The sequence below is a fragment of the Vreelandella halophila genome, assembly GCF_019903425.1.
Lineage (GTDB): Bacteria > Pseudomonadota > Gammaproteobacteria > Pseudomonadales > Oleiphilaceae > Halospina > Halospina halophila.
This window is the reverse complement of record NZ_JACHUZ010000013.1, coordinates 2,248,582-2,363,924: the sequence shown is the minus strand read 5'-3', so window position 1 is coordinate 2,363,924 and position 115,343 is coordinate 2,248,582. Positions and strand designations below refer to the sequence as shown.

The 115,343-nt window shown below is 62.3% G+C and carries 90 protein-coding genes, 5 tRNA genes and 1 pseudogene (2 of these 96 only partly in view); 47 read left to right on the top strand and 49 right to left on the bottom strand.

The features are described from left to right. Positions 1-895, bottom strand: partial view of a cation:proton antiporter family protein gene (locus H4I92_RS15275; protein ID WP_077531388.1) — the 5' portion only. Its footprint begins 671 nt before the window's first position; the window shows 895 of its 1,566 coding nt (coding positions 1-895); its start codon is at positions 893-895; its stop codon lies beyond the left edge, outside the window. A 101-nt stretch (positions 896-996) separates the two neighbouring features. Here H4I92_RS15275 and H4I92_RS15270 point away from each other — a divergent pair, with 101 nt between their 5' ends. Further along, complete coding sequence (locus H4I92_RS15270) at positions 997-2,610, top strand: cation:proton antiporter (RefSeq protein ID WP_077531387.1); 1,614 nt, start codon at positions 997-999, stop codon at positions 2,608-2,610. 13 nt (positions 2,611-2,623) lie between these two features. Here the strand turns inward: H4I92_RS15270 and H4I92_RS15265 are convergent, their stop codons facing one another. From H4I92_RS15265 to H4I92_RS15255, 3 genes are all read right to left on the bottom strand, one after another. Next, positions 2,624-3,058: an ion channel gene (locus tag H4I92_RS15265; RefSeq protein WP_077531386.1), complete on the bottom strand. Its 435-nt coding sequence runs from the start codon at positions 3,056-3,058 to the stop codon at positions 2,624-2,626. Positions 3,059-3,142: 84 nt separating this feature from the next. Continuing rightward, positions 3,143-4,084 carry an electron transfer flavoprotein subunit alpha/FixB family protein gene (locus H4I92_RS15260; protein ID WP_077531385.1) on the bottom strand — a complete coding sequence of 314 codons (942 nt, stop codon included), beginning with the start codon at positions 4,082-4,084 and terminating at the stop codon, positions 3,143-3,145. Further along, positions 4,085-4,834 (bottom strand): electron transfer flavoprotein subunit beta/FixA family protein, encoded by a 750-nt coding sequence (locus H4I92_RS15255; RefSeq protein WP_077531384.1) that lies wholly within the window; start codon positions 4,832-4,834, stop codon positions 4,085-4,087. It abuts the gene before it with no gap. Between the two features lie 224 nt (positions 4,835-5,058). Between H4I92_RS15255 and H4I92_RS15250 the strand changes: the two genes are divergently transcribed. Then, positions 5,059-6,714, top strand: a complete 1,656-nt coding sequence (locus H4I92_RS15250) for an electron transfer flavoprotein-ubiquinone oxidoreductase (RefSeq protein ID WP_077531383.1) — start codon at positions 5,059-5,061, stop codon at positions 6,712-6,714. A gap of 90 nt (positions 6,715-6,804) precedes the next feature. On the opposite strand, the gene H4I92_RS15245 is transcribed toward H4I92_RS15250, so the two are convergent. Beyond that, positions 6,805-7,260 carry an FKBP-type peptidyl-prolyl cis-trans isomerase gene (locus H4I92_RS15245; protein ID WP_077531382.1) on the bottom strand — a complete coding sequence of 152 codons (456 nt, stop codon included), beginning with the start codon at positions 7,258-7,260 and terminating at the stop codon, positions 6,805-6,807. Between the two features lie 178 nt (positions 7,261-7,438). Continuing rightward, positions 7,439-8,020 carry a DUF1285 domain-containing protein gene (locus tag H4I92_RS15240; RefSeq protein WP_077531381.1) on the bottom strand — a complete coding sequence of 194 codons (582 nt, stop codon included), beginning with the start codon at positions 8,018-8,020 and terminating at the stop codon, positions 7,439-7,441. A gap of 95 nt (positions 8,021-8,115) precedes the next feature. On the opposite strand from H4I92_RS15240, the gene H4I92_RS15235 reads away from it, so the two are divergent. Then, a complete protein-coding gene (locus H4I92_RS15235; RefSeq protein ID WP_077531380.1) occupies positions 8,116-9,285 on the top strand; it encodes an aminotransferase class V-fold PLP-dependent enzyme in 1,170 nt (389 codons plus the stop codon). Here H4I92_RS15235 and H4I92_RS15230 read toward each other — a convergent pair whose 3' ends face one another. The 3 genes from H4I92_RS15230 to H4I92_RS15220 are packed head-to-tail and all read right to left on the bottom strand — an operon-like array spanning position 9,286 to position 12,027. Beyond that, positions 9,286-10,326 carry an NAD(P)H-dependent glycerol-3-phosphate dehydrogenase gene (locus H4I92_RS15230; RefSeq protein ID WP_077531379.1) on the bottom strand — a complete coding sequence of 347 codons (1,041 nt, stop codon included), beginning with the start codon at positions 10,324-10,326 and terminating at the stop codon, positions 9,286-9,288. A gap of 32 nt (positions 10,327-10,358) precedes the next feature. After that, entirely contained in the window at positions 10,359-10,847 is a 489-nt protein-coding gene (locus H4I92_RS15225; RefSeq protein ID WP_077531800.1) for an STAS domain-containing protein, read from the bottom strand. After that, positions 10,840-12,027 carry a PP2C family protein-serine/threonine phosphatase gene (locus H4I92_RS15220; RefSeq protein ID WP_077531378.1) on the bottom strand — a complete coding sequence of 396 codons (1,188 nt, stop codon included), beginning with the start codon at positions 12,025-12,027 and terminating at the stop codon, positions 10,840-10,842. Before H4I92_RS15220 ends, H4I92_RS15225 begins: the two co-directional genes overlap by 8 nt. A gap of 114 nt (positions 12,028-12,141) precedes the next feature. Between H4I92_RS15220 and H4I92_RS15215 the strand changes: the two genes are divergently transcribed. The 11 genes from H4I92_RS15215 (at position 12,142) to H4I92_RS15165 (ending at position 22,153) form a co-directional block, all read left to right on the top strand. Next, complete coding sequence (locus tag H4I92_RS15215) at positions 12,142-13,608, top strand: HD domain-containing protein (RefSeq protein ID WP_077531377.1); 1,467 nt, start codon at positions 12,142-12,144, stop codon at positions 13,606-13,608. A 140-nt stretch (positions 13,609-13,748) separates the two neighbouring features. Continuing rightward, positions 13,749-14,714, top strand: coding sequence for an acyl-CoA desaturase (locus H4I92_RS15210; RefSeq protein WP_077531376.1), 966 nt, complete (start codon positions 13,749-13,751; stop codon positions 14,712-14,714). Then, on the top strand, positions 14,698-15,129 hold the full coding sequence (locus H4I92_RS15205) for a nuclear transport factor 2 family protein (RefSeq protein WP_179105731.1): 432 nt from the start codon (positions 14,698-14,700) through the stop codon (positions 15,127-15,129). Before H4I92_RS15210 ends, H4I92_RS15205 begins: the two co-directional genes overlap by 17 nt. Next, the gene (locus H4I92_RS15200) at positions 15,126-15,920 is read left to right on the top strand and encodes an SDR family NAD(P)-dependent oxidoreductase (RefSeq protein WP_077531374.1); all 795 of its coding nucleotides are present in this window, start codon (positions 15,126-15,128) and stop codon (positions 15,918-15,920) included. The genes H4I92_RS15205 and H4I92_RS15200 overlap by 4 nt, the downstream gene beginning before the upstream one ends. Positions 15,921-15,928: 8 nt before the next feature. After that, positions 15,929-17,194, top strand: a complete 1,266-nt coding sequence (locus H4I92_RS15195) for an NAD(P)/FAD-dependent oxidoreductase (RefSeq protein WP_077531373.1) — start codon at positions 15,929-15,931, stop codon at positions 17,192-17,194. Further along, complete coding sequence (locus H4I92_RS15190) at positions 17,191-18,072, top strand: DUF1365 domain-containing protein (RefSeq protein WP_077531372.1); 882 nt, start codon at positions 17,191-17,193, stop codon at positions 18,070-18,072. Before H4I92_RS15195 ends, H4I92_RS15190 begins: the two co-directional genes overlap by 4 nt. Continuing rightward, positions 18,060-19,340, top strand: a complete 1,281-nt coding sequence (locus tag H4I92_RS15185; protein WP_077531371.1) for an SAM-dependent methyltransferase — start codon at positions 18,060-18,062, stop codon at positions 19,338-19,340. The genes H4I92_RS15190 and H4I92_RS15185 overlap by 13 nt, the downstream gene beginning before the upstream one ends. 2 nt (positions 19,341-19,342) lie before the next feature. After that, complete coding sequence (locus tag H4I92_RS15180; RefSeq protein ID WP_077531370.1) at positions 19,343-19,879, top strand: DUF2878 domain-containing protein; 537 nt, start codon at positions 19,343-19,345, stop codon at positions 19,877-19,879. Further along, a complete protein-coding gene (locus tag H4I92_RS15175; protein WP_077531369.1) occupies positions 19,863-20,606 on the top strand; it encodes a hypothetical protein in 744 nt (247 codons plus the stop codon). The genes H4I92_RS15180 and H4I92_RS15175 overlap by 17 nt, the downstream gene beginning before the upstream one ends. A gap of 84 nt (positions 20,607-20,690) precedes the next feature. Continuing rightward, positions 20,691-21,503 (top strand): exodeoxyribonuclease III, encoded by an 813-nt coding sequence (gene xthA / locus H4I92_RS15170; protein ID WP_077531799.1) that lies wholly within the window; start codon positions 20,691-20,693, stop codon positions 21,501-21,503. A gap of 26 nt (positions 21,504-21,529) precedes the next feature. Next, a complete protein-coding gene (locus H4I92_RS15165; protein ID WP_077531368.1) occupies positions 21,530-22,153 on the top strand; it encodes a TetR/AcrR family transcriptional regulator in 624 nt (207 codons plus the stop codon). A 13-nt stretch (positions 22,154-22,166) separates the two neighbouring features. Here H4I92_RS15165 and H4I92_RS15160 read toward each other — a convergent pair whose 3' ends face one another. Beyond that, positions 22,167-22,595 (bottom strand): phasin family protein, encoded by a 429-nt coding sequence (locus H4I92_RS15160; protein WP_077531367.1) that lies wholly within the window; start codon positions 22,593-22,595, stop codon positions 22,167-22,169. 63 nt (positions 22,596-22,658) lie between these two features. Between H4I92_RS15160 and H4I92_RS15155 the strand changes: the two genes are divergently transcribed. From H4I92_RS15155 to H4I92_RS15135, 5 genes are all read left to right on the top strand, one after another. Further along, positions 22,659-23,477 carry a lysophospholipid acyltransferase family protein gene (locus H4I92_RS15155; RefSeq protein ID WP_077531366.1) on the top strand — a complete coding sequence of 273 codons (819 nt, stop codon included), beginning with the start codon at positions 22,659-22,661 and terminating at the stop codon, positions 23,475-23,477. Further along, positions 23,474-24,427 (top strand): SDR family oxidoreductase, encoded by a 954-nt coding sequence (locus H4I92_RS15150; protein WP_077531365.1) that lies wholly within the window; start codon positions 23,474-23,476, stop codon positions 24,425-24,427. The genes H4I92_RS15155 and H4I92_RS15150 overlap by 4 nt, the downstream gene beginning before the upstream one ends. Before the next feature lie 36 nt (positions 24,428-24,463). After that, on the top strand, positions 24,464-26,557 hold the full coding sequence (prsK, locus tag H4I92_RS15145) for an XrtA/PEP-CTERM system histidine kinase PrsK (RefSeq protein WP_077531364.1): 2,094 nt from the start codon (positions 24,464-24,466) through the stop codon (positions 26,555-26,557). Positions 26,558-26,643: 86 nt separating this feature from the next. Further along, the gene (gene prsR, locus H4I92_RS15140) at positions 26,644-28,032 is read left to right on the top strand and encodes a PEP-CTERM-box response regulator transcription factor (protein WP_077531363.1); all 1,389 of its coding nucleotides are present in this window, start codon (positions 26,644-26,646) and stop codon (positions 28,030-28,032) included. Next, complete coding sequence (locus H4I92_RS15135) at positions 28,029-30,704, top strand: tetratricopeptide repeat protein (RefSeq protein ID WP_077531362.1); 2,676 nt, start codon at positions 28,029-28,031, stop codon at positions 30,702-30,704. Before prsR ends, H4I92_RS15135 begins: the two co-directional genes overlap by 4 nt. Before the next feature lie 21 nt (positions 30,705-30,725). Here H4I92_RS15135 and H4I92_RS15130 read toward each other — a convergent pair. Both H4I92_RS15130 and H4I92_RS15125 read right to left on the bottom strand, forming a co-directional pair. After that, positions 30,726-30,810: transfer RNA gene (locus H4I92_RS15130), tRNA-Leu, on the bottom strand. Between the two features lie 123 nt (positions 30,811-30,933). Continuing rightward, positions 30,934-31,710: a class I SAM-dependent methyltransferase gene (locus H4I92_RS15125; protein ID WP_077531361.1), complete on the bottom strand. Its 777-nt coding sequence runs from the start codon at positions 31,708-31,710 to the stop codon at positions 30,934-30,936. Positions 31,711-32,032: 322 nt separating this feature from the next. Between H4I92_RS15125 and H4I92_RS15120 the strand changes: the two genes are divergently transcribed. After that, positions 32,033-33,451, top strand: a complete 1,419-nt coding sequence (locus H4I92_RS15120) for an aminotransferase-like domain-containing protein (RefSeq protein WP_077531360.1) — start codon at positions 32,033-32,035, stop codon at positions 33,449-33,451. A 1,044-nt stretch (positions 33,452-34,495) separates the two neighbouring features. On the opposite strand, the gene H4I92_RS15115 is transcribed toward H4I92_RS15120, so the two are convergent. The 5 genes from H4I92_RS15115 to H4I92_RS15095 form a co-directional block, all read right to left on the bottom strand. After that, positions 34,496-34,966: a hypothetical protein gene (locus H4I92_RS15115; protein WP_143512722.1), complete on the bottom strand. Its 471-nt coding sequence runs from the start codon at positions 34,964-34,966 to the stop codon at positions 34,496-34,498. Between the two features lie 445 nt (positions 34,967-35,411). Further along, positions 35,412-35,900: a hypothetical protein gene (locus H4I92_RS15110; RefSeq protein WP_223073631.1), complete on the bottom strand. Its 489-nt coding sequence runs from the start codon at positions 35,898-35,900 to the stop codon at positions 35,412-35,414. 162 nt (positions 35,901-36,062) lie between these two features. Next, positions 36,063-36,467, bottom strand: a complete 405-nt coding sequence (locus H4I92_RS15105; protein WP_077531357.1) for an FxLYD domain-containing protein — start codon at positions 36,465-36,467, stop codon at positions 36,063-36,065. A 442-nt stretch (positions 36,468-36,909) separates the two neighbouring features. After that, on the bottom strand, positions 36,910-37,608 hold the full coding sequence (locus H4I92_RS15100; RefSeq protein ID WP_245800942.1) for an RES family NAD+ phosphorylase: 699 nt from the start codon (positions 37,606-37,608) through the stop codon (positions 36,910-36,912). Beyond that, positions 37,598-37,984, bottom strand: a complete 387-nt coding sequence (locus tag H4I92_RS15095; protein WP_245800941.1) for an antitoxin Xre-like helix-turn-helix domain-containing protein — start codon at positions 37,982-37,984, stop codon at positions 37,598-37,600. The genes H4I92_RS15100 and H4I92_RS15095 overlap by 11 nt, the downstream gene beginning before the upstream one ends. Positions 37,985-38,196: 212 nt before the next feature. Here H4I92_RS15095 and H4I92_RS15090 point away from each other — a divergent pair, with 212 nt between their 5' ends. Continuing rightward, positions 38,197-38,730 carry a cold-shock protein gene (locus tag H4I92_RS15090; RefSeq protein ID WP_077531355.1) on the top strand — a complete coding sequence of 178 codons (534 nt, stop codon included), beginning with the start codon at positions 38,197-38,199 and terminating at the stop codon, positions 38,728-38,730. A gap of 252 nt (positions 38,731-38,982) precedes the next feature. On the opposite strand, the gene H4I92_RS15085 is transcribed toward H4I92_RS15090, so the two are convergent. Continuing rightward, positions 38,983-39,056: transfer RNA gene (locus tag H4I92_RS15085), tRNA-Cys, on the bottom strand. Between the two features lie 18 nt (positions 39,057-39,074). Next, positions 39,075-39,150 (bottom strand) — tRNA-Gly (locus H4I92_RS15080). A gap of 216 nt (positions 39,151-39,366) precedes the next feature. Between H4I92_RS15080 and H4I92_RS15075 the strand changes: the two genes are divergently transcribed. The 6 genes from H4I92_RS15075 to H4I92_RS15050 all read left to right on the top strand — a co-directional run bounded on the left by H4I92_RS15075 (position 39,367) and on the right by H4I92_RS15050 (position 44,042). Then, positions 39,367-39,978 carry a Tll0287-like domain-containing protein gene (locus H4I92_RS15075; protein WP_077531354.1) on the top strand — a complete coding sequence of 204 codons (612 nt, stop codon included), beginning with the start codon at positions 39,367-39,369 and terminating at the stop codon, positions 39,976-39,978. Positions 39,979-40,098: 120 nt separating this feature from the next. After that, positions 40,099-40,476, top strand: a complete 378-nt coding sequence (gene pyp / locus H4I92_RS15070; protein ID WP_077531353.1) for a photoactive yellow protein — start codon at positions 40,099-40,101, stop codon at positions 40,474-40,476. Next, the gene (locus tag H4I92_RS15065; protein ID WP_077531352.1) at positions 40,476-41,651 is read left to right on the top strand and encodes an AMP-binding enzyme; all 1,176 of its coding nucleotides are present in this window, start codon (positions 40,476-40,478) and stop codon (positions 41,649-41,651) included. Before pyp ends, H4I92_RS15065 begins: the two co-directional genes overlap by 1 nt. Continuing rightward, a complete protein-coding gene (locus tag H4I92_RS15060) occupies positions 41,641-43,215 on the top strand; it encodes an HAL/PAL/TAL family ammonia-lyase (RefSeq protein ID WP_223073630.1) in 1,575 nt (524 codons plus the stop codon). Before H4I92_RS15065 ends, H4I92_RS15060 begins: the two co-directional genes overlap by 11 nt. Positions 43,216-43,319: 104 nt before the next feature. Further along, entirely contained in the window at positions 43,320-43,793 is a 474-nt protein-coding gene (locus tag H4I92_RS15055) for a Dps family protein (RefSeq protein WP_077531351.1), read from the top strand. 51 nt (positions 43,794-43,844) lie between these two features. Further along, positions 43,845-44,042, top strand: coding sequence for a YgaP family membrane protein (locus H4I92_RS15050; RefSeq protein ID WP_077531350.1), 198 nt, complete (start codon positions 43,845-43,847; stop codon positions 44,040-44,042). A 21-nt stretch (positions 44,043-44,063) separates the two neighbouring features. Here the strand turns inward: H4I92_RS15050 and H4I92_RS15045 are convergent, their stop codons facing one another. The 5 genes and pseudogenes from H4I92_RS15045 to recC all read right to left on the bottom strand — a co-directional run bounded on the left by H4I92_RS15045 (position 44,064) and on the right by recC (position 55,169). Next, the gene (locus H4I92_RS15045) at positions 44,064-45,416 is read right to left on the bottom strand and encodes a TrpB-like pyridoxal phosphate-dependent enzyme (protein WP_077531349.1); all 1,353 of its coding nucleotides are present in this window, start codon (positions 45,414-45,416) and stop codon (positions 44,064-44,066) included. A gap of 81 nt (positions 45,417-45,497) precedes the next feature. Next, a pseudogene (lldD, locus tag H4I92_RS15040) lies at positions 45,498-46,636 on the bottom strand (FMN-dependent L-lactate dehydrogenase LldD). A gap of 21 nt (positions 46,637-46,657) precedes the next feature. Further along, a complete protein-coding gene (gene recD, locus H4I92_RS15035; protein WP_077531348.1) occupies positions 46,658-48,487 on the bottom strand; it encodes an exodeoxyribonuclease V subunit alpha in 1,830 nt (609 codons plus the stop codon). After that, positions 48,484-51,930 carry an exodeoxyribonuclease V subunit beta gene (gene recB, locus H4I92_RS15030; RefSeq protein ID WP_077531347.1) on the bottom strand — a complete coding sequence of 1,149 codons (3,447 nt, stop codon included), beginning with the start codon at positions 51,928-51,930 and terminating at the stop codon, positions 48,484-48,486. Before recB ends, recD begins: the two co-directional genes overlap by 4 nt. Next, a complete protein-coding gene (gene recC, locus H4I92_RS15025) occupies positions 51,930-55,169 on the bottom strand; it encodes an exodeoxyribonuclease V subunit gamma (protein ID WP_077531346.1) in 3,240 nt (1,079 codons plus the stop codon). Before recC ends, recB begins: the two co-directional genes overlap by 1 nt. Before the next feature lie 193 nt (positions 55,170-55,362). Between recC and H4I92_RS15020 the strand changes: the two genes are divergently transcribed. After that, positions 55,363-56,664: a sensor domain-containing diguanylate cyclase gene (locus H4I92_RS15020; RefSeq protein ID WP_077531345.1), complete on the top strand. Its 1,302-nt coding sequence runs from the start codon at positions 55,363-55,365 to the stop codon at positions 56,662-56,664. On the opposite strand, the gene pgsA is transcribed toward H4I92_RS15020, so the two are convergent. The 7 genes from pgsA to H4I92_RS14985 form a co-directional block, all read right to left on the bottom strand. Then, positions 56,625-57,170, bottom strand: a complete 546-nt coding sequence (gene pgsA / locus H4I92_RS15015) for a CDP-diacylglycerol--glycerol-3-phosphate 3-phosphatidyltransferase (protein ID WP_077531344.1) — start codon at positions 57,168-57,170, stop codon at positions 56,625-56,627. The two genes, H4I92_RS15020 and pgsA, sit on opposite strands and share 40 nt — an antisense overlap. 3 nt (positions 57,171-57,173) lie before the next feature. After that, a complete protein-coding gene (uvrC, locus tag H4I92_RS15010; protein WP_218668232.1) occupies positions 57,174-59,018 on the bottom strand; it encodes an excinuclease ABC subunit UvrC in 1,845 nt (614 codons plus the stop codon). Continuing rightward, entirely contained in the window at positions 59,008-59,658 is a 651-nt protein-coding gene (gene uvrY / locus H4I92_RS15005) for a UvrY/SirA/GacA family response regulator transcription factor (protein ID WP_077531342.1), read from the bottom strand. The genes uvrC and uvrY overlap by 11 nt, the downstream gene beginning before the upstream one ends. 23 nt (positions 59,659-59,681) lie before the next feature. Further along, the gene (locus H4I92_RS15000; protein WP_077531341.1) at positions 59,682-60,263 is read right to left on the bottom strand and encodes a hypothetical protein; all 582 of its coding nucleotides are present in this window, start codon (positions 60,261-60,263) and stop codon (positions 59,682-59,684) included. Positions 60,264-60,345: 82 nt separating this feature from the next. Next, entirely contained in the window at positions 60,346-63,489 is a 3,144-nt protein-coding gene (locus H4I92_RS14995) for an efflux RND transporter permease subunit (protein ID WP_077531340.1), read from the bottom strand. Continuing rightward, a complete protein-coding gene (locus H4I92_RS14990) occupies positions 63,489-64,577 on the bottom strand; it encodes an efflux RND transporter periplasmic adaptor subunit (protein ID WP_077531339.1) in 1,089 nt (362 codons plus the stop codon). The genes H4I92_RS14995 and H4I92_RS14990 overlap by 1 nt, the downstream gene beginning before the upstream one ends. Before the next feature lie 71 nt (positions 64,578-64,648). Then, positions 64,649-65,935 carry a lactate 2-monooxygenase gene (locus H4I92_RS14985; RefSeq protein ID WP_077531338.1) on the bottom strand — a complete coding sequence of 429 codons (1,287 nt, stop codon included), beginning with the start codon at positions 65,933-65,935 and terminating at the stop codon, positions 64,649-64,651. An 80-nt stretch (positions 65,936-66,015) separates the two neighbouring features. Here H4I92_RS14985 and H4I92_RS14980 point away from each other — a divergent pair, with 80 nt between their 5' ends. Next, on the top strand, positions 66,016-67,431 hold the full coding sequence (locus tag H4I92_RS14980; RefSeq protein WP_245800937.1) for an alanine/glycine:cation symporter family protein: 1,416 nt from the start codon (positions 66,016-66,018) through the stop codon (positions 67,429-67,431). On the opposite strand, the gene H4I92_RS14975 is transcribed toward H4I92_RS14980, so the two are convergent. Together H4I92_RS14975 and H4I92_RS14970 are read right to left on the bottom strand one after the other, a co-directional pair. After that, positions 67,432-68,181 carry a sulfite exporter TauE/SafE family protein gene (locus H4I92_RS14975; RefSeq protein WP_077531337.1) on the bottom strand — a complete coding sequence of 250 codons (750 nt, stop codon included), beginning with the start codon at positions 68,179-68,181 and terminating at the stop codon, positions 67,432-67,434. 9 nt (positions 68,182-68,190) lie between these two features. Continuing rightward, on the bottom strand, positions 68,191-69,321 hold the full coding sequence (locus H4I92_RS14970; RefSeq protein WP_077531336.1) for an aminotransferase class V-fold PLP-dependent enzyme: 1,131 nt from the start codon (positions 69,319-69,321) through the stop codon (positions 68,191-68,193). 191 nt (positions 69,322-69,512) lie between these two features. Here H4I92_RS14970 and H4I92_RS14965 point away from each other — a divergent pair. From H4I92_RS14965 to H4I92_RS14955, 3 genes are all read left to right on the top strand, one after another. Next, positions 69,513-69,602: transfer RNA gene (locus H4I92_RS14965), tRNA-Ser, on the top strand. Between the two features lie 261 nt (positions 69,603-69,863). Beyond that, the gene (locus tag H4I92_RS14960) at positions 69,864-71,054 is read left to right on the top strand and encodes an MFS transporter (RefSeq protein ID WP_077531795.1); all 1,191 of its coding nucleotides are present in this window, start codon (positions 69,864-69,866) and stop codon (positions 71,052-71,054) included. Positions 71,055-71,294: 240 nt separating this feature from the next. After that, positions 71,295-71,675: a group III truncated hemoglobin gene (locus tag H4I92_RS14955; protein ID WP_077531335.1), complete on the top strand. Its 381-nt coding sequence runs from the start codon at positions 71,295-71,297 to the stop codon at positions 71,673-71,675. Here H4I92_RS14955 and H4I92_RS14950 read toward each other — a convergent pair. Then, positions 71,663-72,505, bottom strand: a complete 843-nt coding sequence (locus H4I92_RS14950; RefSeq protein WP_077531334.1) for a histone deacetylase family protein — start codon at positions 72,503-72,505, stop codon at positions 71,663-71,665. The genes H4I92_RS14955 and H4I92_RS14950 overlap by 13 nt on opposite strands. A gap of 139 nt (positions 72,506-72,644) precedes the next feature. Here H4I92_RS14950 and H4I92_RS14945 point away from each other — a divergent pair, with 139 nt between their 5' ends. Both H4I92_RS14945 and H4I92_RS14940 read left to right on the top strand, forming a co-directional pair. Beyond that, on the top strand, positions 72,645-73,529 hold the full coding sequence (locus tag H4I92_RS14945) for a LysR family transcriptional regulator (RefSeq protein WP_218668231.1): 885 nt from the start codon (positions 72,645-72,647) through the stop codon (positions 73,527-73,529). 97 nt (positions 73,530-73,626) lie between these two features. Further along, complete coding sequence (locus tag H4I92_RS14940) at positions 73,627-73,962, top strand: DUF7352 domain-containing protein (protein ID WP_077531332.1); 336 nt, start codon at positions 73,627-73,629, stop codon at positions 73,960-73,962. A gap of 28 nt (positions 73,963-73,990) precedes the next feature. Here the strand turns inward: H4I92_RS14940 and H4I92_RS14935 are convergent, their stop codons facing one another. Then, entirely contained in the window at positions 73,991-74,617 is a 627-nt protein-coding gene (locus H4I92_RS14935; protein WP_077531331.1) for a YceI family protein, read from the bottom strand. After that, positions 74,586-75,332 carry a CDP-alcohol phosphatidyltransferase family protein gene (locus H4I92_RS14930; RefSeq protein ID WP_179105730.1) on the bottom strand — a complete coding sequence of 249 codons (747 nt, stop codon included), beginning with the start codon at positions 75,330-75,332 and terminating at the stop codon, positions 74,586-74,588. The genes H4I92_RS14935 and H4I92_RS14930 overlap by 32 nt, the downstream gene beginning before the upstream one ends. A 73-nt stretch (positions 75,333-75,405) precedes the next feature. Between H4I92_RS14930 and H4I92_RS14925 the strand changes: the two genes are divergently transcribed. Genes H4I92_RS14925 through H4I92_RS14910 form a run of 4 tightly spaced genes read left to right on the top strand, consistent with a single transcriptional unit; the run spans position 75,406 to position 79,600 of the window. Beyond that, positions 75,406-76,407, top strand: coding sequence for a zinc-dependent alcohol dehydrogenase (locus H4I92_RS14925; protein ID WP_077531329.1), 1,002 nt, complete (start codon positions 75,406-75,408; stop codon positions 76,405-76,407). A gap of 13 nt (positions 76,408-76,420) precedes the next feature. Beyond that, complete coding sequence (locus tag H4I92_RS14920) at positions 76,421-76,819, top strand: 6-pyruvoyl trahydropterin synthase family protein (protein ID WP_077531328.1); 399 nt, start codon at positions 76,421-76,423, stop codon at positions 76,817-76,819. Further along, entirely contained in the window at positions 76,806-78,710 is a 1,905-nt protein-coding gene (locus H4I92_RS14915) for a glycosyltransferase family 4 protein (RefSeq protein ID WP_179105729.1), read from the top strand. The genes H4I92_RS14920 and H4I92_RS14915 overlap by 14 nt, the downstream gene beginning before the upstream one ends. Next, the gene (locus tag H4I92_RS14910; protein ID WP_077531326.1) at positions 78,707-79,600 is read left to right on the top strand and encodes a lysylphosphatidylglycerol synthase transmembrane domain-containing protein; all 894 of its coding nucleotides are present in this window, start codon (positions 78,707-78,709) and stop codon (positions 79,598-79,600) included. Before H4I92_RS14915 ends, H4I92_RS14910 begins: the two co-directional genes overlap by 4 nt. On the opposite strand, the gene H4I92_RS14905 is transcribed toward H4I92_RS14910, so the two are convergent. Then, entirely contained in the window at positions 79,563-80,378 is an 816-nt protein-coding gene (locus H4I92_RS14905) for a RibD family protein (protein WP_077531325.1), read from the bottom strand. The genes H4I92_RS14910 and H4I92_RS14905 overlap by 38 nt on opposite strands. Before the next feature lie 137 nt (positions 80,379-80,515). On the opposite strand from H4I92_RS14905, the gene H4I92_RS14900 reads away from it, so the two are divergent. Together H4I92_RS14900 and H4I92_RS14895 are read left to right on the top strand one after the other, a co-directional pair. Next, entirely contained in the window at positions 80,516-80,878 is a 363-nt protein-coding gene (locus tag H4I92_RS14900) for a thiol-disulfide oxidoreductase DCC family protein (RefSeq protein WP_077531324.1), read from the top strand. Between the two features lie 20 nt (positions 80,879-80,898). Further along, the gene (locus H4I92_RS14895) at positions 80,899-81,987 is read left to right on the top strand and encodes an MBL fold metallo-hydrolase (protein ID WP_077531323.1); all 1,089 of its coding nucleotides are present in this window, start codon (positions 80,899-80,901) and stop codon (positions 81,985-81,987) included. 25 nt (positions 81,988-82,012) lie between these two features. Here the strand turns inward: H4I92_RS14895 and H4I92_RS14890 are convergent, their stop codons facing one another. The 5 genes from H4I92_RS14890 to H4I92_RS14870 form a co-directional block, all read right to left on the bottom strand. After that, positions 82,013-83,683 (bottom strand): ectoine synthase, encoded by a 1,671-nt coding sequence (locus tag H4I92_RS14890; protein ID WP_077531322.1) that lies wholly within the window; start codon positions 83,681-83,683, stop codon positions 82,013-82,015. 32 nt (positions 83,684-83,715) lie between these two features. Then, the gene (locus tag H4I92_RS14885) at positions 83,716-85,737 is read right to left on the bottom strand and encodes a CocE/NonD family hydrolase (protein WP_223073629.1); all 2,022 of its coding nucleotides are present in this window, start codon (positions 85,735-85,737) and stop codon (positions 83,716-83,718) included. Between the two features lie 115 nt (positions 85,738-85,852). Continuing rightward, complete coding sequence (locus H4I92_RS14880) at positions 85,853-87,166, bottom strand: M20 family metallopeptidase (RefSeq protein ID WP_077531321.1); 1,314 nt, start codon at positions 87,164-87,166, stop codon at positions 85,853-85,855. Positions 87,167-87,215: 49 nt separating this feature from the next. After that, complete coding sequence (locus H4I92_RS14875) at positions 87,216-89,237, bottom strand: CocE/NonD family hydrolase (protein WP_077531320.1); 2,022 nt, start codon at positions 89,235-89,237, stop codon at positions 87,216-87,218. A 74-nt stretch (positions 89,238-89,311) separates the two neighbouring features. Continuing rightward, the gene (locus H4I92_RS14870) at positions 89,312-90,628 is read right to left on the bottom strand and encodes an ATP-grasp domain-containing protein (RefSeq protein ID WP_077531793.1); all 1,317 of its coding nucleotides are present in this window, start codon (positions 90,626-90,628) and stop codon (positions 89,312-89,314) included. Between the two features lie 131 nt (positions 90,629-90,759). Between H4I92_RS14870 and H4I92_RS14865 the strand changes: the two genes are divergently transcribed. Continuing rightward, complete coding sequence (locus tag H4I92_RS14865; protein ID WP_077531319.1) at positions 90,760-91,794, top strand: D-alanine--D-alanine ligase family protein; 1,035 nt, start codon at positions 90,760-90,762, stop codon at positions 91,792-91,794. 31 nt (positions 91,795-91,825) lie between these two features. Here the strand turns inward: H4I92_RS14865 and H4I92_RS14860 are convergent, their stop codons facing one another. The 4 genes from H4I92_RS14860 to H4I92_RS14845 all read right to left on the bottom strand — a co-directional run bounded on the left by H4I92_RS14860 (position 91,826) and on the right by H4I92_RS14845 (position 104,355). Next, on the bottom strand, positions 91,826-93,859 hold the full coding sequence (locus H4I92_RS14860; RefSeq protein ID WP_077531318.1) for a CocE/NonD family hydrolase: 2,034 nt from the start codon (positions 93,857-93,859) through the stop codon (positions 91,826-91,828). A gap of 175 nt (positions 93,860-94,034) precedes the next feature. Next, entirely contained in the window at positions 94,035-99,590 is a 5,556-nt protein-coding gene (gene uvrA / locus H4I92_RS14855; RefSeq protein ID WP_077531317.1) for an excinuclease ABC subunit UvrA, read from the bottom strand. A gap of 77 nt (positions 99,591-99,667) precedes the next feature. Further along, the gene (locus H4I92_RS14850; RefSeq protein ID WP_077531316.1) at positions 99,668-103,078 is read right to left on the bottom strand and encodes an ATP-binding protein; all 3,411 of its coding nucleotides are present in this window, start codon (positions 103,076-103,078) and stop codon (positions 99,668-99,670) included. Continuing rightward, entirely contained in the window at positions 103,075-104,355 is a 1,281-nt protein-coding gene (locus H4I92_RS14845; protein WP_077531315.1) for a metallophosphoesterase, read from the bottom strand. The genes H4I92_RS14850 and H4I92_RS14845 overlap by 4 nt, the downstream gene beginning before the upstream one ends. A 203-nt stretch (positions 104,356-104,558) precedes the next feature. Between H4I92_RS14845 and H4I92_RS14840 the strand changes: the two genes are divergently transcribed. Continuing rightward, positions 104,559-105,335, top strand: a complete 777-nt coding sequence (locus H4I92_RS14840; protein ID WP_077531314.1) for a CLCA_X family protein — start codon at positions 104,559-104,561, stop codon at positions 105,333-105,335. Here the strand turns inward: H4I92_RS14840 and H4I92_RS14835 are convergent. Next, complete coding sequence (locus H4I92_RS14835; protein ID WP_077531313.1) at positions 105,321-107,255, bottom strand: putative bifunctional diguanylate cyclase/phosphodiesterase; 1,935 nt, start codon at positions 107,253-107,255, stop codon at positions 105,321-105,323. The two genes, H4I92_RS14840 and H4I92_RS14835, sit on opposite strands and share 15 nt — an antisense overlap. A gap of 96 nt (positions 107,256-107,351) precedes the next feature. Between H4I92_RS14835 and H4I92_RS14830 the strand changes: the two genes are divergently transcribed. After that, positions 107,352-107,879, top strand: a complete 528-nt coding sequence (locus H4I92_RS14830; protein WP_077531312.1) for a carboxymuconolactone decarboxylase family protein — start codon at positions 107,352-107,354, stop codon at positions 107,877-107,879. A gap of 42 nt (positions 107,880-107,921) precedes the next feature. Here H4I92_RS14830 and H4I92_RS14825 read toward each other — a convergent pair whose 3' ends face one another. Further along, positions 107,922-109,349: a peroxidase family protein gene (locus tag H4I92_RS14825; RefSeq protein ID WP_077531311.1), complete on the bottom strand. Its 1,428-nt coding sequence runs from the start codon at positions 109,347-109,349 to the stop codon at positions 107,922-107,924. Between the two features lie 307 nt (positions 109,350-109,656). Then, positions 109,657-109,733 (bottom strand) — tRNA-Pro (locus H4I92_RS14820). 160 nt (positions 109,734-109,893) lie between these two features. Between H4I92_RS14820 and H4I92_RS14815 the strand changes: the two genes are divergently transcribed. The 4 genes from H4I92_RS14815 to H4I92_RS14800 all read left to right on the top strand — a co-directional run. Continuing rightward, complete coding sequence (locus H4I92_RS14815; RefSeq protein ID WP_077531310.1) at positions 109,894-111,348, top strand: protein adenylyltransferase SelO; 1,455 nt, start codon at positions 109,894-109,896, stop codon at positions 111,346-111,348. 227 nt (positions 111,349-111,575) lie between these two features. Then, positions 111,576-112,604: a helix-turn-helix transcriptional regulator gene (locus tag H4I92_RS14810; protein WP_077531309.1), complete on the top strand. Its 1,029-nt coding sequence runs from the start codon at positions 111,576-111,578 to the stop codon at positions 112,602-112,604. A 284-nt stretch (positions 112,605-112,888) separates the two neighbouring features. Beyond that, positions 112,889-114,808 carry a choice-of-anchor D domain-containing protein gene (locus H4I92_RS14805; protein ID WP_179105728.1) on the top strand — a complete coding sequence of 640 codons (1,920 nt, stop codon included), beginning with the start codon at positions 112,889-112,891 and terminating at the stop codon, positions 114,806-114,808. Positions 114,809-114,873: 65 nt separating this feature from the next. After that, a protein-coding gene (locus H4I92_RS14800) for a DUF6160 family protein (protein ID WP_077531307.1) crosses the window boundary here: on the top strand, positions 114,874-115,343 show its 5' portion. The gene runs 469 nt beyond the window's last position; the window shows 470 of its 939 coding nt (coding positions 1-470); the start codon lies at positions 114,874-114,876; its stop codon lies beyond the right edge, outside the window.

Genomic DNA, 115,343 nt, shown 5'->3' with positions numbered 1-115,343 from the left:
CCCGAAGGCGGAACAGTATAAGAAACGCGAAGAACAGCAACCCCTTGAGCGGCATGATCACCGCCATGCCCAGCGCGAAGACCAGCGCCTGGGTATCCGGAAGGCCGGACATGCCGATCTGCAGGAAGAACCCAACGAGCAGGATCTCCTTGAGTCCCCAGAGCGAGTGGGAAAGCTCCTGGGCCCGTGGATGATTGGCCAGCAGAACCCCCATGGCAAGGGCGCCGACTTCCGGGCTGAGGCCCACCACCTCAAAGCCGTAACCCCCGACAGCAACCGCCAGGACCACGCCCATCAGCACAAGCAGTTCCTCGTGGCCGGCCACGTCCATAAGCCAGTGCATCGCCGGCCGCAGCAGCGGCAACAGCAGCACTACCGGCGCCCAGATCGAGGGCGTCTTCCCGCCGGCAACACTGAGCACCACCAGCGCGATCAGGTCCTGGAGAATGAGAATACCGATGGCTACGCGCCCGTGAAAGGACCTCAGCTCCCCCTTGGCCTCCAGGACCTTGGCGGCCAGAACGGTGCTGGAAAACGCCAGTGCCGTGGCCAGGAGAGCCGCATTCGCCAGTCCGATATCCAGGAAGAACAGCACGCCCGCCCCGAAGATGCTGACACTGAGCGCGAAATGAAGCAGGGCGCCACCGATCACGGCCGGCTCAACAAGGTTCCTGAGCTTGAGCTTCAACCCCACCGTGAAAAGCAGGAGAAGCACACCCAGGTGCGCCACATGATCCAGGAATGGCCCCGCCTGGGGTGGCAGGCCAAATGCCGGGCCCCAGACATTGAGGGCGAATCCGGCAGCGAGAAATCCAACAAGGGGCGGCAGACCGACCTGGCGGACCAGGAGCCCGAAAACGAACGCAAACGAAAGAGAGACAACTTCGATTAACATTGACTACGCTGTGCCCTGATTATCACGGACGCGGGGTCCGGGTACCGCATTGAAAAACGGGATTGTAGCATTGATGGCCGGACCATAGCGGAGACTGTTGCATGGAAATCTACCAGGAATTCACGTTACTGCTGTTGATCGCCGTGGCGGTGGGCTACGTTTCCATGCTGCTGCGCCAGCCCCTGCTTATTGCGTATCTGGCGGTCGGTATCATTGTGGGCCCAAGCGTACTGGGCATTGTCTCCGCTCACACCCAGATTGATCTCCTCGCCCACTGGGGGATCACCATTCTCCTGTTCGTCGTCGGTCTCAAACTGGATCTCAGGATCGTGCGTTCGCTGGGGCCTGTCGCATTGGCCACGGGCCTGGGGCAGCTTGCATTCACTATCCTGATCGGTTTCGGGCTCACCCTCCTGCTGGGATTTTCCCCGATTGATGCGCTCTATATTGCCATTGCCCTGACTTTTTCCAGCACCATCATCATCGTCAAGCTGCTTTCCGACAAAGGCGAGCTGGAATCCCTGCATGGCCGTATCGCCATGGGCTTCCTGATCGTCCAGGACATCGCGGTTGTGCTGGCCATGCTGGGCCTCAACCTCACCATCCCCACGGCGGATGACCGCCTCATCCCCCCACTTCAGGGCCTTGGCATCAGCCTGGTGTTCATGGCGGTCATCCTGCCGCTGCTGATGCGGTACGTCATTCCGGGGCTGATGCGCAGCCTGGCCCGCTCCGTGGAAATGCTGATGCTTTTCGCCATCGCATGGGGAACCATGCTTGCAGCCGGGGCGGATATCCTGGGGCTTTCAAAGGAAGTCGGGGCGTTCATTGCCGGTTTCTCTCTGGCCAATACGGCCGTCAAGGACGCGATCACAAGCCGGCTCACCAGCCTGCGGGACTTCCTGCTGCTGTTCTTTTTCATCTACATGGGCGAGCAGCTCAATCTGGGGCTTATTGGAGACAACCTGTTCCCTGCAATGGTCCTTTCCCTCTTCGTGCTGATCGGCAATCCCCTGATCGTCATGGCCATCATGGGGGGTATGGGATACCGCCGCCGAACCGGCTTCAAGGCCGGCCTGACCGTGGCCCAGATCAGCGAGTTCTCGATCATCTTCATAACCATGGGTCTGAGCCTCGGGCACATCGGCGACAACGTGCTCGGCGTGGTCACACTAGTCGGCATTGTGACCATCACGACCTCAACCTACATGATTCTGTACTCAGAACAGCTTTTTGATCGGGTCCGGGATTGGCTTGGCCCGTTTGAGCGCAGGGTGACCTACCGTGAGCTTGAAGCATACGCAGAGGGGCCGGCGGACCCAATCATCATCGTTGGTCTGGGACGCCTGGGGCGGCGTATCGCCATTCAGCTCATCGAACGTGGCGAACACGTCATTGGTGTGGATATTGATCCCGGGCGGGTCGAACGGGCCCAGGCCGAAGGGATCCATGCCGTCTTCGGGGACGCCGAGGATATTGAGTTCCTTTCCCATCTACCGGTCCACACCGCGAAGTGGGTTGTCAGTACCCTGCCCCGGCGGGACCTGAACGAAATTCTCATGCAGGGGCTGGCCCTGTTTGCAAGATCCGGACGCATTGCCATTGCCAGCTTCCGGGAAGACGATGAAATTCACTGGAAGCACAGGAATGTGGACCTGATTCTTCATCCATATTGTGAAGCCGCAGAGCAGGCAGTCGCGCAGATTACGCGCTGACAGCTCCCGCGGGTCAGCGCCAGGAACGCTGCATCTGAAGAAAGGTCACGGATGCGGACCAGGTAATAAGCATGAAGCCGATCAGCGCTTCCGTTCCGAAGATGAAGCGGATGGGGCCAACAGGGTAGACCTCGCCGTACCCCAGAGTGGTATAGGTCACGGCGGAAAAGTAGATGTAGTCCATGACCCCGGATACATGGCCGCCAGCTACAGACCCGGCCCCTTCAATCTGGGCCAGCGACCAGGAAATCACACCGAACAGCCAGATCTCGATGACATGGGCAACAAAAAGCCCCAGAACCATCAGGACCATGCCGGCGGATTGACGGACACTTGTGCCGTCAAAACGCCGCATGAGTGCCGTGGCGGCCATACAGTGCAGAATGACCGAGGCAATCAGCGCAACAAGTGTTGCAGCGACAACAATCCCGTGTGCCTGCGTCAGCATGAGTCCACTTTGGGCGGTTCATAAACAGAAAAGCCGCACCCCTGAGGGTACGGCTTCCATCCCAGCCTGATGCGGGCGCTCCCGTCAGACCACTTTCTTGAGCTCTTCCTCAAGCTGCGGTACTGCCTCGAACAGGTCCGCGACCAGGCCGTAGTCCGCCACCTGGAAGATGGGGGCGTCCTCGTCCTTGTTGATGGCCACGATGACCTTGGAGTCGCCCATGCCGGCCAGGTGCTGGATGGCACCGGAAATACCGACGGCGATGTAGAGGTTCGGGGCCACGATCTTGCCGGTCTGGCCGACCTGCATGTCGTTCGGCACGAAGCCGGCGTCGACGGCGGCACGGGACGCGCCGATGGCGGCGCCCAGAACGTCCGCGACAGACTCCAGCATTTTGAAGTTCTCGCCATTCTGCATGCCCCGGCCACCGGAGATGACTACGTCTGCGGCTGCCAGATCCGGACGATCGGATTCGGCCAGCTCTTCGCTGACGAACTCGGAAAGGCCTGCGTCGTGCGCTGAGTCCACGGATTCAACCGAAGCGGAACCGCCCTCAGCGGCAACCGGATCGAAGCTGGTGGTCCGGACGGTGATCACCTTGACGCTGTCGCTGGACTGCACCGTCGCAATGGCGTTACCGGCATAGATCGGACGAACGAAGGTGTCCTCGGACTGCACACCGATGATGTCGGAAACCTGCGCCACGTCCAGCATGGCGGCAACGCGCGGCATGGTGTCCTTGCCCACGGTGCCGGCGGAGGCCAGCAGGTGGCTGTAGCCCTTGCCCACTTCCGCGATCAGAAGGCTCAGGTTTTCGGCGAGGTCGTGCCCGTACGCGTCGTTGTCGGCTGTGAGGACCTTGTTCACACCGTCCGCCTTGGCGGCCTGCTCGGCAACACCGCCAATGTCCTTGCCGGCAACCAGAACGTCGATGTCGCCCCCGATCGCCTTGGCCGCTGCAATGACGCTCAGAGTGGAACCGGTCAGCTCACCCTTGTTGTGATCGGCAATAACCAGTGTACTCATTTAAATCACCTTCGCTTCGTTCTTCAGTTTGTCGACCAGCTCCTCAACGCTCTCGACCTTGATGCCGGGCTGACGCGGCTGCGGCTCTTCGACCTTCAGGGTCTTGAGACGGGGCGTCACGTCAATGCCCAGGTCGGCCGGGCTGACGGTTTCGAGCGGCTTCTTCTTGGCCTTCATGATGTTGGGGAGCGAAGCGTAGCGCGGTTCGTTCAGGCGCAGATCCGTGGTGACCACGGCCGGCAGTTTCAGGGAAACAGTCATCAGGCCGCCGTCGATCTCGCGCGTTACCTTGACCTTCTCACCTTCAACCTCAACCTCGGAGGCGAAGGTGCCCTGAGGCATGCCCGCCAGCTGGGCCAGCATTTGGCCGGTCTGGTTGTTGTCGGTGTCGATGGACTGCTTGCCCATGATCACCAGATTCGGTTCTTCCTTGTCCACGACGGCCTTGAGCATCTTGGCCGCATCCAGGGACTGGACGTCTTCGTCCGTCTCAACCTGAATGGCACGGTCCGCGCCCAGGGCCAGTGCGGTGCGCAGCTGCTCCTGGCTGACCTTCGGGCCAATGGTGACGGCGACAATTTCGGTGGCAACGCCTTTCTCTTTGAGACGGACCGCTTCCTCAACGGCGATCTCACAGAAGGGGTTCATTGCCATCTTGACGTTGGACAGGTCCACGCCGGTGTTGTCCGGCTTGACGCGAACCTTGACGTTGTAGTCAATCACTCGTTTTACAGCGACCAGAACCTTCATAGATTCCTCGTTTCCTGCCATGGGTTTAAAATGTTCATGCGGCGGGTATCCCCGGCAAAAGCGCCCTAATACTGACGACAAAACCACAGGGGGTCAATAGCTCCAGGGACGGTTTGCCATCGTTCAATGTCATTCAAACAAACGTTTGTTTGATTCCCATGATGATATATCCTGTGGCAACGTAAAGCCACAGATTGCCCATTGGAAATCCTGAGGAGACTATCGTGGAACGCGAATCGATGGAGTTTGACGTCCTGATCGTGGGGGCGGGCCCGGCGGGCCTTTCAGCGGCCTGCCGCATCCAGCAGCTGGCCAACGAGGCGGAGCAGGAACTGACCGTTTGCGTCGTGGAAAAGGGCTCGGAGGTCGGCGCCCACATCATCGCCGGCACGGTGTTCGAGCCCACGAGCCTCAATGAGCTGTTCCCGGACTGGAAGGAGCGCGGTGCGCCGCTGAACACCCCGGTCACCCGGGACGACATCTACTTCCTGCGCGGCGCCGACAGCGCCCGCAAGGCCCCCAACGCCTTCGTGCCGAAGAACATGCACAACCACGGCAACTACATCATCAGCCTGGCCAACCTGTGCCGCTGGCTGGGTGAGCAGGCCGAGCAGCTGGGCGTGGAGATCTATCCCGGCTTCCCGGCCGCCGAGGTGCTGTATGAGGACGGCGTGGTCAAGGGCATCCTCACCGGTGAGTTCGGTGTCGACAGCGAAGGCAACCAGAAAGACGGCTACATGCCGCCCATGGAGCTGCGGGCGAAGTACACCCTGTTCAGCGAGGGCTGCCGCGGCCACCTGGGCAAGGAGCTGCTGCAGCAGTTCAACCTGGACGAGGGCAAGGACCCGCAGCATTACGGCCTGGGCATCAAGGAGCTGTGGGACATTGCCCCCGAGAAACACGAGCCGGGACTGGTGGTGCACACCGCCGGCTGGCCGCTGTCCGAGAGCGGCTCCACCGGGGGTGGCTTCCTCTACCACCTGGAAAACGGCCAGGTCTATGTGGGGCTGATCACCGACCTGTCCTACTCGAACCCCTATGTCTCGCCGTTCGAGGAATTCCAGCGGATGAAGACCCATCCGACGATCAAGCAGCACCTGGAAGGCGGCAAGCGCGTGTCCTACGGCGCGCGGGCGATCACCAAGGGTGGCTACAACAGCCTGCCGAAGATGAGCTTCCCGGGCGGGCTGCTGCTGGGCTGCGACGCGGGCACGCTGAACTCGTCCAAGATCAAGGGCTCGCACACCGCCATGAAGTCCGGCATGCTTGGTGCCGAGACGGTGTTCGAGGCGATCCAGAAAGGCTCCGAGGGCGGGGATGACCTCACCCGCTTTACCGAAAAATTCGAGAACAGCTGGCTCTTCAAGGAGCTGTTCGCCGAGCGCAACTTCAGCCCGGCCATGCACAAGTTCGGCACCGTGATCGGTGGCGGCATCGCCTTCCTGGAGCAGAACATCCTGCACCGGCCACTGCCGATCACCTTCCACGACACCACGCCGGACTACGCCGCGCTCAAGCCGGCGGCCGAGTGTAAGAAGATCGACTACCCCAAGCCGGACAATAGCCTGACCTTCGACCGGCTGTCGTCGGCGTTCATGTCGAACACCAACCACGAAGAGGACCAGCCCTGCCACCTCAAGCTCAAGGACCCGGCGATCCCGATCCGGGACAACCTGCCCACCTACGACGAGCCGGCGCAGCGCTACTGCCCGGTGGGCGTGTACGAGGTGGTCGATGCCGAGGACGGCAGCGGTAAGAAGTTCCAGATCAACGCGCAGAACTGCATCCACTGCAAGACCTGCGACATCAAGGATCCGGCCCAGAACATCGAGTGGGTGGTTCCTGAAGGGGGCGGTGGCCCCAACTACCCCAACATGTAAGGGGCTGGAACGAAAAAAGGCGACCCGAGGGTCGCCTTTTTCATGTCCGGTGCACTGAAAACGCAGATGATTCAGTGCATGGCGGAAGATTCAGTGCACGTGGCCGTGCTCTTTCTCTTCGTCGGACGGCTCGCGCGTATCCACCACCTCAACATCGAAATGCAGACGCTGGCCTGCCAGCGGATGGTTCGCATCGATGGTCACAGTCTCGTCCTCAACAGATACAACGCGTACGATCTGCGGGCCTCCGGGCGTTTCCGCCTGGAACTGCATGCCGGGCTCTACTTTTTCAACGCCTTCAAACGCGGAACTCGGCACGGGCTGGACCAGATCTTCGCGGACTTCGCCGTAAGCGTTCTCCGGATCCAGGGATACCTGGGCTTCGTCACCCTGGGCCTTGTCGGTCAGTGCTTCTTCCAGGCCACTGATGATGTTCTGGGCCCCTTCCAGATAGCTGAGCGGCTCACGCTCGCGGGAAGAATCCAGAACCTCACCCTCGTCGTTCTTGAGGGTGTAGTGGATGCTGACGACACGGGATTCGGTCATGTTGACTCCTTGCGTATAGGACAGAAACGTCGTAATAACAATAGTGCGGTGGATCGAAAGTGTTGCTGAACAGCGGCCTGTACAGAGGGACTTACGACGATCCGGGACGCAAGGGTGCTGCTCAATACAGGCACCCATACTCCATGATAGAAAATAATGGCGGCTTTGAAAACCGTGATCAGCCGATACGGCCCAGGGAAAAGAAACTGCCCTGGCTGATCACCCCCACGTGGGTGGTGCCGTTGATTGTGCGCTCCTCGGCCAGATCCGTCAGATGGTAGAAAGTACTGCGTTCGATACGCGCCTGCAGTCCGCGGCGCACCATCACATAGGGCTGGGGCTCACCGCTTTTCTCATCCGTGCGGACGATCAGCGGGTGCGAGTCCCCTATCGGGAAACGGTCCTCCACATCCGTCTGCAGCCAGAGAACACGCGCATCGCCCTCGCCTTCCTGCTCCACGCTGTGCGCGACAAAGGGAGCATCCTCCACCTGGATCCGGTATTTCTCGTTCGGGGTCAGAAGATAGTAATAACCGTCTGATTCGCGGCGCATGATGGAGGCGAACAGCCTGCGCAGCGCCAGCCGTTCGATTTCACGCCCCTGGTAGAACCAGCGGCCGTTGCGGTTGATGAAAAGCTCAAGGTCGTCCGTGAACGGCGGATCCCACTGATCCACGGGCGGGCCCTGTCCGGTTGTATCGTACTGGGCGACGTGTTCGAATTGTCGAGCCAGTTCCGCCTGGGAATCGGGGTCCCCCATCCTGCAGCCCTCCGGCGCAATCGGTGTGTGGAACAGCTTCTGATACTAGCGGTGCGAGCCCGCCCCTTCAATGATGGACATGACGGAGACGGCGCATGACAGAGCGTTTTTCAGCCACACAGCTGCAGAGCGAATTCCCGCTTGAATCAGGGCTTGCCTACCTCAACCACGCTGCCGTGGCGCCATGGCCCCGGCGTGCCAGCGATGCCGTTGCCCGCTTCGCCCACGAGAACAGCCACCTGGGTGCCACCGACTACCCCCAGTGGCTCACCGTTGAGGACCAGCTCCGGCATAACCTGGCGCGGCTGATCAACGCGCCCTCCGCGCAGGACATCGCCCTGTGCAAGAATACCTCGGAGGCGCTTTCCATGGTCGCCGCCGGCCTGGACTGGCGTGAAGGCGATGAGATCATCATCACCAGCCAGGAGTTCCCCTCCAACCGGATTGTGTGGGAATCCCTTGCCGGGCGTGGCGTCAGCGTGCGGGTGGCGGACATTGATCGTGAGGATGTCACGCCGGAAGGGGCGATTGAAGACCTGATTACTGACAGAACCCGCCTGATGTCGGTCAGCTCTGTCCAGTATGGCACCGGACTGCGCCTCGACGCCGCCCACCTGGGCGCGCTCTGCGACAGCCACGGCATCCTTTTCTGCCTGGACGCCATTCAGAGTGCCGGCGCAGAGCCGCTGGACGTTCAGGCCGTCGGCGCCCATTTCGCCATGGCGGACGGTCACAAATGGATGCTGGGGCCCGAAGGCCTGGCGTTCTTCTATGTGGCTCCGGAATGGCGGGAGTCGCTGAAACTCTACGAATACGGCTGGCACATGGTGGCGGATCCGGGAAACTTCAGCCGGAAAGACTGGGCGCCGGCTCCCGATGCCCGACGCTTTGAATGCGGCAGCCCCAACCTTCTCGCCGCTCACGCCCTTGAGGCGAGCACGGAGCTGCTGCTTGAAGTGGGGCCTGATCAGGTCAGGGGCCTGATTGACCAGCGTGTAAGCCGCCTGGCGAGCGGCTTGGAAAGCATCAAGGGCGTCGCCCCCGTTACGCCCCGCGAACCACAGCACCGGCTGGGTATCTACACGGTGCAGATCCACGGGCTGGACAATCGCCATCTCTGTGACCGGCTGGCCCAGCAACGGGTTATCAGCGCCAGCCGGGGTGGCGGCATCCGGTTTTCGCCCCACTTCTATACGCCCTACGCCGCGCTGGAGCAGGCGCTTGATACGCTGGAGCGGCTTATCCAGCAGGTCCAGCAGGGCTGATCAGATGGCGGAGCCCTCACCCTGGCGGGGCAGAATAAATTCAACATCGCTGTTCTGTGTGGCATTCATCAGGGCCCCTACCACGTCCGTGATGGAAGCCCCTCGATACAAGATATGGTAGAGCCCCCGCACCAGCGGCATGTAGACGTCCAGTTCAATGGCCTTCTCGTGGACCAGTCCCAGGGTCCGGACGCCCTCGGCCACCTGACCGAGTTCCGTCACGGCCTCATCCAGAGTGCTGCCTTGCCCGACGGCGTAGCCGACCCGGTAGTTGCGGCTCAGGCTGGAGCTGCACGTCACAATCAGGTCCCCGACGCCGGCCAGCCCCAGGAACGTCATGGGGTTTGCGCCCATACTCACGGCAAAACGGCTCATTTCCGCCAGGCTGCGGGTGATCAGCATGGATTTGGTGTTCTCGCCCATACCCCTGGCATCGGCCAGGCCGGAAACCACGGCATAGATGTTCTTGAGCGCGCCGCCGAGCTCAACGCCGTACACATCCAGGTTGGCATAGATGCGGAAATAGGCATTCCCCAATGCCCGCTGCACGCGCTCCCGCAGCTCCCGGTCCTCGGAAGCGATCACGGAGGCCGTGATCTCATGCTGGACGAGCTCGCCGGCAAGGTTCGGCCCGCTCAGAACCCCCACCCGGGTGCCGGGCAGCTCCTCCTTCAGAACCTCACTCATCAGCCGGAAACCGTCACGCTCAATCCCCTTGGTGAGGCTGACTACCATCTGCTGCTCACGGAAATGCCCGGCAGCGCCACGGATCACGTCACGGAAGACCTTGCTGGGCAGCGCCACGAACACCAGATCAGCCTGTTCGATGGCCGCACCCATGTCGGTGGTGGGATCAACCAGCGAATCCAGCTCAAGCTCCGGGAAGTACTGGTGGTTGACGCGGGTCCTGCGGATCGCCTCCGCCTGTTCGGCGCTGCGCATCCAGAGTCGGACGGGATGCCCGTTTTCGGCCAGCACCTGGGCCATGGCAGTGCCGAAACTGCCACCACCCAACACAGTGGTCTGAATCGCGTTCTCCATGAAGCGGGCTTATTCGGTCTTTTCAGATGGGTTCAGGGGGCTTCGCATTCCAGGGCGCGCACCAGATTCTGGAACTGCTCCTGGTTATGATGGTTCATGCTCATCAGGGTCCGGTGCGCGTCCAGAACTTTGTCGCGTACTTCCTGTTCACTGGCGCGCATGAGCGGAATTTCCTCGAGTTCCTCGGGATCCCGCGCCGGTTCGCGCACAATCAGAAAGATGCGGTCGAAGCCCATGGAATGGATGATACGGGTGACATCGGGATTGGTGGTAATCAGCGTGGGAAGGAAGTGGCTGCGTTCCTCGGAGGCCATGGCGATCTTGGCCAGAAGCCCGAGTGTGGTGCTGTCAATCACTTCCGTCTCGGTGAGATCCACCACCACGGTCCGGAACTCGGGGTTCCCGAACATCTCGTCAATGATCTGATCCAGTGTCGAGCAAAGATTGAGACGTACCTCTCCGATGAACTTGAGTACGTAAATACCCCGCTCCTGAGCCTGCAGAATCTTGCAATCACTCATCAGCAGCACGCCCGTCGGTCACCGTCACTATGGCAATGTCATCGGGAAGTTCCTGCATTGCCGCGATCTGTAAGGACTCACTGAGTCTTTCGACAGTGTGACGCCCAGATTGCACGAGTTCAAGTAACCGTTTCTCCTTCTCGTCCAGGCTTGGGGCATCGATCACTTCAAGAATGCCATCTGAGAAAAGGATCAGCCGGAACCCGGGGTTGAGCCGCTCACTGTAATGGGCCCAGTCGGGCTCGTTGAACAACCCCACAGGAAGGCCGCTGCCCTCCAGGAAACGCGCACCACTCGCGTCCAGCAGGATTGGCATCGGGAAGTGGCCGCCCACGGAGTAGCGCAGCTCGCCGGCCTGGGTGTCGACCAGGCCCACAAAGAGGGTGACGTGCTTGCCTAGCCCGGTTTCGAGCAGCTCATGGTTGACCCTTTGCAGGAATCGCTCCGGGTCCAGGATGTCTTCACTGGAGCCGCGCCGCAGATTGCGCTGGAGCCGGTTGGTCAGGTTCTTGAGAAGGACTGTCACAAAGGCGCTGCTGGCGCCATGACCGGACACATCCGCGATATAGACCAGGCTCAGGTGCTCATCCAGCTTCATGTAGTCGAGAAAATCCCCGCTGAGATACAACGAGGGCTGGATGCAGTGTGTCATGTGCACCCCGGCCATTGACTGGTCCGGATCTGGAAGCATCTTCATCTGCACCTTGCGCCCGGCACTCTGGTCCGCGCGCAGCTCCGAGATCCCCTCGCGCAGGTTCAGGTTCTTGCGCTCCAGTTCCTCACGGTAGACCTCGTTGAGCCGGGCCACCCGTACCCGCTCAAAAAGCTTGGCTAGTGCGTCGTCCACGGCACTCTTGTCGTCCAGGGGTTTGAGCACCACTTCCGAAGCCCCTGCCCGCATGGCGGCAACCACCTCATCCGCTGTGCCGGCGCTGCTCAGCGCGATCAGGGGCACTTCGACCCCATCACCCATGGCCTCGCGCGCAAGATCGCTGATATGAGCTGGGGGCAGATCGGAGAAGATCAGGTCCGGCGGTGCCGTGATCAGGCTGGTAAGTCCTTCCGTTAGGGTCTCACAGGCGGTCACGTAATAACCACGGACCTGAAGATAGCGGCGCAGTTCGTCGCGGCTGCCGTCCTCCGGGTCAACGATGAGAATGTGTTCCGTGCGGGTGGCCATGGGCACCGCTCCCAGTGACAGCGAATATCCCGCCCGGCGCGGCGGTACGCGGGCGCGGCTGATGTGCTAGAGTCTGGCCTTGTTGCTTAACTTAGGCAAGCGGAAAACCCGATTATGCGAAGTGCCCTGGATGACCTGCTCGGTGCCTACGACAAGCTGATCATGGACCCGGTCCATGGTGGCATCCGCCTCCATCGTCATGAGGTGGAAGTGATCGATCACCGCCTTTTCCAGCGCCTGCGCAACATCTGCCAGAACGACATCCTGAGCCTGGTGTTCCCGGGCGCCACCCACTCGCGTTTCCTGCACAGTATTGGCGTGATGCATGTGGGCGACCGGATGTTCCGCGCCATGATGGACGCTTACCTGCGTGAACGCCAGCTCAGCCGGCATCCCGAGCTGACGTTCGAGCAGCTGGACGCCATCGATTACATGGCCAAGATCATCCGCCTGGCCTGCCTGCTCCACGACAGCGGTCACTCCAGCTTCTCGCACCAGTTCAACCAGGCCAACCGGATCCAGCAACTGATGCAGGCGCCCGGGCGCTTTGAACAGCTCTGGTCGGGCATCGACACAATCACTTTCTACCCCGAGTTGCCGGATGTGCTGGAGCACGAGCACTACTCGGTCCGCATTGCCTGGGAAGTGCTCTCGGATATGGACCTGCAGGCGCGCTTCGGGATCGAGATCCAGGACGTGCTCGGCGTCATGGAGACCACCGAACCGGCCCCCAGCGAACGCTTCCAGCACCACGCCCGTACCTTCTGGGCATTCATTGCCGGCCCGGATGCCCATGCCGGCGCCCTTGAGACCAGCGCGGTTCCCCGACTGGTGATGGACCTGCTGTCCTCGGTGGTCTCCGGCGAGATTGATGCCGACCGGGCCGACTACATGCTGCGTGATGGCTTCCATTCGTCGGTGACCATCGGCGGTTTCAACCTGGATCACCTGCTGAACAACCTGCGCTTCGGCTGGAGCCTGGAATCCCCCTGGCTGGGGCTGGCCGTCACCCAGAAAGGGCTGGGCGCGCTGGAGGACTTTGTCTATTCCCGCTACCAGATGTATCGCAAGGTCTATGCCCACAAGACGGCACTGGGCTTTGACTGGCTGCTGCGCGAAGCGATCAATGAGGTGATCGAGGACAGGGACGTGCTCGACTGGGTGGGTGACTGCCTGGGCGACATCCGCAACTTCGCGGAAGTCACGGACACCTTTTTCTGGGAGGCCTTCCGACGCAAGGCGCGCGCCAACCCGGCCAGCTGCTCACGCTGTGTGGTGGACCGGATCCGCCTGAAACACGTGGATACCCGGGAGGGCCTGGATCCGGAGGCCATTGATGCCCACCGGCATTATCTCTCCAGTGCCCTTGACGCCCCGGTCCAGGAGATTGTGACCTGCACCATGCATGCGCGCTTCTCCCATATCCGTGATCATTTCGACGGCATCCAGGTGCTTGCGCGCGACGCGGTGACCGGCAAGCGCCATCTGGAGCGCATCACGGACATGTCCACCTTTTTCCAGAAGTTCGCTGACAGCACCATCGTGCACTTCTACAGACTGCCCGAACCCCTCCGGGCGTGATTGATTCTCCCAATCCCCCCTATTGCCCCCACCCTGCACTGGCTGCGCTGATCCGCCCCTCCCCCATCGGCGTATTGGTCACTGTATGATGGTCGTATAAACGCAATAACGGTCACAGGCTTCCAACAGGTCGGAAAATCATGGCACAGGCACGCAATCTCCTTTACAGCTTCCTCAGGTGGTTCGACTCCGAAGCCGGCGCCGAACACATTGATGCCAGCAGCACCCGACTCAACTGGATTCGGATCATCCCCTTCATCGGCCTGCACTTGGCATGTCTGGGTGTGATCTGGGTCGGCGTGAGTCCTTTCGCAGTGTGGTTCGCCATCGGATTCTTCGTTCTGCGCATGTTCGCGATAACCGGCTTCTATCACCGTTACTTTGCTCACAAGACCTTCAGCACCAACCGATTCTGGCAGTTCATCTTCGCTGTGATCGGCTCCAGTGCCGTGCAGCGCGGGCCGCTGTGGTGGGCGGCCCATCACCGTCATCACCATCAGCATTCCGATACCGAGAAGGACCTTCACTCCCCTGAAAAGCAGGGTTTCTGGTGGTCCCACGTGGGCTGGTTCACCTGTGATGCGGCCTTCCTGACCGATTATCGACGGGTAGGTGACTGGGCCCGCTACCCCGAACTCAGGTTCCTGAACCGTTTTGACGCCATTGTTCCGCTGGTCTGCCTGGTCGGCATCTATGGGCTGGGCGAGGCGCTGGCCGCCTGGGCGCCCTCACTGGGCACCAACGGCCTGCAGCTCACGGTCTGGGGCTTCTTCATCTCAACTGTGGCGGTCTTCCACGGGACGGTGTCGATCAACTCCCTGGCCCATGTATGGGGCCGGAGGCGCTTTGAGACCTCCGATGACAGCCGCAACAATTTCTGGCTGGCCCTGCTGACCCTTGGCGAGGGCTGGCACAACAACCATCACCGCTGGCCAACCTCCGCACGCCAGGGGTTCCGCTGGTGGGAGATCGACATCACCTTCTACCTGCTCTGGCTGATGGAAAAAGCCGGCATCATCCATAACCTGAAGCCCATTCCCAAAGTGGTGTATGAAGAGACGCTGGAAAGGGATCGACAGAGGTATGGCCATGACGCTGAGCAGTAAACAGATAGCGCGTTTCCAGTCGCTGTTCAACGATACGCCGCCGGACATCAATACCCTGATGGAGGAGTGCTATCACGACCGCGTCCTGTTCCGGGATCCGCTGGTGGAGCGCCGGGGTACAGAACCACTGGCGAAGTATCTGCGCTCGGCCTATGTCAATGTGACCAGCTGCGAGTTTGATTTCGGGGAACCGGCATGGAATACCCACAGCGTCATGCTGCCCTGGAGTATGACCCTTGAACATCCGAAGCTGGCCCGTGGCCGCGCTTTCATCGTTGAGGGCGTGAGCCTTCTGCAGGGGCAGGATGATCTGATCGTCTTCCATCGTGACTATTATGACGCGGGCGAGCTTCTCTACGAGAACATCCCGGTCGTCGGCCGGATCATTCAGTGGATCAGGAGCAGAGCCGTATGAGTGCTGACGACAACACCACCAACCTGACGGTGTGGCTCACCGGCGCGACCTCCGGTATCGGGCTGGCGGTTCTGGCCGAGCTCGTCCACCAGGGGCACCGGGTGATCGCAACCGGACGCAACCGCGAGAGGCTCAATGAGATCGTGGCGGAATACGGTAACGCGGTCACCCCGCTGGCCGGTGACGTAACGAGCCCAGAGGACTGCCATTATTTCCGCGAACAGCTGCACGCTATGGCGCCCATTGACTGGGCCATCCTCAATGCGGGTACCTGTGAATACATGGATGTGTCGGATTTCGATGCGGAACTGGTCTCCCGGGTGGTCAACACCAATATTGTCGGCACGGCACGGGCCATTGAAGCCATCCTGCCTGTACTCCGGAACAACCAGACCCGGGAACACCGCCCCCTGCTGGCGGTTGTCGGTTCCTCCGCCTGGTGGTTCCCGTTCACCCGTGCGGAAGCCTACGGCGCCTCCAAGGCCGGCCTGGCCTACCTGACGGAATCCCTGCGCGCCGACCTGGCAGGAGAAGGGATCGACGTCTCGCTGATCTCACCGGGATTCGTGCGTACACCGCTGACCGACCAGAACGATTTCTCCATGCCCTTCCTTATGGAGGCGGAGGATGCGGCGCGCATTATGGTCCGGGATCTGACCCGTCACAGGCCGGACATCCATTTCCCCAAGCGTTTCACGCTGATGCTCAAGCTGCTGGCCTGCCTGCCGCGCTCATTGCGTGACCGCATGGCGGCGGCCATGGCCCGCAACGCCCAGGAATCGGACAGCTGACCACACCCATGACCGACCCGCAGCGAATTGCCGTCATCGGCAGTGGTATCTCTGGACTTGTCTGCGCCTGGCTGCTGAGCCGCCGGCACGAGGTTCACCTGTACGAGGCCGAGAGCCAGCTCGGCGGCCACACCAACACCGAGCACGTTGAAGCCGGTGGCCGCAGCTGGCCGGTGAACACCGGGTTCATCGTCTACAACGACTGGACCTACCCGGATTTTATCCGGATCATGGATCAACTGGGTGTTGCATCGGAAACCTCAAGCATGAGCTTCAGCGTGCACGGGGGCAGCAGGGGGCTCGAATACAACGGCACCAGCCTGGACGCCCTGTTCGCCCAGCGCCGCAACCTGGTGAATCCGCGGTTCCTGAGGATGGTTGCTGAGATCCTGCGCTTCAACCGCCTGACCCGGGACGATCTTGCCAACGACCGGATCGCGGAGACGGAGACGCTGGGCCATTATCTGCAGCGCCACGGGTTCTCGCGGTATTTCCGCCAGCATTACATCATTCCCATGGGGGCCGCGATCTGGTCCGCTTCCGAAAGCGACATGGACCGGTTTCCGGTGCGCTTCTTCCTCCGGTTCTTCAACAACCACGGCATGCTCTCCATCGCCGACAGGCCTGAATGGCGGGTCATCCAGGGCGGTTCCGAGTCCTATATCCCGGCAATGATCGCGCCCCTGGCGCAGCGCGTGTACACCAGTACGCCGGTCAACGCCGTCACCCGGGACGCCGAGGGGGTCACACTGACCTCGAAACGCGGCAATGAGCGCTTTGACCAGGTCATCATCGCCAGTCACGCCGATCAGGCACTGGGCATGCTCTCGGACCCCACAGAGGCGGAAAGCACAACCCTGGGCGCACTGCCCTACCAGCCCAATGACGTCGTCCTGCATACAGACTCCTCCGTGCTGCCGCGCAACCGCCGGGCCTGGGCCGCATGGAACTATCATCTGCCGGAATCGGCGGACGAGCCGGTTTCCGTCACCTACAACATGAACATCCTGCAGAATTTCCATGATGCCCCGGAAACCTTCTGCGTGACGCTGAACCGCACCCATGCCATTGATCCATCCCGGATCATCAAGCGGTTCAGCTATTCACACCCGCGATTCACCCTGGAGGGCGTGAGCGCCCAGAGCCACTATGAACGGATCGGTGGCCAGCATCGTACTCATTACTGTGGCGCCTATTGGTTCAACGGGTTCCACGAGGACGGCGTGCGCAGCGCCCTGCGCGTGTGTGAAGCACTGGGAGAAACACTGGAATGAGTGCTGGGGCCCTGAAGAGCGGCTTTCTCGAAGGCAGTATCCGCCATCGGCGCACGACGCCGGTGCGGCATGACTTTGAGTATCCCATGGGGATGTACGCTGTTCGCCTGGACGAATGGGACAGGCTGGATGGGCTGCACCGTGGCATCTCAACCACACGCCTGAATCGGGTCTGGTTCCGGCGCCGCGATTATTTCCAGCCCGGTAATGGCACACTGGATGAGGCCGTGCGCCGCCATGTTGAGGTTGCCACCGGCAGCCGCCCCAGCGGGCCAATCGAGCTGGTGACCCATCCCCGTTACTGGGGGTGGATCTTCAATCCGGTGAGCTTCTACTTCTGCTACGCCGAAGACGCGGACACCCACAGCAATCCGGTTCCCGAGGCCATACTGGCACAGATCACCAACACCCCCTGGCATCAGCATCACAGCTATGTGCTCTCGGGTGGTGGTGTCACCGAAACCGGCAACGGGTGGCGCAGCCGCCGGTACCGTTTTGCCAAGCAGTTCCATGTCTCGCCCTTCAACCCCATGGAACAGGATTACGAATGGCTTTTCGGGTTCCATCCTGAGGGGCTGCGTGTGCACATGACAGTGCGTGGCCATGAGGGTCGGGTCTTCGATGCCACACTGGCCACCAGCCGCCAGTCTCTGACCCCGGAGGTGGCCGCACGGGCGCTGCGGCGCTACCCGGCGGAGACCCTTAAGGCCAGTCTGGGCATCCATCTCAACGCCTTCCGGCTCTGGCGCAAGGGGGCAATTTTCCACGATCATCCCCAATGGGAGGGCGAGTCCGCCAACAACCTTGAACCAGCGCTGGGTGTGCCAGCCAATGCATCATCGGATCAGTTTGGAACGGTAACATCATGGAAAACCTGAAAATTTCAACTCCCCGCTCATCCCTGGCGCCCGTTGATTACTGGGCACGCGCCCTGGTCACAGCGACGCTGCGCAACCTGGAACAGGGTCAGCTGTGCGTCGTCGAAGGCGAGCGTGAAACCTGGTTTGGCCGCGACGACGGCGTACACCATCCGGTACAGCTGACCGTACACGACGCATCCGCCTGGCGGGACATGGTCTCCGGTGGCAGCATCGGCGCCGCCGAGGCCTACGTGGCAGGGGACTGGGATTCTCCCGACCTGGCGGGTCTGCTGCGGTTCTTCGCTCGCAACAACGACCGCATGAACGGGTTCGAGGACCGTGTCTCCTGGGTAACCCGGCCCGCGCGGCGCTCCCTGCACTGGCTCAACCGCAACACCCGCACCGGCGCGCGCAAGAACATCGAGGCGCACTACGATCTCGGCAACGACCTGTTCGAACGCTTTCTTGACCCGACCATGATGTACTCCGCCGCCATCTTCCCCTCGGCGGAGAGCACCCTGGAGGAAGCCTCGCGCTACAAGCTGGACCGGATCTGCCAGAAGCTGGACCTGCGGCCGGAGGACCAGGTGGTGGAAATCGGCACCGGCTGGGGTGGTTTCGCCTTGCATGCGGCGTACCACTACGGCTGCCATGTGACCACAACCACGATCTCCGCCCAGCAGTATGAGTTGGCCCGGGAACAGATCGCGGCACAGGGCCTGGAAGACCGCATCACCCTGCTCTACGAGGATTACCGGAACCTCGCCGGCACCTACGACAAACTCGTCTCCATTGAAATGATCGAGGCGGTGGGGCCGCAGTTTCTCGGCGAATACATGGAAAAGCTCAGCGCCCTGCTCAAGCCGGACGGTCTTGCCCTGATCCAGGCGATCACCCTGCCCGATCAGCGCTACGAGCGCGCCCTGAAGAACGTGGACTTCATCCAGCGCTACATATTCCCGGGCAGCTTCATCCCATCGCTGGGCGCCATACTGGGCGCAGTACGGGACCACTCGGACCTGGTCTTCAGCCATGCAGAGGACATTGGCCTGCATTACGCCCGTACCCTCGCCTGCTGGCGGGAACGCTTTGAAGCGAACCGTGACGCCATCCGCGGCCTCGGGTACTCTGACGCCTTCATCCGCCTGTGGCGGTATTATTTCGCCTATTGCGAAGCCGGATTCGCGGAGCGGCGCATCGGCAACATCCAGCTGCTGATGGGCAAGCCGGAAAACCGTCGCTCCTGCATCGTGGCCGCCGGCGACCTCACCGATGGGAGAACCTGATCATGCGCAGTCTTGCGAACTTCATCCTCTTCCAGCTTGGATGGTTCGTGGCCGTGCTCTACCCGGGCCAACTGGCCGCGCTTGCCGGCGTGACGATAGTAGCAGCGCATCTGATGTTCATCAGCGCCTTCCCACAGCGCGAATTCCGCTTCATCCTCATGGCCACCGTGCTTGGCAGCGTACTGGACGTACTGCACCAGAACCTCGGCATCCTCAGCTTCCCCGGCCACGAAGGCGCCTATGCCAGCGGCATGATCCCGGCCTGGCTGGTCATGCTCTGGGCGGTTTTTGCCACGGCCGTGAATCACTGCCTGTACTGGATGCGCCATTACCGGCTGGTGCTGTTCGGCCTACCGCCCTTCGCGGGCGCGCTCGCCTACGCGGCGGCTGAACGCGTTGGCACCATCGAGATCGGCTACGGCCTCTGGGGCATCGTTGCCATAGGCATCGGCTGGGGGCTGATCTATCCGGTCCTGGTGCGCATCAGCCAGTGGCTGGAATCCATTGAGGAGGCACCACTCCATGAACAACGCTGGTAACCGCCTGCTGGCCGGAGTCCTTCTGGCCGGCCTTGCAACCATGGCCACGGCGGAGCAGGAAGTCCGATTCAGCGGCAGCGCCGAATCGCTGGACTCCGGCGAAATCGTCTACACCGAACATCACCGCCAGACCGGCGAATGCCGTGACGGATTCTGGGCGCCCCGGGAACATGAGGTGACCTACCGCAGTCCGGAAGGAGAAACCATCGCTGAAAAGACCCTGGACTATGGCGATACCCCCTCGCGCCCGAGTTTCACTCTGGAGGACCAGCGCTTCGGTGAACGCATGCAGGTGAACAATCCGGACGACGGACCAGTGCGGATCCGTTACCGCGCCAGTAACGGAGACAAATCCAGCTACCGGATCAAGGCCCCAGATAACGGCGTGATCGACGCCGGCTTTGAGGTCATGGTGCGCCAGAACTGGGAAACCCTGGTGGAGGATGGCGACACTGTCCGCATTGAATTCCTGGTGCCCACTCGGGGCGAGTTCTACGCGTTCAAAGCCGAACCGGCGGAAATGGAACCACTGGAAGGCAAGCATGTGTTCCGCATCAGCGTGGCGGGTTGGGTCTCCAGCTGGTTCGTGGACCCCCTTCACCTGGCTTTTAACGATGAACGCCAGCTTACTGATTTCCATGGTCTTACCAATATCCTGAAGAATCCCGAGGACAACCACCGGGCTCATATCCGCTATGACCATGAGAGCGCGCCCGGCTGCCGCTGAGCCCCTGCACCTGTGGCCGAGCTGTGGTAGGGTACTGTGCCGTTGAACACCAACTTGGACCACATGGATAAAGATCCGGACCTCATGCGCTTCGTTACCTTTAACGTGAATGGCATCCGCGCACGGATGCATCAGCTCGAGCAGTTGGTAAGCCAGTACAACCCCGATGTGATCGGGCTTCAGGAAACCAAGGTTGCGGATGACCAGTTTCCCGCCGCGGAGGTGGAACAGCTGGGGTATCACGTGAACTGGTTCGGCCAGAAGGGTCACTACGGCGTCGCGCTGATGAGCCGGAACGAACCGGTGCGGGTTCAGCGCGGCTATCCCTGGGATGACGACGATGCCCAGCGCCGGCTGATCACAGCGGATATCCCTGTCGGCGATGAAACAGTGACCGTCATCAACGGCTACTTCCCCCAGGGGGAAAGCCGGGATCACCCCACCAAGTTCCCCGCCAAGGAGCGTTTCTACCAGGACCTCCAGCGCCTGCTGCGGGAGCAGTATTCACCCGAACATCCGCTGATGGTGATGGGGGATCTCAATATCTCATCAACGGACATGGATGTGGGCATCGGTGAGGACAACCGCAAGCGCTGGCTGCGCGAAGGCAAGTGCTCCTTCCTGCCGGAAGAGCGGGAATGGCTGCAGCAGGTCAAGAGCTGGGGGCTGAACGACGTCTACCGCCATCTCTACCCTGAGACTGATGACGACTTCAGCTGGTTCGACTACCGCAGCCGTGGGTTTGAGCGGGACCCCAAGCGTGGCCTGCGGATCGACCTGATCCTGGCGACGGATGCCCTGGCCCAGCGCGTGACAGACGGTGGTATTTCCTACAGTATCCGGAGTATGACCAAGCCCTCCGACCATTGTCCGGTATGGGCTGACTTCCGCCGGTAAACCGAGCACTGGGATGGTGCGGCCGCATGAAGCGCAAGACCCGTGATCGGATCCTCGACGCCAGCCTTGAGCTGTTCAACGCGGACGGGGAGTCCAACGTAACCACGCTGCAGATTGCCGACGAGATCGACATCAGCCCGGGCAACCTGTATTACCACTTCAGGAGCAAAAGCGAGATCGTCACTGAGCTCTACGACCGGTACGAACACGAGATCCAGGAGCTGCTGGCGGTACCGGAGGTCGAGATCTCGGTGGACGACCAGTGGCTGTTCCTGCACCTGCTATTCGAAACCATCGCCCGCTACCGCTTCCTCTACCAGGATCTGGTCAATGTCCTCTCCCGCTACCCGGTCCTGCAGCCGCGCTTCCAGCGCGTCGTGAAGCAGAAGTACCAGGCCACGCGTCGTATCTGCGCCAGTTTCCGGGAACAGGGCATTCTCTCGGCAAGCGACCGGGAAGTGGAGGCGCTTTGCCACCAGATCGTGCTGACCCTGACCTACTGGCTGAGCTTCGAGATGCTCTCACACCTGAACCAGAAGGATTCGGTGGATCTGGGGCGAGGGGTCTACCAGGTGATGGTTCTGGTCGCCCCCTACCTGCGCGCCGAGGAGCGCGAGGCACTAGAGGCGATGAGCGAGCACTACCTCTAGGCGGGAGGCGGGGTCAGTCGTTGCGCTGGTCAACCTTGCTGCGCAGTCGCTCAACTTCGCTCCGGAGCTCCTGAACCTGCTGTTCCAGTTCGCGCACCCGCCCGGGCATGGGGATACCCAGGCGCTCCAGAGCCCTGGAGACCCTTTCATCAAATACCGACTCCAGCCGGTTCCAGGTGCCCGAGGCGCGCTCGCGCACCCCGTCAACACTGTCCTCAACGGCTTTCACCTGCCGATTGACGACGCCCCGGGTGCGTTCCTCGATGTCCTCGCCCTCCTTGACCAGGCGTTCGAAGAACCGGCCTGCGTCCTCCTCCGCCTTGGTATAGGCTCCCAGCCCCGCCAGCCAGATCTGGCGGGCGGAATCCTTGATCCGGTTCGCCAGCTGTTGCTGTTCGTGGCTGGTTTCAGCGCTGGGATCTTCGTCTTGATTTTCCGCCATGGGCTTGGACTCCGGCGTGTGCTTTCTGTGAGAATCCCATTATACCTGAACCCGGGGCCCCGCATGAAACTGAGACAGTATCTGAAGAAACGGATTGTGCCCGAGGCGATCGACCGCCAGGTGGATCGCATGCGCAAGGTCACCGGCAGCCTTGGCCACGACCCCTGGGGGTTTCAGGAGGACGCCGCCAAGATCGGCATGACACTGGTCCGGCCTGTCCATGATCACTGGTTCCGTGTGGACAGCCGGGGTGAAGAGCGCGTGCCGGATGAAGGGCCGGTGCTGCTGGTAGCCAACCACAGTGGCCAGCTGCCCCTGGACGGCCTCATGATCGGCTATACCCTGGCCAACCGGGCCCGGAACCCGCGCCTGCCCCGTGCCATGATTGAACGCTTCTTCCCCACGGTTCCGTGGCTGGGCAACCTGCTCAACCAGGTGGGCGCCGTCCTGGGCGACCCCGCCAACTGCGCCCGCATGCTGGAGAACGGCGAGGCGGTGATCATCTTCCCGGAAGGCATCCGGGGCTCTGGCAAGCCCTATCGCGAGCGCTACCAGCTCAAGCGCTTCGGCAGCGGCTTCATGCGCCTGGCTATGGAACACAATGCCACCGTTGTGCCGGTCGGGGTTGTGGGCTGTGAGGAGACCATGCCGGCATTCGGCAACATCCGCCCGCTGGCACGCTGGCTTGGTGTCCCCTATGTGCCCGTAGCCGCACCTGTGGTTCTGCCGAGCCGGGTGCTGCTGCGCTTCGGTGAGCCCATGCATTTCCAACCGGATACGGAAATGACCGAAGAGACCATGGCGCGGCACGTGGACAGGGTCCGGAATACCATCAGCGATCTGATCGACCAAGGCCTGAGCGAGAGGGAGCGGGTGTTTTGAGCGAGTCAAACGACAGCAGGCCCACCCTGCTGGTCACCGGTGCCGGTGGCGCCCTGGCCCAGCAGGTGATACAGCGCCTGCGTACGGACTACCGGATCGTCGCCGTGGACTTCCGCGAGGAAGTCTGGCTCGGCCCCGACGTCGCCAGCTACCGGGTGGATTTCCAGAAGCGCGGCTTCGAGGACCTGTTCCGGCGCTACCGCTTCGACGGCGTGATCCATCTCGGGCGCATCATGTCCAGCCAGGGCACCCGGCTGAGCCGCTACAATGCCAACGTACTGGGCACCGACCGCCTGCTGTCGCTCAGCGACCGCTACGGCGTGAAGCGGGTGATCGTCCTGTCCACCTACCACGTCTACGGCGCCAATGCGTTCAACCCGGCCCTGATCGACGAATCCTACCCGCTCAAGAGCGCCGGCCTGAGCATGGACCTGGTGGATTCGGTGGAGCTCGAGAACCTGGCCACCATCTACCTCTGGCGCAACCCGGAGCTCAACATCACCATCCTGCGCCCCTGCAACATCGTGGGTCCGGGAGTGCGCAACACCATCAGCAGCCTGCTGGCCTCGCGCAATGCGCCGGTCATGGCCGGGTTCTCTCCAATGATGCAGTTCATCCACAGCGAGGATATGGCGCGCGCAATCGAGACGGCTTACCGCCAGCCGCACACGGGCATCTTCAATGTGGCGCCCCAGGACTGGGTGGACTACCGCGATGCCCTGGAGGCCTGTGGATGCCGCCCCATCCCGGTTCCCTCGATTCCTCCGGTCCTGCCCCGGACCCTGCTGCGCGCATTCAACATGAGACGTTTTCCACCCTACCTCATGGATTTTTTCAAGTATCCTGTCATTATTGACGGGCGCCAGTTCAGTAAGCGGTTCCAGTTCGAGCCGGAACGCCGGCTGGAGACGATTTTCCGTTACTATCGCGAGCTTCGGTACCAGTCCTGAACGCCCGCGACTCCGAATGAGCAAAGGGAGCAACAGTTGCTGGAGTTCGGTGTTGTCAGCCACCTTGCGGCGGCGGTTGTCTATGGAGTGCTCGCCGGCTTCACCGCCTGCCGCTACCTGCGTCGGGGCAGCGACCGCGCCCTGTTTCTCGCTGCCAGTCTTACCACGATCTGGGCCATGGTTATTGTGGCGCAGACGCTGTGGGGCTGGCCCGAATTCGCCCTGCGCTATATCACGGAACTGGCCCGCAACACTGTCTGGATCCTGGTTCTGTTCGCACTGATCCGCGATGCCCGGGATCACAGTCTGTTTTCCCGCCGGATGCTGCTGTTCGCCAGTGGTGCCCTTATCACGATCCTGTGTGTCCTGATGGTGTCCGCGCTCGCCGGATGGGCGCTGGACCTGAACCTGCTCTCAGCCCGCGCCACGCTGTTCGCCCAGCTGGCCATTTCACTGCTGGGGATCAGTGTGCTGGAGCAGATCTGGCGCAATGCGTCGGCCTACGGACGCTCCAGCATCCGTTACCTGTGCTTCGGCATCGCTGGCATTTTCATCTACGAATTCCTCCTGTACGCCGATGCGCTGCTCTTCAACCGCATGTCGAGTGGGCTCTGGGACGCCCGCGGTGCGGTCAACGCCCTGCTGACCCCGCTGTTCGCCGTCAACCTGATCAACGCCCGACGCCAGCCCGTCCAGCTGCAGCTCTCGCGCACCTTCGTCTATCACGCCGGCACCCTGGTCTTCGGCGGCGTCTATCTGGTGATTGTCGCTATCGGTGGCTACTACGTCCGACTGGCGGGCGGGGAATGGGGAGAAGGTCTGCAGGTGGTGTTCATCGCCGCCTTTGCCCTGCTGTTCGTGCTCCTTATGGCCTCCAGCTGGTTCAGGGCCCGGGTCATGATGTTCCTCAGCCAGAATTTCTTTAACTACAAATACGATTACCGCGACGAATGGCTGAAGATGACCGAGACCTTCAGCAACCTCAACGAGGACCCACCCCTGCCGGAACGGGCCATCCGCACCCTGGCGGGACTGGTCGAAAGCCGCACCGGAGCCCTCTGGCTGCGTGATGACGAAGGCCAGTTCTCGTTCCAGGCCGCAGTGGGGCTGGAGCCGCCCAAGCATAAGCAGATCGACGGGGATGCCGAACTGGTGCGGTTCTTCCGCGAGCGGGAATGGATCCTGGACATGGACGAATACTCTGTGGATCCCGTGCGCTACAACCTTCTCGAAGTCCCGGACGCCATCCTCGACTTCAATGATCAGTGGCTCATCATCCCACTCTACCTGGGGCGGGAACTCTACGGCATCGCCCTTGTTGGCTCTCCCTACACGAGGGTTGAACTCAACTGGGAGAACTTCGACCTGATCCGCGTCGTGGGCCGGCAGCTGAGCAACTTCCTGGCCCAGGCGGACGCGCAGAGCCGCCTCTCCAGGGCTCTGCAGTTCGAGGCCGTCAACAAGGCCTCCGCCTTCATGGTTCACGATCTCAAGACGCTGATCGCCCAGCTGTCCCTGCTGGTCAGTAACGCGCCCAAACACAGGGACAACCCCCAGTTCATCGATGACATGATCGCCACCACGGATCATGCCGTGAACAAGATGTCCCGTCTTGTCGAGCACATCCGGCAACCCGAGACCGAGGAACGGGAAACCAATCTGGATGTTGCAGCGCTCACCCAGAAGGTCGTGCATCAGCGCAGCGTTCAGGAGCCCCGGCCCGTCTATGAGGGACCACTTTCCGGAGTGATCGTCCGGGCCGATCCCCAGCAGCTTCAGAACGTGCTCTCGCACCTGGTCCAGAACGCCCAGGATGCGACGCCCCGGGAAGGCGAAGTCAGCCTCACCCTCAAGGCAGGCAGCGGGGCCGCGGTCCTGTTTGTCCAGGATACTGGCCAGGGCATGAGCGAGAGTTTCATCAGGGATTCACTCTTCCGCCCTTTCCAGAGCACCAAGGGACTGACCGGCATGGGCATCGGGGCCTACCAGGCCCAGGAATACGTCAGGCAGATCGGAGGCGCCATGGATGTCACCAGCGAACCCGGGCTCGGTTCCTGTTTCACCATCCGGCTGCCACTGATCTCGCTTGAGGCCCGTGAAGAGCCTGAAATGCAGAAGGAATCACGTTAATCATCATCCACTATTGGAATCAGACAACAGAAAGCATACCCTCAGCTAGGAAGCGTGGATCGCGCTGGCCTCAGTAAGGAAAAGCCATGCAGGGAAATGCCGTACCACGTAGTCTGCTCATCGTAGAAGATGACCCTGGCCTTCAGAGCCAGATGCGATGGTGCTTTGATGGAAGTACCGATGTCACCGTCGCGGAGGATCGTGAGGAGGCCATGGCCGCCCTGCGCCGGTGTGAACCCCAGGTTGTGACACTGGACCTGGGGCTACCTCCGGATCCGGGCGGGGCCAGCGAAGGCTTCCGCCTTCTCGAGGATATACTGGGCCTGGCACCCGCCACCAAGGTCATTGTCGTGACCGGTCGCGAGGACCGTGAGAACGCGGTTCGGGCCGTGGGGATGGGTGCCGCGGATTTCTACCAGAAGCCGCTGGACAGCGACATCCTCAATTTTGTCGTCAACCGCGCCTTCCGCCTCCACGAACTCGAGCGCGAGAACGAACGGCTGGCCGTTGGGCACAATGGCGCCCGCCTCAAGGGCATCATCGCCTCAAGCCCACAGATGATCGCCACATGCCGCACCATCGAAAAGATCGCCCCCGCGGATGTCACCACCCTGATCACCGGCGAAACCGGCACTGGCAAAGAGGTTCTGGCACGTGCACTGCACGACCTCAGCCCCCGTCTCAACAAGCCCTTTGCAGCCATCAACTGCGCCGCCATCCCGGAAAACCTGCTTGAGAGCGAGCTTTTCGGCCATGAGAAAGGCGCCTTCACCGGTGCCAGCCAGAGCAAGCAGGGCAAGGTGGAGATGGCCCACGGGGGCACCCTCTTTCTGGATGAGATTGGGGACATGCCGCTGTCGTTGCAGGTGAAGATGCTGCGTTTCCTGCAGGAGCGGGTCATCGAGCGGGTTGGCGGCGTGCGTTCCATCCCGGTGGATGTGCGGGTAGTGGCCGCCACCCACCAGGATCTTGAGACCCTGATCCGCAACCAGCAGTTCCGGGAAGACCTGTATTACCGCCTGAGCGAGATTACCGTGCCGGTTCCCCCCTTGAGAGCGCGCGAGGGCGATGCCGTTCTGATAGCCCAGTCGCTGCTCCGGGAGTTCGCCGGCCAGATGCACCGCTCCACCCTCACCTTCTCGGAAGACGCTCTGCATGCGCTGCGGGCCTATCACTGGCCGGGCAACGTCCGGGAGATGATCAACAAGGTCAAGCGCGCCACCATCATGGCCGAAGGCAAACGCATCACGGCCGCCGATCTGGAGCTCGACTCCGCGGATGAAAGTGGTAGCGCCGCCCTCAATCTGCGCCAGGTCCGTGAGGACGCGGAACGGCGTGCCATCACCCAGGCACTGCTGTGCGCCGACTACAACATGGCCCAGGCGGCAAGGCTTCTGGGCGTCACACGGCCAACACTCTACAACCTCACCGACAAGTACAGCATCGCGACCTCGGTCGCTCAGGGGGTCCAATGAAACCGATCCATCCATGGCTTCCGCTGGTGCTGCTTCTGGCTCTGCTGGCAGGCTGCAGTAACGATGATCAGATGAGCCAGGAGGAAGTTGAATACCTGAGTCATATGGACCAGGCGCAGTTCTTCCGCGAACAGGGCGAGCTCCAGGCAAGTACCCAGGAGGCCCGCAATGCGATGGAGCTGAAGCCGGAGCAATTTGAGCCCTTTTTCCTGATCATCAGAAACCTGATTACAGCGGGCGATGGCGACACAGCGGAACGCAGACTCGATGAGCTCGCGGAACGGGTTGACCAGGAGGAGCCCGAGCATCGGGACCACCTCAACCGCATGGCCATCGCCCGCGCCCGGGCGCGCCTGATCCGCGAGGACTGGGATGGTGCCATTGAGGCACTCGATGCCCTCCGGGAACCGGCGCGGAACCAGCAGCTTACCGCACACCGTCTTGCCGGCGACGCCCATCGCCAGGCGGGCGATGCCAGAGCCGCGCGCGAGGCTTACCAACGCGCCCTGGATACCGACCCGGGGGCCATCATGGCGCACCTGGGGCTCTCACGCCTCGCCTGGCAAGAGGGTGAGGCCGAGGAAGCCCGGGAACACCTGGAGGCGGCGAAGGAGCAGGATGCGGAGGATCCCGAGGTCTGGCTCTGGCGGGCCCGGCTCGCCCACCGGGAAGGCCGCTTTGAGGAGGCTGCTGACGCCTACACCCAGGCACTGGAGGGCATCGGACGCTACGATGTCATGACCCGTCGCAAATACGAGACCATTTCGTCGCTGATCGAAGTGCTGCGGGAGAACGGCAACGCCTCACAGGCATTCGTCTACGAAGAAATGCTGGCGAATTCTGCCCCGGGGACGATCCGCTCGGGCATGGCAGCCTCCCGTGAGGCCTATGAGCAAGGCAACCTGTCTATTGCTGCCAGCCATCTCGAGGAGGTACTTGCCCAGGCACCAGGGCATGAGGACGCTGGCATCCTGCTGGGCATCATCCGTTTCCAGCAGGGCCGCATGGATGATGCCGAATCATTGCTGGCGGAATACGACGATAAGGTGGAATCCGGTGAGCTCACCAAGATGCTGGCCGCTGCCCGTATTCAGCTCCAGCGCCCGGAAGAGGCACGCCGGATGCTGGAAGAACTGGATCCGGAAGGCAACGACCCCGGGGTGGTGGCACTGATCGGCATCGCCGCGCTCAGCAGCGGTGAAAATCAGCTCGGACGCGCCATGATCGAGCAATCCCTGGCCATGGCACCGGACAACACCGACCTGCGAGTGCGGTTTGCCAGATACCTCGCCTCCGAGGGCAACAACGAGGAAGCGCGGGAACAGCTTGAAACCGCCATTGAACGGGCACCGGATGCGGAGCAGCCGCGAGCGTTTCTGGCCCGCTTCCTGGCCGAGAACGGTGACCACGAGGCCGCCCGCAAAGTGGTGAATCAGTGGCTCAGTGATCAGCCTGGCAGTATCCTTGCCCACAACCTGGCTGGCGACGTGGCGCAACTCCGGGGCGATTCGGATGCGGCGCGGCAGCATTACCGGGAGGCCATAGGAATGAATGAGTCGCCTGCCAGCCACCATGCTCTGGGCGCACTCCATGCCCGGGATGGCAACCCAGAGCCCGCTATTGAGCATCTGCGCCGCGCGGTTGAGCTGGCACCGGACAATCCACGGTATATCCGGGATCTCGTGTCCGTCGCCGGGAATCACGACGCTGGAGATGCTACTCGGGACTTTCTTGCCCGGGTGGCTGAGGAGAGTGATTCCGCAACAGCCCCCCATCGGTATCTGCTGGAGGCGGCTCTCGAAGATGGTAACGATGAAAGGGCCTTCGAGCTGGTTGCCACCATCCAGGACCGGCTGGACGACAGCAACCAGGAGGCCTCGGTGGTCGCCGGCGCTTACCTGAGTGCCGCCCGGACAGTTGCAAGCCGTGGAAACGACAGCCGCACACGGGAACTCGTACGTCAGGGTCGTCAGCGTTATGACGGGCACGAAGGCCTGGCCCTGCTGGAAGCTCAGCTGCAGTTCGAGGCTGACCGAGCCTCGGATGCGCGGGATATTCTGCGTTCAATGAAAACCCAGCACCCTGCCTCCCCCAGGCCCTTCCTTCTGGAAGCGGACTATGTGGCCAGCCAGGGGGAATACTCCCAGGCAGCGGACCTGTACCAGCTGGCCCGGGATAAATCCGATTCACCGCAGACCGTCGTGCGCCAGGTGCAGGCTCTGCGTGAGGCTGAGCGCGGGCGCCGTGCCATCGAGGTACTCCAGGCAGCCACCGGGAAGTTCCCGCAGTCCTCACGGCTGTACCTGGAGCTGGCGATGCTGCAGCAGAGTACCGGCAACCGGGAAGCGGCGCGCGAAGCCTACGAGCACACCCTTGAACTGGCACCCGACAATGCCGTTGCCCTGAACAACCTTGCCTGGCTTCTCCATGAGGACGAACCGGAACGCGCTCTGGCGCTGGCGGAGAAAGCCTACGACAGCAACCCGGAGGCCGCCTCCATTGTGGATACCTACGGCTGGATACTGTTCCGCAACGGTGACCTGGACCGGAGCATCGAGGTTCTGGAATCGGCCCACAAACTGGCGCCGGATGCCGCGGAAATCCGTGAACACCTGGCTGCCGCCCACAGGGAGGCTGGCAACGATGCCCGGGCCGAGGAACTCACCCGCTGAGAAAGCGTTAAAGGAAAAGGATGGTGCGGCTGGCCGGACTTGAACCGGCACGCCCGAAGGCAGGGGATTTTAAGTCCCCAGTGTCTACCCATTCCACCACAGCCGCAGAAGGATCAGGAAAGGCGGAAGGATTGTATAAACCCCTGCAGGGGAACGCAATCAGAGGTCCAGAAACAGAAAACCCCGCGGCCGTAACCGCAGGGTTTTCAACACAAGCACTCAGCAGTGTTTATGCTTCCGGCGGACGGAAAGCAACCTGCTGAATGAAGTCCACCTCGTTCAGGACGAATGGACGCTGCATGTCGCCGTAGCGCTCAACGTTGACGAAGCCTGCGTCTTCAAGCAGGTGTGTCACGTAGTTCTGACGCAGCGGATACATGTTGAGCTGGAAAGTGCGGCCGTCCTTGAAGGTGTAGTGGAACTGTGCCAGGCCGCGATGCAGCTGGGCCGGGCCCACATCCACACCGTCACCGCAATAGTTGTACGCATGCTTGGAGCTGTAGCCCTCGTCCAGCATGGTGTCGTAGTTGCGGTGGTCGATGATCAGCATGCCACCCGGGCGCAGTGTCCGGAACATGGCGTGCAGGGCATCGCGGCGCTGCTCGTGGTCGAACAGGTGGGTAAAGGAGTTACCCAGGCACACAATGGCGTCGTACTGTTCCTTGCCCAGGGTATCGTCCAGGGTCAGCCAGTCAGCAACGCAGGATTTATTGAAAGATGCGCCACGCGCCTTGGCGTTCTCCCGCGCCTTTTCGAGCATGTTCTCTGAGCCGTCAGTGGCGGTGACCTTGAAGCCCCCCAGAGCCAGGGCTACGGCGTTGACGCCGGTACCGCAGGCAACGTCGGCGACGTCTTTTGCGCCGTGAGCGTTGAGCAGCCGTCCGTAGAAGGGTCCATCGCGTTCCAGGCGATCATCCCAGCCGACCAGGTCATCCCAGTATTCGGCGAAACTGGGGGTATACTGCTCGTACTGTTCGCCGGCATTCGCGTTTTCTACAGCTGTCATGATTCGTTTCTCCTTGAAAATTGGTCCGCAGGAACATCCGCTTGAATCAGATAGGGAGTCCTGCCGTGGTTAACCGTACGCAGGTATTGCATACCGCTTCCCCATCGGTAGGTGGTTGGCACCACCGCCTGAAGGACCAGGCTGGCCAGCGATGGGAACGGGAACGCCGGGCGGGTTTGATGCCGGCGTCCGACCACGACCAAGACAGACTGTACGCAGATTCCCGTTGACGGTACAGATTCAGAAACGTAAAAAAGATACCATTACAGTTTTCGGTTTTCCCCTATGGAAGCGTCAGGGGCGATATAGTTGAGGAGTACAGATGGGCAAGTGGCTCTATGAGGACGTGGCGGGGCAGATCGCCCAGCAGATTGAGGACAGTGTCTACAGCCCCGGGGATCGCCTGCCGGGTATACGCAAGCTGTCACAGCAGTTCGGGGTAAGTCTGGCCACTGCCGTGGAAGCATGCCAGCTGCTGGAGGACCGTGGCATCATCCGGGCGCGGCCGCGCTCCGGGTTCTACGTCCAGGAACCGGATGCCGCCCCGGTGGAGTGGCGCAAGCCCGAGAGCACCGAGGACGGCCCCACACTGGTCACCGGCCAGGCCCGTGTACTGGAGCTGATCCGCCAGTATGGTGACCCTGCCCTGCTCCCCCTGGGGACTGCTGTTCCCGACCCCGAACTGCTTCCTCTGACGGCCCTGGACCGTTGCATCGGGCATGCGCGGCGGGTCCACAGGAACCGTGTAGCGGGTTATGACTTCCCTCCCGGGGATGAATCCCTGCGGGTGCAGATCGCCCGTCGGATGGCAGACGCCGGCTGTCATATCAGCCCGGATGACGTGGTCATTACCAATGGCTGCCAGGAAGCCATTTCCCTGAGTCTGCGCGCCGTGGCCAACCCCGGCGACGTGATCGCGATTGAGTCGCCCACTTTCTACGGTATCCTCCAGGCTATTGAATCCCAGGGCATGCGGGCTCTGGAGCTGCCGACCGAACCCGGTGGCGGCATTCACCCGGAAACCCTGGAAAGCGCTATCCAGCGCTGGCCCATACAGGCGTGCGTGGCCATGCCCAATTACGGTAACCCCCTGGGCCATCTGGCCTCCAATGAACGCAAGGAAGCGACCGTTCGGCTGCTGGCGGACCAGGGCATTCCCCTGATCGAAGACGACGTCTACGGCGAGCTGGGCTTCACCGGTGATCGCCCCTGGGCCGCAAAGGCATGGGATACGGACGGCGGTATTCTGTACTGCAGTTCCTTTTCCAAGACGCTGGGGGCCGGCATGCGCATCGGATGGGCAGTACCCGGGCGTTTCCGGGACCAGCTCACCTATCTTAAGTACGCCACCAACCAGGCCGCTCCAACCCTGCAGACGCTCGCCCTGGCCCGGTTTCTGGACCAGGGGGGGTATGACCGTTACCTGCGGCGCATCCGCAGGATCTATCAACGCCAGGTCAATCGGGTCGCCCGCGGCATACAGGAACACTTCCCCCGGGGCACAAGGGTCAGCCGGCCGCGGGGCGGGTTCGTGCTCTGGGTGGAGCTGCCGGAGCACGCCAACACGCTCAACCTGCAGCAGGACGCTCAGGAGGAAGGCATCAGCATTGCGCCCGGCCCCCTGTTTTCCTCAACGGAGCGGTTCCAGCGCTATCTCAGGGTGAACTGTGGTATTGCGGACGCGGACCGGGTGGATGCAGCTATTGCCCGGCTGGGGCGCCTTACCCGGAAAAGAACGTGAAATCAGGATAATGGAGGCGCGGGTCGGGATCGAACCGGCGTAAACGGAGTTGCAGTTCTGTGATTCCGGACCATTTTTATCATTTTAAATCAGACAAATAAGCGCTCTATCCACAAAACAGTGAACGCTCATTCCGCTCATTTAGTGACCTTTAAAATCATATAGTTGCGATTGAGTTTTCTCACCAGAATCTGGCCAACGGGTGATGGAGACTTCACACAATTGGAGCCCGTATGGTGCGTAGCGCAAGAGAGCCGATACTATGCAGATCCGTCCTTTAGACTCTTGTGCGGACAAGCGGTCCTTTCTGAAACTTAGGGCTCATCCCTGAGCAGTTTTTGCGCTTCTAGCAGGACCCGGGATCATACTCCCAGTCCCCAGACACTGGGTCATAGCGCCGTTCAGCCTGAAAACGCTTCCCGCTGCCGTCACCGTATGTCCGGAAACAGTCCCTCTCCATTACGGCAACGCGTACGGCAGGTTGTTTTACCTGATTGCTGGGGGGAGCTGCCGGATAACGTCCATCGGTGCCTCCGCTCTGTTCGTTAGCGCTGTTATTCATCTCAGCTTCTCGGATGGCCGCTACAATGCCGTAGTTGTCGCCACCTTTCGCATATTGCTTAGGGAACCTCTGAATAACCGGACTTGAGCGCCGATTCTGGGGTCCGAGCCGGAGATAGACCGATTTCAGCGATATATCCCCAGTCAATTTGTTCATCTTCTGTCCGATTCCCGCCTTTTTGGCGGCAACCGGACACACTTCCCTATGTAGTATCCCTCTGTACATCTTTAAAACAGTGGCTAATTCACCTGATAGCCAACCAAACTTCTGGCTGAATCACGGGTTGATTAAATATGAAAGGAGCTGTCAAATTAAAAGCTCAAAGCGGGCTACGCTACTCGCGAGAGCGTTGTAAACACGCTTTGTGCCGGATAGCAAAAAACGATGCAGACCGCAGCGAAGCTGACTACCGCGTTCGTCTCGCTTCAGACACGCTATTGATTAATGCGACTAATACGATTTCACCCTGTCACACACCCAACCTACGGCTTCTCCGAAATGATCTTCAAATACTGAATCATTCGAGCAAAGCCCATAAGAAGCAAAGCCCCAAAGATCATTGGACCGACGGAGACAAAGCCCAAGAAAAGCCCCTGACCATCACCTCTGCTCATGCCAGCGATGACTAGGCCGATCAACACAGCAATTGCGATCGCGAACCATGCAATCCCGGTCAACGCCTGACTGATCCCATCTGGCGCTGTTTTACGACGTGGTTTGTTGCTACTCGAGCCGGAGGAAGCTGGCTCGGATGACCTCATTACGTTAGCGCTGCCAGTAGCCGTTGCTTCACTAGCAGGTTCGAACTTATCAGGTTCAACACCTTGAACATACCAACCATTGCTCTGGCTTTCGTAACCCTTAAGCTGCCCAGACCGTATTTTATTGACCACTTCATCTACTTCAGTTCCGGTCAGCTGGGCATAGCGTTTCGCAGAGACTGTTTGGGACACGTTTCCTCCTTCTAATTTGTCTCCTGGAACAGGGTGTTTTCTCGTGACTCCGATAAGAACTTTTAAAGCAGCCCCGAATGCCACTTGTCATTAACCTCTTTACATTCTGCAGGCGCTACGGGTTCTACCCCGCACCCGACGATGGGAGAGAGGACGAAGCACTCATCGGCTGCATCAGCTTAAAGCGCATCATGTTACGAGCAGTTCAACCCCGTACCAACCAAAAAGCTTAATACAATGTGAAACCTGCATTGAGTCTAGATCTGCGGCTTCGACAATCGATGTAAAAACTTTTGCAGAAATGTCTGGATCTCATAGTCCGACTCAGTGCTGTACTCTGATAAGTTGGAACTCTTTTGGACCTCCAGACTTTCACTGAGATCAGACTAGTTGCCAACAACCTGATCTGCAGCGCAGCTATGCAGCCGGCCGGGAGCGATCTTCTTCATTCAGTAGCCTCAATGCGTGCTCGAAGCTCCTCAAAAGCAGAGCTCATAGCACCAACGCCGGCAACGCTTTGATGCTTCGCGAGCATTTGTTCCATGCGGTCAAAAGACAGTTGTTTGAGTACCACTGCTGAGAACTCGCCATCGACAACGCGCATCTCCTGCTTCACTACCTGCTGTCCGGCCATATTAACTGGCAAGACCAGACGTTCGACCGCTTGCTCAAACCGCTCATCAATCGTTCCGGTTGATCCATTGTCGGCTGTGTAGTCTTTACTCAGACCGCTCACTCGCTGCCGCACCTGTTTCGCCAGCTCAAAATCCGCCTTGAGGCCAGCCTTATCCATGGCTGCACTCATGCTCTCTGAACGCGCAATACCAACTCCGTAAAAGCCGTTTCCATCAGCTTTCGGCGGCTCGAGAGCCCATTCCGGGAGAGTTTCAAGCTGTTCAGACAGGCGTTTCTCCTTGGCCACTTCCCGCTCCATCGCCCTTTCATCGTTCGGGACCTGCTGGCGACAATCCATCAATCCGGGACGAGTTTTCCCGGATCAACGCCACAGCTCGCACCGGGCTCTGCCTGAAAGGTGTGTTTCGCAAGGGCGAGAACGCGTCTAATGGTGGCCGCCTAGTGGCAAAAGCCAAAAGCGTCAGAACCCGCTTACACCCGTGACCTTATATTTTGAGAAGTCACTGGTCGGCATGGCCTTAAAGCGCCATTTACCATCGGCCTCAAGATTATTGGTGTTTGCCATTGTAGTTCCGGTCTGCACCCCTTCAGAGTCGTAAAGGTTGATCTCAACCTGCACATAGCTGACTTCATGACCGCTGTTATTCCCTAGGATGCCGGTTATCCGTTCGTTTCCGAACTCCCCCCTTTCCACACCGAGATCCGAAATCTCATAGTCTTGCCCATCGCCGGAACCGCTGGACGTACCTTCACTCGCGCCCGAGTCTGTGGAGAAGTTAGGTCCTGAATCTGGATCCCCCGCAACAAGCCCAATTACGATCAGTACAACGAAGAACCCGCCGATCCACTGCAACACCTTTTTCATCGAAACCGTTCCTCTTTCTGCTTTGACAGCAGCGCCCGCTGATTACAGGCGCTTCATGTTGAGCATGGTTAGGCAATAATGGGGAGTCAAATCCACATAGGATTACGAAGAGAGTCCCAGCCCCTCATGGTCGCACCACCACTGAGCAGGTGGTGCGACCGCCAGGATCCTTTACAAGCAGCCAAAGTCCGGGGGACACCTACCGGGATCAGTAAAATGCCCTACCTGTCCCCAGTGCCCAGACACAGAAAAGCCAGCCCCTCAAGGTTGGCCCAACTTATTGATTTAGTTCGTAGGGACGGCAGGATTTGAACCTGTACGGTGCGTATAACTGGGTACGCCCCAGTATATAAATTAGCAACCTACAGAAGGTTCACCCGCCCTCTTACGCCACCTTACTCACTGCGTGTGCTGGTTCGTGTGCTGGGTTCTTATCGATTCTCTAGTAGCTGGACTGACGGAGCTCGACAATCGACGTTATGCGTTGCCCGTTCCAGCGATATTCAAAGTGCTTTCCCTGTCTGGTTGGGCCCAACGCCGGCGGGCGCAAAACAGCAGCGCAGTCACCTCCCTCTGGATCCCTTACGCTCGGATACACCAGCCCGAAATGGCCGTGGCTGCGAGCAACTCTGCCGAGGCGACGAGCGGCTACGTAGTTCTCTGGATTGAGATACGGAGCGGCGTTGTCAGCATCAGAGCGCAGATCAACCAACGGAGCCTGGAGTTCAGCAATATAGACGCGCATTTCAATCGCCATCGGCGGCTCGCCGGATTCAGCGAGAAAACGCTCACGGTGATAGCGTGTCTCGGCAACTCCGGTACGCTCGCTATCTGAGCAGTAGTAGACGCCGAAAACACCCTCTGTAAATCGGCTCGCCCGCGGGTAGCACAGTGCCGCCATTACAGGGGACCATCCCGGCCCGAACCGCCGATCCTGCTGCTGGATCAGTTGGATCTCCCCTGCCTCTTCCCGTAGCCGGCTGGAGGTCAATCCCTCAAGTTCGTTCAGCGCATCCAGGTCACCAGATTTGCCCGCAACCCCCTCAAACAGAGCAACAGGCGGAAACCGGGCGGGTACAATCCGATAAGAGCGTGGCCAGTAGATCGGCGACACCGGGAACTGATCCAGCTCACCAGCCACGGGCACCATCCAGGTGCTGCCGCACTGCCACCAGATCAGCGACCTGCCCCGACAGCATCCGTTCAAGAGGCGTCTGCTGCTCGAACAGCGGATTGGCGTTGGGGCGCTTTACCCAGGTGTCTGCTGCATCCTCACGCGGGAGCAAAATATGCAGATTTTTGTAGATCCCAAGAATCAACGATAACCGCTCAAGATGATTGACATCCAAGCTCGCGCGCTCAGGTTGGCGCTTCCAACGCCGATAGGTGCTCTCCGGAGTCCCCAGCAACCGCGCAGCCTGCGATTCCGTCAAACCCCATGCCTGCGCTACATTGGGATAGGCGCGCAGACCTGCTGCGCCAAGCTCGCGTTGTTTTTCCGCTGTCATCTGTTGCATGTCGTTACCTGATCGACATCTGAACTATATTTGGCAGACTACCACCACATGATCGATTTTTCGAATTTTTAAGCCAAACAATCGTTGATGCATAAGCAGGGGACAAAACCTCCCTGTCTACCAGCTTTGTAGCCACCGTTTTAGTTACTTAAGAGTGCGGCTTTCACGCGTCTGGTATATCGGGAGCTTGCCAATCTGAGGAAGGAGCAATAATGGAAAAAGAGCAAAGCAACGCCCGGGGCAAGGTCAAATACTACCGGGAAGACAAAGGCTTCGGGTTTATCGTCGATGGCAACGGCAGCGATCATTTCGTCCATATCAGTGATGCTGAAGGTGAGACGTCGTTGCGCCAGGGTGACCAAGTGGTTTTTGACGGCTATCACACCGATCGGGGTATGAGGGCATATTCGGTGCGCGTCAAAGAACGTGGCGCTGCCCCGGACCGCCCCTTGGGACGATCAAACGAGAGGTCAGGCACAAAAGCCCGTGACAATACACGTGTCGAATGCAGAAACTGTGGGAAGTGGATGATCCCGAGGATCATCACAGGGCCGGCAAAGTTCGCAAAACAGGCACCTCATCGCTGGACGCCGGTGCCGCTCTACTCCATGTGTCCGCTTTGCGGAACGACTCATGAAACCTTTAACCAGTTTACCGGCGATAGTGCCAGCGGGCTCATCTATGGGGCTTTCGTCTTAATTGCCGTGCTGATTGTAGGGAGCGTTATCCTTGGTGGCGGGTTCTGACCCGTTACCGATCTCCCTTGGTCAGGCATCGCTTTATGCAAGACTGTTGGCGTGCAGCGAGTCAAGCCGCTGGTTACGGAGCACAGTATCAGCTGCGGGATCTACGCAAGAAGGGACTCAAACACTCGGCTACATCGGGGATAAGAGTACCGGCTGAACCGGGTTATTTTCCCAGTGAAGTCCCAGTTTTGTCTCACCAGCGAAGTTAGTGAGAAAGCAGCTATTTAGGTCTTTAATTTAAAGCGGTAATTATGGAGGCGCGGGTCGGAATCGAACCGGCGTAAACGGAGTTGCAGTCCGTCGCATGACCACTCTGCCACCGCGCCTGAAACAGGGAAGGAAAATGGAGCGGGAAACGAGATTCGAACTCGCGACATCCACCTTGGCAAGGTGGTGCTCTACCAGCTGAGCTATTCCCGCTCTCTGATGGGCCTGTGTGCTGCCCTCAACAACGGATGTGTATTGTACTGACGCCGAATCCGTCGTCAATAGCTGTTTTCAGATAACTGATTCATTGGGAGTTTAACAGTCAGCCCATTCCGGTAATGCATTCTCGCTTTGGGGCGGCCTGTGTTGTCACGGCAGGTTTGCGCGAATAGAATAAGTATATTCTAATACGTTTTATGAGGCCCAGCGATGAAACCGTCTGTCTGCACTTGCCTATTTGCGCTGCTTTTCCCTGTCCTGGCCAACGCAGCGGATCCAATTCCGACCCAGGAGCGCGAGGATCGTATCGATGGCGCTCGGAAAATAGTCAGGCAGCTCGCAACTGAACTTTCGTCAGAGCTCAGAACCGCAATGAAGGAAGAAGGCCCGGAGGCGGCAATCCGCGTATGCAGAGATCGCGCACCGGCAATCAAATCCCGGCTTTCGCGCGAGACAGGCTGGCGGATAACCCGGGTTGGAACTCGGGTACGCAACCCGCTGCTGGGCATGCCTGACGCCCATGAATCAGAGGTGCTCAGCCACTTTCAGGAGGAGCTGGATCAGGGCGCGGACCTGCAGAACCTTGAACATACCCGTATCCAGAAAGCCGGCGACGCCCGTTATCTCCGATACACAAAGGCGATCAGCGTCAAACCCCAGTGTATGGGCTGCCATGGACCGGAAGAGAACCAGCCCGAAGCCATCCGGAAAGCTCTCGAAACACAGTACCCCGCTGACCAGGCGACAGGCTACAAACCCGGTGATCTGAGAGGCGCGTTTTCCATCATCCAGGACCTGTCCAGACCTTACAGAGAACCCTGAGCCCACACCAGCACTTGGCGGTCCTCGGTCCGTGCGCTACAACCTGTTACACACTGCCGTGCTCCACCCTCCCACTGAGGTGCGTATTGCCCTGTGCAACCCAACAATTCAGGAGCACTTATGGAACGCGTCAACTTCGATTCGGACGATATCGGCAACAAACTCGCTGAAATGAGCGACCGGGACATCGACAAACTGGCCTTTGGTGCCATCAACCTTGATGCCAACGGCAAGATCCTCAGCTACAACAAGGCGGAAGGCGAGATCACCGGACGCAAGCCGGAAGAGGTGATCGGCAAGAACTTTTTCACGGAAGTCGCCCCCTGTACCAAAACGGACGAATTTTTCGGCAAATTCCAGGAAGGCGTGAAAAGCGGCAACCTGAGCACCATGTTTGAGTACACCTTTGACTACCAGATGAAGCCGACGAAAGTGAAGGTGCACATGAAGAAGTCTCTCGATGGGGACAGCTACTGGGTTTTCGTTAAGCGCGTCTGATGCAGCTCGGGACCCAAGCCACCCTGGCAGTGCTCAGTCACCTGATCGGCTCGGAACTGGCCAATCAGCGCGGCGCCAGAAGTGCCGATCTGGTAGACAAAGCGACTTCCGGGGGCTCTCTCAGAGATGGTCTGCTGTCGGTGGACTCCATTGAACAGCTGGCACTGGCTCGGCTGGTCAACGAATTCTTTGATCTGGAAGCCAGCGGCCTTGATGAATGGTTGCTGCGAAGAGATGCGGTTGATGACTGGGTGGCCCTGATCAGGGATGGCCTCGCTGATGGAACCCGACATATTGGATTCCGGTCTGGTGGTACAACAGGAGATCCCCGTCTTAACCGACTCCCGCTGCCCCATCTCGAAAGCGAGGTTGCGCTGATAGCCAGCGCCTTCTCCAACCGGTCCCGCATAATCGGCGTCGCACCTCCGCATCATATCTATGGCTTCCTCTGGGGACCGCTTCTCGCGGATGCGCTGGAAGTTCCCTACTACCACGGTGACATGGCCCACCGATACGCACTGGACCCGGAACCCGGCGATCTTGTCGTGGCTTTCCCGGAGTGGTGGCGCTATCGCGGTGAACGCCATGCCGGTTTCAACCCAGACGTTGCGGGCGTGACCTCGACGGCACCCTGCCCGCCGGATGTCATCCGGACGCTCGAAAGCAAGGGTCTGGGCTCGATGACCGAAGTCTATGGTTCCTCCGAGACAGGCGGCATCGGATGGCGATCCGACCCGGAATCTCCTTTTGCTCTCCTGGAGCACTGGGAACGCGCTGCTGACGGCGATTGCCGCAGCCTGTTCCTGCGGCCCCTGAAAACCAGGGTCACCGCTGCTGACGAACTCCACTGGTACGACGACCGAACACTCCTGCCCACGGGAAGACGGGACGGTGCGATCCAGGTGGCCGGCACCAATGTTGACCCGGCCGCCATTGGGCGTGCACTGGCGGACCACCCCGATGTAGCGGACTGCGCAATCCGTCCTTTCGACACGGGCAGCGGGCTCCGGCTCAAGGCGTTCGTCGTACCAGTCGAAGGCGCTGACAGGGATACACTGGAACAGTCCCTACGGGAATGGGTGAATACCCACCTCACAACACCGGAGCGCCCCGTGCGCTTTGATTTCGGCACGGCACTGCCACGCAATGAACTGGGGAAGCTGAGTGACTGGTGACGGGATCCGTTGGCATGGACAGGACACAACCACAGACGACTTGGAGCGCATCGCACTGGGCGCGGGTCTGTCACTCAGTCAAACCGCCTGGACGCGGATTGGTGGGAGCCATGAACGACTCAGCCGCTACCAGGACGAACAGCGTCTGATCTACGGCGTAACCACAGGTTATGGTCCCCTGGCGGACACCCTTGTGGGCGGTGACCACAGCGAGGCGCTTCAACGCAATCTGGTCGCCCACCTGAGTGCTGGGGTGGGAGACCCTCTCAGCCCGCAACAGACGCGTGCCACCATGGCGGCACGGGTCAGCGCCCTTGGTCTGGGTGCTTCAGGTATTGCCCCCGCCGCCCTCGATCAGCTTCTGACTTGTCTCAATGCCGGCGCCCTTCCGGTCGTTCCCGCCATGGGAACGGTTGGCGCCAGCGGCGATCTGACCCCACTGGCACACATCGCTGGCGCTCTTATGGGAAAAGGATGGATCCGTCATGGTGACCGTGAAGCTGAACCGGCGGCGACAGTTCTGCAGCGCCTGGAGCTGGCGCCTCTGGAGCCAGGTGGCAAGGATGCCCTTGCACTGGTGAATGGTACCTCCGCCATGACGGGAATCGCGGCGCTCAATGACCGTCTCGCGGATCGCGCACTGCGCTGGAGCACCCTGATCACCGTGGCTCACGCCCAGGCCCTGCGGGGACGCCGCGAGGCCTGGCACAGCACCTTCGGCAAACTGCGGCCACACCCGGGCCAACAGAAACTGCACCAGTGGCTGGGCATTCTCGATGATGCCCCACCCGATGCGATGACTGATGAGGCGCGGGTGGCAACAGATGCCCTGCAACAGCTCAGTGCGCCCATACAGGATCCCTATAGCCTTCGTTGCGCCCCCCAGCTGCTCGGCGCTGTTGCGGACCAGATCGACTGGCATACGCAGATCGTGACCACGGAACTCAACAGCGTAACCGATAACCCCATCCTCCCGGACACGCTGGATCAGGCACTTCATGGCGGCAACTTCTACGGCCAGCACGTGGCCCTGGCCTCGGATGCACTGGCCAACGCCGTCATCACACTGGCGGTTCATGCGGAACGGCGCATTGCCCGCCTGGCCAACCCACGCCTGAATCAGGAGCTGCCCGCCTTCCTGACGGGTTCGGAGACAGGACTGCACAGTGGGTTTATGGGGGCGCAGGTTACGGCAAGCGCCCTGCTGGCGGAAATGCGCACACAGGCGACCCCCGCCTCCATCCAATCCATTCCCACCAACGGCGATAACCAGGATGTGGTAACCATGGGAACGATCGGGGCACGCAGGACGCATCACCTTCTTGCGCTGCTCTACCGGATTCTGGCCATCGATGCGCTGATGGCGGTTCAGGCTCTGGAACTGCGTGCAGAACCGCATCTGCGCTCCGAGGCGACAGTGCAGATGATGGCATGGGTCCGTACCCGGTCGCCGGCGCTCACCAGCGACCGGCCACTCTCCGAGGACATCGAAACAACGGCGGACGCGATGCGGTGCCCATGGACAATGCCCTCCCACCTCGGGTTTAGCCATTACGCCGATTAAAACTATCTATTCATTTAATGCTGCCGGAAGGTTGAAGACCCTTTGTTCAGCCACCATCATTCCTATAACACTTAATGATATAACTGAAAAACCAAGGAGCCTCCATGTCGACCAATCTCATAGGTATTGAAGAAAGCAAGGCCCAGTCACTGGCTGACCAGCTGAACGAGCTTCTCGCGCACTACCAGATTTTCTACATGAATGTTCGCGGCTACCACTGGAACATCAAGGGCGACAAATTCTTCGAACTGCACACCAAGTTCGAGGAACTTTACACCGACCTGCTGCTGAAGGTGGACGAGATCGCGGAACGTATTCTGACTCTGGGCTACCGCCCGGTACACGCCTATTCGGAATACGTAAAGCTGTCCACAATCCCGGAACGCACGAACGTTACCGATGGACGCCAGTGCGTACAGGAGATCCTTGAGGGTCTTTCCACTCTGATCCGGTTGGAACGCGCCATTCTGGACGCTTCCGGGGACGCCAGCGACGAAGGCACCAATTCACTGATGAGTGACTACATCACCGAGCAGGAGAAAACCGCCTGGATGTACAACAGTTTTCTTGGCGAATGAAGGGAAATTCCCAGTCCACTGAATGAAATACGGCATAAAGGAGATCATCCCATGACCGTGAACATTGGCAATGTTGACCGGAGTATCCGCGTCATCGTCGGATTGGTTCTGCTGGCTCTGGTGTTTATTGGACCACAGACCCTCTGGGGACTGGTCGGCCTCATTCCCATCGCGACCGCTCTGATGGGTAACTGCCCTGCCTATTCCCTTATCGGCATAAAAACCTGCAAATCGGGCAATAACCGCTGAAGCGCCCTTCCGGTCTGCCGCTCACACGGACGGCAGACCGGACAGTGCCATGGCGAGTTCCGCATCGCTGTACTCATGGTCGCTGAGCTCGCCTGCGAAATAGGACGTGTAAGCCGCCATATCAAAGTGCCCGTGGCCGCACAGGTTGAACAGGATGGTCTCGGCACTTCCCTCCTCACGGCAGCGAATGGCCTCGTCAATGGCACCGCGCACCGCGTGGTTGGCTTCCGGCGCTGGCACAATCCCCTCGTTACGCGCAAACAGGACGCCTGCCTCGAAACAGGCCTTCTGGGGGTAGGCGACCGCCTCGAACAGGCCCAACTGCCTGGCATGGGACACCAGGGCCGACATTCCATGGTAACGAAGGCCACCGGCGTGGAAACCGGGCGGTGTAAAGCCGGAACCAAGGGTATGCATCCGCGTCAGCGGCGTCATCTTCGCCGTATCACCGTAATCATAGGCGTATTGGCCCCGCGTGAGCGTTGGGCATGAGGACGGTTCCACCGCGACAACCCGTGGGTTGTCCCCACCACGCAGTGAGTGGCCGATGAACGGGAAGGCGAAACCGGCGAAATTGGAACCACCACCGGTGCAGCCCACAATCACATCCGGCCAGTCATCAGCCATCGTCATCTGTTCCATGGTCTCCTGCCCGATGACGGTCTGGTGCAGCAGCACATGGTTCAGCACCGAGCCCAGTGCATACTTGGTCTCCGGATCCCTGGCCGCCAGTTCCACGGCTTCCGAGATCGCGATGCCAAGGCTGCCGGTGTGCTCCGGATTCTCCGCCAGCACACTGCGGCCGAATTCGGTCTGGTCAGAGGGCGAGGCAATGCAACGCGCGCCGTAGGTCTCCATGACCGCCCGGCGATAGGGTTTCTGATCGTAGGAAACCCGCACCTGGAAAACCTGCACGTCCATATCCATGAGCGCACCGGCGTAGGACAGCGAGGTGCCCCACTGCCCTGCCCCGGTTTCAGTGGTCAGCCGGCGGATACCGGCCTCCCGGTTGAAGAACGCCTGGGGTATGGCGCTGTTGGGCTTGTGGCTGCCGGCAGGGCTCACGCCCTCGTACTTGTAGTAGATGCGTGCCGGGGTTCCCAGCGCCTTCTCCAGGGCATGCGCACGATACAGGGGCGCGGGCCGCCATTGGCGGTAAACGTCGCGTACCGGTTCCGGGATCGGCACCTCCCGTTCCGTGGTCACTTCCTGCTCGATCAGCGACGCCGGAAACAGCGGCTCCAGATCCGTTGGCGTTACCGGCTCGTGGGTCGCCGGATTGAGCACGGGCGGCAGCGGCTCAGGCAGATCCGCCTGGAGGTTATACCAGTGGGTGGGAATACGGCTTTCGTCGAGCAGGAACTTGGTGGTCATTGCGGGTCCCGGGTTAATGGAAAAACGCGGCTATGATACCCCGTCCGGTTTGTGGGCGTCATGGGGCGCAAGAGTCATCCGTCAGCGTGATGAGACCAGACTCTCCCTGGAGATATCGCCAATGGAGCGCGCGCCGGTCAGCGTCATCGCCACGCGCATCTCGCTCTCGATGAGCTCCAGAAGGTGTGTGACACCCTTCTCTCCGGCTGCGGCCAGCGCATAGACAAAGGCCCGGCCAAGCAGCACACCATGCGCACCCTGGGCCAGCATGCGGACCACATCCAGGCCGGAACGGATACCGGAATCCGCCAGGAGTGTGAGCTCATCCCCAATCGCATCCGCGATCATCGGCATGGCACGGGCACTGGAGAGGGCTCCGTCGAGCTGGCGGCCCCCGTGGTTGGAGACAACAATGCCATCGGCGCCGAAACGCACCGCATCCCGGGCATCCTCGGGATCCAGAATGCCCTTGATCACCATGGAGCCCTTCCAGAACTCGCGGATCCACTCAAGATCCTTCCAGCCGATGGACGGGTCGAAGTTCCTGCCGAGCCAGCCCACATAGTCTTCCAGGCTGATCGTCTCACCCAGGTAGGCGGAAACGTTCCCCAAGTCATGGGGCCGCCCGCGCACCCCCACGTGCCACGCCCAGGAGGGATGGGTGGCGGCCTGCAGCATACGGCGGGCGCCTGAGTACGGGCCGGACATCCCGGAATGGGCATCACGGTAACGGGCCCGGGAACAGGCATATCCACGGTGAACACCAGGGTCCGCACACCGGCCTCCCAGGCCCGTTCCAGCACGTTCTTCATGAAGCCCCGGTCCCGGAGCACGTAAAGCTGGAACCAGAGCGCCCGATCCGAGGCCTGCTGCACTTCCTCGATCGGACAAACCGACACGGTGGAAAGCGTCAAGGGAACCCCCTTCGCGGCCGAGGCCCGTGCTGCCTGCTCCTCACCACGCCGGGCATACATGCCCGTCAGCCCTACCGGCGCCAGTGCCACCGGCAGGCTCAGATCCTCACCAAAAAGCCGGGTCGAGAGGTCGACGTCGCCAACTTCCTGCAGCACCCGCTGGCGCAGTGACAGTTCACGCAGGTCTTCGATGTTGCGCCTCAGGGTGTATTCGTCATAGCTGGCGCCATCGATGTAATGGAACAGGAAGGGCGGCAGCCGGCGGCGGGCCGCCTCCCGGTAGTCCAGGGTTGAGGAAATGATCATGGGATGCAGCCCCTTTATGTTTCAGCTGGGTTCAGTTCTTTCGGCCCTGAGCCGTGCACCGAGACCGGAATGGCGTTCCACGGCCTGGCTGATGCCGGCACGCCAGACGGATTCACTCCCGATCACGCTCAGCCGGGAACGGGCCCGGGTAACCCCAGTGTAGATCAGCTCCCGGCTGAGAATGGCGGACGGTCTTTCCGGCAGCACCAGGGCCACGGCATCGAACTCCGACCCCTGTGTCTTGTGGATGGTCATCGCGTAGACCGTTTCATGGTCCGGCAGCCGCCCGGGCGCCATGGGCGTAAAGCCATCTTCGCCCGGGAACCAGGCCAGCAGCGGCGGTGTCTCGCCTTCCCGCTCCGGCTTATCCGGCCAGATCAGGCCAATATCGCCATTATAGAGACCAAGCCCGTAATGGTTACGGGTGATCATGATGGGCTGACCCCGGAAGAAGCGCCGGCGCTCCGGGTTGAGCGCCGCGACAATGCGTTCATTGATGGCCTCGACACCATTGGGCCCAATCCGGGCCGGACAGAGGATGCGGAAGGCCTGCAGCCGCTCGAAGGCTTGCTCCAGATCGCCGGCTTCGGTAACGGGCCGGAACCGCTGTTCCGTCCAGGCCGCAAGCCGTTCGGGCAGCGCATCCCCGGCGTGCCAGACCACATCCTCATGGCTACCCCGGAGAATATCGAGCGTGCCCTCAACCTCACCATTGATGGCCCCAGCGGCAAGCTGGCCGATACCACTGCTGCCACTGAACCGCCGGCTCTGTCTCAGGAAGCTCAGGTAGTCCGCCCCGCCCGAACCATCGTCGGCCGATTCAAGGTCAATGCCGAGTGTGGCGAGCCGCCGGCAGCGTTCGGGACTGTAAGCCGGCACATCCCGGGGCGCCAGGTCCGCCAGCACCGAACCGGCGGCGACTGATGGCAACTGGTCCGCGTCGCCCAGCAGGATCACCCGGCATTCCGGCGGCAGTGCACGGAAAAGGCGGGCCATCAGGGGCAGGTCCACCATGGAGATTTCATCCACCACCAGGATGTCCACATTGAGCGGGTTACCTTCATTGTGGCGGAAGCGGTGGCTGTTCGGGATCACGCCCAGAAGCCGGTGCAGCGTGGTGGCTTCCCGGGGAATGGCCTCCATGATCCGGGCATCCACCTCGGAAACCAGTCCTGAACGCGCCCTGGTTACGGACTCGGCCAGGCGCTGGGCCGCCTTGCCGGTGGGCGCCGCAAGGTGGACCCGGGGAGTCCCGCTGCCATCAGAAGCAGTCGTTTCGATCAGCAGCGCCAGCAGCCGTGTGACGGTATGCGTCTTGCCGGTACCGGGGCCGCCAGCGATCACGCTGAAGCGCTGGAACAGGGCATTGGCTGCAGCCACCTTTTGCCAGTCGGGCATCATCTGCCCTTCCCCAACAGGAAAGAGCCGGTCAAGGGCCGCACGGGCACTAGCCGTGTCGACATCCTCAGTCACCGCCAGGCGTTCGCGAATGGACGACGCTACCTCCGTCTCGAAACGCCAGTAACGGCGCAGGTAAAGACGATCCTGCTCAAACACCACTGGGGCCTCATCATCCGGGCTGATAGCCAATGCCGCCAGGCCCTGCCGCCATTCATCCAGCTCCGGAAACCGGATGCCCGGAAAGGTGTCACTCTGCCATCGGATCTGGCCCGCCCAGTACGGCAGGTGCAGGCAGGTATGACCCTCCTGCAGTGCCTCGCTGACGGCCATCAGGGTATGCTGGAACCAGTCCTCCCGGCAGCCGATCCACTCGCACAGCGCATCCGCCAGCGCCTGGTCGATGGCTTCCGGCGCCTCACCTTCCCGCACCGGGTTGAGGACCGCGCTCATACCGTCACCTCCCGGCCCTCGAAAAGGGCGTCCAGGGCGAACAGCGCGGCCAGATCCGGCTCCCTTGCGTGGATACCGGTGTCACGGCCCGGCGCCATGCCGCGCAGGTAAAGGTAGTGCACGCCCCCGAGGTGCTGCTGCGGGTCGTAATCCGGGATGCGGATCCGCAGGAAGCGGTGAAGCGCCAGCATATAGAGCAGGTACTGGAGGTCGTAGAAGCTCTCGCGCATATTGGCGGTCAGTGCCTCCGGGTTGTAAGAGCCGAAGCCGTTGCCCAGGTGGTTGGACTTGTAGTCGACGATGTAATAGCGGCCCTGCCACTCGTAGACAAGGTCGATGAACCCCTGGAGCATGCCCTTGAGGCTGGCCGGCGGCGGCAGGGAGACCCCGGCACCACTGCCCCTGTGCCGCGCCAGGATGCGGCCCAGGGGTGGGTGCTGGTCCGCGTTCATGGGGAAGTAGAATTCGCTTTCCCGCAGGGTCTTCTCCGACGGCAGGGCGCTGAGGGTCGCGCCACTGGGCAGCTCCACGGCCAGCAGGTCCCGCAGCCAGGCTTTTATGGGCTCACGGGTGGATTCACCCGGCGTCAGGAGGCCCGGGTACCTTCTTTCGGCCTGGTCCAGAACCCCGTCCAGGTCCGGGTCGCTGAAATCCAGCCATTCCAGAACGTCGTGGAGCAGGTTGCCGGCTTCGGCGCCTTTCTGGAGGGAGAAACGGACGTTGTCCGCCTCCGCATGGGGCCTTACCTCTTCCAGTTCGGCCTGATCCCGATCCCTGGCGCTGGTGCCACCGTGGCGGGCATTGCGGGTGAGCGCGGAGAAGGACGACAGCCACCAGTCCCGTTCAATACGCCCACCGAATTCAGCCGCGGTAAGCCCTTCGTTGGAGGTCGGCTGCGGTGCGCTGCTCACCGGCTCATCGGTGCTGGTAATCGTCAGCACGCCGCAGGCCCCTTCATCATGCTGTTGTTGTACATCAGCCTCCAATGCCTCAAAGCTGCTGACCCGCAGGCAGCGCGCCAGCGGCGACGACGCCAGCTGATCAAACGCAGCGGCCAGCACGTAGACCCGCCGTTCGCCACGGGTCGCGGCCACGTAGAGAAGCCGGATGCTTTCGGCGGCGTCCTCTTCCGCGGCCAGGTTCAGCTGTTCATCCGATGGATTCAGGGCCAGGTGCGCACTGTGGTCCCGGGGGTCGTGGTAACGCACCAGCATATTCCGGCCGCTACCGCCCTGTCTGCCATAGCTGACGAACGGCAGGAACACGATGGGATACTCCAGCCCTTTGGCCCCGTGCATGGTCACCACGCGCACCAGGTGGCCATCGCTTTCCAGGCGAAGTTCGGTATTCTGGACGGTGCTGTCCGTGCGCGCCTGTTCAAACCAGTGCAGCAGCGCCTCGGGCTGGCGGTGCTGTTGGCTGGCTTCCTGCAGCAGCTCCATCAGGTGCATGAGGTTGGTGAGGCTGCGCTCGTGCCGCTGCGGTTCCGGCCGTGCCCGCCACTGGAGGAGCTGCAGCGCCATGCTCATGAAACCCTTGCGGTGCCAGCGCTCGCGCAGCGCCGTCACGTCATCCAGCAGCCTGGCCCAGTCACGCTCGCTGTTGCGCAGTTCAAACAGTTCACGGGTGCCGTAACCGAACAGCATGGTCGCCAGCGCCGCCATCAACTGGCGGTCATCCTCAAGGTTGAGGATTCCCCGCAAAGCCCGTAACAGTTCCAGGGATTCGGCGCTTTGCAGCACATTGTCCCGAGCGCTCAGATAGACCGAGTCCAACCCCCGGGCGGTCAGCGCGTCCTGCATAAGGGCGGCTTCAATACGGTCCCGGACCAGGACGGCGATATCCTCCGGGGCCACCGCCTCACCATCGACGTCCGCGCCGGCCAGCAGCCTCAGGATTTCACGGGCCGTCCACTGGGCCAGGGGTTTTCGCCCCTCTTTTGTATAGCCGGTGCCCTTGCTGCTGAGCCCTTCCATGTCATCCCCAACCGGCAGCAGCCCCCACTGGAAGGCCGCCCGCCCTGCCGGTCCGCTGACCGGTTGCCGCTCCGGCCTGCCTGCACTGACCGGGGGGTACTGGATGCCATAGCCGAAGATCCGGTCATCGGGAATGGCTTCGCGTGGATCCCCAGGCACGGGCTCGCCATGGAAGAGCCGGTTATAGCCCCGGATCACTTCCGGCGCCGAACGGTAGTTGGCGCCCATGACCCACTGGTGATCCGCGTCATTACGAGCGGTGAGATAGGCGAACACATCCCCGCCCCGGAAACCGTAGATGGCCTGCTTGGGGTCGCCGATCATGCACAGCATCCGGCCCTGCTCCCTGGCCCCACCGTAGATCCTCTGGAGGATGGCGTACTGGTCCGGGTCCGTATCCTGGAATTCATCCACCAGCGCCACCGGGAACTGCTCACCCAGGCTCTGCGCCAGGGCGGGTCCGCGTTCGGCCGAGGCCAGCTGTTCGCTCAGGCGGCGGATCAGGTCACTGAAATCCAGCTGATCCAGCCGGTCCTTGCTGGCGGCCAGGTGCTCCCGGGCGAAGGTCACGCCCCTCCAGGCCCACCAGGCCTCGCGCGCCCTCTGGAGCCCCGCCATGGCGCTGGCAAGCTCGTACAGCGCCGGCATGGTCTGTTTCTTCTTCTCACTGCTGAACGCCTCCTTCAGGAACTTCCCCTGAAAAACGTCCGGGATACTGCCATCCCAGGGCCGGCTGCTCAGGCGCTCAAGTTCCTCCTGAACGGCTTCCCAGGCCGCCCTGGTTTCCGGCTTCCGGCGGCTTTCCACGTTATGGGTTGCAAACGCTTCCCGCTCTTCGGGCCACTGGTTGCAGAATGCCTGCCAGGCACCCTCCAGGTCCGGAACCTCGGGTTCCGGAAGCGTCTCTGTGCCCTTGATGGTGCCTTCCCAGACCTTCGCGAAGGCCTCAGGCGTGGGCTGGTAGGCGTACAGCTGCTGGAAGTATGCCCCCTGTGCCTCCTGCCGGTACCAGTCCTCCAGTGCCTCGCGCACCAGGGCGCTGCTGTCCACTTCCATGGCCGCATCAAAGCTGATGCCACTGGTGAAGGCTTCCTGGGTCAGGGCTCGGCGGCAGAAGCTGTGGATGGTGTAGATGGCCGCTTCGTCCATGTGCAGGGCGGCATTGCGCAGGCGCGCCCTGACCCGGGTGGTGTCCGGGAAGCGTTCCCGGAGCGCCTTGTAGAAGGGCTCTTCGAGCGTCTCCCAATGATCATGGGCGCGCTGGATCTCGCCCGCCAGGCGCCCCTTGAGTTCGGCGGTGGCGGCCCGGGTGAAGGTCATCACCAGCAGCTGCTGCACTTCCAGCTCCTGCTCCAGTAGCAGGCGCAGGTACAGGCGCGTGATATTGTAGGTCTTGCCGGTGCCGGCACTGGCTTCGATCAGGTGAATGCCTTCCAGCGGCAGATGGGTGACGTCCAGTTCCTGCATCACACCGCCTCCGTGGTGTCGGTGATCGTGAGGGCGGTCATCAGATCGCCGTAGCGGCTGTCGATGGCGGCCAGAAGGGATTCGATGTCAGTGTCTTCCTCAAAGAACCATCCGATATAGGCATCGTCCTTCACGCCGGGGAAACCATTAAAGCTGTCGCCCAGCCAGGCATTGCGCAGGGCCCGGCGCCGTTTCGATTCGTCCGCATCCGCGTCCATCCCGGCCAGCTCGCGCAGCAGGTCGCCGTGCAGACGCGAGGGCTCACACAGACTCTCACGCCAGGCCGTCACCAGTGCCCCGAGCTGGGATTCCGCCGCCACTGGCCCCATGGGCGGCAACTGCATGACACGCAGGGCGCCGTCCCTGCCCCGGTGAATACTCACCGAGGAGCGCTCCCCCTCAAGATTGGCGATCAAGTGATGACACCAGAGCCGCAGCAGGTCCTTGCCCTTCGGGTTTGCCATACGCCAGAGAACCAGACGGCCATCCGCTGCCAGGGTCAGCTCCGCGGTCAGTGGCAGGCCCTCGATCCGGTATTCAACCGTCGAGGTCTGGACGCTGGCAGCGCCTGAATCCACCAGGGATTGCGCGAAACCACTGGCCTGCTCCCGCCACTCGGCCAGCTCCGAGGTCATCGGTGCATGGTCCGGAAGCTCGCCGGACAGGCGCGCGCGCTCCAGAATCGGGGTTTCATCGCCACCCTCAAGCTCACGCTGGATGAGTGCCTCCTGGATGAGATAGCGGCTGAGGTGATTGGCCGCGAAGGGTTCCACATCCTCAAGTTCAGGCAGTTCGGATTCCTCCAGATAGAGCCCCAGCCGCTGCTGGGCATGGTGGCGGGCCGGATTCTCCAGGGCACGTACCAGCTGTTCCAGCGAGAGCCGCTCGGGCTCTGATTCAGGCGGCGGCAGTCGCTGTGCCTGCTCCCGTGCCTCGCCGGCCTCGGTCAGACGCAGCCAGCCCGGATCGAAGCTCGGTTCCGGGCCCTGGTAATTGGCCGGACTGAAGGGCTGCAGCGGCAAAGACCTGATGGCATCGCGACACCAGCCCGTGGCGCCTTCCAGGTAGTTCATCAGCTCCGTGAGCACCAGTGACGGCTGGCGCTCGGCATTGGTATTGAGATCCCGCCCCTGGTAGCTCAGATAGAGATGCTCCCGGGCTGAGAGAATGGCTTCCAGGAACAGGTAGCGGTCGTCCCCGCGGCGTGAGCGGTCCCCTGGCCGCGGGCGATCATTGGCCATCAGGTCGAAGCCCAGAGGCGGGCGCTGGCGCGGGAATTCACCGTCGTTCAGCCCCAGGATCGCCACCACCCGGAAAGGGATGGAACGCATGGGCACCATGGAACAGACGGTGATCTGCCCTGTCATGAACTGGCGGCCGGTGCGCGCCGGACTCTGCAGGTTCTGTTCAAGGGCATGGCGGATCACCGTGAGCGGCACCGGGTCGGTGAAGGCCGCATGGCTGACGTACTGCCCCAGCTCCCGGATCACTTCCCGCAGCTGTTCATGGATCCACTCATGACGGCGTTCCGTGCTGAACAGCGCCTGGCGCAGCCGCTCGTGCAGGAAGGTCTGCCAGCCCCTGACCGTACGCGCCCGGGTCATGTCCCGCCGCAGTGCCTTGAGTGCCCGCAGGAAAGCGATCAGGCGCCCCAGCACCACCGCATCGCCACCCTCCACCTGGGGCAGGAGCAGGCGGTCCCGCAGCACCACCTCCTCATCGCCCCAGGCGAAGCCAACCAGGAGCCGTTCCAGCCCCTGATCCCAGCTGTAGCGCTCACTGGCGCCCTCGCCCAGCCACTGCTGCTTGTGTTCGGCATCCAGTCCCCAGTGGATGGCGGCGGCATCGAGCCACTGGCTGAGTAGGGTTACCTGCTCGGTATCAAACCCGAATCGCTGCTGTATGGCCGACACCTGGAGCCAACTGATGACACGGCTGACCTCGAAGCGCGCATCCGGCAGGGACAGCATTTCAATGAACGCGGCCACCGCCGGGTCCGCATCCCCGGGATTACGGTCGGCAATGGAGCTCGGCAGCGGCGGCACCCTTTCCGACAGTGCCTCGCCCCGACCGGCGAACACGGCCTCCACGAAGGGGGCGTACTGCTCCACGTTCGGGCACATCACCACCACGTCCCTTGGTGCCAGGTCGGGATTCTCGTTGAAACGGTGCAGGAGCCAGTCGTGCAGGGCCTGGACCTCACGCAGCGCGCTGTGGGCACTGACCACGCTGACGCTGCTGTCACGGTGCTCAACGGGCGCTTCACGGCCATCGCGAAGGTGCAGTACGTCGCTCTGGAGCCGGGCCAGAAGGTGATCATCTTCCGGTTTAGAGAACAGGGGCATTTCCTCGTCCGCCACCTCGCTCAGCAGGCGCACGAACTGTTGCCCCTGGTGGCCAAGGCCCGTCAGAAGCGGGTTGCCGATGTCCAGCACCAAGCCACTCTCATCGTCGTGCTCATCCAGCCAGCGTGCCCGCTGGCGGGCCGCCTGCCGCTCGCTTATGGCATCACCCCAGTACTCGTCCGAGGGGTTCAGGTACAGGATGAAGAAATCCACCCCCGCCTTCCGGGACACCTCACTGATGAATTCCAGCCACAGGGGCGCCAGGCTGTTGATGCCGAAGATGAACAGACGCTCCGGGAGGCCTTCCGCCGGCGCAGCCAGCTTCTCACGGGCCTCATCCATGAGCCGTAACGGGTGATCCGGGATCTCCGCCACCAGGGCCTGCCAGAGCCGGGCCTGCCAGTGATCGCCCTGCCCTGCGTCCCAGTCGCGGATCCAGTCCGGGCGGTACATCAGGTACTGCTCGTACAGATCCGCCAGTTCCCCGGCCAGCTGGAAGCGGCGCAACGGCTGCTGGCGCGGGCTCTGCTGCTGCCAGTAGCGGGTGGGTTCGGCAAAGGCGGGATCCGTGGTCACCGTTTCTGAAGCCAGCAGCGCATAGAGGCGCCAGACCAGGATCTCACGCTGATAGGGCGAGACTTCCGGCATGCGCTCGGGCCCCAGAACGTTGCGGATCAGGGTCCAGAAGTAGCGCACCGGCAGCGGGTACTCCAGGTTCATGGCCACCCTTCGGGTGGGTTCACTGGCCAGTTCCATATTGAGCCAGTGCGCCATACCGGGATGCTGGACCATGATCACGTCCGGCTGCAGCGGGTTGCTCACCGGCATCGCGAGAAGGCTGGCGAGCGGACCAACAAGGTGTTCCAGCTGATTGCCGGGGAAGGTGTGGATCATCCGGTTGCTCCTGGCGGCAGTCCATCAACGTCGGGTGCGATGGGCAGGATAGCCCATGCGCTGCTGCGACCATAGTCACCCCCTGCTGCGGCATAAACTGGTGTGGCATTAACCGATCAAGGATTTTTTGCATCATAAAGGCCACTGACGTAATTTATGCGGTCAGACATTATCCAATACGGGAAGCGGTGGCATGGAAACCGGAAAACCGCACTCAACTACGGATAACCATCGGCAACTGGATGATCTGCGGGCCACGGTGGATAGTATTGGCTCCTTCATTTTCATGAAGGACGCCCACGGACGCTATACCTATGTCAATGAGCGCGTGTGTGATCTTTTCGACCTCCCGGAAGAGGCCATTCTCGGCCGCGACGACAGTACCTTCTTCTCCCTTGACCACTCCCCTGACCTGCTTGAGAACGACCAACAGGTCCTGCTCCAGGGCCAGACCATAGAGACCCAGGAACGCAATGTCATCGCCGCCACCGGCGAGGAACGCTGGTTCTGGACCGTGAAGCGCCCACTTTTCAGAACTGACGGCAGTATCCGGGGCATGAGCGGCGTCTGCACGGATATAACCGAGAAAGTACAGCTTGAACGGGCACTGCGGGAGAAGCAGGACCTGCTGGAAACCGTCCTTGACCATGCCCCGGCCTGCATCTATCTCAAGGATACCGAACGACGCTATATCTATCTGAACCACAGGACGGCCACTCTTTACGGCCGTGAACCCGATGCCATTGTCGGTGCCCGGGACGAGGACCTGCTTCCCCGTGAGACAGCGGACAACTGCCGGGAACTCGACCAGCGGGTACTCGCCACGCGGGAGCCTCAGCGGGGGGAGGAAACCTTCAGGACAGACGATGGAGTTGAGCGCGTCTATGAGACCCATAAGGTGCCCCTGCTGAGCGGGGAAGGTGGCTTTACCGGGTTTATCGGTTTCTCACAGGATATGACCGAAACACGCCAGCTCCGGCAACGTCTGGAGCGCATGGCCCATGAGGACCAACTCACCGGTCTTCCGAACAGGCGCCGGACGGAGCAGGTTCTTGAGGAGGAAATCAACCGCGTCCACCGGAGCAGTCAGCCGCTGTCACTGCTCGCGCTGGATCTGGACCATTTCAAATGGGTCAATGACCAGCACGGGCATGAGGTGGGAGACCAGGTGCTGATCCAGGTGGGTGTAACCCTGGGCGCCCGACTGCGTTCAACCGACACCCTGGGCCGCTGGGGCGGCGAGGAGTTCTTTGTGATCCTGCCGGCGACCGATCTTACGGGCGCTCAGCAGGTTGCGGAGACTCTGCGCCAGACCACAGAGACCTGCATCCACGCCGGTGGTACCCCGGTAACCGTAAGCATCGGCGTCACCCAATACGACCAGAGCCAGAGCCTCAGGGCCTTTATTCAACACGCCGACGGACTCCTGTACCACGCCAAGCACTCTGGCCGTAATCAGGTAGCGCTGATCTCTTCCCAGGCGGCTTTCAGGTAAACGCACATTGACCACAGGGTGAGCGCGGCCGCTACCGCCAGCATCACCAGCCCGGCCATGGCAACAGGCTCACCGGGCGGGTAAGCCAGCAGCATGACAATGGCCACCATCTGGAAGCCCGTCTTGACCTTGCCAATCAGCGACACCGCCACGCTGGCACGCTTGCCCATCTCCGCCATCCACTCACGCAGTGCCGAGATCACGATCTCACGCCCAATGATCACTATGGCCGGAATGGTCAGGAACAGTGAGCCGTAATCATGGATCAGCACGGCCAGCGCTCCGGCCACCATGAGTTTGTCCGCCACCGGGTCCAGAAAGGCGCCCAGCGGCGTTGACTGGTCCCAACGCCGGGCCAGGAAACCATCCAGCCAGTCAGTGACGGCAGCCACCGCGAAAATGACCGCGCTGGCCATGTAGGCCCACTGGAACGGCATGAAGAACACCAGCAGGAACAGCGGGATCATCGCGATCCGTGAAAAGGTGAGGATGTTGGGTAGGTTCATTCGCTACTCGTTATGCAGTGCTGAGTGAATGGATTCGGCAAGGGCATCACTGATCCCCCGCACCTTGGCAATCTCACCAACGCTGGCCTTGCGCAGTTCCTGAAGGCCACCGAAGTAGTTTATCAGGTCCCTTCGCCGGCGCGGCCCCACTCCCGGGATCCCCTCCAGCGTCGAACTGCTGCGTTTCTTGTCACGGCGCTGCCGGTGGCCCGTAATCGCGAAGCGGTGGGCCTCGTCCCGGATGTGCTGGATCAGGTGCAGCGCCGGGGAGTCCGGTGGCACCCGGAAGCGGTTTTCAGTCAGCGCCTCGATCAGCTCTTCCATGCCGGCGCGGCGTGCCTCGCCCTTGGCCACACCGATCAGGGTAATGTCGTCAATTCCCAGCTCATCGAAGACGGTGCGTGCGACATTGAGCTGGCCGAGGCCACCGTCGATGAACACCAGGTCCGGCCGTTTTCCGTCTCCCGCCTTGATGCGGCGGTAGCGGCGGCGCAGGACCTGCCCCATGGCCGCATAGTCGTCCCCCGCAGTCTCGCCTTCAATATTATAGAGCCGGTAGTCACTCTTCAGAGGTCCATTCTCGTCAAAAACCACACAGGATGCGACCGTGTTCTCGCCCTGGCTGTGGCTGATGTCGAAGCATTCCATGCGGGCCGGAATCTCGTCCATTTCCAGCAGCTCCCGCAGCGCGAGCAGCCTGCGGTAGACGGTCTCCTTATTGGAAAGATGACTGCGCAGGGTTTCCTCGGCGTTGGTGCGGGCCATCTGGAGCCAGCGCCGGCGTTCATCGCGAACGCGGTGACGCACTCGCGTATCCCGGCCAGCCTGGTTGGACAGCGCCTGGTCCAGTACTTCCCGGTCCGGGATCTCGTCCGCCACGATGATCTCCCGGGGAATTTCCCGCGGGTTGTCCTCGCCCAGATAGAACTGGCCGATGAAGGCGGTGATGAGCTCGCTCTCCTCCTGGTCCATGGAAAGCCTTGGGAAGAAATGCTGGGTGCCCACGATCCGTCCGCCGCGCACGGACAGCACCACCACACAGACCACGCCCGCCTCCTGGCTGAGCCCGATCACGTCGAGTTCGGCGCTGCCGCCCTCGATGGCCTGCTGTTCCTGCACATGGCGCAGATAGTTGATCTGATCCCGGAACTGGGCCGCGCGCTCAAAATCGAGACTGGTGGAAGCCTGCTCCATGGCGTCCATCAGTTCCTGGATGATCTCCGGATTCTTGCCCTGCAGGAACAGCCGTGCGCGGCGTACATCCTGCTGGTATTCCTCCGGGGAGATCATGCCCACACAGGGCGCCGTGCAGCGGTTGATCTGGTACTGCAGGCAGGGTCGCGTGCGGTTGCGGAAGTAGCTCTCGCTGCAGTTCCGGATGCGGAACACCTTCTGCAGGATGTTCAGGCTCTCCCGGACCGCCCCACCGGACGGAAAGGGCCCGAAAAAGGTGCCTTTATCCCGCTTGCTCTTGCCCCGCCGGAAGGTCAGCGACGGGTAGTCACTGTGGTTGGACAGATAGATGTAGGGATAGGATTTGTCGTCCCGCAGCAGGATGTTGTACGGGGGCCGCTGGGACTTGATGAGGTTCTGCTCCAACAGCAGCGCCTCGGTTTCACTGGCGGTGACCGTAACCTGGATGTCGGCGATACGGCTGACCAGCGACTGGGTCTTGATCGCCTGCCCCTGCTTGCGGAAATAGCTGGCAAGCCGCTTGCGCAGGTTGGAGGCCTTGCCCACGTAGAGAATGTCGCCATTGGCGTCGTACATCTGGTAGACGCCGGGCTTTTCGGTTACCTGCTTGAGAAAGGCAGCGGAATCGAAGACTTCAGCGGTTTCAGACTTCATCGGCATCCAGCAGGCCGTATTTCACCGCCTTCAGGGTCAGCTCCACATCGCTGTCGATGCCCAGCTTCTCGAAGATGCGATAACGGTGGGTATTCACGGTCTTGGGGCTCACACAGAGTTTGTCCGATATGACCTGCACCTTCTGACCCTGAACGATCATGGTGGCGATCTGCAGCTCACGCTCCGAGAGTTCGTCAAAGGCGGTAAATTCCTCGGAGGCCCCGTTGACCTTGCCCAGCGCCATCTTCTGGGCGATCTCGGGGCTGATGTAGCGCTGCCCGAGCGACGCCCGCCGCACCGCCTGCAGCATTTCCTCGAAATCCGCGCCCTTGGTGATGTAGGCGTGTGCCCCGCCCTGCATGACGCGCGTGGGATAGGGATCATCAGCGCAGGCGGTGACGGCGATGACCCGCACGTCGTCATTGATGCGGTGAATCTGGCGCATGGCTTCTAGCCCGCCGATACCGGGCATACGCAGGTCCATGAGTACGACATCCGGAGGGTCGCGCCGGACGTGGTCCACTGCTGCTTCCCCCGAATCCGCTTCACCGGCAATCTCAATCTCGCTGTCATCCGCCAGCATTCGTGTGATGCCGGTGCGCACGAGTTCATGGTCATCCACAACCAGAATCCGGATCACGCGATACCTCCTGCTGTCTGGATTCAGTTGTCCATCGCCTGACGGATCCGGTCTCTATAGGGGCGAACCGCCTCGATGTCAGCCTGGGGCGCATCGGCCATGGCCTTCATTCCGGCCATGGCCTGTTCCATCTGCTGGCGCATACGTTTGCGTTGCTGCTCCGAGATATTGGGGTTGTCCTCCATCTGCTTCATCATGGCGCTCATTTCCTTCCGCATATCGTCCCTGTTGTGCTTTTTCAGCTCCATTGCCGCCATGGCCCGCATGATGCGGTCACCTGTATCCGCCCAGTCCTCGGGATGCTGGAACCCGTGATCGGAAACCACTGCAGCGAACTCATTGTGCATTTCATGGTCACGCATTCTATCGACCATCATGCGCATGGGCCGGAATTCGCCCTTCCGGGTGGCCTGTTCCTGTATTTCCCGGCCCATGTCCCCGAACAGATCAGTATTTTCGATCCGCTCGCCCAGGCTCTCCAGATCCTCAAGGCTCGCAAGAAAGCCCTCAATCCGCTCATCGGAGAGAGGTTGCGCCATTGCCGGAAAAGCTGCCAATAGCAGCACAAGCGCCGCGCAGAAAGTGTTCAGAGGCCTGAGCATCATCCGTTTCTCCCCAAAGGATCCGTAGAACTGAATTGTGAAACCTAAATGGGGAGACGGCAACAGCACCGGCCCGGATTGTTGGTCACTGCCGCCGGAAATGGCGCATTACCAGCATTGTCAGGGCCGGCAGGAAGGTGACCGTCACCAGCGTGGCGCCCAGCAGACCGAAAAGCACAATGGCACCCACGCCGCGATAGAGTTCCGTGCCCTCCCCTGGCAGGAACACCAGCGGTGCCAGTCCAAACGCCGTCGTCAGCGTGGTCATTGCAATGGGCCTGAGCCGTTGCTGCACGGCCAGCACCACGGCACCGGCCACGTCACCGGGGTCATGCTGGACATTCCGGCGGGCCTGGTCGACCACCAGGATGGGGTTGTTCACCACAGTCCCGAGCAGGATCAGGAAGCCCAGCATGCTGATCATGTCAAAAGGCTGCTGCAGGGGTTCCGCGCCCAGAAGCGGCAGTACCCCCTGTCCCACCAGGTTCATCAGAACCAGCCCAACGATACCGCTGGCGATGCCCAGTGGCACTGTTGTCATGATCAGGAGCGGATAACCCCAATGGGTGAAAATGGCCACCAGCAACAGGTACACGATGGCCAGCGACACCATGAAGTTGCCGCTCAGCGCCTCCCGCGTGGCCTCCATCTGGGTGCTGGCACCGGACAGCGACACGCCGACCTCCGCCGGCCACTCGCCACTGTCACGCAGCTGCCCGAGCAGCTCCTCCCGTACCCGCTCAACACCGCGCTCAAGTGGCACGTCATCCGGCGGGATGATGTTCAGGGTGACGGTGCGCTGGCCATCCACACGGCGCACGGTGCTGGTATCGACCCGTTCCTCCACCGTGGCCAGGGCCGACAGCGGCAGTGTCCCGCCCCGGGGCGTGTTCACGCTGATCTGGCGTAGCCCTTCCAGCCTGGGCCGCTCGGGATCACCGCCATAGAGATACAGGTCGATCTTGTCGTCATCCAGAAAATAGTCGTCCACATAGGCGCCCTCGGTCGCCGCTGCCACCGTAAATCCGATAGCCCCTGTGGAAAGGCCCACTTCCGCGGCGCGGTCGTAATCGGGACGGACCTCGACAAGCGGCTGCGCCAGAGTCAGCGACGACGGCTGACTATCGATGCGCGGATTGTCAAAAATGGCCTGTGCCCGGTCGTAGATCCGGTTGGCGGTCCGGTAGACCGTCTGCAGGTCCGGCCCCGAAATATCCAGGTTGATACTGCGGGTGCCGCCATCGTTACTGGATATAATGGACCCCTTGGCCGCAAAGGCGCGCATTCCAGGGAACGTCTCGTAGAAACGCGTGATCTCGTCCATGAGCGCATCGATGTCATCCGGGTTGATGGTTTCCGCAATGATCCGGATGCCACCGGGCGAGACGTTCATGTTGAGGTATTCCATGGGCGGCACACGCGTATCACCGGCGGCATAGGCCTCACGGTCCGCTCCCACATGGGGCAGGAAGTGCGCCTCCACCTCTTCCGCGATCCCGCTCATGGTATTGAGATTGTACCCCGGCGGTGCGGACATGGACGCAAAGGTCTTGGCCTCCTCGCCTTCCGGCAGGTATTCAGCGGGGGGCGTCAGCACCAGTATGATGAAGGCGCCGGCTGCCACGGTCCCCGCAATCACGCCCACCGCTCGCGGCACCGACGCTGTGATCCACCGCACCATACCCAGGACAAGGCGCATCCATCGCGGTGTCGGCGCCTCCGTCTCCTCGGACTCAACATCCCCCCGGAACGACAGCCGCGCACTGAGCATCGGAATGAGCGTGATGGCCACCAGCATCGAGGCCACAATGGCACTGCTGATGGCGATGGCCACATCCGAATAGAGCTGACCGGCCTCCTCCTCCACGAACAGGATGGGCAGGAAGACCAGGACCGTGGTCAGTGTCGAGGCCAGAACGGCCGGCCATACCTCGCGCACACCCCGCAGCGCGGACTCGAAGCGGTCCAGCCCCAGCCGCCGGTAGCGTTCGATGTTCTCCAGCACCACGATGCTGTTGTCGATGGTCATGCCAATGGCGAAGGCCACACCGGCCAGGGAGATGACGTTCAGGGTGCGGCCGGTCATCAGGAGCCCGAGGAAGGCGGCGATGGCGCACAGGGGAATGCCCACCACGCCCACGAAGGTGGCCTTGGGCGAGCGCAGGAAGGCAAACATGATCAGGGTTGCGAAGACGGCGCCGATGCCCAGGTTGGTCCAGACGTTGGCGATCGAGGCCTCGACGTAGCGGGCATCATGGGAGTTGAGCGCCAGGCGCAGGCCTTCCGGTTCCAGCACCTCATCATTGATCGCCTCGACCTCATCCAGCATGCGGTTCTTGATGTTGATGACATTGGAGCCGCTCTCACGCCGGACCTGGAGGCCGATGACCTGCTTGCCATCCACCAGGGATTCCTGGCGTATGCGTGAATGGTCCTGGCGGATACTGGCCACATCCGAAAGCCGGATGACGGAATCCCCCTCTCGCGCCAGTATCAGGTCCGCTAGCCCTTCACGGGAGTCGAAGCGCCCCACGGTCCGGAGCAGGTACCGGCGCTTGCCGGCGTCCACTTCGCCACCGGAAACATCCTGGTTGCGTTCGCGTATGGCATCGCGTACGTCCGTAAGCCCCAACCCATAGCGGCTCAGGGCATCAGCATCCACGCGCACCTGCATCTGCCGGTCCGCGCCGCCACCGACGGTCACCTCGGAGACCCCTTCAACGCTCTCCATACGCGGCCGCACATGGTCTTCCACGAAATCCCGCATCATTACGATATCCAGGTTCCGCGGATTGTCCGGCAGCGTGGCGACCCGGAAATACATGAAAGCATTGGAGGAGAATGAGGCGGCCACGATGCGTGGCTCGTCCACATTGCGGGGGTAGTCAGGCACCTGGCTCAGGGCATTGTTGACGTCGATCAGGGTTTCAGTGATGTCGGTGCCGAAGGGAAACTCAAGCTCGATCTCGGCGGAACCGCTGGACGCGCTGGAAGTCATGCGGCTCAGGTTGGGGACGTTGCGAAGGAAACGCTCCTGTTCGATCAGGATGTCCTTCTCGATATCCTGGGGCGTGGCCCCGGGCCAGCTGGTCTCAACGGTGACCGTGCGCACCTCCAGGTCCGGGATCATCTGGACCGGAATACGCAGTGCGGCGGCGGCACCAAGGATGGCGACAATCAGCGCCGTGACGGTTACCAGGGTCCCCTGGCGTATAACACCCTCGAACATCAGTCGGCCCCCTCGCCGCGGAGGCGGACCCTCATATCGCCGCTCAGGGATTCATTGCCCCGCGTCACAACCCGGTCGCCGGGGGAGACACCATCAACCACCACAACGGTCGGGCCTTCCGGGTCACCGGCAACGGTGATGGGGTGTTCATCCACGCTGTAACCGCTGTCATCACGGTCTCCCAGAACCCAGACCGTCACCCGTCCATCCGGGTACCGGTTGATCGCGTCCCGGGGCACCGCCACCCCTTCCCGGCCCGTATCCAGTGCCAGTCGCGCCGTAACGCTCATCCCGGGCGACAGGCCGGAAACATCCTCCGGCGCTGAGCGCAGGCGGTAGGTCCGAAGGCCCGGCTCCACCACACCGATAACGGCGCTGATGGGCAGATCCCGCCCCGCAACAGCCCGCGGGCCGATCAGCGTGAGCCGGGACTCGCCCTCGCGCCCGAAAAAAGCCTGGGGTACCTGGAAGTCCAGGTAGAGGTGGTCCGTGTCCACCAGCGTCAGCAGGGTGTCCCCTGGATCCACCCATTCCCCGGGATCACTGTTGCGCTCGCTCACCAGTCCGGCAAAGGGCGCCTCGACACGGTGGCGCTCGACCTCAACCCTCTGGCGGTCACGTTCCGCCTCGAGTCGGGCCAGCCGGGCTTCCGTCTGTGTAACGGCGCTTTTCCGGGAGCTGACCTCGGTGGCGGCAATGTTGCTGCCGGCACCCACGGATTCGGCTTCACGCAGCCGGCGCCGGGCGTCCTCAAGGCTGGTCCGGGCTTCACTGACGCGGGCCTCGGCACTGGTGAGCGTGAGTTTCTCCAGCTCGTCATCGAGCCGCACCAGCGGCTGCCCTTCTGTTACCCGGGCCCCCGCCTCGACAGCCACGGACTCAACCCGCCCGCTGACCGTTGTGGACAGTGACGAATGTCGCCGGGCCACGACTGAGCCATTAACACGGGTGGTTTCCATAACAGGTGCGGACGCCAGCTCGGCCACCGCAACCCGGGGCGCCTCGCCCGAGGTCACGGTGCTGAACAGGGCCAGCAATACCAGTGCCGTCGCCCCCGGCAGCCACCGCAATACTCTGTCCGGCTTCATAGACCCTCCCGTTGGCTCCACACAGCCCACAGTACCGTGGGCCATCAAGACTGTACGGGAGACCAGGCGGGTCAGACCAACCGCTCCGGCGATATGTCGGCGGTGGAGGAACAGCCCGCAAGCCCCATGGTCAGCTCAAAATCCGTTTTCAGGTTGCGCAGTACCTCACGCACACCCTCTTCGCCGTTGAGTGCCAGCCCATAGACCCAGGGGCGGCCCAGCCCCACGGCCGTAGCGCCCAGCGCCAGTGCCTTGAATACGTCCGCCCCGCCACGGATGCCGCTGTCCAGGATGACGGGCACGCGGCCCTGCACCGCCTCCACCACGCGCGGCAGCATCTCGAAGCTTGAGACAGCCCCGTCCACCTGACGCCCGCCGTGATTGGAGACGATGACGCCATCCATGCCGTAATCCACCGCCATACGGGCGTCCTCCGGATGCAGGATGCCCTTGAGCAGGATGGGCAGACGGGTGTGTTCGCGCAGCATCGCGAGATCATCCCAGGTCAGGGACGGTCGTGAATAGGTAGTGATGAACTCCTGGACCGCTGCCCTCGCTTTGCCCGATCGGAGTCCCTCCAGGGTACTGCCGGGCCAGGACTGGGCCACTTCCCTGAGAACTTTCAGCGTTTCCATGGTCACCCTGGGTTTGGGTGCGTCGTCGCCGCCTTCCTGAACCGCCTGCTCGAGGCGCTTCAGGAACACCGGGTCACTGGTGTACTGAGCAATCCCCCTGCCGCGCAGGAACGGCAGGTAGGCCAGATCCAGATCCCGGGTGCGCCAGCCCAGCATGGTGGTATCCAGTGTCACCACGATGGCTTCACAGCCCGCTTCCTCGGCCCGGGTCACAAGGCTTTTCACCAGATCATCGGACTTGCTCCAGTAGAGCTGGAACCAGCGCGGCCCATCGCCCATGGCGTTGGCAACGCGCTCCATGGGCTGGGAAGCCTGGTTGGAGAAGATCATGGGCACACCTTCCGAGGCGGCGGCCCGGCCCACCAGCTCATCACCCTTCGCATCAACCATTTCCATCACACCGATGGGGCTCAGGAGGAAGGGACTGGGCAGACGGCGGCCGAACAGGGTCACGCTGGTATCCCGCTCGGAGACATCATTGAGCATGCGCGGCAGGATGCGCCGCTGGCGGAATGCCTCCCGGTTGCTGTCCATGGTGTGCTCATGCCCGGCCCCACCCGCGATGTAGGCGAATGCCTCCGGTGCGAGCGCGCGCTCGGCGCGCACCTCGAGTTCATCGTAATCCACGGGGACCGTTGGGCGATCACCGCTGAGTCCGTTGAGGTAGATTTCACGCTGGCGGTCCAGGGTCGGACTGACCGTTTCCTTGTTCTTGTCATTCATAAGAAGGCTGCTCAGCTGGTATGGTTTCGCAGTAAACCTTCAAAATACCACCTGACCAGCCACCTGCAAGAGGCCCTGTTTTGCTGGAATCCGCCGTCGGCTTTCTGAATACCATCTTCTGGAACTACATTCTTGTCTACGGACTGCTGGGCGTGGGCGTATTCTTCACCGTCCGCCTCGGCTTCCTGCAGTTCGTCAATTTCGGCGAGATGGTCCGCGCCATCCGCGGCTCCCGCCAGAGCGACAAGTCGGGCATCTCGCCCTTCCAGGCCGTCTGTACCAGTCTTGCCTCGCGCGTGGGTACTGGTAACCTGGCCGGTGTCGCTGTCGCACTCTATCTGGGCGGTGCCGGCGCCATCTTCTGGATGTGGATGGTGGCACTGGTCGGCATGGCCACAGGGTATGCCGAGAGCACCCTTGCCCAGCTCTACAAGGTGCGCGACGATCAGGGCCAGTATCGCGGTGGCCCGGCGTTCTATATGGCCCGGGGCCTGAATGCCCCTTGGGCCGGTGTGATCTTCGCGCTCTGCCTGATCCTGTCCTTCGGGCTGGTCTTCAACGCGGTGCAATCCAACGCCATTGCAACCGCTGTTGAGGGCGCCTTCGGAGTAAACCAGGGGATTGTCGGCATCATCGTCGCCGTTGTCGCCGGTCTGGTGATCTTTGGCGGGTTGCGGTCCATTGCCCGCTTCGCGGAGTTGATCGTTCCCGTCATGGCGGGGCTCTATGTGCTGGTCGCCATCGGGATCATGGTGCTCAATATCACCGAGGTTCCCGGCATCCTCGCCACCATCGTCCAGAACGCCTTCGGCTTCGGGGAAGCCGCCGGTGGCGCCGCTGGCTCCATCACCGCCGCCATGCTCAACGGCATCAAGCGCGGTCTGTTCTCCAATGAGGCTGGCATGGGCTCGGCGCCCAATATCGCCGCCACCGCCACGCCCGTGCCCCATCACCCCTCATCCCAGGGACTGATCCAGGCGTTCGCCGTGTTCGTTGACACCATCGTGATCTGCACCGCCACCGCCGTGATGATCCTGCTTTCCGGCGTCATGGAAGGCGGCACGGATGTCACCGGCGCAGAGCTTACCCAGCTTGCCATGGAGGCCCACCTGGGCGATCTTGGCGGCGAGTTCATCGCTGTTGCCATCATGTTCTTCGCGTTCACCTCCATCGTGGCCAACTACTCCTACGCCGAAAACGCCCTGGTCTACCTGGGCGCCCGCACCCGGGCATGGATCTACGCGCTGCGTGTCGGTGCCCTCGCCATGGTGATCTGGGGCGGCTACCAGGCGGTCATTACCGTCTTCAATACCGCGGACGCGTCCATGGGTATGATGGCCACCGTCAACCTCATTGCCATCGTCTTCCTATCCGGCACCGTGGTGAAGCTGACCCGGGATTATCTGGCCCAGCGCAAACAGGGTCAGGTCCCGCGCTTCCGGCTCAGTGACTACCCGGAACTTGAAAGCCGGGTGGAAAAGCAGATCTGGGAGTGATCAGGCCAGCGCCTGCCACAGCAGGCGCAGTGCCAGTAGCGTCAGTATGATACTGAACAGTCGCTGGAAGGCATGATCGCCCATGCGGTGGACCAGGTGCAGGCCCAGCCGGGTACCCACCAGGCCGCAGGCGATCATGGCACCCACCCAGGGCAGCCACTCGGGAAAGTGGAATCCGGCCGCCCCGAACACCAGCGCCTTGGGCAGGTGCTGCATTGTCATGGCGCCGGAGAAGGTTGCGATGGTGCGGAAGCGATCCTCATGGAGCTGCTTGATGAACGCGGCCACCAGCGGTCCTGTCGCACCCACGAACAGCGTAATGAAGCTGGTCACTGCCGACGCCAGCAGTATACCCATGCGCCCCAGGGCAGCAGCGGGCAGTGACGGCCCCCAGCACAGGAAGAGGATGAACCCGGCGATGGTGATCTGCCAGACCTGTTCCGGCAGGCGCACCAGCACCAGCGCACCGGCCCCCATACCGAGGATGACCCCGGGAGCGAAAGCCGCCAGAGCCCCCCAGTCCGCCCGGCGCCAGGTCATGGCGAAACGCCCGGTATTGGAGCCCAGCTGAACCAGTCCGTGTACCGGTATGATCGCCACCGGTGGCAGCCACAGCGCCATCAGGGCCAGCAGCAGCACACCACCGCCAGCACCCAGGGCCGCCGTGATCATGGAGGTGACCAGGGAGGCAGCCAGCAGCAGGCCCGCGGTCAGCGGATCCAGGGCTGCCGGCAGTAAGGCGTCGATCATGCCCGTGCGTCAGACACCGAGTCCGTCCAGCGCCTCGCCGAGCCAGTCGACCGTCCGGTCAATGTTGCGCAGCTTGTCCAGCCCGAACAGGCCGATCCGGAAGGTCTTGTAGTCCTCGGGCTCGTCACAGGCCAGAGGCACACCGGCTGCCGTCTGCAGGCCCTGCTGAATGAACCCGCTGCCCTTGTGCAGGTCATCACGTTCCGTATAGAGAACGACAACACCCGGCGCCTCGAAGCCCACAGCGGCAACGCTCACAAAGCCACGCTCAGCGAACAGCGCACGGACACGGCGCCCCAGCTCCTCCTGACGCTCACGCGTGATGTCCAGGCCATCGTTGACGGTCTCGTTCATGGCGTCCCGGAAGTCCTTGAGCGCGTCCGTGGGCATGGTGGCGTGATAGGCGTGACCACCTCCTTCATACGCCTGCATGATCTGGTGCCATTTCTTCAGGTCGCAGGCAAAGCTGCTGCTGGTGGTCGCCTCCAGACGCTCCAGGCCCCTGTCGCTGAGCATGACCAGGGCCGCACAGGGCGAGGCACTCCAGCCTTTCTGGGGCGCACTGATAAGCACGTCCACCCCGATCGCCTTCATGTCGACCCAGAGAGCGCCGGATGCCACACAGTCCAGTACAAAGATCGCACCGACCTCATGGGCCGCGCCCGCGATCTGTGTCAGGTACTCATCCGGCAGCCGCATGCCCGCCGCCGTCTCGACGTGCGGCGCGAACACCACCTGGGGTTTCTGCTCCCGGATGGAGGCAACCACCTCTTCCGGGGGCGCAGGCCGGAACGGAACCTGGCTGCCCGGCTCCACCTGGTGGGCCTTGTGCACGGTGGTGTCCGAGGCAATGCGCCCGGCATCCAGGATCTGGCTCCAGCGATAGCTGAACCAGCCGTTGCGCACGATCAGGCAGCGGGCGTCATTGGCGAACTGGCGCGCCACCGCCTCCATACCATAGCTGCCGCCGCCGGGTACGACGATGGTCGCACTGGCGTTGTAGACGCTTTTGAGAGTACCTGAAATGTCAGTCATAACCCCCTGAAATTCCTTACTCATGTGATTCAGGGAACGGTCGTTGAACACGACGGAATACTCCAGAAGCCCTTCGGGATCAACGATCGGGATCTGCTTTGACATGGTTCAGACACTCCTCAGTCCAGTTTGGAAAGGGCCTATTTCTAACATCTTCCGGGATCGGCCTCCACCAAATGGCGCCCTTTTACGCCACGGCGCCCTGGCAGGATCGCGGCCGGGGGCCGCTCCTACAAAGGACCGGGTGCGACTTTTCGGCGGCCGGCGGAGCCGTTAGAATGCGCGCTGTCCGCTGCGGAGAGGTGGCAGAGTGGACGAATGCACCGGTCTCGAAAACCGGCGACCGTGCAAGCGGTCCGAGGGTTCGAATCCCTCCCTCTCCGCCATTACCAGAGCCCACCCAAGGTGGGTTCTGGTAATGGCTAAGCGGGCGGACGAGAACCCTAACGGTTCGACCGAAGCCTGCCTCCTGGCAGGCTGAGGAACGCCTTCGCAAAGCGAAGGGGCCCCCGAAGGGGGTGAGGCCCGCTGGGCCTCATAATCCCTCCCTCGGCCAGCACTCTCCACGCCATCACAATGAACTCTCCCCCAACACCAGCTACCCTTTGGAGCATGCAGTCCGCTACCCGTCAAAGGCCCTGACACTCATGCTCCACTCCCTGCTCACCCGCACCCCACTCGCCGTCATCGTCATCGCCCAGCTTTTCGGTACCTCCCTGTGGTTCAGCGTCAACAGTGTTGCCCCCGCACTGGCAGAGGCCGTGGGCCTCAGTGAAAGTGAGCTCGGGATCCTTACCATGGCCGTTCAGGCCGGCTTTGTGACGGGCACCCTGATCATCGCCATCAGTGGCCTCGCGGACCGCATCCGGGCCAGCCGGCTCTTTGCCATTGCCGGGCTCCTGGGGGCGCTCATCAACGCCGCCTTCATCCTCATTGCCGCGGACCTCTACCTCGCAACCACGGCTCGGTTCCTCACGGGCCTGTGCCTTGCCGGCATCTATCCCATGGGCATGAAACTGGTGGTCAGCTGGACGCCGCGCTATGCCGGTGCCGCCCTGGGTTGGCTCGTGGGCATGCTGACACTGGGTACCGCCCTTCCCCATCTGCTCCGGGGCGCAACCTTTGAACTTCCCTGGCAATGGCCCCTGCTTCTGGCTTCCGCGCTGGCGGTGGTCGCCGCCGTGCTCATTCACATCCTGGGGGATGGTCCCCATCTGCCAGCTGCGTCTCCCGGCATCCGTCCCGGCGCGGGTATAAAAGCCTTCGTCCAGCGCAACTTCCGGGCGTCGGCTTTCGGGTACTTCGGGCACTGCTGGGAGCTCTACGCCTTCTGGACACTGACGCCGTTCCTGGTCAGCAGGGAACTCGAACGCCTCGGCTCGGACCCGGCCCTCACACCCTGGGTGGCCTTCCTGATCATCGGGCTCGGGTTGCCGGGGTGTGTCCAGGGCGGCCGCATGAGCCGGTGGCTGGAAAGTTTCAACGTGGCAAGAGGCGCCCTGGCGGTTTCCGGTGCACTCTGCCTCCTCTACCCGCTTCTTGGCGCCGCGCCACCGCTGCTGTTGCTGGCGCTGCTGGCCATCTGGGGTATCACGGTGATTGCTGATTCACCACAGTTCTCAGCGCTGGCGTCGGCAACCGCGCCCAGGGAGAACGTGGGGGCCGCGCTGGCGATCATGAACGCCATTGGGTTCGCGGTTACGATACCGGCGATCGCGCTTACCACCAGCCTCTGGGCAAGCCAGTCGCTGCAGGTGCTGTGGTGGCTTCTGCCGGGGCCGGTACTGGGGCTGATGACCCTGCACCGCATGAACCGGAAGGAACTGCACGAGATCTAGCTCAGCCCCGGCGCTCACCCATGCGGCGCGCAATCCACCACCCGGCTGCCATGGCCGCCAGGAATGCAGCCAGAGGCCCAGTCAGGCCACTGAGCGAGGCCACGGCCCGCCCGTGTCAGGAACCTATAATAGTTTCGGGTGTGATACAGGAAGGCTCTTGCCGGCATAGCCTTTTCCCCATTGCAGGGAGACCGGCTTACGTGGATGATCTGAGAGCACTTAATCACCATCCTGGACTACATGGATCTCGACACCCCGGAAGCCATCCACCAGCTTGTTCATGCGTTCTACGGGCGCCTCCTGGAAGATCCCGTGATGGCGCCCGTTTTCCTGGAAACCGCCGGCATCGACCTGGATCACCACCTGCCGACCATCGAAGCCTACTGGCGCAAGATGCTGCTGGGGGAACGCGGGGTCTACACACGGAACATGGTGGCCAGGCATGAGGCGGTTCACGCGAAGCAGCCGCTGGCGCCGGAGCATTTCGAGCGCTGGGGCGCCCATTTCCACGCAACCCTGAGTGAACACTTCGAGGGTCCTTACGCGGATCAGGCACACCGGATTGCCGACCGTATCCTGGTGAACCTGAAAGCCTGGCTCCTGGAGCCTCAGGAAGCGTAGAGCCGGAAGGCCTCTTCCGTGACCATGGCGTGACGCCGGGCCAGCGCTTCCCGGTCATCGTCATAGCCACCCGCGATCACAGTGGCCACGGGAACACCGCGCTGCTTCAGGGTTTCCAGCACCAGCGCCTCGCGCTGGCGGAGACCCTCAAGACTTACTCCCAGGCGCCCCAGCGGATCCCCGGCATAGACATCGACGCCAGCCGCGTACAGCACCAGTTCCGGCTGCCAGCGATCCAGCTGCGCGTGCAGGCAATCCGAGACTTCGTTCAGATAATCATCGTCCTCAAGTCCATCCGGCAGGGCCACATCCACGTCGCTCAGTGCCTTGGTGAAGGGAAAGTTCCTGCCACAGTGAATGGAACAGGTAATGGCACGGGGCTCATTCGCCAGCAGGCGGGCCGTGCCGTCGCCTTGATGCACATCGCAGTCGAAAATCAGGATGCGCTGAAGGCGATTCCTTTCAAGCAGCACATGAGAGGTCACAGCCAGATCGTTGATAACGCAGAACCCGGCCGCAAAATCGTACTGCGCGTGATGGGTCCCTCCCGCCTGATGGCAGGCGACACCGCAATGCAGGGCCAGCTGCGCTGCCAGGACCGTGCCCGCAGGTGACGTCAGTGTGCGACGGACCAGCCCTTCGCTCCAGGGCAGGTTCACCCGCTTGAGCTCCCGGTGAGTCAGCCCATTGTTGCGGAAGCGCTCGATGTAATCTGGGCAGTGCACCGCGTGCAGCCAGTCATCGCGGCACCGCCCGGGCCGGAAGCGATTCGCTGCAGAGGCGATCCCGGTGTCACTGAGATGCTCCATGAGAAGACCGAACTTGCTCATGGGAAAGCGGTGTGACCCCGGAAACGGGAAGCTGTAGCAGGGGTGATGGATGATCGGGACCAAAAGGAGACCTTTCACTCGGGGACCGTCTAACTGTATAAGGGGCCCGGTGTCCTGCCAACCTGAAGGAGGATCGGACGTGAGCCGACGGCTGAACTACCGGCATCTGCACCATTTCTGGGTGGTGGCCCGGGAGGGCTCGATCGCACGTGCAGCCGAAGCGCTGGATCTTGCGCCACAGACACTGAGCAGTCAGATCAGCACCTTTGAGGCGGACCTCGGAACGCGCCTGTTTGAGCGCCGGGGCCGGCGCCTGCTCATGACGGATGCCGGGCGTACGGTCTTCCAGTATGCCGACCCGATGTTCCGCACAGCGGAGGAACTGGAGGCATGGCTGGACGAGGCGGATGCGGCACCGGCACGTAAGCTTCGGGTCGGGATCGTGGCGTCCATCCACAAGCTGTTTGCCTACCGGGTGATCGCACCGGCGCTGGAAACCACCACGCCTGTCACCCTCAGATGCCGCACCGGTACCCCTGAGGACCTCACCAGTGCCCTGGCCCGCCATGATCTGGATGTGGTGATCACCGACAGGCCACCGGCAGGGGACGAGGATTTCCGCTGGTACCTGAATCCCCTGAGCCAGTCCGCCATCAGCCTTTTTGCGGAACCGTCACTGGCGCAGCGTCTGGCGCCCGGATTCCCTGCCAGCCTTGACGGTTTTCCGTTTCTTGCCAGCGCCCTGGATGCGCCCTACTACCAGCAGCTCATGCAGTGGTTCCGCGACCAGGGCATCCGTGTGCGGGAAGCCGCGGAAATTGATGACAGTGCCCTGATCAAGGTATTCGGCCGTGCGGGACTCGGGGTATTCGCCGCGCCGACACTGATCCGGGAGGAAGTGTGCCGCCAGTATCAGGTGGAGGAGATTGCGAGCATCGAGACCGTGCGCGACCAGATCTATGCCCTCTATGGCGTGGAAGGGATGCGTCACCCGGGGATACAGGCCATCTGCTCGGGCAGCTGATCATCAGATTTTTTCGTTACAAAAACTCAGAAAACCTTATTTATTCGATTCAATAAGGCACGGATACTGAGGCTGTCACCAACAGAGGAGACCGGCCATGAAAACCATCCTCAAGTACCGCCTCGACGCCTCAGGCAGCGATACTTCCCTGACACTGACCGATGGCTTCCGGGTTGTGCGCACCGAGTACATCCCGGCCGAGAATCGGGTTCACCTCTGGGTGGAGGTTCCCCTGAAAGCGGGGACGCCCGAGTCCAGGGTCGAGTTCCGCGTCATTGCCTCGGGGCAGCCCATCGGGGATGATTTCGGCTACGTGGGCACCGCCCTGGATACCCATGCCCCTGAGGCCTACCACGTGTTCAGCCGTTTCGCTGGCCAACAGGCTGGCCAGCCATCGGCCTCGGATGGCGGACGCCTGGTGAGGGTTGCCTGACAGGATCCGGGGGCCGCGAATGCGGCCCTCAGAACCAGCCGCCATCGTCGCGGTTGGCCTCGAACTCGAACTGCAGGCGGACCTCATCCCCCACCAGGTCATCCGCGATTCCATAGGTCATCCCCCAGTCGCTGCGCTCAATCACCGCATGCGCTGACAGCCCCATGGTGTAGTCGCCGTGTCCAATGGGGTACTCTGCCGCCTTGTTCAGCACCACATCCAGCGTCACCGGATTGGTCTCGCCCAGCATCGACAGATCCCCGGTCAGTTTTCCCGTGGACTCACCGGTTGCCTCAAACCCTGTGACTTCAAAGCGGATCTCCGGATATTCGGAAACATTGAGAAAGTCCTCGCCCCGCAGATGCTCGTCCCGCTCTTCGTGATTGGTGAAGATACTGTCCGCCTGGAAAACGACCTCGCCCTCGCTCACGGTCCGTTTCTCCGGATCATAGACGAACTGCCCCTCCACTTCCCGGAACATCCCGATCACCCGGGCATAACCGATGTGCATGACCTTGAAGGTCATGGTGAAGTGCTCATCATCGATGGTGTACTTTTCCGGCTCCGCAACCGCATTGCTGCCGGTTATCAGCCCACCGGCGAGAATGACCGCTGCGAGTGCGTTACGTTTCAGTGCCGTGCCTGTGCGTTTCATGCTTTCCTCCCGCCCGGTAGAGCCAGGCCAGATCCACGATGAATGAGTACGCCAGCAGTACCAGTGCCGGCGCCAGTATCCAGACCGCAAGCCAGGACGGCGTGACCGGCACCAGGACGATCACAAGGCTGGCAATCTGCCATACACAGATGGTCTTACGCCGGACGCTTTCGGGCAAGGGGTGATTGATCCAGGGCAGGACCCGGCCAACGGCGACGAAGAGATAGCGCATCAGGCCCAGCAGCAGCACCCAGGGGCCTGTGATGCCGAGTATCCAGACTCCCAGGCAGAGCGTCAGAATCAACGCCGCATCCACCTCCATATCAAACCTTGCCCCGAACGCCGAACTCACGCCGAAGCGGCGCGCCAGATGGCCATCCAGACCGTCCAGGATAAGAATCGCGAGCGCCAGCACCACCCAGGCCCACTGGATCCGGGCTGGAACCTGGGGCTCCGTCAGAACGCTCACGAGAACGACCACGCCCAGTGCCCGGTAGAAGGTCACCCTGTTGGCCGGGCCGAGCCCCCACTGCCCTTCCACCCGTGTCAGGAGCAGCCACGCAAGCAGCACGTACCCGGAGATCGGCACGACCAGCAATCCCAGCGGCATACGAATCCAGTACCAGAGCCCGCCCGTAAGGACGGCGAAGGGTACCGCCGTCAGAAGCAGCTCCCGAATGGCACCGATGTTATCCGACCCTTTCCAACCGGACATCTTATCCCCTTTGTCGGAACCCCACAGCACGGTCAATAATAGCCCGGACCCTAAAAACCCCAAGGCGCCAAGCATGATCAACGAACCCACCCCAAGAGTACGCGCATTCTGGATCACTGGCCCAGCCCAGGGGGAGATCCAGCCCACCAACCCGGACTTGGACGCCCCGGACAGCGAGGCAACGGTCGAGGTGGCGACCCTTTACACCGGCATCAGCCGTGGCACTGAGTCCCTGGTCTTCAACGGCCGGATTCCCCGCTCGGAACATGAACGCATGCGTGCGCCCTTCCAGGCGGGTGATTTTCCGTGGCCGGTGCGCCACGGCTACAGCAATGTGGGCCGTGTGGTTCAGGGGCCCGCGGAACTGGAGGGCCGTATCGTTTTCAGCCTGTTCCCTCACCAGACACGATTCCGGCTACCGGCCTCCGCGGCTGTGCCGGTACCTGACGGCGTACCAGCGGAGCGCGCCATCCTGGCCGCCAACATGGAAACCGCCATCAACGGCCTCTGGGACGCTAGCGCGGCCATTGGCGAACGCATTGCCATCGTTGGCTGTGGCGTGGTCGGCGCCCTCATGGCCTGGCTCTGCCAGCGCCTACCGGGAACACGGGTGACAGCCGTGGACATGGAACCCTCCCGACGACGCGTCCTTGAACAACTGGGCGTACACTTCGACCCGGATCTGCAGAGTGACGACCATGACCTCGTGTTCCACGCCAGCGGCAACCCGAAAGGTCTCGAACACGCCCTCGCCCTTGCGGGCACCGAGGGCCGGATCATCGAGATGAGCTGGTATGGCGATCAACCGGTCAGCGTCCCGCTGGGCGGCGCCTTCCATTCCCGCCGCCTGACGCTCAGGGCCAGCCAGGTTGGCCGTGTCAGTCCCGAAAGACGCCCCGCCTGGACCCACCGGGGCCGACTGGAACTGGCGCTGTCGCTGCTCGCAAATCCGGAACTGGACGTACTCATAGACGGCGAAAGCGACTTCGAGGCGCTGCCCGAGACCATGGCGGCGCTCTGCCGCGCTGACAGCTCCGCCCTGTGCCACCGGGTGCGCTACCCGGAAAACCACTGATCCCGAGGATGCCATGTACCGACTGACCGTCCGACAGCACATGATGATCGCCCACAGCTTTACCGGCGAGGCCTTCGGCCCCGCCCAGGCCCTGCACGGGGCAACCTACGTGGTGGATGCCACCTTTGAGCGGCCCCAGCTCGATGACAACGACCTGGTCGTGGACATTGGCCTGGCAACACAGGTACTCGGGGAGATCCTGGGCGAGTTCAACATGCGCAATCTGGACGACCACCCGGACCTCAAGGGCCGCAACACCACCACGGAATTCATGGCAGGAATCGTCTTCCAGCGGCTTGCCGAAGCCATCAAGACGGGCCGCCTGGGCGAATCCGCCCACGGCATACGGGCGCTGGAGGTCACCCTCAGCGAATCCCATATCGCCTGGGCCAGTTTCCGTGACGAACTCTGAGCACCGACTCACCTTCATTGTCCCGGGGGATCCCGAACAGCGCACCGGCGGCTACGGCTATGTGCGGGAAATGGCCGGTGCACTGGAGGCCCGCGGCTGCTCCGTCCGAATCGAGGGCCTGCCCGGCCTGTTCCCGGTTGCCAACGACGAGGCCCGGCACGCCATGGACCAGTACCTTCGGGGCCTGCCTGAAAAGGCCAGCGTGGTTATTGACGGACTGGCACTCGGTGGCCTCCCGGAGGCGGTTGCGCCTCATGCACAACGGCTCCGACTGATTGCGCTCGTGCATCATCCCCTGGCTCTCGAGACGGGGCTGCCCGAGGAAACCCGGGCGCACCTGTTCCAGACCGAACGACGCGCGCTCGCCAGAATGGAGGCCATCGTCACCACGAGCCAGAGTACGGCCCGTGAACTGGCCGCGTACGGTGTCCGGGAGCGGGACGTAACGGTCATTCCACCCGGCGTTGCCCTGGCGCAGTTGCCGGAGCCCCAAGAGTGCCGGGATCAGAACACCCCACTCGAGCTGCTCTGTGTCGCCCACCTGGCACCCCGCAAGGGCCAGGACATTCTTGCCGAGGCCCTTGCGCCAATCGCCGGCGCCAACTGGCACCTGACCCTGGCGGGAAGCACCACAAGGGACCCGGACTTCACCGCCCGTCTCCGTGACAGGCTGTCGGACTACGATCTCACGGATCAGGTCACACTCACCGGGGAACTGGATGAAGAAGCCCTGGCACCCCTCTGGCGACGCGCCCACGGCTTTATCCTGCCCGCCCGCTATGAGGGTTATGGGATGGTGATCGACGAAGCCCTTGCTGCCGGCCTGCCAGTGCTGAGTTCTGATGGCGGTGCCCTTGCTGAGACCGCGGATCGCCCCGGCATCCGGCTTCACCCCGCCGGTGACCACCGTCTTCTCGAAGATCATATCCGCAGCTGGCTTGAAACCCCGGATCAGCTGTACAGTCAGGCCCGTGCGGCCTGTGATTCAGCCCGCAACCTCCGGGCCTGGTCCAAGGCAGCACGGGAGTTTGAGGGCGCCCTGGGGGTGAACCGGGAGGAACATGGCAGCGCTGTCTTCGAAGCGGACTGGCTTCAGCTGCGTGAGCCGGCCGACCATGCAGCGCGCAGCGATCAGTTAACCGCCAGACTCCGGGATTACCTCAAAACCCTGGAAGCGCCCCTCACAATCTGCGATCTCGGCGCCGGAACAGGCTCCAACCAGCGCTATCTGGCTCCCCGGCTCCCCGGTCCCCAGCAATGGCTGATGGTGGAACCGGACGCCCCGCTGATTCCCACCAACACCCAGCCCGAAGCGACTGATGACACGACCAGCCGCTGGCTTCAGGAAGCGGTTACAGCCGCCAACCTGGATGAAATCATCCCGGAGAAGGTGGATCTGATCACCGCCTCGGCCCTGCTCGACCTGATGAGCCGGGACTGGCTTGAAGCCCTGGCGCTGACCGCCTCCCAACGCCGGGCTCCGCTGCTGATGGTCCTCAGCTACTGCGGCAACTTTGATCTGCAACCTGTTGATTCGCGGGATCAATGGCTTCGCGATACTGTCAATGACCACCAGCACCGGGACAAGGGCACCGGCAGCGCCGCCGGCCCTGACGCCACAGGGATCCTGTCCGCAGCCCTGAGCGCGCACGGCTTTGAGGTTCTAACCGGGGCCAGCCCCTGGAAGCTGGACCACCATCATCCCGATCTCCAGCAGGCCCTGATGGCCGGATGGTGTGAGGCCGCCCGTGAACAGGCGCCCGGGGAGCGGTGCAGCATCGACCAGTGGCAGGCCCTGCGCCATACCCAGGCTCGGGATGGGCAGCTGCGGATACGGGTGGATCATCTGGACCTGCTGGCACTGCCTCCCTCGTTAGAGCGGCGATCATGAGACGTTACGGTCGGCTGCTGGTAAGCCTTGCACTTCTGGGGCTGGTTGCGGTGACCATTGATCCCCGGGACGTGGTCACCGTGCTGCAGCGCTTGCCGGTCTGGAGCCTGATTGCCGCCCTTGCCCTCTCAGTCCCCCAGGTGGTGCTTTCCGCCCTGCGCTGGCGCTATACCGCCCAGCGTCTGGGTCTGCCCCTGGACACTGGGGAGAGCGTCATCGCCTATTACCGGGCAACACTGGTCAACCAGCTCATGCCGGGCGGGGTGATGGGCGATGTGGAGCGCGCCTGGCGCTCACGGCATCCGGAGGCCCGCGCCAGCGCCGCTGCCCACAGCGTGGTGATTGAGCGCCTCTCCGGCCAGATGGCCCTCCTGCTTACTATTGCAGCGCTCGTGGCCGTGGCACCTCCATTCGCCTTCCCCGGCCCGCAGCTTGGCGGGCAATGGCTCTGGGGTGTTGCCCTGATCCTTGTGGTGGTGCTGCTTGCCGGCCGGTACCTGCCGGGAATACGGAATTACAGCGCCCTGCTCCGTAGAGATGTCCGCGCCGCCCTGATCACGTGGCCCGCGCCTGTTATCCAGCTTGGTCTGTCCACAGCAGTGGTCGTCACCTACTTCGCCACCCTTGCACTTCTGGATGCCGGCATCGCCAGTCACGTGCTGACACTGGAGAAGCTTGCTCTGCACGCCTGCCTGCTGCTGAGCATGGTGCTGCCGGTCAGCATCGCCGGCTGGGGCGTTCGGGAAGGGGTTGCGGCGGCGCTCTGGCCCTTGGCGGGTTTTCCCGCCAGCGAGGGAGTGGCGCTCAGCATTGCCTATGGGGTGGTCATCCTTGTGGGCAGCCTGCCGGGCCTTATTCCTGGGCCCGGTCGGAGGCCCCGGAGCGCCTGAGATCAAGGTCAAACAGCACGTCACTGCCGAGATTCACCACCTGGGCCTGAGGCCAGATGGCATCCTTTAACCGGTCCACCTCCGGAAGCGTGAAGGCCGGGTAGCCACTACCAATGATCATGGGAGCGACCATCACATGCAGACGGTCAAGCCGGTCGGCTGTCAGGAACGCTGAAACCGTGCGCCCTCCGCCCTCCACAAAGACGCGCTTGAGGCCGAAACGCGCCAGCACCGCCAGCACGCGATCCGGATCAATGGTCCCGCGCTCCGGATCCAGACAGGGAACGCGAGTGGCACCGGTTTCCGGACAGGGCCGGTCACTCTCCGGAATGGCATCGCCGGCCACCAGGTGGAGTGTGGGCGCATCGCCATCGGCAAGTAGATGGTGGTCTACGGGCAGACGGTCCCTGCGGTCCACAACCACGCGCACGGGCTGAGTTCCGGCCACACGCCGGACCGTGAGACGGGGGTTGTCCTCAAGCGCGGTTCCCGCGCCCACCACCACGGCATCGGCAACCGCCCGCAGCCGGTGCAGATGGGTCAGCCCATCATCCCCGTTAATGTAACGGGAGGCGCCCGAAGCCGTGGCAATGCGGCCATCCAGGCTCTGCCCCAGTTGCCCGATCACCCAGCCCCTGTCTCCCGGGCAGAGGGGCCGGAACACGCGCAGCAGCTGCTCCTCCGCCGATGGCTCAGTGTCAGCCGCGGGCTCGGGCAGAATCCGCCCCCTGGCTCTGGCCTCCAGTATCCTGTCCCAGACTGTTTCGATGCTCTGCATAAATCCCTGCCAGCCCTTCTACGCTTTAGCGAATCTGTCCTGATTACGCATGAAACCCTATTGTGGACCCCTGCTGGTCCGCCCGGATCTTCTGACCGTATAACACGGCAATTCCACTGTCTGCATGGGAATATTGCATGGACACACTCTTCTATGATGGCCAGTGCCCGCTCTGCATGAAGGAAATCCGTCTGCTGCGGCGCATCGGCGATGATGACCTGAGACTTATTGATGTGCACGGCCTTCAGGATGCGGCTGTCTGGCCCGGCATCCCCCCGGAACATCTGCTCCAGCGTCTGCACCTGCTCGACGACGACGGTATCTACCGGACGGGGCTGCGAGCCACGGTCCAGACCTGGTGCCATACGCCTTTCGGCTTCCTGTTCCGGCTGCTGCTCATCCCCGGCATCCGCACACTGGCGGAAGCGGCCTACAACCGCTGGGCGGAACGGCGCTATTGCCGGCGTTACGGGTGTGCCATCATACCGGGCAGCCATTGAACCCAAGGGGCTACGACGGCATGCTGCGACAATTCGCTCTGGCACTGGTTGGCTTGATGGCCCTGAGCATGGGATGCAGCAACGTGAACCCCTATTACGACCCGGACAAACTCCACCACACCGAATCCGGCTTCACCAACAACTACGCTACGGACAAACCCGGCGGTGGCGATTTCCTGCGCTGGCAGTGGAACCGCTGGTGGAACGACCTGCCCAAGCCACCGGTCGAACCTATCGAAGGGGTCGAGCCGGAGCTCGAATTCATACAGAACAATGAGGACGAGGTGGCCGTCACCTGGATCGGCCACGCCACTGTCCTGCTCCAGGTGGGCGGACTCAACATCCTCACCGACCCGCAGTTCTCGGAGCGGGCCTCACCGGTATCCTTCGCCGGCCCGCCCCGGCACCAGCCGCCAGGCGTAGCCCTTGAGGAACTGCCCCACATCGATGCGGTCGTCATCTCCCACGCCCACTACGACCACCTGGATCTGGCCTCCGTCACGGCGCTCTACCAGCAGGACGGCGGGCCGCCCCGCTTCTTCCTCCCCCTGGGCATGGACCAGTGGTTCCGGGAAAACGTCACCGATGGCGACGATACCCACCTCACCCCCATGGACTGGTGGCAGACCCGGGAGTTCCGGGGTGCGACCATCCGCTTCCTGCCCGTGCAGCACTGGAGCTCGCGCACGCCCTGGGATGAAAACGAAATGCTCTGGGGCGCCTGGGCGGTGGAACACCCGGATTTCGATTTCCTGTTCGGCGGGGATTTCGCGTATTCGAAGGATCTGAAGGACATCGGCGAGCGCACGAACGGGTATGACCTGGCCGCCCTGCCCATCGGCGCCTACGAGCCGCGCTGGTTCATGAAGAGCAACCACGTGAACCCGGAGGAATCCGTACAGGCCATGCAGGACATCGGCGCCCGCCGGGCCATCGCCATCCACTGGGGCACCTTTGAGGGGCTGACCGATGAACCCCTCGACGAGCCCCCGAAGAAGCTCGTCGAAGCGCGGGAACGGGCTGGCATCCCGGAAGCAGCGTTCCGTATCCTCAACCATGGGGAAACCGTCCGCCCCGGAAAGAATGAGAGGGTTTCCCGGCGCCCATGAACCTCCACGGGAAGACCCGGAGGGGCTAGCGCTCGAACACGAACTCCTGGTACAGCAATTCCTCGCACTGGCGGCGCTTCTTCTCAAGGTCCTGCTTGGAGGAGCCCCCAAGGAACAATAGCGCCACCCGGTAACTGTAACTGTCCTGGTCCATCAGGTCTGACAGGCGTTGGCCGGGCTCGGCGACGATCTGGATGGTGGAGTCGGGGATGATTTCCTGTTCGATCCGGCGGACCGTTTCCTCGCTGGGAACCTGCGCCACATAGGCATCCTCCCACTCGCGCAGGAAGAATTTACCCGAGACCTCGAATCTGCCCTGACGATGCGGAAAGGTCGGTCGACGCCCGGCGGCCAGTTCCACGGCCACCTGGTGGTGGGAACGGCCATCCACCTTCTGGAAAAGCCGGCAATGGGACTCTGAGATACGGGTATTGATTTCCAGCAGCCAGATCTGATCCTTTTCCCGGTCCCAGAAATATTCGATGTTGAACGGCGCATTGTCGTAACCGATACGCCTGACCACCTTCTGGGTGATCTCGGTCATCCGGTCCTGCACCTCGTCCGGGAGAATGGTCGGGTACTGGTAACTGGAGAACGTGGTGAGGTTGGCCTCGCGGAAGGAATCCACGGTGCCGTACACCTCCACTTCGCCCTTGCAGGAGAAGCCTTCCTGGGTGCACTGCATGCCGCCGATGATGCTCTCGGCGATGCAGTACTCACCGCCAATCTCATCGAATTCCGGCGGCATGGTGACCATGTCGAGCAGGTAGTTGAACGGGCCCGAGAAACGGCCGATGTTGTCCCGCACTTCCTTCATTGCCTCGTGGAACTGGCTAGCCTCGTCAATCCGGAACCCGAGGTACGAGGAGAAGGATTTCACCGGCTTGATCCAGAACGGGAAGTCCATGACTTCAAGCACCCTGTCCAGGGCCTGCTCGTCAAACGGATTGAATGCGGTGAATGTCGGGATGTTATCCGGAACGACGGCCCGCTGTTCAATCCGGCTCCAGTATTTGTGCTCGCATTTCAGCACGGATTCCAGGCTTGCCGAAGCCAGATCGAAGGCATCACAGATGATGGGTACAATGGTGCTGACGGGGAAATCAATGTAGTGGATAACGCCGTCCACCGCCCCTTTGTGCTCCCGAATCTGTTTCTTGGCCTGCTGGATAATGTCCTGGATCTCGTATTTCTGTTGCTCCAGGATCTGCCGGGAATCGAGCAGCGGCACGAAGTTGTAGTGGTCCGCCATGTCAATGGTGGCCAGCATTTCCCGGTTGAAGTCGTTCAGCCCGATAACGAAGACGGTCTCCTCGCCGAACTGGCTGAATGAGCCATTCTCGTCCTCAACCTCATCACCAGCCAGTGCTGGATAATAGACGCAAAGGAGCTGTAGCTCAGTATGCGCCCTTACAACGTACTCCTCGTTCTGGCTGAGTGCGTACACGGCCCCGGGATTGAGGGGGTGACGCGTACCATCCCGGATGGTTTCCACCTCCCCTTCGCCACGGATGCAGTAGACGGTTTCCATGTGATGCCTGTGCCAGAAACGATTCTCGGTTCCGGCCTGCATGATGGTGTCATGCAGCGAATAACCCATACGGTCATCGCGGCGGATCAGGCGCCGGCTTGAATAGTTGGGTCCTGATACAACCCGGTTGGTATCAGCAAGCTCATTAACGTGACGATAGATCATGGGTCCCTTCCTTCAGATGCAGGCCTCGTGGCTCAAAGATGATCCCGTGGCACATGGGTGTTCCAGTTCCTGGCAACGACGCGTTCATCGCCCTCGTAGGCATCGAGTTCCGCATAGACGTGGAAATGGCTCCGGCTGGCGGTCAGCACCGTGCGCGTTGTTACTTCTATGGACCAGTCGCCACGGGCCATTCCACTGACGCAATGCGTTTCCCCGCGCATGGATTCAAAATCCTCGCCCACATGGGTATACCACTCGCGGGTATCGCTCCACATGGTGAGACCGATCTCCTCAATGGTGAAGGTCCCGTCGTTCTTGATCACTTCCAGTATGGACTCGTCCCTGGACAGATCGCGGATTACCCGCCAGTTCTGCTCAGGTGCCTGCGTGTAGGGCGTGGCAATGGCGGCCGCTGATTCCGGCTCGCCGAAGTCTGGCAACGCCGCATCCGAATCACGTGGCGGCCGCACCGGAAGGCGCAGCTGGCTGCCCGTCGGATGGACCGTCAGACAGGCGAGCTCCGGGGCCGGCCAGGCAAGCGGCCAGTAAGAGGTGGAAATTGAGATCCGCAGGCGATGGCCCGCCGGGAAACGCTGGGCGATGTCGTTCAGTTGCACCGCCACCCGGTAGCGTTCGCCAGGCACCATCGGGCTGGGTTCGGCGTGGCTGTCCCGGTGGCTGAGATTGAGCATGCCGTAAGTGCTGCGGGTGGCCTTGTTGTCCGGGGCCAGATCCGAGAGGCGGACACAGATCATTGCCTGGGGCTTGTTCGCCTCCAGCTCCAGCTCGATGACCGGCGCCCCCATGATCTCCAGGGGTTCGCTCAGGGGCTCGGTGTCGAACACCAGCGCACCGCCATCTTCCTCGCGCTGGTCATGGGGCAGGTCCGGTGTCGCACTGTAGGAACACCACTTACCCGCGAACAGGCCCAGACTCAGGGGCGACTGGATCCATAAGGGCGTGTCACTGACCGGCGTACCGGGATTGACGAGATGGCCCTCACTCAGACCATAGACGGTTTCACGGACATTGGACGACGGCCAGCCCGGCTCGGCAATCCAGCGCCCCGGCCGTCGCGTGTACTCCGTTGCAGGGGGGACGCTGTCCTGCATCCAGACGCGGAAATCCGGCTCATCCATGATGCCCGTGTCCTTCCCCTTGAGCCAGTGATCCCACCAGCGCACGGATTCCTGCAGGAACCCGATGGCGGGCCCTGGCTTACCCATGTGCGGGTACATGTGGCTCCAGGGTCCGACCAGCCCCTTGGTGGGCACGTCAAGATTGCTCAGCAGCCGGAATACGCTGTTGGAGTAACCATCGGCCCAGCCACTGACCGCCATCACCGGGCACTGCACCGCCGAGAAGTCCTCGCAGATGGAGCCGTGACGCCAGAAGTCGTCCCGGCGCTGGTGCTCGAGCCAGTTTTCCAGCCAGAGGCCACTGTGCTCCAGCCGGTCCAGCCACATATCGCGCCACTTCTCCCCCACCAGTTCGGGATCCGGCGGAAGGCTGGTGTAGGCAAACATTGTTGACGCCCAGGAAAGGTTATCCGTCAGCATGCAGCCGCCCATGTAGTGGACGTCGTCTGCGTAACGGTCATCAGTGGAGCAGACACTGATGACGGCCTTGAGTTCGGGCGGTCTCAGGGCGGCAATCTGCAGGCCGTTGAAACCACCCCAGGAGATGCCGATCATGCCTACCGAACCGCTGCACCAGTCCTGCTGCGCGATCCAGCGGATGATTTCCACCCCGTCGTCCAGTTCCCGCTGCAGGTATTCATCCTGCAGGACACCTTCGGAATCGCCGCTGCCGCGTATATCCACCCGGATGCTGGCATAGCCGTGCCCGGCGAAATAGGGATGGTTCAGCGCGTCCCTGGAACGGGTATTGTCCCGCTTGCGATAGGGGATGTATTCGAGGATCGCCGGCACCGGATTGTTCTCGGCATCCTCCGGCATCCAGATGCGCGCCGCCAGGCGGGTACCATCGGACATCGGGATCCATACGTGTTCAAGGTGCTTGGTCGCGTGGGGAAAGGACGTAACGGTTTTCAATTCGGCTGTTTTCCTTATAGCCCGGATATCGGGGTCATTTTGCGCATGATTTCTGCATCTATCTGCATAATAGGGGTTGGCTTGCGCCGGCGCCATCGGTACGCGGTAAAAGCCATCACTCTCCTCCAGTCGCGTTTTCTCCATAATCCTGCAGGCGCAGTTCCTCGGGCCTGAAGGTCAGCAGCTTCTCCGTCGCCTGGACGAGCACGTGCGCCACCTTCTCCGTGGCCTCCAGGGACACCCGTTCGTCCGCGGAATGAGCCCAGTCGATATCGCCGGGCCCATAGACGACGGTGGAGGCCCCGGTAAGCCGCACCCAGGCCGACATGTCGCAACCATAGGGCGCTCCCGTGATGCGCGCCGGACGCCCGAAAACCGAGGCCGCCGCATCCGCCATTGTGGTGACCAGTGGATGCTCCATGGGGGTATGCGCGGAACCGAAACCAGACGCCATGAGCCGCGCCTGGGGCGGGTTCTGTTCAAGCCAGGGATCGCCTGCGCAGGCCTCGGCAATCACCCGCTGAATCCGCGCCTTCGCCTGCTCCACGGTTTCGTCGAGCGTCACCCCGACGCGGATCTCCGCCGTGAGCCGGTCCATCACGCTGGACGACCAGTTACCCCCGTTGATCAGACCCACGTTGGTGGCGTACGGCAGGTGCAGGGCCCGCATCAGCGGGTGGTCCTCCGCGTCATTGATGCGCTTTTCGTCCTCGCGCAGGGCCTTGTGGACCGCCAGGTAATGATCCAGGGCGCTCTCCCCCAGGTGCCGCCGGCTGGCGTGGGCCGCCAGTCCCATCACTTCCAGGAAGAACGACATGGCGCCGGCATGGGCAACCACCAGCTTGGGCGAGCCCTCGTCATCCAGGGTGGGTTCCGGCACCACCACGGCATCCGGTTGCCAGCCCCGGCGGATGGCAGCGAGCGTGCCGAGGCCGCTGTCCTCTTCCGCCGGCACGCCCACGAATACAACCCGACCGGCGAAGTCCCGTTGGCCCTGGGCAAAGGCCTCGAAGGCTTCCAGAGCCGAAACGACGCCGGATTTCATATCACTGGCGCCACGTCCATAGACGGTATCGCCGTCCATATACCCTGAATACGGATCCATCGTCCACTGGCTGGTGTCGCCTGGCGGGACAACGTCCAGGTGCCCGGTCAGCACCACCGTGGGGCCCGGCTTGCGCCCCCGCACCACGCCGACAACCACCGGCAGCCAAGCGCGCTCCACCTCATGGCCCGGGTAGTTGGGATCCGTGAGGACATCCGCAATACCCTCGTTCCAGTGGTCAACCTCCACACCCAGCTCATTGAGCCACTCGGCGAGCCGGGCGATCACCGCATCCTCCTGCCCGGTCACCGACGGGATCCGGATCAGGTCCACCAGCCGCCGCCGAACCCGGGTGGCGTCAATGTAGTCGCAACGGTCCGTCATAATAGGTCATCTCCTGCTGCTTACAGGGGGCGTCCCGGACGCCCCGCTCCTAGAGGTTCCGGCGTGGAATCAACCGATCCCAGTCATGCTCATAGACCAGCTCCCCGTGCTCATACGCCCTGAGCGTGGCCTCAATCCGGAACGCCTCGGAGGTGCAACTCATCCGCGTCCAGGTTTCAGTGTTCACTCGCCAGTCATCGCGGAAAAAACCCATGCGCCAGAACGTTTCAGCCTGGGCCGAGTTAACATCGTCACCCTCGATCCGGTAGCGCTCGTAACCGCTCTTCTGGACATCCGTACCGGTGGCGTCGATGTGGAATATCCCCTCGGAATCATCGACTTCCAGCGTATGGGCGTTCGCATCAAAATCGTAATGCAGTGACCAGTTCGTTGCCTCGGCCTCGATTTCGGTCATCGACACGTAGGGTGCGCCCTCGGGCGGCGCAAACTCGGGGAGTTGCCGATCAACCTCGCTGGGCGGGCGTACCGGCAGTGCCAGGGTGCTGACCTCCGACCAGAGGGTCAGTGCCGTGGCGTCCGGCGACGGCCAGATCAGGGGCCAGTAATTTGAGCTTACACTGACGCGAATACGGTGGCCCGCCGGGAAATTCTGGGCGATTTCATTGAGCTGGACGCGCACGCGATAGGTCTCACCGGGCACCAGGGACGCCGGCTCGGCGTGGCTGTCCCGGTGGCTGAGGTTCAGAACCCCGTAGGTTACCCGGGTTGAGGCCCCGTCCGGGGCCACGTCACACAACCGCACCGCGACCTGGGCCTCAGGCTGGTCGCTGGCCAGAACCAGCTCCACCACGGGCGGGCCAAAGATCTCAACCGCTTCCGACAGCGGCTCCGTATCAAAGCACAGGGAATCCCCATCCGCCTCGCGCTGGTCCCCCGGCATGTCCGGGCCGGCGGAATAGGAACACCACTTGCCGGCACTCAGGCCGGTGCGCAGCGGCGACTGGCACAGAAGTGCCTCACTGGTGCCTGCCGTGTCACCGCGCTCCAGACCGTTGCGGGTCAGCCGAAGCTGCTGGTTCTCGATGCGCGGGCTGGGCCACTCATTCTCCCCGATCCAGCGCCCGGGACGCTCCGCATAACGGGTCGCGGGCCGGATACTGTCCTGCATCCACACTCTGACCTGCGGCTCTTCCATGATGCCGGTCGCCTCATCCTTGAGCCAGTGATCCCACCAGCGCAGCGTATCCTGGAGGAAGCCAATGGCGGGACCGGGCTTACCCAGGTGCGGGTACTTATGGCTCCAGGGACCCACAAGACCCTTGCGGGGGACATCCAGGTGCTGCATCAGGCGAAAGACGCTGTTGGAATAGCCGTCGGCCCAGCCGCTCACCGCATACACCGGGCAGCGGATGGCGCTGAAATCCTCGCACACGGACCCATGGCGCCAGAAATCATCGCGCGCCTGGTGACTGCTCCAGGTCTCCAGCCAGAGCCCACTGCCCCGCAGGCGCTGGAACCAGTCGTCCCGCCAACCATCCCCGAAGAGGCGTGGATCCGGTGGGCAGCTGTTGTGGGCGAACATAACCCCGGCCCAGGAGACATTGTCGATCAGCATGCAGCCGCCCATGTAATGCACATCGTCGGCATAGCGATCATCCGTGGAGCACACCGTCAGCACCGCATACAGCTCGGGCGGCTGGAGGGCGGCGATCTGGAGGCCGTTAAAACCACCCCAGGAAATCCCCATGATCCCGACACGGCCGGTACACCAGGGCTGCGCGGCGATCCAGCTCAGAATCGCCAGTCCGTCGTCGAGCTCCTGTTGCGTGTATTCATCCGTGAGCACGCCCTCGGACTCGCCGCTGCCACGGATGTCCACCCGGACACCGGCATAGCCATGGCCCGCGTAATAAGGGTGATTGATGGAATCTTCCTTGGTGCGCAGGTCGGCCTTGCGGTAGGGAATGTATTCCAGGATGGCCGGCACCGGATGCGCCTCGGCATCCTCGGGCAGCCATATCCGCGCGGCAAGATGGCAGCCGTCCGGCATGGGAATCCATACGTTTTCCAGTTCCCGAACCGCCCTGGGCCAATCGCTCCTTGTGTGCATTCACATCTCCTCGAACGACAAGGCAATAGTAGAGCCGAACCGGGCAACCGCCCGGGTCGGCGAAAACGGCGGCCTCAGCGGTCAGGACCGTCTCTGAGGTCAAAGCTGAGCCGCTCAACAATGGCACTATGGTTGGCCATCAACTGCTCATGGGTATCAGCACCCACATAGATCAGTGCCAGCACGTAGCTGTAGCTGTCCTGGTCGTGAAGCTCGGACAGCCACATGCCCGGATGCACATCCAGCTCCACGTAGGTACCGGGGTAATCCTCGGCAATCGCCGCCAATGTCTGCCCGGACGGCACATCGGCCACCCAGGCGTCCTCATGCCGGCGCAGCCAGAAGGCGGCGGCACACTTGAACCTGCCCCGGGCAGCAGGGAATTTGGGGTCGTGACCGAGCGCCAGCTCGACCGCGACCTGATGATTGGAGACCCCGTGCACCTTGTCGAACAGGTCGCTGTGGTGCTGGGCGATCCGGGTGTTGATCTCCAACAGGCTGACTTTATCCGTGCTGCTGTCCCAGAAGAACTCGATGTTGAACGCGGAACCATCGAAGCCAATGCGCTGCAGCGTTTTGCGCGCCACCTCCTCCATCCGCTCGGTGACCGACTGCGGCATCTGGGACGGGTACTGGTAGCGGGCGAAGGAAGAGCTGTTGGCTTCCCGCACCGAGTCCACCACCCCGTGCACATGGACTTCGCCCTGATGGACATAACCCTCAAGGGTGCACATATCCCCCGTGAGCAACGCTTCCGCCAGACAGTAATGACCGCCGACCGCCGCGATATTGTCGGGCAGCTCAATGTATTCAAGGATCCGGTCGAAAGGCTCTGCAATACGGTTGATGTGCTCCCGGATCTCGGCCACCGCCCGGTGGAAGGCGGCTTCGTCGTCAATACGGAACCCGAGATAGGAGCCTGCCGATTTCACCGGCTTCAACCAGAACGGGTACGCAAGTTCGAGCTGGGTCTCGGGCGAGTCGAGAAAGGGATCCACCAGCTGGAAACGGGGAATGAAGTCCGGCACAACCGCTTGCTGTTCCAACCGACTCCAATACTTGTGCTCACACTTGAGCATGGCCCGCAGATCCAGCCCCGGAAGCCCCAGGCGCCCGGTCAGAATGGGCAGGATGGTGCTCACCGGAAAGTCCATGTAGCCAACGATGGCATCCGGGGCCGGATCCGCCTCCTGGAGCTGTTTCTCAGCTCGGCTGAGCATGGATTCAATCGGGAAGTTGTCCGCGTACAGGATTTCTTCGGGCGTCAGAACACCATGGAAACGGTAGTGTTCCGCGCCCGGGAGGGATTCCAGCTTGGCCCGGTTGAACTCATTCATGCCGAGCACATACACCTGCTTGACGGCGTTATCTTTTGGGGATTCGGAACTCATCTCGGTTTCAACCTTCAACAGAGCGGTACAGGAGGAGCATCGGTTAAAGCACGACGCCACGCAAGGGTTTTGATACGCTGGCCCAGATGTCTTTATAAGCACTTTCTCCCGACCAGAGGACGGAGACCGCAATGGCCCAATCGAGTAAAACCCCTGAAATCGGCGTCGTCCTGGGTGATCCCCGACTGCCCTACCCCTACGCCGTGGATAACCGGTTCGGTTACGAGGAAATCGAGGCGGTCCGCCAGCTGAAGACCTCACTCGCAGAGCTGGAGGGCTATCACTTCACCTACTACGACGACCACGAACGCCTGATCGACGACCTGCGCAGCGACAGGCCGGACCTTGTACTCAATCTCTGTGACACCGGCTTCCGCAACGACTGGGACCTGGAGCGCAACATCCCCGCATTCCTGGAAATGCTGGGCATTCCCTACACCGGCGCCGACCCCATGGGCATCAGCCTGGGCACCGACAAGGCCATCGTACGGGCACTGGCGGTGAGCCTGGACATCCCCGTGCCCAACGAGACCTTTGTGGATCTCACCGCCGACCCGTTGACCCTGCCCACCTCCTTTCCGTCGCTGATCAAGCCCAATGGCGGCGGTGGCAGTTTCGGCATCACCGAAAACTGCGTTGTGCACGACGCCGCAGAGGCGCACGCCTATCTGCAGTGGCTCGCCAGGCAGGACCTGTATCCACCGGAAGCCATCTGCCAGGATTTCCTCACCGGCGATGAGTACACCGTAGGCATGATCGGCAACCCGGCCAGCGGCTTTACCGTGCTGCCTCCCCTGGTGATCGACTACAGCAAGCTGGACTCCGACCTACCGCCCATCCTCACCCACGGCTCCAAGGCGGACCCGGACTCGCCCTACTGGGACAAACTCAGTTTCCTTCAGGCGGAGCTGGACGACGTCACCCGGGGGCAGATGGTCGACGCCTGCGCCAAGCTGTTCAAGCGACTGGGATTCCGCGACTACTCACGCATTGATTTCCGCTGCGGCGGCGACGGCGTGCCACGGCTGATTGACGCCAATACCAACCCCACCTGGTACTGGGACGGCAAGATGGCGATGATGGCCTCCTGGGCGGGCTACAGTTATGCGGAGATGCTGCGCATGATCCTGGAAGCCGCCCTGGCGCGCAGCGGCGCCCATCGATAGGCGGGCAGGGAGAAGCCCCGTCCCCCCCCTGCTAGATCAGGTGGCGGGGAATCCACTCGTCCCACTCGCGCTCGAAAAACAGCGCATCGCCATCGTAGGCATGGAGCGTGGCGCGCAACCGGAAATGCTGCGGATCGGCCGTCAGCCGGGTCACGCACGCCACCCGTGCTGACCAGTCATCGCGCTGCAGAATGCAGTTCTGATCAATCCGGGCCTCGGCCCCGCTGGCGTCGTATTCATGGGTGCGGAACCACTTGCCCAGACTGTACCCGGCCGTGAGATCAATATCCTCAATATAGGCCAGGGAGGCACCGCCGAAATCACCCCCCTCATTGTAGATGCGGTAGGTCGTTTCGTTATTGATCAGGTTACGCTCCACGGTGCGGCGGAAATCCCCGGAGCTGAGCGCTTCCGGCTCGGACTGTGGGCCGCGCTCCGGTGGTTCGAAGGGGCGCAGCTGCTCGTCCTCCTCGCGCGGCGGGCGCACAGGCAGCTGCAGCGAACTGACGCCGGTATGGAGCGTCAGGCGAACCGGCTCCGGTGCCGGCCAGATCATGGGCCAGTAACTGGTGGATACCGCCAGGCGCATGGTGTGGCCCGGGGCGAAGGCATAAGCAACATCCTTCATCTGCACGCGCACGCGGTAGCGCTTGCCGGCCTCCAGGGGTTCCGGGTGTTCGCGACTTTCACGCTGGGTGAGGTTGAGTACGCCCCAGGTGACCCGCGTCGAGGCCCCGTCCGGCGCCACGTCATTGAGGCGCACGATCACGTACGCGACCGGCCGGTCCACCGTCACTTCCAGTTCCGCCACCGGTGCGCCCAGGATCTCGATGCGTTCCGAAACCGTATCGGCGTCAAAGACCAGGGATTTGCCGTCATCTTCCCGCTGGTCGATGGCCATCTCCCCTTCACCACCAAAGCCGTACCAGTCACCACCGGCCAGTCCCGTGGTCTCTGGGGAGGTAATCCGCATCCGGTCCTCCGGCTCCGCCTTGCGCCCCATTGACAGCACATTGAGGTACAGGGTTTCGTTGTGGATGCGCTCAGAGGGCCAGGTCGGTTCCGCCACCCAGCGCCCCGGACGGTATTCATAGAGCGGTGCCGGCGGCACATGCTCCTCCATCCAGACGCGCATCGGCGGTTCGTCCATAATGCCGTTGTCGATATCCTTCAGCCAGTAGTCCCACCAGCGCAGCATTTCCTGGAAGAAGCCGATGGCCGGTCCCGGCAGCGCGTTATGCGGAAACGCGTGGGACCAGGGCCCGATCAGCGCCTTACGCGGCGCACTCAGGCCTTCCATCATGCGGGGAATGGCATTGGGATAGCCGTCCGCCCAGCCGCCCACGGCATAGACGGCACACTGGATGTCGTCGAAGTTCTCGCAGACCGAGCCATGTTTCCAGTAGTCATCGCGCTGCTGGTGGCGCATCCAGACCGCCGGATACAGGACCTGGTTCTCCAGCCGGTAGCGCCACTGTTCGCGCCAGTCGTCCCCGTAGAGCGCCGGATCCGGCGGAAAGGCCGCTGTGGCGAAAAACACCGAGCCCCAGTTGAGGTTCTCGTTCAGAAGGCAGCCACCCATGTAGTGGGCATCATCCGCATAGCGATCGTCGGTGGAGCACATCGTGATGATCGCCTTCAGGCATTCCGGCTGGTGCGCAGCCACCTGCAGCGCGTTGAAGCCACCCCAGGAGATGCCGAACATGCCCACCGGCCCGGAGCACCAGGGTTGGCTGGTGATCCAGTCCAGCACCGCGAGGCAGTCGTCCTGTTCCTGCTGCAGGTACTCATCCAGGATAAGCCCGTCCGAATCCCCTGAGCCCCGCAGATCCAGTCGAATCGACGCGTAGCCATGCCCGGCCAGATAATGGTGCAAGGGCTCGTCCCTTAAGCGGGTGAAATCGCGCTTGCGATACGGCATGCATTCGAGGATGGCCGGCACCGGATGCTCCTCGGCGTCTTCCGGCAACCAGATGCGGGCGGCCAGACGGCAACCGTCGGGCATGGTGATCCAGGTGTTCTCGATTTCACGGACGGTGCGGGGGAACGAATCAACAACCTTCATAGAGCATGCCTCACTGGCAAATGACGCCCCTGGCCCGGGCGGAGCGGCTGTCGCGTATAATGCGATTGCGAACGCTGCGAGTATAGCAGAACCGGCATGGAGCCAGAGGCCGTAAAACGCTCACGGGCAACGAAATTTTCGCTCCTTACCCGCCGCCGGACGCTCCCGGTACAGGTCAGCTGCCATGACGGCGCCGCTCGTCCAGAAACGCCTTCAATACCCGCCCTGTTTCGCTCTCACTGCCCGCTCCCGCAAGGGCTTCCGGTGGGCCTTCAGCAACCACTCGGCCGCCGCCATCGCCCCCATCCGGGCCCATATCGAGCACCCAGTCCGCCTCGGCGATCAGGTCCAGGTTGTGCTCGATCAGCACCACGCTGTTGCCGGCGTCCACCAGTCGGTGGAGCACATGGATCAGCCGTTCCACGTCCGCCATGTGCAGCCCGACCGTGGGCTCGTCCAGGATGTAAAGCGTATGCGGCTGGCTCTGGCGGCGCACATCCGGCCGCGCCCGCGCCAGCTCGGTCACCAGTTTCAGGCGCTGGGCCTCGCCGCCGGACAGCGTGGGGCTCGGTTGGCCCAGGCTCAGGTAGCCAAGGCCCACCGCCTGCATCAGCTCCAGTGCATGGTGGATCTTCGAGTGCGCGCGGAAGAACTCGACGCCCTCGTCCACGCTCATGCGCAGCACTTCGCCGATGTGCTTACCGCCATAGGTCACGGCCAGGGTCTCCGGCGTGAAGCGGTCACCACCACAGACCTCGCAGGGCACGGACACGTCCGGCAGGAAGTTCATCTCCACCTTCTTGAGGCCCTGGCCGTCACAGCCGGGGCAGCGCCCTTCCTTCGTATTGAATGAGAAACGGCCGGCGTTGTAGCCACGCAGGCGGGCTTCCTCGGTGCCGGCGAAGAGCTTGCGGATATTGTCCCAGATGCCCACGTAGGTGGCCGGGCAGGAACGCGGTGTCTTACCGATGGGCGTCTGGTCCACCTCGAACACCCGGTCCAGCGCCTGCCAGCCATCGAGCTTGCGGCAGCCGTGGGTGGTCGGTTGCTTATCCCGGCTGCTGCTGTTGAGCACCCGCAGGTTGTCGTGGAGGATGCCGCGCACCAGCGAACTCTTGCCGGAACCGGACACACCGGTCACGCACACCAGCCGCTCCAGCGGCACGCGTACGTCCACGCCACGCAGGTTGTGCAGGCTGGCCTCGGTGACATAGAGCCAGTGGTCCGCCTCGGCGGGCCGGCGGTCTTCGGCGATCAGCGGATGCCGGATAGGGTCCGCCAGGCAGCGGCCAGTGGCGGAGTCCGGGTTGGCCTCCAGTTCCGCTACCGTGCCCTCTGCCACCACACGCCCGCCGTTAACCCCGGCACCCGGCCCCAGGTCGATGACGTGCTCGGCGCGGCGGATGGTGTCCTCGTCGTGCTCCACCACCAGGATGGTGTTGCCCTTGCCTTCCAGCTGGCCCAGGGTGTCCAGCAGCATGCGGTTATCCCTCGGGTGCAGGCCAATGGTGGGCTCGTCCAGGATGTAGCACACGCCCTGAAGATTGGAGCCCAACTGGGCCGCGATGCGGATGCGCTGGGCCTCGCCGCCCGAGAGCGTGGGCGCGGCCCGGTCCAGGTTCAGGTAAGCCAGACCCACCTGCTGCAGGAAGTCCAGACGCGCGCGGATTTCCGGCATGATGTCCTGGGCCACCTCGGCATCACGCCCGGTGAGTGCCAGGGCCTCGAAGCGGTCGGCGGCCTCCTTCACGGAGAGCGCCGTGTATTCGGCGATGTTGCGTTCCCGGAAGTAGACCGACAGCGCCTCCGGCTTGAGCCGGCGCCCGGCGCAGGCCCGGCAGACCCCGACCTCATGATCATCGTCATCCTCCAGCCAGACGGATTCCTCCCCGGTCTGATCCTCATCGAAACCGCTCAGGGCCAGGCCGGTGCCGTAGCAGGACGGGCACCAGCCGTGCTTGGAGTTGTAGGAGAACAGGCGCGGGTCCAGTTCCGGGAAGCTGCGCCCGCAGCCCGGGCAGGCGCGCTCGGTGGAGAAGATGGTCTCTCCGGCGTCGGTCAGCAGTTTCATGGTGCCGTGGCCATAGGCCAGCGCCTCCCCGATCAGCCGGTCCAGCGTGGCCTCGTTGCCCGGCGTGACGTTAATGGTGCCCATGGGCAGGTCAATGTCGTGCTCCTGGTGGCGTGCCAGGCGCGGCCAGTTGGCCGTGGGCTGGTATTCGCCGTCCACGCGCAGGTGCTCGAAGCCCTTCTTGCCGGCCCAGGTGGCCAGGTCCGTGTAGTAGCCCTTGCGCGCCACCACCATGGGCGCCAGCAGCGTCGCCTCCTGGCCTCGCGCATCGCGCAGGATGCGGGCGCGGATCGCCTCCGGGGTCTGTTCGTCGATGGGCAGCACGCACTCCGGGCAGTACTGGGTGCCCAGCTTGACGAACAGCAGCCGCAGGAAGTGGTAGAGCTCGGTCATGGTCGCCACCGTGCTCTTGCGCCCGCCCCGGCTGGTGCGCTGCTCGATAGCCACCGTGGGCGGGATGCCGAAGACGGCGTCCACGTCCGGCCGCGAGGCGGGCTGGACGAACTGGCGGGCGTAGGCGTTGAGGGATTCCAGGTAGCGGCGCTGGCCCTCGTTGAAGACGATGTCGAAGGCCACGGTGCTCTTGCCGGAACCGGACAGGCCCGTGAGCACCGTAAGTTGGTTGCGCGGGATCCGGATGTCCACGTTCTTCAGGTTGTGCTCGCGGGCATGGTGGATGGTGATGGCGTTCGGGTCGCCGCTGTAGGGCGCCGGCGCTTCCGCCACCATGGGCTGGCTGTCCGCCTCCGTGGCCTGCCCCAGATAATCCCGGAGGGCCTTGCCAGTATGGCTTCCGGTGACCGCCATGACCTGTTCCGGCGTGCCGCTGGCGATCAGCTCCCCGCCTCGGTCACCGCCCTCCGGGCCCAGGTCGATCAGCCAGTCGGCGGCGGCCATCAGGTCCTGGTTGTGCTCGATCACGGCCAGTGAATGGCCTTCCGCCAGCAGTCGCCGGAAGGCGCCCAGCAGCGTGGCCACGTCGTCCATGTGCAGGCCGGTGGTGGGCTCGTCGAACAGGAACAGCAGGTGGTCGCTCGCGCCCTTGCGGCCGGCCGCCTTCGCCAGGTGACCGGCCAGCTTGAGGCGCTGGGCCTCGCCCCCGGAGAGCGTCGGCACCGGCTGGCCCAGACTCATGTAGCCAAGCCCCACGGCCTGAAGCGGCTCCAGGCCCTTCAGGACCTTCGGGTAGTCCGAAAAGAAGCTGACCGCCTGGTTCACGGACATCTCCAGCACGTCCGCGATGGACTGGGGCGGCACCCGGCTCTCGGTGGACGGCGGCAGCGTCACCTCCAGGATCTCGGGGCGGAAGCGGCGACCGTCGCAGTCCGGGCAGCGCAGGTAGACGTCGCTGAGGAACTGCATTTCCACGTGCTCGAACCCGTTGCCGCCACAGGTGGGGCAGCGCCCGTTGCCGGCGTTGAAGCTGAAGGTGCCGAGCGTGTAGCCGCGCTCTTTCGACTCAGGAAGGCCCACGAAGACCTTGCGAATGGCGTCGAAGGCGCCCACGTAGCTGGCCGGTGTGGAGCGTGTGGTGCGGCCGATGGGCGACTGGTCGATGAGCACGGCGTCGTCGATGCGCTCGTGGCCCTTGATGGCATCATGGGCCCCGGGTACCTCCCCGGGGTGGCCCTTGAGTTCGGACACGGCGCGGTACAGGACGCTTTCCATCAGTGTGGACTTGCCGGAGCCGCTGACGCCGGTGAGGACCACCAGCGCGTTCAGCGGGATATCGACATCCAGGTCCTTCAGGTTGTGTTCCCGGGCGCCACGGATGCGGATCGCGTTTTCCGGCTCAACAGGATTGGCTGTCTCGCCCTGGTCCCCCGCGTTCACCTGCCGCCGGCCGGTGAGGTAGTCGGCTGTGAGCGACTGCCCTTCCCGCATCAGGGTCTCCGGGTCCCCCTCGAACACGATGCGGCCGCCCTGCTCGCCCGGCCCGGGCCCCATGTCGATGATGCGGTCTGCGGCGTGCATTACCTGGGGGTCGTGCTCAACCACCAGCAGGGAGTTGCCGGCATCCCGCAGGCGGTGCATGACGCCGATGATGCGGTCCATGTCGCGCGGGTGCAGGCCGATGCTGGGTTCATCCAGCACAAAGAGCGTGTTCACCAGCGAGGTACCCAGCGCCGTGGTCAGGTTGATGCGTTGGACCTCGCCGCCGGAGAGCGTGCGGGACTGGCGGTCCAGGGTCAGGTAGTCCAGCCCTACCGCCACCAGGTAGCCGATACGGGCCCGGATGGCGTCCAGCAGCATGTCCGCGGCTTCGTCCAGGGGCGCGGGCAGCTCGATCCGGTCAAACAGATCCACGACCCGCCCCAGCGGCAGGTTCATCAGGTCCGCCAGGTTCAGACCCGGCTGCTGCTCCAGTGTGTTTTCCGGCAGCGTCACGCCCACGGGCCGGAAGCGCTCGTTCGGCTCAACAACCGTATCCGCGTCCGCCTTGGAGCCCAGCCGCCAGAGCAGGGATTCGGTCTTGAGGCGGGCACCCTTGCACGCCGGGCAGCGGTCGTAGGAGCGATAGCGCGAGAGCAGAACCCGGATGTGCATCTTGTAGGACTTGCTTTCCAGGTAGTCGAAGAAGCGCCGCACGCCGTACCAACCACCCCGGCTCACGTTCCAGCGCCAGTCCTCGTCGCCATCGATCACCCATTGGCGGTCGGCCTCGGGCAGGTCCCGCCAGGGGATGTCCGTAGCGACGCCTTCCATACGGCATTTCTTCAGGAGATCCTGCTGGCATTCGGAATAACTCTCGGTCTGCCAGGGTTTTACGGCGCCTTCTTCAATGGATTTCGAATCATCCGGGATCACCAGCCGGTAGTCGATGCCCATGACGCGACCGAAGCCCCGGCATTCCTCGCAGGCCCCCATGGGCGAGTTGAAGGAGAAGCTGTTGGGGATGGGATCGGTGTAGTCCCGGTCGCAGTCCGGGCAGTGCAGGCCCCGGGAATAGAGCCATTCCGCCTCGGGCTCGCGGTTGTCGTCCAGCGGCTGGGCGATGATCCGGCCCTGGCCGGCCCGCAGGGCGCCCTCGACGGCCTCGATCAGGCGGTCCCGCCGGTCTTCGGAGAGCCGCAGCCGGTCCTGGGTCACGCGCAGCGCGCCGTTCTCGAGGGTTTCCACGCGCGTATAGCCCTGTCGCTCCAGCTCGGCGCGCACCCGGTCCTCGGCCACATCGCCGGTCAGCGGCATGTCGAAGGCGATCACCGCGCGCCGGCCCTCGCCCCGGGCCAGCAGATCCGCCACGATGCTGTCCTCGCTGTCGCGCTTCACCTCGCGGCCACAGCCCCCGCAGTAGAGCCGCGCCGCGCGGGCGAACAGGAGCTTGAGGTGATCGTTGAGCTCGGTCATGGTGCCGACCGTCGAGCGCGAGTTGCGCACCGGGTTGGTCTGGTCGATCGCAATGGACGGCGGGATGCCCTCGATGGAATCCACCGCGGGCTTGTCCATCCGGTCCAGGAACTGCCGCGCGTAGGGCGAGAAGGTCTCGACGTAGCGGCGCTGGCCCTCGGCGTAGACGGTGTCGAAGGCCAGCGAGGACTTGCCCGAGCCACTGGGCCCGGTGACAACGGTCAGCTCGCCCACGCGCAGGTCGACGTCAAAGTTGCGCAGGTTGTTCTGGCGGGCGCCACGGACGCGGATCAGGTTCTGGTTTCGGCTCATGGATGGTACAGCTCACGCGTTATAGAGACGTTCAAACCTAGGGCGGTACGAGGGCCGAATGCAAGGGGATCAGCGGTTCACGCCAGCCCCGCCTCCAGCCAGGCGAGCCACTGGCGAATATCTGCGGCGCCCGCCTCCTGCCCCGCCTCCAGAAGCACGGTGCGTTCCCGCTCCTCCGCATCCAGTGGCTCACTGGTATCCAGGTAGCCCTCATTCTCCAGATAGGCCGCCAGCTCACGCAGCTTGTTCGTCTGGAACCGGGCCACGCCACCGTTCTCAAGGGAGGCCAGAAGCGCACCGGGATCACCGCCCAGGCTCTCTGCCAGTTCCGAAACTGGATCGATGAACTTGGCGGTAACCGCACCGGACGCTTCCAGCACGTTCCGGTCCACCGGCGCCCCCCGACCGCGCTGCCAGACATCCACCCAGATACGGGTGACACGGCAGCGGGCGTTGAGTGTCTGCCGGTACGCCGGGTCGTTGACGGCGCTGGCGCCCGCGGGCTGCTGCAGCAGTGTTTCCAGCCGGCCGAGACGGTCCACGCGCCAGTCCTGGATCAGGCGGTGCGCCAGGACCAGGTCATCCCGGAGAATATGGAAAACATGGATGGGCCCCGCGCCCCGGCAGGGATGGATCGGCGGGACCTCGATGGCCTCGGCCCAGTCTTCAGGCGTGCGGCCCTCCGGCGACGGCAGCGCCTCGCGGGCAGGCAGCTCATAGTGGCCCGGTTCCGATGCGTCCGTTCCCTGCCGAAGGGCCTGGAGATCGATGTGCGTAACCGGGCTGCCCAGCGCCTCCTCCCAGCGTGCCCGGTCCATGGGCTCGGCGGAGAGATAGATCACCTGCCGGCCTTCATCCTGCACCAGTGTGCGCAGGCTGGCCGCAATGGCGCGGAAGCGTTCGGGATCCGAGGTGGTCAGCACCTCATCCAGGAAAATCGGCAGGGGCTCACTGCCCTGCTCCAGCGCCCGCACCCAGGCCAGGCGCAGGGCCATCAGAAGCTGCATGTGGGTACCGGTGGACAGTTCGGTCAGCTTCTGGTCACGCTCCTGGATCCGGTCCATCACGCGGAGCTGGCCGTTCCCGTCCAGCCCGAGGTCATAGCGGTGATGGGTGAAACGCGCGAAGCGGTCCCGGGCATCGGCCAGTACCGCCGGTTCACGCTCGGTGCGATGAGCTGCGTCCACCTGCCCGAGCAGGAACTGGCCAGCCTCGGCGACCATGGTGTCATCAAAGACGTTCTGCAGCGCATCACGGGCACGGTCCCGTTCGAAACGGGCCTGCTCCAGTGCCCGGTCACGCCCGGCCTGGTCCAGCCGGGTCGCCAGCTCGCTGCGTTCCTCGACCCATTGATCGTACTGATCGGCCTCCTCCCGGAACGCGGACAGGCGTTCCTCAACGCCCGCCTGGTCCTCCGCCTCGACCAGCGCAACAAGCTCCGGATCATTAGCCGGTCCGGCGGCCCGGTCGCGCTCGGCCCGGCGTTCGGATTCCAGCGTAGTCCAGAGTCCCCGGTAGCGTTCAAGTTGCCCACACAGGGCGTCCAGGGCGGCGCGATCCCCTTCGGTAAGATCCAGCCTGTGATACAGCCCGGCAATGGCCTCGTTATGCTCACGATGATGCGCCTCCAGTTCCTCCTGGCGGGCCTGCAGCCGAGCGAGCGTCTGGTCCGCTTGCGTCACGGTATCGACCCGTTGCTTCAGGTCCTCAAATGCCGCGCGCAGCCCTGTTGGCGTGCCATCACGGGGCACCAGGCCATGGCCTTCCAGAAGACGGCGTACCGGGGCCAGCTCCGCCTCAACCTGGGACTCCAGGCTGGCGACCCTCTGCTCCAGCCGGGCCCGATCCGTTCGGGCCTGGTCCAGGTCCGATGCCAGCTTGAGGAAACGCGCCGCCCCTTCGCCGCTCAGCTCGGGGTCGAAGCCCACAGCCTCCGCCAGCGCCTGCCTATTGCCTTCCAGCTGGGACTTCTGTTGCTCAAGGCTTTCGATCTCCGAGGCATGAGCCCGGGCCTGCTGGGTCAGCTCCTGCTGGTAGACCGCACTGGCCAGCTCATCCTCCTGTTCCTGCAGTTGCTTGCCAACGGCTTCCGGTTGCCATTCGGAAACGGTTACCCCCAGCTCCTCGGCCCGCTGCTGTGCGCCGTTGGCTTGCGTGAACAGCTGCAGGCTCTGCCAGACGGACCAGCCTGCCGCCACCACGGCCACGAGGGCGGGCGCCCAGTGCATGGGCAGCCCATAGAAGTAACCCGTGTAGAAACCCGCTGTGGAGGCCCCGAACACCACAAGGCTGCCCGCCAGCAGACCACGCCTCCGGGCGGGTTCCAGCTGGCGGAGCCAGCGGCGCAGTTCATTGATGCGGGCGCGGATCTGCTCCGGGTCCTCATGACCCCCATCCGTGCGTTCCAGTCGGGCCTGGAGCTCCTGGATCCGGAGGTGCACACGGCGCAGTGACTCGGCCATCTCGCCGGCCTGGTTGACCGCCTCGGGCGTTGGCTCAGGGTCACGACCTTCCGGGGGCTGCAACGCGGCGGCGGCCTGGGCCTCACGAGCCTGCGCCTCCTCCCGGCGCTCCCGGACGCTCTCCAGCTCAGCCAGCCGGCGGTCGGCATCCTCAAGGTGCTGGCGGCCAGCATCCAGCTCCGCGCGCGCCGGTACCTGCCCATGGAGCGCCGCGCCTTCGCGTTTCCGGCGGGCCTCTTCCTGCTCCCGCTGGTTGTCCCGGAGCTGCTGGGTCAACCGGTCACGCTGGGTTTCCAGCTCATCCAGCCGTTCAGGTTCATTGCCGGTCAGCCGCCCTACAGCTTCAGGGAATTCCGCCAGGGCTTCTTCCGCGGCCCGGCGCCGTTGGCGTGCCGCCAGCCATTCCAGGGCCTGTTCGGTCCGGGTCAAACCGCTGCGCGCCGACCGGGCGGCCTCAATGCGTTCATCGAGTTCCGCAAGCCGGTGCCGCTGCTGATCCAGCTCCGCATAGTCACGCTGGCATTTCGCCAGGGCCTGCTCTTTCTCACGCAGGGCCTTTGCCTCCGACTGCCCCTGCCGGGGCCGCACCTCGAACAATGGGTCGTGCCGCAGCGCTTCCAGATCGAACCCGCCAGCGAGCTCGCGCTGCAGCTGGGCCAGTATCGCAGCCTCGGTATTACCGGCCTGGAGGAGATCATTCATGGAAAGCCAATAGCAGCGCAGGAAGTCGCCGGCAGGCAGCTTCGGAGCATCCATGGGCTGACCGTTGCGCTGCCAGACCACCTGCTCGCCGCTTCGGCTCACAGTGAGCAGGTCTTCCCCACTGAGGAACCGGGCCTCCAGGGTCAATGCGCCACTGGCGCTCTCGGATTCAGGCGCTACGAGATGACGCAGGGCCCGCACAAGGCTGCTCTTGCCCGAGGCATTGGGCCCGGTGACCAGGGTGAAGCCCGGATCAAAGCCCTGGACACTGAGCCGTTCCCCGAATCCCGGAAGCTGGGTAATGACCACATCACGCAGTTTCATGATGCCGCCCTCCCCTGCGCGAGAAGGCGCTCCAGCGCGGCCATGCCACTCCGTTGGAGCCAGTCGGCCACATCAGCTTCCGTGATGCCCTGAGCAGGCAGAGCCTGCCAGTGGGAGCGGCTGGCCTGCTGTTGGAGTTGCTGGCGGGCTTCCCGGATCAGGGTCTGGCGCTCCGGATCATCCGATTCCCGTTCGAGTAATCGGATCCGCTGGGCCAGAAGCCCCACCGGATCCGCGCGGCGGGCGAGCTCAACCAGATCAATAACCGGTTGGGTGGCGTAACGCAGTGTCTCCACAAAGTAATGGATACGACCGCTGCCGGCATGCAGGGCCCCCAGGGATTCCCGTTGCATCAGCCTGGCGACTTCGGCACCCAGGTCCGTGCGTCCCGTGAATGTCACACGCAACGCCGCCGCTTCCGGTAGCATCCGGTGTTCCGCCAGCGCCTCATCGAGTTCCTGGACAGCTGCCACCAAGCGCTCCCGGGCATCCTCGGGCGCCGCGATGCCGGTCAGATCCACCGGCAGACGGGCCCAGTGAAGCGGTGCCAGCCGCCACTGCGTAACCCTCTGGATCCCGCCGGAACTCAGCTCAAACAGCCAGGGCCCGCGCGCGCCAGATTCGCCGGGATCCAGGCCCGTGGCCGAGCCCAGGTAGCCGCTGGGTGACTCAACGCTGAGGGCATCCGGCATATGGATGTGGCCCAGCAGCCATCCGTCCAGGCCAGCATCCCTCAGCTCAGCACTGCTCACCGGTGCATAGGGGCTGGCGGGTTGATCCCGGTCCGCGTGCAGGACACCGAGATTGATGCCTGGGCCGCGCTCCAGCCTGGTGCCTTTTAACGGACTATCCCGGAAACGGGGTGACGGAAAAGACCAGCCATGCAGGGTCAGCTCAGTGCCAGCTGATTCCAGGGTCACAGCCTCCCACTCGCCGCCACGGCCCAGCAGCTCGAATCCGCTCAGCTGATCCGCCAGCCTCGGGAGCACACGCACATCGTGGTTACCCACCACACCCAGGATCCGGATGCCGGCCGCAAGCAGGCGTTCCACGCCGGTCGCCAGCTCCCGATAGGCCTCGAAGAAATCGTCCTCGTCCTCCACCACGTCGCCCGCCAGAACCACGGCGTTAACCCCCTGCTCAAGGGCCTGATCGACGATTCGCCGCCAGACCCCTGCGGTGCCAAGTTCAGCGGAACGCCCGATCAGTTCATCCGGCAGGCGGCTCGGGCGGGCGCCCAGGTGCAGGTCACCAACGGCGAGAAGGGAGTAGGTCATGCAGTGGCGGCTCCGGGTTTCTGCTCTGGCTCTATCACTGTGAATGTGGGCGGCGACACGGGGTGTCGTAGCCACCCGCCTTGCCGGCGGCCTTCATCCTGCTAATCTCCGGACAACAAATCAATGATCATGCGGAGAATACTGCTACCAGTCTCTGCTCTGAGACACTTCAATCCCGGCCCCTGCCGCTTTAGAGTATACGCATGGGCAACAGCGGCTTTGCAGCAATCCGGCGTCAGTACGAATTCCGCAGCATCGGCATTGGCAACTGGGTGACCGCCGATGAACAACAGCGGGCCGCCCATCGTTTTGCCGGCGCCCTGGAAGACCTCAAGACCATCCTCGGCGGTCCGGAATCACTCGTCTCACTGCGTGGCAGTCTGTCACTTGAATACGGAATCGGCGGTCAGCGCGGCGTCTCGGCGCACTACACACCTGCCAAACGCAGTCTGTCACTGGCCAAGAACGCCGGGGCCGGCAGCCTGGCCCACGAATGGTTCCACGCTCTCGACCATTACCTGGCGACCCACGCCTTCACGAACGCGCCACCGGACTGCTTTGCCAGCGCTGCCTGGCTGAAGGAACTTCAACCGGTAGCGCACCCGCTGAATGCCCTGCTCTTCCGGTGCTTCAGGGCCATACTGGTCAGCGAGGACGGCAGCGAGCCCAGCGCGCTCTTCAGGGCGTCGGCACGCATGGATGGGCAGCTCGGAACCTATTACTACAGCCGCCCCGAGGAAATGGGCGCGCGTGCCTTCGAGGCCTTTGTGCAGGACGCGCCGGTCAACAGCCCCCTCCTGGTCCGGGGGACCCGCCAGTCGGACGAGGCACGCGCCGGGCTCTATCCGCAGGAACCACAGAGAACCGCCATCAACCTGGCTTTCGGGCACTATTTCCGGAGTCTCGGCAGGGCTCTGTTCAGGGAATTCCATAAAACCGGCCCCGGACCAACGCCGCAAAGGCAGTCAGACGCCGTCTGAAGCGGCAGACCCGGCATCCGTCGTCAGCCACTGCTGCACGTAGGTCTCAGCGGGTACAGGCCGGCCACGCAGGAACCCCTGATAGAACTCCGCACCCAATGTACTGAGTACAGTAAGCTGTTCCATGGTCTCAACACCTTCCGCCTGGGTGCGGAGCCCAAGCGCCCGGGCCATTGCCACCACCCCTTCGACAATGGAACGGGCTTCCGGGGAATCCTCCACGCCCTCGACAAACCCCCGGTCAATCTTGAGCTTCTCCACGGGGAAGCGCCGCAGGTAGGCCAGCGATGAGTAGCCGGTGCCAAAATCATCAATCGCGATATCAACACCAGTGCTCCTGATGCGCTTCAGGAGCCCGATGGTTTCTTCCGCCATCAGACCACTTTCTGTAAGCTCCACTTCCAGAAGTCCGGCAGGCACCCGCGTGGTCTGGAGTGTCTCCTTGAGCTGCTCCACGAAGGGCGCGTTATGCAGCTGCTGGCTGGATACGTTGAACGAAATCCTTCCCGGATCCAGCCCCTGATCCAGCCAGGCACGAACCTGGCCAGCGACCTCGTCCATCACCCAGCGACCCAGGGGAAGTATGAGCCCGGTGTCCTCGGCCAGAGGGATGAATGTGCCCGGACTGATCATTCCCCGTTCCGGATGATCCCATCGCACCAGCGCCTCGGCGCCAACGCAGTGCCCGGTTTCCACATCGAATACAGGCTGATAGAAAACCACCAGTTGATTGCCGTCGATGGCCTCCTTCAAGGCCTGTTCCAGTTCCAGCCTGCGGGTGGATCCCTCGGTCAGAGCCTGGGTATAGAATGCGTAGGTGTTCCTGCCCCGTCGCTTGGCCTCATTGAGCGCGGAATCCGCGCAGCTGAACAGAAAGCTGATCTCCTCATCCGCACCTGTTTCGTTACCACGGCTCAGTGCAATGCCGATGCTGGCACGTACCGACATATCACGGTGTGGCTCAAGGTGGAAGTTCTGGTCAAAACACGTCAGGACTGACCTGGCCAGCACGCCTGAACGCTCAACCGGTTGCACCCAGGAGCAGATCACAAACAGGTCTCCGGCAAAGCGCCCTATAAATCCTTCCCCCCCGAGTACCCGACGCAGCCTCACTGCCACCTCCCGCAGCAGCTGGTCACCGGCCTCGTGGCCCAGGCTCTCGTTGATGACCTTGAAATTGTCGAGGTCCACAAACATAACGCAGAGGCGGTAGTCCGAGTCCGCGGCCCTTTTCAGCAAGCGGCGGAGTTCCTCGTGGGAGAAGGCCCGGTTCGGAAGCTCAGTAAGCGGGTCATAATAGGCCATGTACCGAAGCCGTTCCTGCCCCGCCTTCTGTTCACTGATATCGCTGAGAACGCTGACGTAATGGACCTTATCCAGCGACGGATCCGCCACCCGGGTAATCGTGATCCACTCCGTGAAGAGACTGCCATCCGCTTTTCGGTTCACTATTTCGCCCTGCCAGACGCCCTCGCTCTCGAGCTTACTCCAGAGCTTCCGGTAGAAATCCCCCTCGTGGAATCCCGAATTGAGGATGCGTGGTGTCCGCCCCACCGCATAATTGGCGCTGAATCCGGTGATCCGCGTGAACGCCTCATACACATAGAGAATGGTCTGGTCTTCGTCCGCAATGATGACACCGTTGTGGGTCTGCGAAATGACCGCATCGCGCAGCCGCAGCTCAGACTGTACCTGGCTCAGGTCGCGAACAAGCTGCCGGATCAGATAACCTATCAGCACAGCCGAGCCGGCAATGAAAAACCAGCCCTTCAGGGTCTGGGCAAGGGTAAGTGTTTCGCCCGTTGCCTCCGGCATGAGCAGAACCATTACCCAGTCCGAGAAGAGCACCCAGAGCACACTGACCGTCAGATAGATCAGCGATATCCGCAGCGGCGAGAGTGGGCTGGGTCCTGTTGGCATGAAAGGTTATCGACTCCGGCAGGCAAAGCGGGACGCTACCACCATAATCCGGCTTCACCTTTTGAGGAAAATCAACTTCACGAGAAGGAAAAACCAATGGCTCGCATCCCCTACGCCGAAAAAGGCCAGGAAGCGCAAGGCGCCACGCCAGTCTATCAACAGATGGAAAAGGGCATGGGCATGGTTCCCAACGTGGTCAAGCTGCTTGGCCATTCAGGCCCCGCCACCCAGGGCATCGGCACACTGCTCGACATCTACTTCGGGCAGCTGTCGATCACCAACCGTATACGCGAGATCGCCTACCTGACCGTGGCGCGCTTCAATGGGTGTGACTATTGCCAGGGTCATCACGTGCCGGCAGCACGCCAGGCCGGACTACTGGACATGCAGATTGAGGATCTCGGTGAAGACGGTTTCGACAGCGGTGAATTCTCGGAACCGGAGCGGGCGGTCATCCGCTTCGCCTATGAGACAACCCGGGACGTCAAAGCTTCCGATGAGGCCATGAACGACCTGAAAGCGCATTTTTCCAATCAGGCAATAGCAGAGATCACCTTTGTGGTGGCGTCCGGCAACTTCATACAGCGTGTGGGCAAGAACCTGGGCGTCGAGCTGGAAGGCTGATGGTCAAGGGGCAGGCCAGGGCCTGCCCCTTGATCCGCTTGGCTAGAGCGCTGCCGAGTTAACCGAGGCAAGCATCTTTCCGACGGTGTCATAGGCCGGATCCGGCCGCCAGTTGCGGTTCGAACCGAGATAACTCCGCGGATCGAGCTCGATGAGGCCAATCAGCACCTCTGCAACAATTCGCGCTCCCACCGGGCCAAGCCCCTCTCCCGCGTCAGCCTGCCCGCCAGAGCGAGCGCGCCCGATCACTTCCGCCTCCATCAGCACATAGAACCAGAGCGGTGCGCCCTCGGTGATCGCATCATTTGAGCGCTCACGGACCTTGGCCATCACATGCTCGATCTCGGACTCGGGGCGTTCCATGGTCCGCGCCACAGCCTCGCCGGCCGGTAGCCTGAAGCTGTTGCCCCGGAGCAGGTTGCGGGTTGCCAGGGAGCGCACGCCGCCAGCGGGAACGAACGGCAGTTCCAGGAGTTCCGGCGCCATGGTGGCGTTGAGCTGGTCCGACCGCTGGACATGGCGCCCCTCGGGCGTGTCGAAAAGCTCATGCCAGTCGACGATCGCCCGCTGATCCGCCAGGGGCGAAAATCCGCCGCCGAGGACAGTGCCGAAGAACTCGAACGCGGTCCCGCCTTTCTGGGTCTGGATCGTCATGGGCACCATGGAGTGCCCGAAGCGGTAGGCGGCCACGGCGAATTCCACCGGGATATAGGGGGCACCGCAACGATAGAACCGGCGTCCATGGGCCAGGATATCCGCCACCACGGGCTCGCCGCACATGAGCGGCAGAAACTCGTTCACGACCGCCCACTGGTAGTGCCAGACAATGGACTGACGCGCTTCCGCCAGCAGCGACTCATGCACGAGTTCCGGTCTGGACGCATGCAGGGCATCACACTGCTGGTTGTGGAAACGGATGAAGGCAAGCTGCATCTGGCTGATGATGCGGTTCTCGTCGTTCCTCGGATCGCCGATGGTCGCCGCCCCCGAGGCCACCCGGGCCAGGTCATCCGCCTTTAGGGGATCCCCACCGGCACTATCGGCGCCGGTTACCAGCTTGGCGTTGAGGAACGGATCGGACTGGGGACCCTGATGGTACAGGTAGGGCTGGACCTCCGGCCCGGCGCCGTAGATGGAATCAAGGTCGAGTGTGGGCGAGCGCGTGTTTTCGATTGCGGCAGCCCGATTGACGCTGTCGAAGCTCGATTCCGTGTCGAGAGTGATGTCGTGGTCAATGAACTGACCGAAAATCACCATTCCAACCGGAACGGACCGGGTCCGCGCGGGCGAACTTCCAGCATCCATGGGACCGCCGGCGGGGCCGAGCCGTTCCAGGACACCGGGATCCGTGTAGGCACCCGGCAGTTCGGGAAACAGGCGCCCGAAGCGGTCTTCACTGATGGGTTGATTGGGGGCTTGGCAGTGCTCTGACAGCCCTCTCAGAGGCTGCAGACCGTGATGATGGGTCATGGCGTTCCTTCCCTGATCATGGAGTATGAGTGAGTCGGTTCCTCAACTCCCTTCACCACCTTCCGGCACTTCGGCCACTGCCGGCGCTTCCTGGGAAGCGCTCCGGCCAACCGGGACAGCCCTGTACTCAAGGGGACATCCGCGGGAACCAGTGATTGCAGTCTGCAACCACCCCCGGAGACTAGCGCGAACAGGGTGACGCAACAAGCATCCCGTAGCACCGCAACGTTAATCCGACAAAACGGGATAACGATGGGACAGCACGGATAGCTGTGCCTGCTAACTGACTGTTTCTGAGGGGATAAAATGGTCGGCGTGGCAGGATTCGAACCTGCGACCCCTTCCTCCCGAAGGAAGTGCGCTACCAAACTGCGCCACACGCCGAAAATCAGGGCTGGGAAGCGGCCTTGCCGCAACGGGAGCGAATTATCGGGATTGTGACGTGCTTCTGTCAAGCTGGACACGCCAATAAGTCCGATCCCGAATGCAAAACGTAGTTCCCCGCATCTAGAATGGATAATGTGTTCAACCGCCAGAGGATTGCATGTCCCTACCCCCTTTCCCTTTTGACAACAGCTATGCACGGCTTCCCGAACACTTCCACCGGTCTGCACAGCCGGCCCAGGCTCCCGACCCGGAGCTGATCCGTTTCAACAGCCCGCTCGCCGAGGAGCTGGGCATTGACGTGAATGAGTCCGATGAGCACGAACTCGCCGCGGTTTTCTCAGGTAACAGCCTGCCAGAGAACGCCGAGCCCATCGCCCTCGCCTACGCCGGCCATCAGTTCGGCAATTTCGTTCCCCAGCTGGGAGATGGCCGCGCTGTTCTGATCGGTGAGGTCATCGACCAGCACCAGAAGCGTCGTGATATCCAGCTCAAGGGCGCAGGGCGTACCGAATTCTCCCGCGGCGGTGATGGGCGGGCTCCCATAGGCCCGGTGATCCGCGAATACATCATCAGCGAAGCCATGCACACACTGGGTATTCCCACGACACGGGCGCTCGCGGCTGTCACCACGGGCAATGCGGTCATGCGTGAGCGCCCTGAGCCTGGTGCGGTACTGACCCGGGTGGCCGCCAGCCATATCCGGGTGGGCACCTTTGAATACTTCGCCTACCGGCAGGATACCGATGCCATCCGCACCCTGGCCGATTACGCCATTTCCCGGCACTACCCTTCGCTAATGTTCGAGGATCAGCCCTATCAGGCATTTTTCCGGGCGGTCGCACACCGCCAGGCCGAACTGATTGCGGACTGGATGAGCATTGGGTTCATCCACGGCGTCATGAACACGGATAACATGGCCATCAGCGGTGAAACCATCGACTACGGCCCCTGCGCGTTCATGGACCAATACCACGCCAATACCGTCTTCAGCTCCATCGATGCCATGGGGCGCTATGCGTACAGCAACCAGCCGGAGATTGGGTACTGGAACCTGGCGCGCCTTGCCGAATGCCTGCTGCCGCTGTTTGACGGCGACAAAGAAGAGACTGTCGAAACAGCAAAAGCCATCCTTACCGAATACCGAGAACATTACAGCACAACCTGGCGTGAACGGTTCGGGCGCAAGCTCGGCATCAGCAGCCTGACGCAGGAAAATGAACCAGTAGTGCATGAGCTCCTGGGGCTGATGCAGCAGACCGGCAATGACTTCACTGCCTGCTTTCGTGAGCTGACCCGGCTCGCCAGTCAGGGCCGCGCAAAAGAAGCGGCAACCACCCTGTTTGCGGATACGCAACAGGCCCGGGACTGGAACGCCCGCTGGGTGGCACTGCTCGACGCCCCTGAAGTGATGTGGCAGACAAACCCTGCCATCATCCCACGCAACCATCAGGTAGAGGCGGCCGTCAGCGCCGCGCAGCAGGGGGATCTGCGACATTTCCATGATCTCATGGCGGCACTGGAATCCCCCTTCTCAGCCACAGCCGACACCTCCGCGTACCGGCACCCGCCCACGCCGCAGGAACAGGTCGCAAGGACCTTCTGCGGAACCTGAGTTAAACAGTTCACATTCCTGAATGGCCGTTATGGTCAAATCGGCCATTCTTTCTCATTTTCGGTCAAGTCGCTTGGCACGCACACCTGCCTCGGCAATAGTACCCACAGCTGTATGCCGGACCTCGATTCGTCAATCTGACATTGATTAACGAATAACCGGCCAATTCCATAGGTTTGCCAAACAATTACAATGTCTCGAAAGAAGTAATCCGGAGGGCTCCCTGCATGGATGTACCGACCCGCTCAGTTCAGGATGCACAAGCCTACGATGTCCCCATACTGCCCACGCGGTACGTAACCCACTTCCTGCGCTTTATGGAACAGTACGGTATCCGCCGTCCGGCTCTTCTGGAGGGCACCGGGCTGGACGCCTCCGAGCTGGAAACCAGCGAGGAAGGCATGACCATGAATGAGCTGCTCATACTTCTCCGGCATGCCAGTGAACTATCGGAGGATGAGCGTATCCCTTTCGAGTTCGGCAAACAGCTCGACATCAATGCGCACGGCCTGGTTGGCGCGGCTTTGCTCTGGCAGAAGGACTATTTCCGCCTTGTGGAGATGATCATCGAGTATGAGCGGGTCTGCCTGCCGATCCATGACCTGCGCCTGACACTGAAGGATGAGACCGTACAGATAGGACTCCATGACATCTGGGATCTGGGCAATATGCGGTCGTTCATGATCCGGATCTACATGGGCAGCATCTATGAACTGTCACGCCACATATGCAGAGACATGCTGCTTGAGTTCGATACACCAACGGCGCTCACCACCGAGGACTGGCAGCAGGTGGCCCCCAAAGCGGTCATCCGCTTCAATGCCCCAGCGGCCTGCGCCACGCTGCATCCGGCCCAGCATACGGCAGCCAATCTCGGTCAGGAGCTGTCTTCGTTCCTGGCCCGCCATCGATCACGCCAGGACCTCAAAGCATCCGACGACAACACCAGCATCACTGAGAGGGTACGCCGCCAGATCCTCGATGATCCCGGCCTGAACTGCACCCTGGAGCGCGTTGCACAGAACCTCCAGATGACCCCCCGTTCACTGAGACGCCATCTGCAGGCCGAAGACTGCTCTTTCCGGGACCTGCGCAACGAGATCCGCTGTCACTACGCCGATCGTTATCTGGGCGACACGCGGATGCCATTGAGCACCATCGCCTATAAGCTCGGCTTCAGCGACCAGGCCAGTTTCACCCGCGCCTACCGCTCTTGGACCGGTCGCACGCCGGGCCAGAGCCGTCGCCGCATCTGATCACCGCCCCTATAGTCACAGTCACAAGGGGCGCTTCCTGAATCACAGGCTCTTGCGCACCTGGAGATGAACAGCAGTTCATTCTGTTTTCACAGCCTGTTATTGAAGTTCATCACGAATTCGAGAAGTCCTTCCCCTAATAACCGATTTTAACAATCCTGTTTCCTCTTTGAGCAATGACTACAGACCGCCAGGCACGCGAATGTTGGGGATACCGGGACCGCTCCAGGATGCGCCATTCGGTCCCGGCATCATGAATACAACAAACAATGAGGATGACGTTGATGAACGCCATAACCGAAAAGCCTACAAGCAAGACCGGGCGCCTGCTGCTCGGCAGTGCCGTTACGGCGCTGCTTGCAACGGGCGCAACCACAGTCAACGCGGAAGAGGTCTCGCTGACCGTTGAGCACACCTGCCCGCTGCCCATAATCGGTGAGCAGCCCCTGGTGTCCGAGATCAGCGCCGACCTGCCCGCAGAGGTGACCGTCGGCGAATCAACCGGCGAGTTGAACATCAACGCGGTGACCACCATCAACAACACCGCCCGTCAGGGGCTCTATGCCGTCGGGGGTCGCAGTCTCGAAGGCACCGCGACCGCTGAGAACAACATTGCGCTTCCAGAAAGTGATCAGCCGCTTTCGGTAACCCTGGAGATTCCGCAACAGCCTATCCCCGGCGAGAGCGGTTCCTTCACAGTGGATTCCAGCGCGACCGTTGATCCGCTCACCTTCGACAACCCTGGCCAGGCCACCATTACCGTTGGCGACCTGCAACTTGACCAGGTTGTACGCGATACAAACGGGAACATTGCCAACGATCCGGTGGGTGAATTCACCTCCGACTGCACCCTTGTGGGCAACATGGAGGACATGGTGCTGCACACCTTTGAGGTGGTGCCGGACCAGACCCAGCCAGCCAATATCACGGTTGATCCGCAATCCCTGGATCTTGGCGGTGCCATGGCCGGCAGCCCGCTCAACGGCAGCATTACCGTGGGCAACGACGGCGGCGAGGCACTGAACATCAACAGTGTGACCATCGCCGGTGCCAATGCCGACCTGTTCACACAGAGCAACGACTGCACCACGCTTGAGCCGGGTCAGAGCTGCTCCGTGGATGTGAATTTCCAGGCAAGTGAGCCGGGCACCTACAGTGCCAGTGTCGAGGTCGACTCCACTGATCCGGATGCCGAGGACTCGCCCAAGGTGGTTGACCTGAATGCCGAGGCGACCGAACAGCCCGAGCCGGCGCTCGAGCTCAGCTCCGAGGAGGTCGATTTCGGCACCATTGATCTTGCCGATACCAACAGTGCTGAACAGACATTGGATCTGACCAACACTGGTGAGGCAAACCTTGAAATCAATGGTCTGAGCATTGGCAACAACCCCGACGGGGTCTTCACCCAGACCAATGATTGCCCGAGCGGGCTTTCTCCGGAGCAGTCCTGCACAGTTACCGCTACATTCCAGCCCACACAGGTGGATGACTACAGCGCAAACCTTGAGATTGCGACCAACCTTGAGAGCTCTCCGGAGACTGTAACGCTGTCCGGCTCAGCCGAAGACACCAGCGGCGGTGACGATGGCGATAACGGCGACGGTGACAACGGGGACGGCGATAACGGCAACGGTGGTACCGAACCTGTCGACGTTACCTTTGATCTGGAAGGCTTCACCAATGTCGCGGCGAACGACGCCGACGTGCCGCTGAACGGTCAGATCGACAGCGAGATCAACCTGGAAACCGGTGATTTCACTGCGGATCTGCAGCTCGATCCAACCCAGGCCCAGTTCCAGATCTCCCAGCTGTTCCACAAGATTCAGGGCCGCGCCGACATCGAGTTTGAACCGGTTGGTGAAACCACTGGTTCCCTTGACCTTGAAACCGGCCAGCTGACTGCTGAGAGCGACCTGATGATCAAGATTCCCGAGGCACGGATTTCCATCATCGGCTTCGGCTTCGGTTCTGATGGTATCCGGATCGGCGGCGGCAACTCCTGCCAGACCGTGGAGCCGGCCACCATCAACCTCTCGACTCCGGAAGGCGAAGAGTTTGATCCGCTCCAGGGCGGCACCGTCACTGGTACCTATGTTGCCCCCGAACTTGAGAACTGCGGTCTGCTGACCGGCGTCCTCAACAAGTTCTTCGAAGGTCCGGGCAACACCATTGAGCTTGAACTGTCGCCCCGTTTCGAGGAGTAACGGGGAAACAGAAGGGGTGGCCCGCCAAGGGTGGGTCGCCCAAACAACAAAGAGGAGAAATCACAATGATGACAATGAAGAAAAGCCTGTTGGCCCTTTCAGTCGCTTCCCTGCCGATGGCGGCATCCGCTGACCTGCAGCCCATGAACGACCAGGACATGGGGAATGTCACCGGTCAGCAGGGTGTGACCATCGAGCTGTCGACCGCTGCAACCATCGATCAGGTGGAATACAGCCAAAGCACAGCGGATGCGGACACCGGCTCCGTACTCATGGACGGTATCCGTATCGGCGGTCATGACGACGGGGAATCACTTGATATCGACGTCAATGTTGACCTGATCACGGAAAACGGCGAGCTCGGTCGTTCGGCCTATGGTTATCCGGCTGGTCCCGTAGAGGATGGCGATGCCTATATTTCGGTGCGGAACCTGGGTAATGAGCCCACGCCGGTTGAGGCTGGTGTTGACATTGACAGCCTCGGGATCGCCTCAAGTGATGATGACAGCTCAGCAACGCTGATCTCGGACTTCAC

Coding starts and splice junctions, on each gene's coding strand:
- H4I92_RS15270 (WP_077531387.1), top strand. CDS start 997: ATGGAAATCTACCAGGAATTCACGTTACTGCTGTTGATCGCCGTGGCG.
- H4I92_RS15265 (WP_077531386.1), bottom strand. CDS start 3,058: ATGCTGACGCAGGCACACGGGATTGTTGTCGCTGCAACACTTGTTGCG.
- H4I92_RS15260 (WP_077531385.1), bottom strand. CDS start 4,084: ATGAGTACACTGGTTATTGCCGATCACAACAAGGGTGAGCTGACCGGT.
- H4I92_RS15255 (WP_077531384.1), bottom strand. CDS start 4,834: ATGAAGGTTCTGGTCGCTGTAAAACGAGTGATTGACTACAACGTCAAG.
- H4I92_RS15245 (WP_077531382.1), bottom strand. CDS start 7,260: ATGACCGAATCCCGTGTCGTCAGCATCCACTACACCCTCAAGAACGAC.
- H4I92_RS15240 (WP_077531381.1), bottom strand. CDS start 8,020: ATGGGGGACCCCGATTCCCAGGCGGAACTGGCTCGACAATTCGAACAC.
- H4I92_RS15235 (WP_077531380.1), top strand. CDS start 8,116: ATGACAGAGCGTTTTTCAGCCACACAGCTGCAGAGCGAATTCCCGCTT.
- H4I92_RS15230 (WP_077531379.1), bottom strand. CDS start 10,326: ATGGAGAACGCGATTCAGACCACTGTGTTGGGTGGTGGCAGTTTCGGC.
- H4I92_RS15225 (WP_077531800.1), bottom strand. CDS start 10,847: ATGAGTGATTGCAAGATTCTGCAGGCTCAGGAGCGGGGTATTTACGTA.
- H4I92_RS15220 (WP_077531378.1), bottom strand. CDS start 12,027: ATGGCCACCCGCACGGAACACATTCTCATCGTTGACCCGGAGGACGGC.
- H4I92_RS15215 (WP_077531377.1), top strand. CDS start 12,142: ATGCGAAGTGCCCTGGATGACCTGCTCGGTGCCTACGACAAGCTGATC.
- H4I92_RS15210 (WP_077531376.1), top strand. CDS start 13,749: ATGGCACAGGCACGCAATCTCCTTTACAGCTTCCTCAGGTGGTTCGAC.
- H4I92_RS15205 (WP_179105731.1), top strand. CDS start 14,698: ATGACGCTGAGCAGTAAACAGATAGCGCGTTTCCAGTCGCTGTTCAAC.
- H4I92_RS15200 (WP_077531374.1), top strand. CDS start 15,126: ATGAGTGCTGACGACAACACCACCAACCTGACGGTGTGGCTCACCGGC.
- H4I92_RS15195 (WP_077531373.1), top strand. CDS start 15,929: ATGACCGACCCGCAGCGAATTGCCGTCATCGGCAGTGGTATCTCTGGA.
- H4I92_RS15190 (WP_077531372.1), top strand. CDS start 17,191: ATGAGTGCTGGGGCCCTGAAGAGCGGCTTTCTCGAAGGCAGTATCCGC.
- H4I92_RS15185 (WP_077531371.1), top strand. CDS start 18,060: ATGGAAAACCTGAAAATTTCAACTCCCCGCTCATCCCTGGCGCCCGTT.
- H4I92_RS15180 (WP_077531370.1), top strand. CDS start 19,343: ATGCGCAGTCTTGCGAACTTCATCCTCTTCCAGCTTGGATGGTTCGTG.
- H4I92_RS15175 (WP_077531369.1), top strand. CDS start 19,863: ATGAACAACGCTGGTAACCGCCTGCTGGCCGGAGTCCTTCTGGCCGGC.
- xthA (WP_077531799.1), top strand. CDS start 20,691: ATGCGCTTCGTTACCTTTAACGTGAATGGCATCCGCGCACGGATGCAT.
- H4I92_RS15165 (WP_077531368.1), top strand. CDS start 21,530: ATGAAGCGCAAGACCCGTGATCGGATCCTCGACGCCAGCCTTGAGCTG.
- H4I92_RS15160 (WP_077531367.1), bottom strand. CDS start 22,595: ATGGCGGAAAATCAAGACGAAGATCCCAGCGCTGAAACCAGCCACGAA.
- H4I92_RS15155 (WP_077531366.1), top strand. CDS start 22,659: ATGAAACTGAGACAGTATCTGAAGAAACGGATTGTGCCCGAGGCGATC.
- prsR (WP_077531363.1), top strand. CDS start 26,644: ATGCAGGGAAATGCCGTACCACGTAGTCTGCTCATCGTAGAAGATGAC.
- H4I92_RS15135 (WP_077531362.1), top strand. CDS start 28,029: ATGAAACCGATCCATCCATGGCTTCCGCTGGTGCTGCTTCTGGCTCTG.
- H4I92_RS15125 (WP_077531361.1), bottom strand. CDS start 31,710: ATGACAGCTGTAGAAAACGCGAATGCCGGCGAACAGTACGAGCAGTAT.
- H4I92_RS15120 (WP_077531360.1), top strand. CDS start 32,033: ATGGGCAAGTGGCTCTATGAGGACGTGGCGGGGCAGATCGCCCAGCAG.
- H4I92_RS15110 (WP_223073631.1), bottom strand. CDS start 35,900: ATGGAGCGGGAAGTGGCCAAGGAGAAACGCCTGTCTGAACAGCTTGAA.
- H4I92_RS15105 (WP_077531357.1), bottom strand. CDS start 36,467: ATGAAAAAGGTGTTGCAGTGGATCGGCGGGTTCTTCGTTGTACTGATC.
- H4I92_RS15095 (WP_245800941.1), bottom strand. CDS start 37,984: ATGCAACAGATGACAGCGGAAAAACAACGCGAGCTTGGCGCAGCAGGT.
- H4I92_RS15090 (WP_077531355.1), top strand. CDS start 38,197: ATGGAAAAAGAGCAAAGCAACGCCCGGGGCAAGGTCAAATACTACCGG.
- H4I92_RS15075 (WP_077531354.1), top strand. CDS start 39,367: ATGAAACCGTCTGTCTGCACTTGCCTATTTGCGCTGCTTTTCCCTGTC.
- pyp (WP_077531353.1), top strand. CDS start 40,099: ATGGAACGCGTCAACTTCGATTCGGACGATATCGGCAACAAACTCGCT.
- H4I92_RS15065 (WP_077531352.1), top strand. CDS start 40,476: ATGCAGCTCGGGACCCAAGCCACCCTGGCAGTGCTCAGTCACCTGATC.
- H4I92_RS15055 (WP_077531351.1), top strand. CDS start 43,320: ATGTCGACCAATCTCATAGGTATTGAAGAAAGCAAGGCCCAGTCACTG.
- H4I92_RS15050 (WP_077531350.1), top strand. CDS start 43,845: ATGACCGTGAACATTGGCAATGTTGACCGGAGTATCCGCGTCATCGTC.
- H4I92_RS15045 (WP_077531349.1), bottom strand. CDS start 45,416: ATGACCACCAAGTTCCTGCTCGACGAAAGCCGTATTCCCACCCACTGG.
- recD (WP_077531348.1), bottom strand. CDS start 48,487: ATGAGCGCGGTCCTCAACCCGGTGCGGGAAGGTGAGGCGCCGGAAGCC.
- recB (WP_077531347.1), bottom strand. CDS start 51,930: ATGCAGGAACTGGACGTCACCCATCTGCCGCTGGAAGGCATTCACCTG.
- recC (WP_077531346.1), bottom strand. CDS start 55,169: ATGATCCACACCTTCCCCGGCAATCAGCTGGAACACCTTGTTGGTCCG.
- H4I92_RS15020 (WP_077531345.1), top strand. CDS start 55,363: ATGGAAACCGGAAAACCGCACTCAACTACGGATAACCATCGGCAACTG.
- pgsA (WP_077531344.1), bottom strand. CDS start 57,170: ATGAACCTACCCAACATCCTCACCTTTTCACGGATCGCGATGATCCCG.
- uvrC (WP_218668232.1), bottom strand. CDS start 59,018: ATGAAGTCTGAAACCGCTGAAGTCTTCGATTCCGCTGCCTTTCTCAAG.
- H4I92_RS15000 (WP_077531341.1), bottom strand. CDS start 60,263: ATGATGCTCAGGCCTCTGAACACTTTCTGCGCGGCGCTTGTGCTGCTA.
- H4I92_RS14995 (WP_077531340.1), bottom strand. CDS start 63,489: ATGTTCGAGGGTGTTATACGCCAGGGGACCCTGGTAACCGTCACGGCG.
- H4I92_RS14990 (WP_077531339.1), bottom strand. CDS start 64,577: ATGAAGCCGGACAGAGTATTGCGGTGGCTGCCGGGGGCGACGGCACTG.
- H4I92_RS14985 (WP_077531338.1), bottom strand. CDS start 65,935: ATGAATGACAAGAACAAGGAAACGGTCAGTCCGACCCTGGACCGCCAG.
- H4I92_RS14975 (WP_077531337.1), bottom strand. CDS start 68,181: ATGATCGACGCCTTACTGCCGGCAGCCCTGGATCCGCTGACCGCGGGC.
- H4I92_RS14970 (WP_077531336.1), bottom strand. CDS start 69,321: ATGTCAAAGCAGATCCCGATCGTTGATCCCGAAGGGCTTCTGGAGTAT.
- H4I92_RS14960 (WP_077531795.1), top strand. CDS start 69,864: ATGCTCCACTCCCTGCTCACCCGCACCCCACTCGCCGTCATCGTCATC.
- H4I92_RS14955 (WP_077531335.1), top strand. CDS start 71,295: ATGGATCTCGACACCCCGGAAGCCATCCACCAGCTTGTTCATGCGTTC.
- H4I92_RS14950 (WP_077531334.1), bottom strand. CDS start 72,505: ATGAGCAAGTTCGGTCTTCTCATGGAGCATCTCAGTGACACCGGGATC.
- H4I92_RS14940 (WP_077531332.1), top strand. CDS start 73,627: ATGAAAACCATCCTCAAGTACCGCCTCGACGCCTCAGGCAGCGATACT.
- H4I92_RS14935 (WP_077531331.1), bottom strand. CDS start 74,617: ATGAAACGCACAGGCACGGCACTGAAACGTAACGCACTCGCAGCGGTC.
- H4I92_RS14930 (WP_179105730.1), bottom strand. CDS start 75,332: ATGTCCGGTTGGAAAGGGTCGGATAACATCGGTGCCATTCGGGAGCTG.
- H4I92_RS14925 (WP_077531329.1), top strand. CDS start 75,406: ATGATCAACGAACCCACCCCAAGAGTACGCGCATTCTGGATCACTGGC.
- H4I92_RS14920 (WP_077531328.1), top strand. CDS start 76,421: ATGTACCGACTGACCGTCCGACAGCACATGATGATCGCCCACAGCTTT.
- H4I92_RS14910 (WP_077531326.1), top strand. CDS start 78,707: ATGAGACGTTACGGTCGGCTGCTGGTAAGCCTTGCACTTCTGGGGCTG.
- H4I92_RS14905 (WP_077531325.1), bottom strand. CDS start 80,378: ATGCAGAGCATCGAAACAGTCTGGGACAGGATACTGGAGGCCAGAGCC.
- H4I92_RS14900 (WP_077531324.1), top strand. CDS start 80,516: ATGGACACACTCTTCTATGATGGCCAGTGCCCGCTCTGCATGAAGGAA.
- H4I92_RS14895 (WP_077531323.1), top strand. CDS start 80,899: ATGCTGCGACAATTCGCTCTGGCACTGGTTGGCTTGATGGCCCTGAGC.
- H4I92_RS14890 (WP_077531322.1), bottom strand. CDS start 83,683: ATGATCTATCGTCACGTTAATGAGCTTGCTGATACCAACCGGGTTGTA.
- H4I92_RS14880 (WP_077531321.1), bottom strand. CDS start 87,166: ATGACGGACCGTTGCGACTACATTGACGCCACCCGGGTTCGGCGGCGG.
- H4I92_RS14875 (WP_077531320.1), bottom strand. CDS start 89,237: ATGCACACAAGGAGCGATTGGCCCAGGGCGGTTCGGGAACTGGAAAAC.
- H4I92_RS14870 (WP_077531793.1), bottom strand. CDS start 90,628: ATGAGTTCCGAATCCCCAAAAGATAACGCCGTCAAGCAGGTGTATGTG.
- H4I92_RS14865 (WP_077531319.1), top strand. CDS start 90,760: ATGGCCCAATCGAGTAAAACCCCTGAAATCGGCGTCGTCCTGGGTGAT.
- H4I92_RS14860 (WP_077531318.1), bottom strand. CDS start 93,859: ATGAAGGTTGTTGATTCGTTCCCCCGCACCGTCCGTGAAATCGAGAAC.
- uvrA (WP_077531317.1), bottom strand. CDS start 99,590: ATGAGCCGAAACCAGAACCTGATCCGCGTCCGTGGCGCCCGCCAGAAC.
- H4I92_RS14850 (WP_077531316.1), bottom strand. CDS start 103,078: ATGAAACTGCGTGATGTGGTCATTACCCAGCTTCCGGGATTCGGGGAA.
- H4I92_RS14845 (WP_077531315.1), bottom strand. CDS start 104,355: ATGACCTACTCCCTTCTCGCCGTTGGTGACCTGCACCTGGGCGCCCGC.
- H4I92_RS14840 (WP_077531314.1), top strand. CDS start 104,559: ATGGGCAACAGCGGCTTTGCAGCAATCCGGCGTCAGTACGAATTCCGC.
- H4I92_RS14835 (WP_077531313.1), bottom strand. CDS start 107,255: ATGCCAACAGGACCCAGCCCACTCTCGCCGCTGCGGATATCGCTGATC.
- H4I92_RS14830 (WP_077531312.1), top strand. CDS start 107,352: ATGGCTCGCATCCCCTACGCCGAAAAAGGCCAGGAAGCGCAAGGCGCC.
- H4I92_RS14825 (WP_077531311.1), bottom strand. CDS start 109,349: ATGACCCATCATCACGGTCTGCAGCCTCTGAGAGGGCTGTCAGAGCAC.
- H4I92_RS14815 (WP_077531310.1), top strand. CDS start 109,894: ATGTCCCTACCCCCTTTCCCTTTTGACAACAGCTATGCACGGCTTCCC.
- H4I92_RS14810 (WP_077531309.1), top strand. CDS start 111,576: ATGGATGTACCGACCCGCTCAGTTCAGGATGCACAAGCCTACGATGTC.
- H4I92_RS14805 (WP_179105728.1), top strand. CDS start 112,889: ATGAACGCCATAACCGAAAAGCCTACAAGCAAGACCGGGCGCCTGCTG.